This window comes from Ruegeria sp. BHSA118 (genome assembly GCF_059613405.1).
In genome coordinates, this window is sequence record NZ_JBXWSM010000008.1 from 1 (window position 1) to 98,836 (window position 98,836).

Annotated in this window: 84 protein-coding genes, 1 tRNA gene, 1 pseudogene and 1 riboswitch; of the genes and pseudogenes, 44 read left to right on the plus strand and 42 right to left on the minus strand. The window is 59.3% G+C overall.

The genetic code is table 11. The annotated features are described in order from the left end of the window. The 4 genes from AC2FNN_RS04195 to AC2FNN_RS04210 form a co-directional block, all read right to left on the minus strand. A partial coding sequence (locus AC2FNN_RS04195) for a Na+/H+ antiporter subunit E (protein WP_496756825.1) occupies positions 1–305 on the minus strand: 305 nt, incomplete at its 3' end. Beyond that, the gene (locus AC2FNN_RS04200) at positions 305–1,849 is read right to left on the minus strand and encodes a monovalent cation/H+ antiporter subunit D (RefSeq protein ID WP_496756827.1); all 1,545 of its coding nucleotides are present in this window, start codon (positions 1,847–1,849) and stop codon (positions 305–307) included. The genes AC2FNN_RS04200 and AC2FNN_RS04195, both read right to left, overlap by 1 nt. Beyond that, the gene (locus AC2FNN_RS04205) at positions 1,846–2,205 is read right to left on the minus strand and encodes a Na+/H+ antiporter subunit C (protein WP_171633661.1); all 360 of its coding nucleotides are present in this window, start codon (positions 2,203–2,205) and stop codon (positions 1,846–1,848) included. The genes AC2FNN_RS04200 and AC2FNN_RS04205 overlap by 4 nt, the downstream gene beginning before the upstream one ends. Then, positions 2,205–5,075, minus strand: a complete 2,871-nt coding sequence (locus AC2FNN_RS04210; RefSeq protein WP_496756829.1) for a monovalent cation/H+ antiporter subunit A — start codon at positions 5,073–5,075, stop codon at positions 2,205–2,207. The genes AC2FNN_RS04205 and AC2FNN_RS04210 overlap by 1 nt, the downstream gene beginning before the upstream one ends. Before the next feature lie 223 nt (positions 5,076–5,298). Here AC2FNN_RS04210 and AC2FNN_RS04215 point away from each other — a divergent pair, with 223 nt between their 5' ends. Both AC2FNN_RS04215 and AC2FNN_RS04220 read left to right on the plus strand, forming a co-directional pair. Next, a complete protein-coding gene (locus AC2FNN_RS04215; RefSeq protein WP_496756831.1) occupies positions 5,299–5,772 on the plus strand; it encodes a rhodanese-like domain-containing protein in 474 nt (157 codons plus the stop codon). Then, complete coding sequence (locus tag AC2FNN_RS04220) at positions 5,769–6,593, plus strand: CE1 family esterase (RefSeq protein WP_496756832.1); 825 nt, start codon at positions 5,769–5,771, stop codon at positions 6,591–6,593. The genes AC2FNN_RS04215 and AC2FNN_RS04220 overlap by 4 nt, the downstream gene beginning before the upstream one ends. Here AC2FNN_RS04220 and mdoH read toward each other — a convergent pair whose 3' ends face one another. The 13 genes from mdoH to cbiE all read right to left on the minus strand — a co-directional run bounded on the left by mdoH (position 6,594) and on the right by cbiE (position 21,306). Then, positions 6,594–8,465: a glucans biosynthesis glucosyltransferase MdoH gene (gene mdoH / locus AC2FNN_RS04225; protein WP_496756922.1), complete on the minus strand. Its 1,872-nt coding sequence runs from the start codon at positions 8,463–8,465 to the stop codon at positions 6,594–6,596. Next, positions 8,462–9,961 (minus strand): OpgD/OpgG family glucan biosynthesis protein, encoded by a 1,500-nt coding sequence (locus tag AC2FNN_RS04230; RefSeq protein WP_496756833.1) that lies wholly within the window; start codon positions 9,959–9,961, stop codon positions 8,462–8,464. Before AC2FNN_RS04230 ends, mdoH begins: the two co-directional genes overlap by 4 nt. Next, positions 9,958–11,175, minus strand: coding sequence for an OpgC family protein (locus AC2FNN_RS04235; protein WP_496756835.1), 1,218 nt, complete (start codon positions 11,173–11,175; stop codon positions 9,958–9,960). The genes AC2FNN_RS04230 and AC2FNN_RS04235 overlap by 4 nt, the downstream gene beginning before the upstream one ends. A 28-nt stretch (positions 11,176–11,203) precedes the next feature. After that, positions 11,204–12,574: a tetratricopeptide repeat protein gene (locus AC2FNN_RS04240; RefSeq protein WP_496756836.1), complete on the minus strand. Its 1,371-nt coding sequence runs from the start codon at positions 12,572–12,574 to the stop codon at positions 11,204–11,206. A 179-nt stretch (positions 12,575–12,753) separates the two neighbouring features. Next, a complete protein-coding gene (locus tag AC2FNN_RS04245; RefSeq protein ID WP_496756837.1) occupies positions 12,754–13,938 on the minus strand; it encodes a CaiB/BaiF CoA transferase family protein in 1,185 nt (394 codons plus the stop codon). Further along, entirely contained in the window at positions 13,925–15,544 is a 1,620-nt protein-coding gene (locus AC2FNN_RS04250) for a thiamine pyrophosphate-binding protein (RefSeq protein ID WP_496756838.1), read from the minus strand. Before AC2FNN_RS04250 ends, AC2FNN_RS04245 begins: the two co-directional genes overlap by 14 nt. A gap of 78 nt (positions 15,545–15,622) precedes the next feature. After that, a complete protein-coding gene (locus tag AC2FNN_RS04255) occupies positions 15,623–16,081 on the minus strand; it encodes a DUF302 domain-containing protein (RefSeq protein ID WP_496756839.1) in 459 nt (152 codons plus the stop codon). A gap of 87 nt (positions 16,082–16,168) precedes the next feature. Further along, a complete protein-coding gene (cobF, locus tag AC2FNN_RS04260) occupies positions 16,169–16,912 on the minus strand; it encodes a precorrin-6A synthase (deacetylating) (RefSeq protein ID WP_496756840.1) in 744 nt (247 codons plus the stop codon). Next, the gene (cobA, locus tag AC2FNN_RS04265) at positions 16,905–17,633 is read right to left on the minus strand and encodes a uroporphyrinogen-III C-methyltransferase (protein WP_496756841.1); all 729 of its coding nucleotides are present in this window, start codon (positions 17,631–17,633) and stop codon (positions 16,905–16,907) included. The genes cobF and cobA overlap by 8 nt, the downstream gene beginning before the upstream one ends. Further along, complete coding sequence (locus tag AC2FNN_RS04270; RefSeq protein ID WP_496756842.1) at positions 17,630–18,952, minus strand: cobyrinic acid a,c-diamide synthase CobB; 1,323 nt, start codon at positions 18,950–18,952, stop codon at positions 17,630–17,632. Before AC2FNN_RS04270 ends, cobA begins: the two co-directional genes overlap by 4 nt. After that, the gene (cobM, locus tag AC2FNN_RS04275; RefSeq protein WP_496756843.1) at positions 18,939–19,733 is read right to left on the minus strand and encodes a precorrin-4 C(11)-methyltransferase; all 795 of its coding nucleotides are present in this window, start codon (positions 19,731–19,733) and stop codon (positions 18,939–18,941) included. Before cobM ends, AC2FNN_RS04270 begins: the two co-directional genes overlap by 14 nt. Then, positions 19,730–20,110 (minus strand): cobalamin biosynthesis protein, encoded by a 381-nt coding sequence (locus tag AC2FNN_RS04280; RefSeq protein ID WP_496756844.1) that lies wholly within the window; start codon positions 20,108–20,110, stop codon positions 19,730–19,732. The genes cobM and AC2FNN_RS04280 overlap by 4 nt, the downstream gene beginning before the upstream one ends. After that, the gene (gene cbiE, locus AC2FNN_RS04285; RefSeq protein ID WP_496756845.1) at positions 20,107–21,306 is read right to left on the minus strand and encodes a precorrin-6y C5,15-methyltransferase (decarboxylating) subunit CbiE; all 1,200 of its coding nucleotides are present in this window, start codon (positions 21,304–21,306) and stop codon (positions 20,107–20,109) included. Before cbiE ends, AC2FNN_RS04280 begins: the two co-directional genes overlap by 4 nt. Here cbiE and AC2FNN_RS04290 point away from each other — a divergent pair. After that, positions 21,305–22,036 carry a cobalt-precorrin-6A reductase gene (locus AC2FNN_RS04290; RefSeq protein WP_496756847.1) on the plus strand — a complete coding sequence of 244 codons (732 nt, stop codon included), beginning with the start codon at positions 21,305–21,307 and terminating at the stop codon, positions 22,034–22,036. The two genes, cbiE and AC2FNN_RS04290, sit on opposite strands and share 2 nt — an antisense overlap. Here AC2FNN_RS04290 and cobJ read toward each other — a convergent pair. From cobJ to AC2FNN_RS04335, 9 genes are all read right to left on the minus strand, one after another. Beyond that, on the minus strand, positions 22,027–22,791 hold the full coding sequence (gene cobJ / locus AC2FNN_RS04295) for a precorrin-3B C(17)-methyltransferase (RefSeq protein ID WP_496756848.1): 765 nt from the start codon (positions 22,789–22,791) through the stop codon (positions 22,027–22,029). The genes AC2FNN_RS04290 and cobJ overlap by 10 nt on opposite strands. Then, the gene (locus AC2FNN_RS04300) at positions 22,788–23,516 is read right to left on the minus strand and encodes a precorrin-2 C(20)-methyltransferase (protein WP_496756850.1); all 729 of its coding nucleotides are present in this window, start codon (positions 23,514–23,516) and stop codon (positions 22,788–22,790) included. Before AC2FNN_RS04300 ends, cobJ begins: the two co-directional genes overlap by 4 nt. Then, on the minus strand, positions 23,513–24,142 hold the full coding sequence (locus AC2FNN_RS04305) for a precorrin-8X methylmutase (protein WP_496756851.1): 630 nt from the start codon (positions 24,140–24,142) through the stop codon (positions 23,513–23,515). The genes AC2FNN_RS04300 and AC2FNN_RS04305 overlap by 4 nt, the downstream gene beginning before the upstream one ends. After that, positions 24,142–25,263, minus strand: a complete 1,122-nt coding sequence (locus tag AC2FNN_RS04310) for a ferredoxin-like domain-containing protein (RefSeq protein WP_496756852.1) — start codon at positions 25,261–25,263, stop codon at positions 24,142–24,144. The genes AC2FNN_RS04305 and AC2FNN_RS04310 overlap by 1 nt, the downstream gene beginning before the upstream one ends. Further along, positions 25,260–28,553 (minus strand): cobaltochelatase subunit CobN, encoded by a 3,294-nt coding sequence (gene cobN / locus AC2FNN_RS04315; RefSeq protein ID WP_496756853.1) that lies wholly within the window; start codon positions 28,551–28,553, stop codon positions 25,260–25,262. Before cobN ends, AC2FNN_RS04310 begins: the two co-directional genes overlap by 4 nt. 3 nt (positions 28,554–28,556) lie before the next feature. Next, complete coding sequence (gene cobW / locus AC2FNN_RS04320; RefSeq protein ID WP_496756854.1) at positions 28,557–29,612, minus strand: cobalamin biosynthesis protein CobW; 1,056 nt, start codon at positions 29,610–29,612, stop codon at positions 28,557–28,559. A 1-nt stretch (position 29,613) separates the two neighbouring features. After that, positions 29,614–29,985 (minus strand): DUF1636 family protein, encoded by a 372-nt coding sequence (locus tag AC2FNN_RS04325; protein ID WP_152457464.1) that lies wholly within the window; start codon positions 29,983–29,985, stop codon positions 29,614–29,616. A gap of 92 nt (positions 29,986–30,077) precedes the next feature. Next, a riboswitch (cobalamin riboswitch) is annotated at positions 30,078–30,284 on the minus strand. 227 nt (positions 30,285–30,511) lie between these two features. Then, positions 30,512–32,368: an SLC13 family permease gene (locus AC2FNN_RS04330; protein WP_496756923.1), complete on the minus strand. Its 1,857-nt coding sequence runs from the start codon at positions 32,366–32,368 to the stop codon at positions 30,512–30,514. A gap of 627 nt (positions 32,369–32,995) precedes the next feature. Then, positions 32,996–33,069: transfer RNA gene (locus AC2FNN_RS04335), tRNA-Cys, on the minus strand. Between the two features lie 225 nt (positions 33,070–33,294). Between AC2FNN_RS04335 and AC2FNN_RS04340 the strand changes: the two genes are divergently transcribed. The 3 genes from AC2FNN_RS04340 (at position 33,295) to AC2FNN_RS04350 (ending at position 36,308) form a co-directional block, all read left to right on the plus strand. Further along, positions 33,295–33,948, plus strand: a complete 654-nt coding sequence (locus AC2FNN_RS04340; RefSeq protein ID WP_496756855.1) for a protein-L-isoaspartate O-methyltransferase family protein — start codon at positions 33,295–33,297, stop codon at positions 33,946–33,948. 94 nt (positions 33,949–34,042) lie between these two features. Continuing rightward, complete coding sequence (locus AC2FNN_RS04345) at positions 34,043–35,461, plus strand: TolC family outer membrane protein (protein WP_496756856.1); 1,419 nt, start codon at positions 34,043–34,045, stop codon at positions 35,459–35,461. Positions 35,462–35,534: 73 nt separating this feature from the next. After that, a complete protein-coding gene (locus AC2FNN_RS04350; RefSeq protein ID WP_496756857.1) occupies positions 35,535–36,308 on the plus strand; it encodes a hypothetical protein in 774 nt (257 codons plus the stop codon). 3 nt (positions 36,309–36,311) lie between these two features. On the opposite strand, the gene AC2FNN_RS04355 is transcribed toward AC2FNN_RS04350, so the two are convergent. Then, a complete protein-coding gene (locus AC2FNN_RS04355; protein WP_496756858.1) occupies positions 36,312–37,769 on the minus strand; it encodes a cobyric acid synthase in 1,458 nt (485 codons plus the stop codon). Between the two features lie 62 nt (positions 37,770–37,831). On the opposite strand from AC2FNN_RS04355, the gene AC2FNN_RS04360 reads away from it, so the two are divergent. Beyond that, the gene (locus AC2FNN_RS04360) at positions 37,832–38,401 is read left to right on the plus strand and encodes a cobalamin biosynthesis protein CobQ (RefSeq protein ID WP_496756859.1); all 570 of its coding nucleotides are present in this window, start codon (positions 37,832–37,834) and stop codon (positions 38,399–38,401) included. A gap of 87 nt (positions 38,402–38,488) precedes the next feature. On the opposite strand, the gene AC2FNN_RS04365 is transcribed toward AC2FNN_RS04360, so the two are convergent. Continuing rightward, a complete protein-coding gene (locus tag AC2FNN_RS04365) occupies positions 38,489–38,809 on the minus strand; it encodes a DUF6280 family protein (protein WP_037310273.1) in 321 nt (106 codons plus the stop codon). 218 nt (positions 38,810–39,027) lie between these two features. Here AC2FNN_RS04365 and efp point away from each other — a divergent pair, with 218 nt between their 5' ends. Then, positions 39,028–39,591 (plus strand): elongation factor P, encoded by a 564-nt coding sequence (efp, locus tag AC2FNN_RS04370; RefSeq protein WP_152457470.1) that lies wholly within the window; start codon positions 39,028–39,030, stop codon positions 39,589–39,591. A 53-nt stretch (positions 39,592–39,644) separates the two neighbouring features. Here efp and AC2FNN_RS04375 read toward each other — a convergent pair whose 3' ends face one another. Continuing rightward, positions 39,645–40,586 (minus strand): ABC transporter transmembrane domain-containing protein, encoded by a 942-nt coding sequence (locus AC2FNN_RS04375; protein WP_224855058.1) that lies wholly within the window; start codon positions 40,584–40,586, stop codon positions 39,645–39,647. 113 nt (positions 40,587–40,699) lie between these two features. After that, positions 40,700–41,437: a CAF17-like 4Fe-4S cluster assembly/insertion protein YgfZ gene (ygfZ, locus tag AC2FNN_RS04380; protein WP_496756860.1), complete on the minus strand. Its 738-nt coding sequence runs from the start codon at positions 41,435–41,437 to the stop codon at positions 40,700–40,702. Positions 41,438–41,510: 73 nt separating this feature from the next. On the opposite strand from ygfZ, the gene AC2FNN_RS04385 reads away from it, so the two are divergent. Then, positions 41,511–42,185 (plus strand): TIGR04283 family arsenosugar biosynthesis glycosyltransferase, encoded by a 675-nt coding sequence (locus AC2FNN_RS04385; protein ID WP_496756861.1) that lies wholly within the window; start codon positions 41,511–41,513, stop codon positions 42,183–42,185. 7 nt (positions 42,186–42,192) lie between these two features. Here the strand turns inward: AC2FNN_RS04385 and AC2FNN_RS04390 are convergent. Next, positions 42,193–42,948, minus strand: a pseudogene (locus tag AC2FNN_RS04390) (hypothetical protein); the annotation flags it as partial. Positions 42,949–43,051: 103 nt separating this feature from the next. On the opposite strand from AC2FNN_RS04390, the gene AC2FNN_RS04395 reads away from it, so the two are divergent. From AC2FNN_RS04395 to AC2FNN_RS04405, 3 genes are all read left to right on the plus strand, one after another. Beyond that, a complete protein-coding gene (locus AC2FNN_RS04395) occupies positions 43,052–43,822 on the plus strand; it encodes an alpha/beta hydrolase (RefSeq protein ID WP_496756862.1) in 771 nt (256 codons plus the stop codon). A 98-nt stretch (positions 43,823–43,920) separates the two neighbouring features. Then, positions 43,921–44,760 carry an EamA family transporter gene (locus AC2FNN_RS04400; protein WP_496756864.1) on the plus strand — a complete coding sequence of 280 codons (840 nt, stop codon included), beginning with the start codon at positions 43,921–43,923 and terminating at the stop codon, positions 44,758–44,760. A gap of 624 nt (positions 44,761–45,384) precedes the next feature. Then, a complete protein-coding gene (locus AC2FNN_RS04405; RefSeq protein WP_496756865.1) occupies positions 45,385–45,900 on the plus strand; it encodes a hypothetical protein in 516 nt (171 codons plus the stop codon). Between the two features lie 83 nt (positions 45,901–45,983). Here AC2FNN_RS04405 and AC2FNN_RS04410 read toward each other — a convergent pair whose 3' ends face one another. The 3 genes from AC2FNN_RS04410 to parE all read right to left on the minus strand — a co-directional run bounded on the left by AC2FNN_RS04410 (position 45,984) and on the right by parE (position 49,834). Further along, entirely contained in the window at positions 45,984–46,952 is a 969-nt protein-coding gene (locus AC2FNN_RS04410; RefSeq protein ID WP_496756867.1) for a UDP-glucuronic acid decarboxylase family protein, read from the minus strand. A gap of 247 nt (positions 46,953–47,199) precedes the next feature. Next, a complete protein-coding gene (locus AC2FNN_RS04415) occupies positions 47,200–47,883 on the minus strand; it encodes a DUF2971 domain-containing protein (RefSeq protein WP_496756868.1) in 684 nt (227 codons plus the stop codon). Then, on the minus strand, positions 47,876–49,834 hold the full coding sequence (parE, locus tag AC2FNN_RS04420) for a DNA topoisomerase IV subunit B (protein WP_496756869.1): 1,959 nt from the start codon (positions 49,832–49,834) through the stop codon (positions 47,876–47,878). Before parE ends, AC2FNN_RS04415 begins: the two co-directional genes overlap by 8 nt. Before the next feature lie 434 nt (positions 49,835–50,268). On the opposite strand from parE, the gene AC2FNN_RS04425 reads away from it, so the two are divergent. From AC2FNN_RS04425 to AC2FNN_RS04450, 6 genes are read left to right on the plus strand one after another with little or no spacing between them, the layout of a single operon-like run. Continuing rightward, positions 50,269–50,931 (plus strand): hypothetical protein, encoded by a 663-nt coding sequence (locus AC2FNN_RS04425; protein ID WP_496756871.1) that lies wholly within the window; start codon positions 50,269–50,271, stop codon positions 50,929–50,931. A 48-nt stretch (positions 50,932–50,979) separates the two neighbouring features. Next, positions 50,980–55,209 (plus strand): PKD domain-containing protein, encoded by a 4,230-nt coding sequence (locus AC2FNN_RS04430; RefSeq protein ID WP_496756872.1) that lies wholly within the window; start codon positions 50,980–50,982, stop codon positions 55,207–55,209. A 16-nt stretch (positions 55,210–55,225) separates the two neighbouring features. Continuing rightward, the gene (locus tag AC2FNN_RS04435) at positions 55,226–56,623 is read left to right on the plus strand and encodes a S8 family peptidase (RefSeq protein ID WP_496756874.1); all 1,398 of its coding nucleotides are present in this window, start codon (positions 55,226–55,228) and stop codon (positions 56,621–56,623) included. 30 nt (positions 56,624–56,653) lie between these two features. Beyond that, positions 56,654–57,109, plus strand: a complete 456-nt coding sequence (locus AC2FNN_RS04440) for a hypothetical protein (RefSeq protein WP_171633556.1) — start codon at positions 56,654–56,656, stop codon at positions 57,107–57,109. Beyond that, positions 57,102–58,076: a polyprenyl synthetase family protein gene (locus AC2FNN_RS04445; RefSeq protein ID WP_496756875.1), complete on the plus strand. Its 975-nt coding sequence runs from the start codon at positions 57,102–57,104 to the stop codon at positions 58,074–58,076. The genes AC2FNN_RS04440 and AC2FNN_RS04445 overlap by 8 nt, the downstream gene beginning before the upstream one ends. A 1-nt stretch (position 58,077) precedes the next feature. Continuing rightward, the gene (locus AC2FNN_RS04450) at positions 58,078–60,300 is read left to right on the plus strand and encodes a geranylgeranyl reductase family protein (protein ID WP_496756877.1); all 2,223 of its coding nucleotides are present in this window, start codon (positions 58,078–58,080) and stop codon (positions 60,298–60,300) included. A gap of 168 nt (positions 60,301–60,468) precedes the next feature. Here AC2FNN_RS04450 and AC2FNN_RS04455 read toward each other — a convergent pair whose 3' ends face one another. The 3 genes from AC2FNN_RS04455 to AC2FNN_RS04465 form a co-directional block, all read right to left on the minus strand. Next, on the minus strand, positions 60,469–64,758 hold the full coding sequence (locus AC2FNN_RS04455) for a thiopeptide-type bacteriocin biosynthesis protein (RefSeq protein WP_496756879.1): 4,290 nt from the start codon (positions 64,756–64,758) through the stop codon (positions 60,469–60,471). Positions 64,759–64,797: 39 nt separating this feature from the next. After that, positions 64,798–65,190, minus strand: a complete 393-nt coding sequence (locus AC2FNN_RS04460; RefSeq protein ID WP_496756880.1) for a hypothetical protein — start codon at positions 65,188–65,190, stop codon at positions 64,798–64,800. A 254-nt stretch (positions 65,191–65,444) separates the two neighbouring features. After that, positions 65,445–66,116, minus strand: coding sequence for a GntR family transcriptional regulator (locus tag AC2FNN_RS04465; protein WP_496756882.1), 672 nt, complete (start codon positions 66,114–66,116; stop codon positions 65,445–65,447). Positions 66,117–66,244: 128 nt separating this feature from the next. On the opposite strand from AC2FNN_RS04465, the gene AC2FNN_RS04470 reads away from it, so the two are divergent. The 5 genes from AC2FNN_RS04470 to AC2FNN_RS04490 all read left to right on the plus strand — a co-directional run bounded on the left by AC2FNN_RS04470 (position 66,245) and on the right by AC2FNN_RS04490 (position 70,438). Continuing rightward, a complete protein-coding gene (locus AC2FNN_RS04470) occupies positions 66,245–67,189 on the plus strand; it encodes a class II glutamine amidotransferase domain-containing protein (RefSeq protein WP_496756883.1) in 945 nt (314 codons plus the stop codon). Beyond that, the gene (locus AC2FNN_RS04475) at positions 67,186–67,899 is read left to right on the plus strand and encodes a GltB/FmdC/FwdC-like GXGXG domain-containing protein (protein ID WP_496756885.1); all 714 of its coding nucleotides are present in this window, start codon (positions 67,186–67,188) and stop codon (positions 67,897–67,899) included. The genes AC2FNN_RS04470 and AC2FNN_RS04475 overlap by 4 nt, the downstream gene beginning before the upstream one ends. Further along, a complete protein-coding gene (locus AC2FNN_RS04480) occupies positions 67,884–69,308 on the plus strand; it encodes an FMN-binding glutamate synthase family protein (protein ID WP_496756887.1) in 1,425 nt (474 codons plus the stop codon). The genes AC2FNN_RS04475 and AC2FNN_RS04480 overlap by 16 nt, the downstream gene beginning before the upstream one ends. Beyond that, the gene (locus AC2FNN_RS04485) at positions 69,305–70,000 is read left to right on the plus strand and encodes a type 1 glutamine amidotransferase (protein WP_496756888.1); all 696 of its coding nucleotides are present in this window, start codon (positions 69,305–69,307) and stop codon (positions 69,998–70,000) included. The genes AC2FNN_RS04480 and AC2FNN_RS04485 overlap by 4 nt, the downstream gene beginning before the upstream one ends. Before the next feature lie 87 nt (positions 70,001–70,087). Further along, positions 70,088–70,438 carry a YjiS-like domain-containing protein gene (locus AC2FNN_RS04490; RefSeq protein ID WP_496756889.1) on the plus strand — a complete coding sequence of 117 codons (351 nt, stop codon included), beginning with the start codon at positions 70,088–70,090 and terminating at the stop codon, positions 70,436–70,438. On the opposite strand, the gene AC2FNN_RS04495 is transcribed toward AC2FNN_RS04490, so the two are convergent. After that, positions 70,435–71,574 (minus strand): FAD-dependent oxidoreductase, encoded by a 1,140-nt coding sequence (locus tag AC2FNN_RS04495; RefSeq protein ID WP_496756891.1) that lies wholly within the window; start codon positions 71,572–71,574, stop codon positions 70,435–70,437. The two genes, AC2FNN_RS04490 and AC2FNN_RS04495, sit on opposite strands and share 4 nt — an antisense overlap. A gap of 91 nt (positions 71,575–71,665) precedes the next feature. Here AC2FNN_RS04495 and AC2FNN_RS04500 point away from each other — a divergent pair, with 91 nt between their 5' ends. The 13 genes from AC2FNN_RS04500 (at position 71,666) to AC2FNN_RS04560 (ending at position 83,044) form a co-directional block, all read left to right on the plus strand. After that, positions 71,666–72,958 (plus strand): glutamine synthetase family protein, encoded by a 1,293-nt coding sequence (locus tag AC2FNN_RS04500; RefSeq protein ID WP_496756892.1) that lies wholly within the window; start codon positions 71,666–71,668, stop codon positions 72,956–72,958. Continuing rightward, entirely contained in the window at positions 72,958–73,224 is a 267-nt protein-coding gene (locus AC2FNN_RS04505) for a EutN/CcmL family microcompartment protein (RefSeq protein WP_496756893.1), read from the plus strand. Before AC2FNN_RS04500 ends, AC2FNN_RS04505 begins: the two co-directional genes overlap by 1 nt. 40 nt (positions 73,225–73,264) lie before the next feature. Further along, entirely contained in the window at positions 73,265–73,573 is a 309-nt protein-coding gene (locus tag AC2FNN_RS04510; RefSeq protein ID WP_117869464.1) for a BMC domain-containing protein, read from the plus strand. Positions 73,574–73,595: 22 nt separating this feature from the next. Then, positions 73,596–74,780: a hypothetical protein gene (locus AC2FNN_RS04515; RefSeq protein WP_496756894.1), complete on the plus strand. Its 1,185-nt coding sequence runs from the start codon at positions 73,596–73,598 to the stop codon at positions 74,778–74,780. Continuing rightward, positions 74,780–76,159, plus strand: a complete 1,380-nt coding sequence (locus tag AC2FNN_RS04520; RefSeq protein ID WP_171613565.1) for an aldehyde dehydrogenase family protein — start codon at positions 74,780–74,782, stop codon at positions 76,157–76,159. The genes AC2FNN_RS04515 and AC2FNN_RS04520 overlap by 1 nt, the downstream gene beginning before the upstream one ends. Continuing rightward, positions 76,156–76,779 carry a BMC domain-containing protein gene (locus tag AC2FNN_RS04525; RefSeq protein ID WP_152457501.1) on the plus strand — a complete coding sequence of 208 codons (624 nt, stop codon included), beginning with the start codon at positions 76,156–76,158 and terminating at the stop codon, positions 76,777–76,779. The genes AC2FNN_RS04520 and AC2FNN_RS04525 overlap by 4 nt, the downstream gene beginning before the upstream one ends. Next, positions 76,779–77,960 carry a malate dehydrogenase gene (locus AC2FNN_RS04530; RefSeq protein WP_496756896.1) on the plus strand — a complete coding sequence of 394 codons (1,182 nt, stop codon included), beginning with the start codon at positions 76,779–76,781 and terminating at the stop codon, positions 77,958–77,960. Before AC2FNN_RS04525 ends, AC2FNN_RS04530 begins: the two co-directional genes overlap by 1 nt. Beyond that, positions 77,957–78,367 (plus strand): Rid family hydrolase, encoded by a 411-nt coding sequence (locus AC2FNN_RS04535; RefSeq protein ID WP_496756898.1) that lies wholly within the window; start codon positions 77,957–77,959, stop codon positions 78,365–78,367. Before AC2FNN_RS04530 ends, AC2FNN_RS04535 begins: the two co-directional genes overlap by 4 nt. A gap of 95 nt (positions 78,368–78,462) precedes the next feature. Beyond that, the gene (locus AC2FNN_RS04540; RefSeq protein WP_496756899.1) at positions 78,463–79,743 is read left to right on the plus strand and encodes an ABC transporter substrate-binding protein; all 1,281 of its coding nucleotides are present in this window, start codon (positions 78,463–78,465) and stop codon (positions 79,741–79,743) included. Between the two features lie 65 nt (positions 79,744–79,808). Then, positions 79,809–80,660: a branched-chain amino acid ABC transporter permease gene (locus AC2FNN_RS04545; RefSeq protein ID WP_171613569.1), complete on the plus strand. Its 852-nt coding sequence runs from the start codon at positions 79,809–79,811 to the stop codon at positions 80,658–80,660. Position 80,661: 1 nt separating this feature from the next. Next, positions 80,662–81,609: a branched-chain amino acid ABC transporter permease gene (locus tag AC2FNN_RS04550; RefSeq protein WP_496756901.1), complete on the plus strand. Its 948-nt coding sequence runs from the start codon at positions 80,662–80,664 to the stop codon at positions 81,607–81,609. Continuing rightward, entirely contained in the window at positions 81,606–82,337 is a 732-nt protein-coding gene (locus tag AC2FNN_RS04555) for an ABC transporter ATP-binding protein (RefSeq protein ID WP_171726622.1), read from the plus strand. The genes AC2FNN_RS04550 and AC2FNN_RS04555 overlap by 4 nt, the downstream gene beginning before the upstream one ends. Further along, entirely contained in the window at positions 82,337–83,044 is a 708-nt protein-coding gene (locus AC2FNN_RS04560) for an ABC transporter ATP-binding protein (protein ID WP_496756903.1), read from the plus strand. Before AC2FNN_RS04555 ends, AC2FNN_RS04560 begins: the two co-directional genes overlap by 1 nt. A 62-nt stretch (positions 83,045–83,106) precedes the next feature. Here the strand turns inward: AC2FNN_RS04560 and AC2FNN_RS04565 are convergent, their stop codons facing one another. Beyond that, positions 83,107–84,111 carry an Ldh family oxidoreductase gene (locus AC2FNN_RS04565; protein ID WP_496756905.1) on the minus strand — a complete coding sequence of 335 codons (1,005 nt, stop codon included), beginning with the start codon at positions 84,109–84,111 and terminating at the stop codon, positions 83,107–83,109. A gap of 31 nt (positions 84,112–84,142) precedes the next feature. Beyond that, positions 84,143–86,572: a GcvT family protein gene (locus AC2FNN_RS04570; protein ID WP_496756906.1), complete on the minus strand. Its 2,430-nt coding sequence runs from the start codon at positions 86,570–86,572 to the stop codon at positions 84,143–84,145. A 322-nt stretch (positions 86,573–86,894) separates the two neighbouring features. On the opposite strand from AC2FNN_RS04570, the gene xylB reads away from it, so the two are divergent. From xylB to AC2FNN_RS04585, 3 genes are read left to right on the plus strand one after another with little or no spacing between them, the layout of a single operon-like run. After that, complete coding sequence (gene xylB / locus AC2FNN_RS04575; protein ID WP_496756908.1) at positions 86,895–88,352, plus strand: xylulokinase; 1,458 nt, start codon at positions 86,895–86,897, stop codon at positions 88,350–88,352. Further along, positions 88,352–89,299, plus strand: a complete 948-nt coding sequence (locus tag AC2FNN_RS04580; RefSeq protein ID WP_496756909.1) for an aldose epimerase family protein — start codon at positions 88,352–88,354, stop codon at positions 89,297–89,299. The genes xylB and AC2FNN_RS04580 overlap by 1 nt, the downstream gene beginning before the upstream one ends. After that, a complete protein-coding gene (locus AC2FNN_RS04585) occupies positions 89,296–90,594 on the plus strand; it encodes a cytochrome-c peroxidase (RefSeq protein ID WP_496756911.1) in 1,299 nt (432 codons plus the stop codon). Before AC2FNN_RS04580 ends, AC2FNN_RS04585 begins: the two co-directional genes overlap by 4 nt. Here the strand turns inward: AC2FNN_RS04585 and AC2FNN_RS04590 are convergent, their stop codons facing one another. Further along, the gene (locus AC2FNN_RS04590; RefSeq protein WP_496756913.1) at positions 90,595–92,094 is read right to left on the minus strand and encodes a CRTAC1 family protein; all 1,500 of its coding nucleotides are present in this window, start codon (positions 92,092–92,094) and stop codon (positions 90,595–90,597) included. A gap of 1 nt (position 92,095) precedes the next feature. Further along, positions 92,096–93,313, minus strand: coding sequence for an ROK family transcriptional regulator (locus tag AC2FNN_RS04595; protein WP_496756915.1), 1,218 nt, complete (start codon positions 93,311–93,313; stop codon positions 92,096–92,098). A 153-nt stretch (positions 93,314–93,466) separates the two neighbouring features. Here AC2FNN_RS04595 and xylF point away from each other — a divergent pair, with 153 nt between their 5' ends. The 5 genes from xylF to AC2FNN_RS04620 all read left to right on the plus strand — a co-directional run. Further along, on the plus strand, positions 93,467–94,486 hold the full coding sequence (gene xylF / locus AC2FNN_RS04600; protein WP_496756916.1) for a D-xylose ABC transporter substrate-binding protein: 1,020 nt from the start codon (positions 93,467–93,469) through the stop codon (positions 94,484–94,486). Between the two features lie 76 nt (positions 94,487–94,562). Continuing rightward, the gene (locus tag AC2FNN_RS04605) at positions 94,563–95,861 is read left to right on the plus strand and encodes a sugar ABC transporter permease (protein ID WP_496756917.1); all 1,299 of its coding nucleotides are present in this window, start codon (positions 94,563–94,565) and stop codon (positions 95,859–95,861) included. Continuing rightward, complete coding sequence (locus AC2FNN_RS04610) at positions 95,861–96,658, plus strand: ATP-binding cassette domain-containing protein (protein WP_496756918.1); 798 nt, start codon at positions 95,861–95,863, stop codon at positions 96,656–96,658. Before AC2FNN_RS04605 ends, AC2FNN_RS04610 begins: the two co-directional genes overlap by 1 nt. Positions 96,659–96,668: 10 nt before the next feature. Continuing rightward, positions 96,669–97,976, plus strand: coding sequence for a xylose isomerase (gene xylA / locus AC2FNN_RS04615; RefSeq protein ID WP_496756919.1), 1,308 nt, complete (start codon positions 96,669–96,671; stop codon positions 97,974–97,976). Between the two features lie 150 nt (positions 97,977–98,126). Further along, on the plus strand, positions 98,127–98,836 hold a 710-nt coding region (locus AC2FNN_RS04620; RefSeq protein ID WP_496756920.1), incomplete at its 3' end, for an MATE family efflux transporter.

Below are 98,836 nucleotides of genomic sequence, written 5' to 3' on the forward strand. Positions count from 1 at the left end.
AGCGGGACACAGACCCAGTTGGGCTGGCGGTCATCATTGCGTTTGAACAGGATGATCCGGGCCACTGTCACGTTTGCAACCACGATATCCCAAAGCACCACCAGCATGTATTCCACAACCATTGGCCAGTTGCGAAGTTTGGGACGATCCGGCCAGTAGGGTTGCGTGACGAACGGAATGATGATCCCGAGGATCAGGCCAAAGATCAATGAGTTCAGCGAAGGCTTGTTCGCCAGCAGAATCCAGACCAGCGTCAGCAAAATCGTCAGGTGGGGGTGCGGGAAAACCCGGCGCAGCAGTTTCATCACTCTTCCCTTCCCAAAACGGCAGAGATGTAGTCTTCAGGCGTAAACAACTGCTCTGCGGTTTTGCTCGTGTACTCCAGAGCCGGGCCTGCGAACAGGGTCAGCAGGACCAGACCTGCCACGGCCCCGAACACAGCCGTAAAAGCAAGGCCGGGTTGCGGTTCGGGGGCGGCGGGGGCAGGCGCGTTTTCGCCTTCGGCGGTTTCATCGGTTGTGACAACCTCAGCGTCGTAGCTTTTCCAGAAAATCAACGTCCCGGCACGGGCCAGCCCGACGATGGTGACGAATGATCCAATCAGGATAACGGCCCAGACCGCGGTGGCATCGGATGCATCACGCGAAGCGTCCAGAACCAAAAGCTTGCCAACAAAGCCGGACAGCGGCGGCATTCCAGCCATCGCAATGGCGCCGACAAAGAACAAGGCAGCAATCAACCCGCTTTGCGGCATCGGCGGCTTGGGGGCTATGGCCCCTCCCTGCCGTTCCATGATCAGGTCAGCAATGAGGAACAGCAACGCGGTCGCAAGTGTCGAATGGAACACGTAGTAAAGGGCGGCTGCCGTCGCGCCGGGCGTGAACTGCGAAATCGCGATCAGCAAAGTACCCATGGACGCAATGGCGCAGAAGGCAACCATGCGGGCAATATGCTGCGATCCCAGAATGCCGACGGCGCCAACAGCAAGCGTCAGCAGCGCCGCGGGTTGCAGCCAATCGCCAACCAGACCCTGCGTGACTTCGACGTCGGGGCCGAAGGCCAGAGTGTACATTCGCAGGATCGAATAGGCCCCCACCTTGGTCATGATTGCGAACAGGGCTGCAACAGGCAGCGGGGCGTTGGCATAGCTGGCGGGCAGCCAGAAATGCAGCGGCAGAACGGCGGCCTTGATGCAGAAGACCAGCAGCAACAACACTGCACCAACCCGCAGCAATGCGGTATCTTCGGCCGGAATATCTGCAACGCGCAGGGCGATGTCCGCCATGTTCAGCGTACCGGTCACACCATAGATCGTACCGAGGGCAAACAAAAACAGGGTCGACCCCAACAGGTTATACGCCACATACTGCACACCCGCTTTCAACCGCACCGCGCCACCGCCATGTGTCATAAGGCCGTAAGACGCGATCAGCAGAACCTCGAAGAAAACGAAAAGGTTGAAGGCGTCGCCGGTCAGGAAGGCGCCACAGACACCCATGAGCTGGAAATGAAGCAGCGCGTGGAAATGCTTGCCCCGGTCATCCCAGCCCGACGCAATGGCATAAAGTACGATCGGCAGGGCCAGCAGGGCGGTCAGCAGAACCATCATTGCGGACATGCGATCCAGCACCATGACGATACCAAAGGGGGCGGGCCAGTCGCCAAGCTCGTACACCTGAATGTCCCCGCCCGAGGCCTGAGCCGTGATTGTCAGCGCAATCCCAAGCAAAGCCACGACACCCGCGACCGAGAAGATACGTTGCAGGTCCAGATGGTATCGCAGGACCATGATGATGAAAGGGGCCAGAATCGCGGGCAGGACGATCGGCGCAACGATCCAGTGGTTCATGCGTCATCTCCCGGCGCGTCAACACTGTCCTGGGCGGTCATGTCGATATGGTCATTCTTGGCGGACAGGTATGCGCTGAGCGAGATCATCACGATCACGGCGGTCATCCCGAACGAGATCACGATAGCCGTCAGGACCAGCGCCTGTGGCAGTGGGTCGGTATAGGGCACGTCCTTGTACTTGTTCAGAACCGCAGGCGCGTTCAAAGCCAGTCGTCCGGTCGCGAACAGGAAGACGTTCACCGCATAAGTGATCAGAGACAGGCCCAGAATGACCGGAAACGTCCGGCGGCGCAGGATCAGGAAGATCCCGGCAGCGGTCATGATACCGACGGCAGAGGCTACGAGCGCTTCCATCAGGCCTGCTCCTTCTCTTGTTCTTCTTCCGGCGGGTTGTCTCGCAGGGGGTTGATATCCATCGGGAATTCCTGTGCCATCCCCGGTTGCCACGCAAAGCGCGACAGGCTGTCCAGTGCCAGCATGACCGCACCCAGAACCGCCAGGAATACGCCTGTATCAAACAGCATGGCGGTGGCCCATTCGAACTCCTCCAGCGGAGGCCAGTTGATGTAGCCGAAATCGCTGGTCAGGAAGGGGCGTTCGTTGAACCACGCGCCCAACCCGGTTGCCGCGGCGATCAGAACGCCCCAGCCGATGGTGCCGTGGTAATAGAACCTCTGCCGCTCGATGGCCCAGGTATAGCCGCTGGCCATGTATTGCATCAGATAGGCAATGGCGACGATCAGGCCGGCGATAAAGCCCCCGCCGGGCTGGTTGTGCCCGCGGAAGAAGATGTACGCCCCGACCATCAGTGCGATCGGCATCATCACGCGCGTGACCACAACCATCATCAGCGGATGCGAATCCCCGGATTGCGGCCAATGCGGTTTGCGGTTCAGCAGGTAACTGCGAACATTTGTACCGAGAACGGATTCCGTCAGCGCAAAGATGATCAGCGCGGCAATGCCCAGAACGATGATCTCACCAAATGTATCAAAACCCCGGAAGTCGACAAGGATCACATTGACCACATTGGTGCCGCCGCCGCCTTTGTAGGAATTGGCCAGATGGAACTCTGAAATCGTCGGGAATGCGAAATCGCGCATCATCATCGCGTAGATCAGCGCACCGGTGCCAAGGCCCGCGACCACGGAAATCGCCGCGTCCCGCCAACGCCGCGCCGCCGAACTGTCCCAGGGCGTTTCGGTCGGCAGGAAGTTCAGCGACAGCAACAAAAGGATCATTGTCACCACCTCGACCGAGATTTGCGTCAAGGCAAGGTCCGGGGCCGAGAGATAGTTGAAGGCAATCGAAACGATCAGGCCGACGACACCGATCAATACCAATGACAAAAGACGATTCCGGTGGAACCACATGATGCCCAGCGTCGCACCCACAAGGCAGATCCAGCCAATGATCGGAATGATCTGGGCCGGCAGCGGAACGCGGGTTTCAATACCGATTGTTCCGGTCGAATACGCGTAATAACCTAGGCCAACGGTAAAGGCGACAAAGATGATCGCATAGCGGCTGAGGACCCCGTTGTGCATCTCATCGGTGATCCAGCGGCTCAGCCTGGTCAGCGCTTCTATGATTGTTTCAAAGATCTGCTTGGCTTCGGGGCGGGGCAGGGCGTTCCAGATCCGCTCACCTCGTTTGTGCAACGCCAGCAGGAACAGACCGCCCAGCGTGGCCACGACCGACATGTAAAGGGCCGGTGTGAAGCCATGCCAGAGTTTCAGCGAGTAATACGGAAGCTTCTCGCCGCCGATCACCGCGCTGGACACCACTGCAACCAATGGTCCGACAATGGCCGCAGAATAGAGGCCGATCAGAATGACAAGCACGGCCAGGAACGCGGGGGCGATCCACAATCCAACGGGCGGATCATGCGGGTGTGCCGGATAATCTTCCCGCTGTGGTCCAAGAAAGACGTGGCTGACGAAGCGGAAGGAATACGCGGCCGAGAACAACGCAGCCAACAGCGCCAGCCCCGGCACCAGGTAGTGAGAGTGCAGCCATGTGGTGTGCACGGTTTCCTCAAGCATCATCTCTTTGGACAGGAAACCGTTCAAAGGCGGCAGGCCGGCCATCGAGAGGGCGGCAATCGTGCCAATGGTGAAGGTGATCGGCATCAGGTGGCGCAAGCCGCCCAGCCTTTTGATATCGCGCGTGCCGGTTTCGTGATCCACGATCCCGGCGGTCATGAACAAGGCGGCTTTGAATGTTGCATGGTTGATAATGTGAAACACGGCAGCGACGGCGGCAATTTTTGTGCCAAAGCCCAGCAGCATGGTGATGAGGCCCAGATGCGAAACGGTCGAAAATGCCAGCAATGCCTTGAGGTCGTCCTTGAACAACGCGATTGACGCGCCGATCAGCATGGTGATCAGCCCCGTCGTGGCGACGATATAGAACCACGCATCCGTGCCGGCCAGAACCGGCCACATCCGTGCCATCAGGAACAGGCCCGCTTTCACCATGGTGGCAGAGTGCAGATAGGCCGAAACCGGTGTCGGCGCGGCCATGGCGTGCGGCAGCCAGAAATGAAACGGGAACTGCGCCGACTTGGTAAAACAGCCCAGCAGGATCAGGATCAGCGCAGGCATGTAGTAGGGTGAAGCCTGGATCAGTTCTTTGTTCTGCAAAATGACGCTGAGGTCGTAAGACCCCACGATATTGCCTAGGATCAGCATCCCGGCAATCATCGCCAAACCGCCAGAGCCGGTGACAGCCAGTGCCATGCGCGCGCCCTGCCGGCCTTCGGGAAGGTGCTTCCAATAGCCGATCAGAAGGAATGAGCTGAGCGATGTAAGCTCCCAGAAAACAATCAAAAGCAGGATATTGTCGGACAGGACAATACCAACCATCGCCCCCTGAAACAGCAGCAGGTAGGTATAGAACTGCCCCATCGGATCTTCGCGCGACAGGTAGAACCGTGCGTAGAGAATGATGAGCAATCCAATGACAAGGATCAGCAACGCGAACAAAAATCCCAGGCCGTCCAGCATGAAGTTCGCGTTCAGCCCCAGCCCCGGTATCCACTCGAACCGGGCGGTCACGACGTCTCCGCGCATCACCGCAGGGATATGGATCAACAGGCCCATCAGGGCCAGGAATGTGGTCAACCCGGCGGCAGAGGCGGCGGCGTTCCGGCCTGCCCGGATCAGCAGGGCAGGAAAAACAGCGCCGAGGAAGGGAAGGGCCGCGATAAGGAATAGGGACAAGTGCGATACTCCGGTCTGGGCGGTCAGTGTGAAGCCAATTTTGTAAGGATATTTTCCCGACTGTCCAGATATTGTAACTTTTTTACAGAGTCCTACTGGCCCCATCGGAAACTCTGCAGGGATTCGAAAAAATGACGTGATCTTGATGTGGGCCGGGTTTTTCAACGCCCCCGTTTCTGACCATCTGTGATAGAACACATGTCAGCGAACAGGAGGCTGAAGCTTGGCCGAGAAGGTGAACCGAACCCGAAGATGGTTGTTGATCGGCGTATGCGCGGCGATTGCAGGCGGGGTTGCGATCAGAGAATACCGTTTGATCCCCGAAGACCACGGCGGCGACCGGATAGCGGTTGCCGAAGCCTATGAGAGGGCCTCGAAGGGAAACGTTCTGTTGATCGATATCCGTACGCCGCGTGAATGGCGCGCATCGGGCATAGGCGAAGGCGCCGTGCCTCTGGACATGCGGCGCGAGGATTTTGTCAATGCGCTGACGGAATTGGCTGGCGGCGATCCGGCGACCCCGGTGGCCTTGATCTGCGCGCGCGGCGTGCGCTCGGCGCGCCTGAGCAACCGCCTGATCGAAGCTGGATTCACCAATGTGATCGACGTGCCCGAGGGCATGTTGGGCTCGGCCGCAGGGCCGGGATGGGTTCGGGCCGGATTGCCGGTGCGAAAATATGATGAGGATGCAGGATGATCCGGGAATTCAGCCTTGTTTTGGCCTTGGCAGTGACCGGGCAGACCGCTTTCGCGGGGTGTGCCGATCAAGAGGATACCTGTGAGACTCCCATGGGTGCCTATCACATCGAACTGCCCGACGCGGACAATGCGCCCATGGTGGTATTCCTGCACGGGTATGGCGGCAGTGGGGCGGGTACGATGCGCAATCGCGGGATGGTCGAACCGCTGTTAGAGCGCGGCTATGCGGTGATGGCCCCTGAGGGGTTGGAACGGCCCGACCGGGGCGGCACCAAAAGCTGGAACTTCTATCCCGGTTTTGGTGAGCGGGACGAAACCGCCTTTCTGACCGAAGCGGTGCAAGACGCGGCACGGCGGTTTGGCATTGACACTGACCGTGTTCTGCTGGGCGGGTTTTCCGCCGGAGCCTTCATGGTCAACTATCTGGCTTGCGAGAGCCCCGATACGTTTTCGGCCTATGTCCCGGTGTCCGGTGGTTTCTGGCGCCCGCACCCTGAAACCTGCGAAGGTCCGATCCGCATGTTCCACACGCATGGCTGGTCCGACAATGTGGTGCCGCTGGAAGGGCGCTTGCTGGGCGGAGGACGCTTTCAGCAGGGAGATATCCATGCGGGTCTCGAAATCTGGCGGGATGCGAACGGTTGTGTCGATCACAAACCGGCCGGGTTCAGCACGACGGGTGATTTCATGCGCCGCCGCTGGACCACCTGTGCCGAAGGCAGCGCGCTGGAATTTGCACTGTTTCCCGGAGGGCACACCGTTCCCGCGGGCTGGGCCGACATGATAGTCGATTGGTACGAAGGGCTTCCAGGCAGTTGATCACTCTGCCGGGGTCATGTTGCCTTTGCCTTCGACCAGTCGCTTCAGTTCATTGCGATAGCGGCGCGCCGACCGGGTAATGGCGGGTTCGCTGAAGTCCTCCCGCATTCCGACCATCTTGCGCGCGGCACCTGCCGAGACACCGCTGAGCGCAGACAACGGGATAGCCAGCGCCAGACTGATGGCGATCGGGGCCAGCCAGATCGACACCAGACCGGACAGGATACCGACGCTCAGCGCCACTCCACTGATGGTTTCCAGCGCATGGCACAGGATCAGCGTTCGCAGACCATAGGTGCCACCGTCGCGGGCCTGAGGCGACCAGCCGCGCTGAATGCCGAAAGCCGTACGGAAAACAGCGATCATCTGTTGCACCATCAGGATCGGAGCGTAAAGGATCGACAACAGAACCTCGGCCAGGAAAGAGGCGAGGAATTTGCGCCCTCCACCGAAATCCGCGTAGCGTACGCCGCTCAGCGGCAGGGCCAGAACGCCCAGAACCTTGGGGGCCAACAGCATCGCGTACATGACCAGAATAATCAGCACGTGGCGGGTTTCCGACATCTCGGGCCATTGCGGGAACAAAGGATTGTCGGGGCTGAAATAATGCAGGACAGAGGCGTCCTGACCCTGACCGATCAGCGCCCACATCAACAATAGTGCAAACCACAAAGGGGACATCAGATAGCCGACCGCGCCGTGGAACATGTGAAACCGCGACACCGCACGGAATCCGGAAGAACCCAGCAGTTTCAGGTGTTGCAGGTTGCCCTGGCACCAGCGGCGGTCCCGCATGGCGTGATCGATGAGGGTCGGCGGTGTTTCTTCATATGATCCGCGAATACGCGGCAGAAATCGCACGGCCCATCCGGCGCGGCGCAGCAGGCCGGCCTCGACAAAATCGTGGCTCATGATCAGCTTGTCCTGACCACTGAACGAACGCAGCTTGGGCAGGCCGGCGCTGGTGGCAAAAGCCTTGGTGCGGATAATCGCGTTATGGCCCCAATAGTTGCCCTCTTGCCCGCACCAACGGGCCAGACCTTCGGCAAAGGCGATGCCGTAGACCCCATTGGCGAATTGTTGCATCCGGGCAAAAACCGATTGCGCGCCGATCAGTTGCGGATAGCTCTGGATCAGCCCGGCACCGGGATCACGCGCCAGCGCATCGGTCAGCCGATGTATGGCGCGACCTGTCATCAGGCTGTCCGCATCCAGAACCAGCATCGCGTCCCAGTCTGCGCCCCAGCGACTGACCCAGTCGGCGATGTTACCCACCTTGCGGTCGGTGTTCTGCTCGCGGCGGCGGTAATACAACTCCAGCCCCGGGGCGAGCGTGGTACGCAGGGCTTCGACGCTGGCCTGTTCCTGTGCCGCGATTTCAGGATCGCGTGTGTCGGACAGGATGAACATGGCATAGTGATGCTGACCACCGCGTGCCTGCAAATCCTCAAGCATGGTGCGGGCATTGCCCAGCACGTTCCATGGCACTTCGTTGTAGACCGGTGTCAAAAGGGCCACGCGCAGGGGTTGTGCTGTGCGCTTGCGCTGCGGACGATCCTGTCGCGACAGCGACACCATACCCAGCAGAACGGTGCAGACCGTGAATGAAATCCAAAAGAAGTTGAACGAGATAAGCGCCAACAGGATGCCTTCGATCAGATTGATCCCCTGGGCGCTGAACCAGTCGCTCATGATCCATAGCAGGCCCAATGTCGCCACCATCGCCGGTGAAAACGCAAGCGCGCGCCAAAATCCGGTCGCACTCGTGTCTGTGCCCGACGGGGCATCGGCATCGTGGAACCCTACGCTGAAATTCTGCGCGGGCATCGCCAGAGGGGCCTCGGGCGGCATGATATGCAGATCGCGGTTCATATGGTCCATCGGTAAAGCCACACCTCAGAGGCGGGCTGTTTGTCTTTCAGCAGCTGCGCGCGCAATTCAACATGATCGCGCTCTTCAGGTTGGAACGAAAACGCCAGACGCAACCCACCCGTATCCGGGTTGCGTTGCAGAACACCGTCCGAGGTTTCGGCATGAGGGGAATCCACGAAGACACTGATCGTCTCGATATCATCGAACAAGTCGCTGTCTTCAAAATCGATGACGGCCAGCCGGCCTTCGCCAAAGGTGTTCTCGCCCATCGCGGTGTTGATCACGCGCGGCATCGGTGTGCGCTGGGGTTCTTCCCCCCAGATCAGGCGATAGGACAGATCAACCTGACTGCCTGCCGCATAAGGTTCAGCGGGCCTCCAATAGGCGACGATGTTGTCATAGATTTCCTGATCTGCCGGGATCTCGACCAGCGTGACCGAGCCTTTGCCCCAGTCTTCCTGGGGCTCGACCCACAGGCCCGGGCGCTTGTGGTAATTGGCCTCAAGATCGGCGTAGTCCGAAAACTCTCGTTTGCGCTGCATCAGACCGAACCCGCGCGGGTTTGTATCGACGAAGGATGAAACCTGCAATCGGGTCGGATTGGCCAACGGACGCCACAGAACCTCGCCCGCACCATTGCGCACCAGCAGCCCGTCGCTGTCGTGCACAGCTGGGCGGAAATCGTCGAACCGGCTGTGGTTGGTCTGATCGAACAAGAACATCGAAGTTCCCGGAGCGATACCTACATGGGGCAGGTCTTCGCGCGGGAACAGCGTTGCCTCGACATCCATGATGCAATCCGCGCCCGCCGTGACGTTGAAACGATAGGCGCCGGTCACGCTGGGGCTGTCCAACAATGCGTGCACGACCATACTGCGTTGGCCCGGTTCGGGGCGTTCCAGCCAGAAACGGATGAATTCGGGAAATTCTTCGCCGTCCGGGTCGCCGGTTTTCAACGCCAGACCCCGCGCGGACAGCCCGTAAACCTCGTGCAGGCCAATGGCGCGGAAATAGCTGGCCCCCTGCCAGACGCAGAATTCATCAGTCTTGCCGGGGCGGTGCATTTCAGTGCGCAGACGCAGGCCCGAGAAGCCCAGCGTGTCATCGACCGGCAGTTGCGGCACGTCTTCGGATTTGTCGAACATTTCCAGATCGAAGGCGACCGGCTTGGTCATTCCGTTCTCGACCGTTTCCACCTTGACGGTGCGCGGGAAATACAGGCCCGGGGTGAAGAAATCCACGTTGAACGGTGTCTCGGTTTCATACCACAGCGCCCGGTCAAGCCGGAATCGGATGGAACGGTACTGCTGATAGGTCAGGTCCTGCCATTCCTGTGGTACCATCTCGCGTTCCACATAGGGGCGGCTGGCCAGATCGCGGGCCATCTCGATCACATGGTCGCGGTCAAAAGGCGTCGCACCGCTCGTCGCATAGGCGGATGGAGCGAAGGCCAAAGCAGTCGTCGAGACGAGGAATGCGCGACGGGTAAATTTCATTTCTTCGACTTCCAGGGTTGTGACTTGAACCAAGCTGCCAGATAGGCAACGCCGATGATCATCGCAAACCCAATCATGTTGGCGATAAAGACAGTGGCGACATCCCGCCCAGCCTGATCCAGCGCGACGCCGATCAGCCGAGCCGCAGCCATGGAAAACACAAATACGGCAAGGGATTGCTGGCCGACCTTGGTGATAACGGCAAGCAGGAATTGCCAGATGCGTGCGCCCACACCATGACCTGTCGCGATCAGGCGGTGGCCGTGCTCGCCCGCTGCAACCCATCCCAGATAGGCCAGCGACAGAAAGTGGACATATCGAAGAAGGCCGAACTCGGTTTTGCCACGCAGCTCTTCGGTCAGGGGCCAGCCCTTGCGAATCACTGCGCCAAGCTCGGGTGCAGCAGTGTTGATCCAGGTAAAGACCTTCCATGAGCCGAACGGGGCTGACAATACGACAAAGGCAATCGCCACCCAGATCAAAGATTTCGACACGGGCGGGGCCGGAATCCAACCGCGCATGAAGGCGAAGCCGGTGAAAAACAGCAATTGCCATCCGAAGGGGTTGAAGAACCATTGGCGCTCGGACCAGGGTTCAGCGGGCAGGGCAAGCGCGCCGGTTTGTGCGACGAACCAGATGATCACGCAAACTGCCGCCATCAGCCAGAAACTGACGCGATAGAGTGCCATGTAAAGCGGCATCAGCGCCAGTACGACCAGATACATCGGCAGGATATCGAAGTAGTTCGGCACATAGGTCAGGGTGAAAATCCCGACCATTTGCGGGGCCGGGTCATTGAAGAAATGCTGAAGGTTCAGCGACGAGACATAGGTCTTCTCGAACGCACCGGTCTGATCCAGCGCGGCCATTGTCATTGCAACAAAGAAGAACAGGGCAATATGGGCCCAATAGACCTGCCAGATGCGATAGGCCACTCGGGCGGTGCCCATCCACCATCCCTTGCGCAGAAATGCCCCACCAAAAGCAATGGCCGAGGCCATGCCCGAGCAGAACACAAAGATCTCGGTTGCGTCCGAGTACCCAAAGCGCGCCGGGATCCAATTGGCCCAAGGATCATTGGGAATGTGGGCGATCAGGATGATGAACATCGCGATGCCGCGATAGAAATCCAGACGCGGATCACGCGCACTGGCAGGGGCTGCGGCCGGGGCCGCAGCGGATACAAAATCAGAAGCGGGCGATATGGTCGCCATACGTTTTCTGTCCTTCTTGGTCTTCTTGTTATTCGGCGGGGACGCTTTGGACGTCACCGCTGTCGCGGGCCGCGTCGATCAGGGCGCGACGCGCGATGGCATAATTGTCTTCGCCCCCGGCGCGCTTGGCGCGACGGTCATCCAGAATGCGTTCCACCGCGTCCAAGCGACCCGCGCGCAGGCCGGAATCAATGGTAATGCGTTCAAATACATCACGTTGCGCGTGGCTGCCACCGGCCAGTTGCATGGAATCGCGCGCCGCGAGCAGATGATCAAACGCGGTTCCATAGTGGCCGTCACCAAAGGCCTCAAGGCCCATGGCCGCAGCGATACCGGGGTCTGCCATGCGGCGGGTGGCGTCGTTGTCGGCACGGGCCGCATCCTTGTTCATGCGGTTCAGCATCTTGACCGTGGCATCGGCGCGATTGTCACCGGTAAGCGCCAGCAGGTAATGCAGATCCGCAAAGATCAGGCAGCCGTCTTCCGTTCGTGCGGCACTCAGATCAGCCAGCTCTTCCCAGCGATTTCCGACATTCACACCCTCAAGTTCAAGCCGCATCAGCAGCGAAGTACCGTTCGAGATGTCACGGTAATCGTCGGTTTTGTCCTTGCGGACGTGGTTGTCATACAGATCCATCACCTGATCGACCTGACCCAGATCCAGATGCATCAGCGCCTTGTGCCACCACACGTGGTAACGGAAGTTGTTGCAGTGGGCCCAGGCCGCCTCGCGCCCGGCCAGCCAGTCAAGGCCCAGCTGCGCATTGCCGGTCATTTCGTGGACATGGGCCACCGCGTGCAGGCCCCAGGCATCGTCGGACACCATCCACAGCGCCTGACGGCCCGCGATTTCGGCCTTTTCATAAGCGCCTGTTTCTTCCAGTGCGAAGGAATGACAGCCCAGCAGATAGCCGCGCCCGGGGTGGTCCGGCTCATAAGCGGGCATCACCCGTTCGATCGAGCGGCGCATCCCGTTTGCATCACCCAGAACGAAGCGGGTCGCATGGCTTAGTTTCATCGCCAGCGTGTCCTGCGGGTGATCGCGCAGAATCGCTTCGAATTTCTGCACCGCCTGCGTCTGTTGCCCCGCCAGATAGAGGGCAAGCGAATCCACATAAAGACGCTCACGCGTGGTTATGGGCTGGCGTTCCATCGCCGCGTTGGCAGCCGCCAGCGCTTCGACAGCAACGGCCATCATCTCGCGCCGCCCAAGCAGCGCCATGAACAGACCTTTGACCGCATGACCCAGCGCGAAGTCGGGCTCGAGTTCCAGCACTTTGCCCAAGTGTTGGGGCGTGACAGCGGCATGAGCCATGAACCCAAGCAGAACACCATTCCACGCTTCGACTGCTGCCGGCTGGGTCAGGGTGTTCATCTGTCCGAAAACGTCTTGTTTCATACTTGGGTCCAATCTGATTGCGATATTTGACACTGTTCGATGTACCAGAGTGTGCGAGAGGGGCGTAACAGTATCGACGCTGCTCTCGAATTGGTGAAATGACGTGTGCGAAAAAGGTGAAAAAAACCGCCGATTCAAGGGCATGTTTCAGCGACTTGTCGCCTAGATGTGCAAGTATTTCAATCCTCGAACGGGTTTTCGGCGCTCAGAACAGCCTCAGTATCGGCCCCACAGACCGGTGGGGCGTTACGATATGTTACAGGTGTCCGAGACAGGTTCAGGGGATTCCCGATCAGGTTGACCTGACCCGGCTGGGCCTGCATGGCAATCTGCATCTGTCTTGCGGCCACTTGTTCCGTGTTGAACACCTGATCCAGCGTCTGCACCGGGCCGACGGGCACTTTGACAGCCTCCAGACCGGAAATGACGGTCTGGGTGTCCAGCGCCTTCACTGTGGGGCGAAGAATCGAATTCAGCGCATCACGATGTTCCAGACGGGCCGGGTTGGTCGCGAATCTCGGATCGTCTGCCAGTTCAGGAGCATTGATGAAGTTGCAGAGTTTTCTGAATTGGCCGTCATTTCCAACCGCGAGAATCACGTGCCCATCGGCAGTTTCGTAGACGTCATAAGGGACGATGTTCGGGTGCCCGTTTCCGCGTCGTTGCGGAACATTGCCTGACGTCAGATAGTTGACGCCTTCATTGATCAGCCAGGCGATCTGAGAATCCACCAGCGCCAGATCGACCTGCTGGCCCTCGCCGGTCAGGTCGCGGTGGCGCAGCGCGGCCAGAATACCCACGGTTGCATACATCCCGCACATCACGTCGGCAATGCCAACACCCACCTTCATGGGCGCGCCCTTGGGGTCGCCGGTCAGTGACATGATCCCGCCATAGCCCTGCGCCATCAGGTCATAGCCGGGCTTGCTGGCATTCGGCCCGGTTTGGCCGTAACCCGAGATTGAACAGTATACGAGGCTTGGAAACTCTTGCGACAGGGTGGCATAGTCCAGCCCGTATTTGGCCAGCCCGCCCGGTTTGAAGTTCTCGATCAGGATGTCCGCATGTGACGCCAAGCGTCTGATTTCCGCCTGACCCTCGGCCGAGGAGATATCCAGCGCGACGGATTTCTTGTTGCGGTTGGCAGACATGAAATAGGCGCTCAGATCGGATCGGTTGCCCTCGGCATCGCTCACGTAGGGCGGGCCCCATTGCCGCGTGTCGTCGCCCCCGGTTGCCGGGTTTTCGATCTTGATGACGCTTGCGCCCAGATCGCCCAGAAGCTGTGTGCATGTTGGGCCTGCCAGGATACGGCTAAGGTCCAGAACCTTCACACCCTTCAATGGGCCTTCAGATGCGGCCATCATAGCCTCCACGCTCAACTTCAGCAGCAATCACCGTAAATGTCTCAGCCTTTACAGCAGCTTCCAGTGCGGCGCGCAACTCTGTCCTGTTGCGAACCGTATGGCCATTGCCGCCAAAGGCCCGGCCCATGGCGGCAAAATCATGATGGCCGAAATCCACGCCCGTGTTGCCCATCTGTCGCTGGCGCTGTTTTAGCTCGATCAGGGCAAGGCTGGCATCCACGAAGACCAGAAAAATCGGGTTGCCGCCCATTTCAGCCGCTGTCGACAACTCGCCCGCAACCATCAGGAACCCCGCGTCCCCCGAGAAGCTGATCACCGGGCGGTCGGGTTCGGCCAGTTTCAGGCCAATGGCCATGGGTAGGGCACATCCCATCGTGCACAAAGCCGAGGACTGGATCAGCCCGCGTTCTTCGCTGCATGCCCACATCTGGCTCAGCAGAATGCGGTGTGCGCCGCTGTCGGCCGTGGCCAGTGTTTCAGGCGGCAGGACGGCGCGGGTTTCGGCAATAACGGCAGCGGGCCCCCAGTTTTCATCGGTGGGAAAGGCCTTTGCCAGCGCGGCCTTGACCTGCGTGGGTTCGTTGCCCGGCCATGTCTCACGGGCCGGGTTACCTTTGGCTATTGCCTCCAATGTCTCGCCCGTGTCGGCGACAAGGTTCAATCCAGCCTGATGCATGTAGTGGTCGTTGACCACGGCAGATATATCGATCACGCGCTTTTCTTCCGGATCCCAGATCTCACGCCAGCCGGGGCGCATTTCGATCGGGTCATATCCCAGACACAATACCAGATCCGATTGTTCGATCAGAGGCAGAAGGTGCTTGTCAGCCAGCGGCGACAGCCCTGCGCCGCCCAGACACAGCGCGTGATCCTCGGGCACGACGCCTTTGGCCTTGTAGGTCGTCACGAAAGGAATACCAAAATGCTCCAGGAACGCCTGCACCACACTACGCGAGTCGTCATAGAGGACATCCAGACCGATGATAGCGACGGGGCGTTCGGCCTCGGCCACCCAGCGGCGGGCCTTCTCAAGGCATTCCCCACCGGGGCTGACTGGCGCGACCTTGGCCAGCCGGCGGCGTTTCACGCCGGTAACAGGCGTGTCGGCAACCGAGATAGGCACATCGATATGAACCGGGCCGGGTCGTGGCTGCATGGCCAGCGACACCGCCTTGTCGGCAATGATATCCGCGCCTTTGGCTGTCAGCGTATAAGTGCCTTTGGTGATCGAGCGATAAACCCGGCTGTGATCCATGACCTGATGGGTATAGGTCAATGCTTCGTCCGCATCGACGCATCCGGTCAGAACGACCATCGGCACACGATCCTGCAAAGCGTTCGCCACCACATTGATCCCGTTCATTGCGCCCGGACCCAGAGTGGCCACCAGAATCGCAGGTGCACCGTCGCGATGATGAACCGCCTCGGCCATGAACCCGGCAGAGTTTTCGTGCTTGGTCAGGTGAAAGGTGATCCCAGCCTTTTCCAGCGCATCGACCAGCGTCAGGACCTCGCCCCCCGGCATCCCGAATGCGTGTCGGCACCCCGCTTCATACAGGCGTTGGGCCAGAATATCCGCAGCGCGGGGCGAGGGGTCTTGCATCAGTCATGCTCCGATAAAACCGTTTCAAGCAGATTGCGGAGGACGTTCCCGGACGCAAGGCGGTTCACGTCAGTGTGACTATTTGACTGCGTCTTCAGCGACGGATTGAAAAGTTTTATCCAGTTCCACGGCAATGTCCTGCAAAGCTTGCCCGCCTTCCGCCATGTAAGGGTCAAACACGAAACTGGGGGTCTTGTAAGACAGGGTTGCGGTTCCGTCCTCGTTCTCGGTGACATAGAAACGGATCGGTGCTTCGATCATCGCATTGGTAGAGGTTTCCAGCACCCGCACCGCGTAATCGTTGTTGAACGCGCCAATCACCATGTTACCCGGAATGGTGATCCCTCGTGCCGCAGCTGCCTTGGTGGGTCCAGCCTGCGTCACCACAATCAGCCCGTTGTCCTTGATCGCAACCTTGGTCGCATTGACCAGTTCCGAGTAGGTCTTGTCCGCGGGAAGCACGGCCCAACCGGTTGGGGCGTCTTGTGCCCAAACGGGTAAAGCGATCAGGCAGAGCAAGGGAATGAGGGCTTTCATTGTCACGTCTCCTGTATTGAGGTGCAACCTGTGTGCCAGACCTGAGCGATCCGCGTCATCACAAACCCGTGTTTATTTGCCCGTGCGTTATTTCCGTCGAGCCTTCAATAGGTAGATATCCATGATCCAGCCATGTTCGGCGCGGGCCCTCGCCCGGGTCTTAAGGATGTTCTGCGCAACCTCATCCAGCGGGCCACTGATCAGAACCTCCTCTTTCATACCCACATAGGCGCCCCACCAGATGTCAAAACCTGCCGTATCAAGGGTTTGGAACGAGCATTCGCCGTCGAGCATCACCGCGACGTTCGTGGCCGCATCAGGCCAGCCTTCGTCCCGGATACGACGACCGGTTGTAACAACGTAAGGTGCGCCCAGATCATTGATCGGAATCGCATGGGCAGCGGTCAGCGCCTGCAACGCGGTGATGCCTGGGATAACCTTGGTATTTGGTTGCGGGTCCAACCGTGCAGCAATGCGCAGCGAACTGTCATACAGGGACGGATCGCCCCAAATCAGCAGCGCAATGTGCTGCGCCCCGGGGTGGGCCTCGATCGCCTCTTGCCAGCGCAGCGCAATGGCGTCGTGCCATTCGTCCACGCCGTGCAGATAGCCATCGTCCGCCCGGCGCCTGGGGATGTCAAAATAGGCTATCCTTGGCGGTGTCTCAGTTACCCGGTCGATGATGTCCTCACGCAGCCCCGCCAGATCGGCCTTGTTCTCACCCTTGCGGGGGATCAGGATCAGATCGGCCGACCGGATCGCCTGCGCGCCCTGAAAGGTCACGTGATCCGGGTTGCCGGTGCCGATGCCAATCAGGCTCAGGTCAATCATCTTCGAACTCCGCCAGCGGCCCGTAAAGGATCAGGGCCGGAGCTGTGCCAATCTCGGATTTCAGCTGTTCGGCCAAAGCACCGATGGTGGTGCGCGTCAGCTTCTGATCCGGGGTCGAAACAGATTCGGCCATCAAAGCAGGCGTATCCAAAGGCAGGCCGTGTGAATGCAGAGCTTCTGCCAGAAGCGGGAAAGTACGTTTGCCCATGAATACGACGGTGGTGGCCTGAGGATCGGCCAGTGCGGTCAGGTTCAGATCGTCCGGCAGCGCGCCGCTGACGTCATGTCCCGTCACGAACTGCACCCGCCGTGCGGTCAGACGACGCGTCAGCGGGATCCCTGCGGCCGCTGCGGCGGCCACGGCAGACGGGATGCCGGGAATGATCTCGAATTCAATGCCCGCATCACGAAGGGCAACAAGCTCTTCTTCAAGCCGCCCGAACATGCCGCCATCGCCGGACTTCAGCCGCACGACATGTTGGCCGGTCCGGGCGTAGTCCACAAGCAGCCGGCTGACATGATCCTGTTTGGGCGAGGGGCGACCGGCCCGTTTGCCTACGCCCACAAGATCGGCGTCTTCACGCGCGTGGCTCAGAATTGGCCCGCTGCTGAGGTCATCAAACAAAATCGCGTCGGCCTTTTGCATCCTGTCGACGGCCTTCAACGTCAGCAGTTCCGGATCGCCGGGGCCCGAGCCGATGAAAGACACAAATCCGCTCATGCCGTTGCCTCCGCGATCAGGTGAAAGAACGTACCGGTGACATTGCCGCGAACGGAGCCGGTCTGAGGTCCCTCTGCGCCTTCGGCATCAAACACACGGGCCAGCGGCGGGTCAGGCTGATCCACGATCGAGGAATAGTGAAACTCATGCCCGCGCAGCGCCGCATTCCGCGCATATCCCGGCATCGGGGCCAAAAGTTCGGCCTTGCGATAGCCCAGGTTGAATTTGCGTTTTTGGTACGACGTCACCAGCCCCAGCAGGCCAGCCATTTCATGGCGCACGCCATCATTGTCGATCAGCGCATGACCCAGCGCCATGTACCCACCGCACTCGCCATGCACTGGCCGTGTCTCGGCGTGCTTACGCAGACCCGCAAGGAACGTTTGGGCAGCAGCCAAGGTCCCTGCATGCAGTTCAGGATATCCGCCGGGAAGCCAGACCAGATCGGCATCCGCCGCCGGGGCTTCATCGGCCAGTGGCGAGAAGGGAAGGATCTCGGCCCCAGCGGCGCGCCAGCCTTCCAGCAAATGTGGGTAAGTAAAAGAAAATGCCGCATCCCGTGCCAGCGCAATCCGTTGGGCCGGAGGGCGCGGCAGCGCGTCGGACGATGGCCCAATGGGGCCTGAGGAAGCCGCCCGTTTGATCGCTTCGAGATCCACATGTTCGCGCAGAAATGCGGCATAGCCCACAATGGCGCTTTCCAGATCCGGGTGTTCGACGGCCTGGATCAGGCCCAGATGCCGCTCGGGTAGGGTCAGATCGCCTCGGCGCGGCAGCACACCCAGAACCGGCAGGCCTGCGCGTTCCATCCCCAGCCGGGTCAGGCGCTCGTGCCGGGGGCTGGCACAGCGGTTCAGAATGACGCCGGCAAAGGGCAGATCGGGGTTGTACATCCTGAACCCCAGCGCCGTGGCCGCCGCAGACTGCGCCTGACCGCCGACATCCAGCACCAACACAACCGGCCAACCCATCCGTGCAGCGGTCTCGGCGCTGGACCCATGACCCAACTCACCCGGTTTGGCCACGCCATCGAACAGGCCCATCGAACCTTCTGCCACCACGATGTCGGCGCCTTCGGCCTGCGCGGAGATCGCGTTCAACAAAGGATCGCCCATCGCCCAGCTGTCAAGATTGAACGAAGCCCGCCCGGACGCGGCTCGGTGGAAGGCGGGGTCGATATAGTCCGGTCCGCTCTTGAACGGTTGAACGGTCAGGCCATCCTCGGTCAACGCGCGCAACAGGCCCAGCATGACCGTTGTCTTGCCCGTGCCCGAAGACGGGGCGGAAATCAGAAGGCCCGGAGGGTTAATCATCACCATGGCTCCAGCTTGACCAGGGGCTCTCGGCGCTTTGCGGGCGATAGCGGCGGTCGTAATCTTTCGAGTACAGGCAGCTTTCGTCGAAACCTTCGCCCGCCAGTGCCGGACCGACCATGATCAATGCAGTCCGCGAGATGCTGTCATCCAGTGCCTCTTTGAGCGTTCCCAGCGTCGCGCGGATGATCCGTTCATCCGGCCAGCTTGCACGATAGACCACGGCGACCGGACAGTCGGCCCCATAGGCCGGGGTCAGATCGGCAATGACATTGTCCAGATTGCCAATCGACAGATGAATGGCCAGTGTCGCCCCTGTGCGTGCGAAATTCTGCAACGTCTCGCCTTCGGGCATGGAAGATGCACGGCCCGGTGTCCGGGTCAGAACCACGGATTGCGCCAATCCGGGCAGAGTAAGCTCGGTTCCCAGAGCCGCAGCAGCCGCAGCAAAGGACGGAACGCCTGGGGTCACGCTGACCGGGATGCCCATTTCCTTGAGGCGGCGGATCTGTTCCCCCATCGCCGACCAGACCGACAGGTCGCCCGAATGCAGACGGGCCACGTCCTGGCCGGCCTGATGTGCGGCCTCAATCTCGGCCATTATCTGATCCAGATCCATTGGCGCGGTGTTCACGATCTTTGCGCCTTCGGGGCAGTGGCCAAGAATTTCTTCCGGAACCAGGGAGCCCGCATAAAGGCAAACGGGGCAGGATGCGATGATGTCGCGCCCGCGCAGTGTCAACAGGTCGGCGGCGCCCGGTCCGGCGCCAATGAAATGAACGGTCATGTCTGTCCTCCGATGGCTATGGCGCAGGTCGCCAGCCGGTCGTCTGAAATCTGTCTGGGTGAAAGCAGCCGCGCGCCCGGGCCAAAAAGCTTTCCGGCGGCGGCCAATGCAGATGCTTCGGCCACGCTCCCGGTGCCATAGGTGGCGCGGCTGCGGGTCGAGCAGGTGAGTGTGCGTTGACCGGCCAGATCGGCGGCGGCAACGAAATGAAGGGGAAGCGACAGTTCTTCGGCAAAGGTTGTCAGGGCCGAATGACCTTCCTTGTCTGCAACGGTTGCCAGGGCGGCGACATCGTGGTTTGCGGCCGCCGTGTCAAATACGGCGCGCAAGCTGTCAACCGTGGCGGCGGAGGAGAATCCCAAACCGGCAACGATCATAGCGTCACGCTCCACTGCACGACCGGATAGGCGGATTTCCAGCCACGGCGCGGTCCAAGCGGCGCCGACTGCGCGAGTTCGATCCGCAGAAGCTCTCCGCCCAGCTTCTCATGCCACCGGGCCAACATGGCCTCGCTTTCCAAAGTCACGGCGTTGGCAACCAGGCGGGTGCCGGAAGGCAGGCGCTGGTGCAGCCAGTGCAGCAGGTCTGGATCAAGCCCCCCTCCGATGAACACCACGTCGGGCAGTTCCAGCCCCTCCAGTGCAGCGGGCGCGGTGCCATGGATGACGTTCAGCCGATCCTGACCCAGTGCATCAGCATTCCGACGAATGCGCTCAGCCCTGTCAGCGCGGGGTTCTATGCTGGTTGCGGTCAGGGTCGGATCGCACATCAGCCATTCAATGCTGACCGAGCCTGTGCCCCCTCCGATATCCCACAGGTGCTCGCCCCGTTGCGGGGCAAGCGCCGAGAGTGTCAGCGCGCGGATCGGGCGTTTGGTGATCTGGCCGTCCGTCTCGAAGATGTGGTCCGGTTTGCCAGACGCCTTGGAAAGGGCAGGTCCTGCACCGGAAACTTCAAGACCAACGCAGACCGGATGGTCGAACGTACCCAACAGCGCCTCTGTCAGCGTGACTGTTTGGGTGTTTTCGCGCGGGCCACCTAAGGCCTGCATCACATGCAGGGCCGAGTCGGCAAAGCCTGTCTCGGTCAGATACCGTGCCAGTTTCGCCACGGCCTTTCCGTCACGCAGCAGCAGGATCGCGTGCGCTCCCGGCGCCAAATGAGGACGCAAACGGGTCAGCGGCGCGGCGTGCAGGCCAAAGGTCAGCGTGCTTTCCAAAGGCCAGCCGAGCCGGGCAGCGGCCAGCGAAAACGTGGATTGGCCGGGCAGGGCCGTCCACTCACCGGCATCGAAATTGCGCGCAATGACAGAGCCTGCGCCAAACCAGAACGGATCGCCCGAGGCCAGAACAACGGTCTGCCGGCCACGCAATCCCTTCAGGATCGGCAGCCCATCCGAGAACGGCACAGGCCATTCGACACGCTCTGCCCCTGTTTCGGGCAGCAATGACAGGTGGCGCGGCGGCCCCATGATCACTTCGGCCCGGTCCAGCACTTGACGGCTGGTTGGCGACAGGCCATCAAACCCATCTTCGCCCAGTCCCAGAACGGTCAGCCACGGAGATTCAGACATGACAACCCTCCTGATCCTTGGCGGCACGACCGAGGCCAACGCGCTGGCCAAAGCTGTTTCGCAACAAGGGATTGCGGCTGTGTATTCCTACGCTGGACGGGTGGAAAACCCGCGTCCGCAGCCGTTGCCGGTGCGGGTCGGCGGTTTCGGCGGTCCGGAAGGTCTGGCCGCCTATATCCATGAGAACGCCATCACCCATGTCGTGGACGCGACCCATCCATTTGCGGCCCGGATGAGCCGGAACGCGATCGAGGCATGCACCGCGACGCGGACACCTTTGGCCGTGTTTACCCGCGCGGCCTGGGTGTCGCAGCCCGGCGATATCTGGCACCGCGTGCCCGACATCGCTGCCGCCGTCGATGCGCTTGCAGGTGATCCGCAGCGTGTGTTCCTGGCTGTCGGTCGTATGCATCTTGAAGACTTCGCTGCCCAGCCCCAGCATTACTACCTGCTGCGCCTTGTGGATGAGCCCGACACTTTGCCCTTGCCAAACGCAGAGGTGGTCGTCGCGCGAGGGCCGTTTACCGAAACTGACGACCGGGCGCTGATGCAACGCCATGGGACGCAGCTGGTCGTGTCCAAGAACGCTGGCGGCACGGGAGCGCGCGCCAAGCTGGACGCGGCGCGGGCGCTGGGCCTTCCCGTGCTGATGATCGACCGCCCGGTTCTGCCGAAGCGGACCGAGTTTTCGCAGGTCGCACAGGTTCTGGACTGGCTGGTTCATACCTGATCCTCACCAGGGGTGAAGCGAGGGGTGTAAACGATGGATGCGCCATCGCGCTCGATGACACGCGTGCGGGATGACCCCACGATCACCACGGTCTGCATATCCGCCATCTCGGGCGTGGCCTCGGCCAGTGTGGAAATCCGGATCGCCTCATCCGCTCGTGACACGGCGCGTGCAAACAGGATCACCCGCTCGGGTTCACATTCTTCGCGCAAGATTTTCAGCGTTTTTACAAAGCCTTCCGGGCGGGATTTCGAGCGGGGGTTGTAGAAGGCCATCGAGAAATCCGCCTGTGCAGCAAGGCGCAGGCGTTTTTCGATCAATGGCCATGGTTTGAGGTTGTCGCTGAGGTTGATGGCGCAGAAATCATGCCCCATCGGGGCACCCGCGCGCGCGGATGCAGCCAACATCGCGGTGATCCCCGGCAGCACATCGATCTGAAGGTCTCGCCATTCCGCAGGGCCATTCTCCAACGCTTCGAACACAGCCGCCGCCATGGCAAACACGCCGGGATCGCCCGAGGATACAACGACCACCCGTTTGCCATCGGCAGCCATTTGCAGCGCGTGTTGCGAGCGGTCGATTTCAACCCGGTTGTCACTGGCGTGCAGGGTCAGGCCGGGGCGGTCGGCCACGCGCGCCACATATGGGATATAGCCCACAACATCGGTGGCTTCGGCCAACGCGGCTGTTACTTCTGGTGTAACAAGCGCCTCGTCACCCGGCCCCAGACCGGCAATCTTTACCCAGCCGCTCATGGTCGCCGCCCCTGACCGTGCACGACGATGATCGAGAAATACGGGGTGATCTTCTCGCAGGCTTCGGACAGCTTGGTCACCGTCTGGTTCGGCATCTGCGCATATTCCACGATCCACGCCCGGTCATACAGGCCAGCGGTCTTCAGAGCGCGCTTCACCTTGTCGATATTGCGTCCGATTTTCATCACGACCAACGCATCGGTCAGAGCCATGCGTTCCGCCAGCGTGTCTTCGGGCAGGGTGCCAACCAGCACGGTCAGCACGTCATCACCCCAGGTGATCGGGTCGCCCGTGGCCGTCCACGCACCGGACATGCCGGTGATGGCTGGCACAACCTCGACCGGAGCTTCGTCACGCAACCGATTGTAAAGATGCATGAACGAGCCGTAGAAAAACGGATCGCCCTCACACAAGACCACCACATCCTCGCCCTGTTCCGACAGCGTCTTCAGGTGTGCTGTACACTCTTCATAGAATGCGGCCAGCAATTCGTTGTAGCGCGGGTCTGTCACCGGGATCTCGGTGGTCACAGGGTATTCCATCGGGAATTCAATCGCGCCTTCGGGGATCATCCCGTTGACAATTTTGCGGGCCTGCCCGCTGCGACCCGGTTTGCGAAAGAATGCCACATGCTTGGCGTTGCGCAGAAGGCGATCAGCCCGGACGCTCATCAAATCCGGATCGCCGGGGCCAAGGCCCACGCCGTATATGGTACCCATTTTCATTCCGCCCGGCTTGCGATGGCGTTGATGGCTGCGACAGTGATGGCGCTGCCACCCAGACGGCCTTTGACAATGCAGGAGGGGACGGGTTGCGCCTGCCACAACGCGTCTTTGGATTCCACCGCGCCGACAAAGCCAACCGGGCAGCCGATGATCGCGGCAGGGCGCGGGCAATCCGGGTCTTCCAGCATGTTCAGCAAATGGAAAAGTGCGGTGGGCGCATTGCCGATGGCGACCAGAGCACCTTCCAGATGCGGCCGCCACAGCTCCAGCGCCGCGGCGGAACGGGTGTTGCTCATCTCAGCGGCCAGCGGGCGCACGCGTTCGTCATGCAGGGTGCAGATCACCTCGTTATCGGCAGGCAGGCGAAAGCGGGTGACACCTTCGCTGACCATGCGCGCATCGCACAGGATCGGTGCGCCATTTTCCAATGCGGTACGGGCCTTTTGTACGAAGCCGGGCGAGAAATGCACGAACTCTTCCAGCCCGACCATACCCGCGGCGTGGATCATGCGAACGGCAACCTGTTCTTCATCGGCATCAAACCGGGCCAGATCAGCCTCTGACCGGATGGTGGCAAAGCTTTCCTTGTAGATCGCCGCGCCATCGGTTTCGTATGTATAGGGCATCAGGTGAAGTCCATAGTCATGAGTGTTTCCGGGTCGAGCCCGCGTTGGCAGGGCTCATCCCCCGCGCGGCCCTGTTTTACAAGATCAAATCGTCCGTTTGCGCCCACCAATGTGATGTCGGCAGGACCCATGCGAGCGCATCCCTTGCCACAGCCCGAAACATGGAGGCGTCCGGAAACCCGCACAGCCAACGCCCGGGCGATGTCGCGCGTCTCGGCCTGCGCCTGCGGGCAGAACGGTGCGCCGGGGCAGGCGTCGGTGGTCATCAACGGATCGGTGCCATCTTCGACAAAGGCTGGGGCGGGTATCGCCGCCCCGCCTTCCAGCAGGATCAGCCGCCACGGGGTGACGCGCAGGGCGCAAGCTCCGCCGTCCTCGATCAGGTCATACAGCTTGCGCGCAGGCAGCGACCCAAAAGCCGCGCCGTAAAGGGCACCCAGTTCGCAGGGACCCGGTTGAAGCTTTGTGCCAACAGAACCGGGCGCACATCCTTGCCATTCCTGCGGCAGGGCGTCGATGACACGCGCCATGCGGCGTGTCTCGGGCGTGTAGGTTTTGGCAAACCACATTGCCAGCGCGATCACGTGGTCAATGGCATCGGTCTCGGTCACGCTCCGCCCGGTTTCGCACCCGTCAGCGCGCAGGATCAGGCCGTCTGCACCGGTTTCCAGACGAATATCAGCCGAATCCGAAGCCAGCAGACGTTCGGGGCCGGTGTCGATTGCAAAGCCGAACTTTGCCGGCAGGGCCGGCAGCTCCGCAAGCCGGTCAATCAGTTCATGGGTCAGCCGAGCGGTCAAATCGCCCGCCTGATAGAGCGGTGTAACCAGAATATTGCGGCGTATTTCGATACCGGGTTCCGCATCCAGCAGGTTCAGCGCGGCAAGCTCTTTGAGCAGAGGCTGATGGTCTTCCTCTTCCACGCCCCGCAATTGCAGATTGGCGCGATTGGTCAAATCGATCGAGCCGTTGCCAAAGCGGTCCGCCAGATCGCACAGTCCCAGTGCCTGATCGGCGTTCAGGCGCGCCAGCCGGGGCCTGACCCTGACGACCAGACCGTCACCGGACATCATCGGACGATGGGCGCCCGGGCACCAGCCCTGAACTATCGGTGCACTCATCTCAATTCCTCCAGATCAGCCCGGATAGAATTCCGGCGCGTGTTCCAAAGCCCGGCCTCCAGCAGCGCGCGGAACCGGTCCTGCATGGCCTGACGCGCCTTGGGATTGGCCTCTTGCAGGAACGCGTCCACCTCTTCGTTGCCCAGCGTGGCATCGTGGTAGAGGTCAAAAAGATGCGGTGCGACCGTGCCCGACAGATGCGCGAAAGAGGCCATGTGATCCAGCGTCGCCGCGATTTCAGCCGCCCCCCGGAAACCATGGCGTTGCATACCGGCGATCCAGCCGGGATTTGCGGCACGGGCGTGGACGACGCGGCTGATTTCTTCGCGCAAAGTGCGGGCACGCGGGTTTTCGGGGTTGGTGTTGTCCAGATGGTACAGCTGCGCGGTTCCGCCGGCGATTTTCTTGGCGGCGGCAAATCCCGCCTCGTGTGTGGCATAATCGTTGGCCAGAAGAAGATCGGTTTCGGTCAGGTCCTGCAAGTGGACAAAGCTGTCCGCATTTGCAACGCGTTGGGTGATGCCGTCCTTGTCCTGCGAGATGTGTTCGCCTTCCAACGCAAAAGAGCTGGCCTCAAGCCACGCTGCACCGGCCTGCGCACGGGCCTCGTCGGTATACACCTCGGAAAGTTCGGTCATATTGACGCCATAGCTTCCGGGCGCAGGTCCATAGACCCGCGCTGCCGGCTCCTGCCCGGCATAGGGGTTCCAGTCCGTCGCTTCATCGCGCGCGGCCAATGCGCGAACCGCTTGGCCAAACAAAGCGGACAGCGTCGGGAAAACATCCCGGAACAGGCCCGAGACCCGCAAGGTCACGTCCAGGCGCGGGCGGCTCAGGTCAGTGATCGGCAGAACCTCGATGCCGGAAACCCTCTCGGACCCTTTGTCCCACACGGGTTTGACGCCCAGCAGGTGCAGCGCCATGGCGAATTCCTCGCCCGCCGTGCGCATGGTGGCTGACCCCCACAGATCGACGATCAGCCCCTTCGGGTAATCGCCTTCTTCCTGAAGATGGCGCCGCACGAGTTCCTCGGCCAGTTTCACACCCTGAGCATAGGCCGCACGGGTCGGAACCGACCGCGGATCGGTGGTGTAAAGGTTCCGCCCGGTGGGAAGAACATCTGACCGACCACGATATGGCGAACCGGACGGGCCAGCCTCGATCCGCTTGCCGGCCAGCGCATTGCTCAGGGCCTTGCGTTCGGCATGGGCGGATGGGGCTGGGTCGAAACTGCCGGTCACATCCGGGACACGTCCATAGATGTGCAGCCCGTCGCCAAACTGGCTTTCCTTGATGTCGCAGACAAAGCGGTCGATGCGGGTGATGGCCTCGGCGGTGCAAGTAGCCTGATCGAGGCCAAGATCGCTTTCCAAACCGATGGCCTGCGCCTCATCACGGATATCTTCCTGCAAGCGGTCGCGGCGTTTGGGGTCAAGCCCGTCGGCGTTGGAAAACTCATCCAGCAGCGATTCAAGCCGAACCATCCGATCCGGCGTGCCGCTGTCCTTCAACGGCGGTGGGATGTGGCCCAGCGTGACGGCTCCGATCCGGCGCTTGGCTTGCGCAGCCTCGCCCGGGTCGTTCACGATAAACGGGTAGATCACCGGCAGATCGCCGATCAGCGCCTCGGGCCAGCAATCGGCTGACAAGGCGACCGATTTTCCGGGCAACCATTCCAGCGTTCCATGCGCGCCGATATGGATCAGCGCATCCGCACCCAACCCTTTGCGCAACCACAAATAGAAGGCGACATAACCGTGGCGCGGGGTGCGCGAGAGGTCATGATAGACGTCCTCCCGCAGCTCGGGCGTGCCGCGTTCGGGTTGCAACGCGACCAGCGCCTTGCCGCGTCGCAGGGCGGTGAAATGGAAGGCCCCATCGGCACAGGCCGGATCGTCTTCGGCCGCGCCCCATACGGTGTGCAGATCAGCGCTCAGGGTCTCGGGCAATTCCGCAAGCGCATTCAGATAATCCCCGAGCGACCACGATATCCGTGCGTCCAGAAGAGTGTTGGCAATCGGCTCGCCAGCCGCGATGTCATAGCCTTCTTCGCCAAGATCGGACAGTATCGCCTCGGCCGAGCCCAGCGCGTCGAGGCCAACCGCATGGGCCATCTGCCAGTCTTTGCCGGGATAGGTGGACAGGACCAACACAGGAATCTGATCTGCCTTGGGTTTGTCGGTCAGTGCCAGCCATCCCGATACACGATCGATGATCGCTTCGATCCGGTCCGGTTCGGGCCGATGTGCAAAGCGCGCGTATTCCAGATGCGGATCGCGTTTGCCGGGTTCCTTGAAAGACGCGATACCTGCCGAGATCCGTCCATCCACCTCGGGCAGTACCACATGCATGGCAAGATCGGCCGGGGACAAACCGCGTTCCGCCTCGGCCCAGGCATTGCGGCGCGAGGTGGCGAGAGCGACCTGAAACACCGGGACGTTTGCGGCGTCCAGAGGCGACGTTCCTGACGCGCCTTTTCCCGAAAACGAGGTGGCGTTGACAATGGCCGACGGGTTCAGTGCAACAACCTGTTCCCGCAACCAGTCGGCGGCCACAGGTGCCTTGAGAGACGGGGCAAACAGACCCACCGCCTGGAATCCACGGGCGCGCAGGCTGCGGATCAGGGCGGCGATCGGGGCGGTGTCTGCCGAGGTCAGGTAAGCGCGGTAGAAGGTGACGAGGATTCGTTTGGCCTTGCCTTCGAACGCGGTTTCCACCGGGATTACGCCGCGATCCGGACACCACGCGCCACATTCGGGCAAGGTCTTGGCGCCCATCACCGGACCGGCATAAAGCCCCGCCGCCAAAGCCATCTGCGCCAGCGCCGCCTGTGCCGCGACCTCGCCGCCGGTATCGCACAGATGCGCTAACCGCCGCAGGGTCGAGACCGGCAGGGTGGAATAGTCATCCAGCCGCGTATCCTCGCGCCCGTCGGCGGGCAGAACCGCCAGCGCGATGCCCCTGGCTTGTGCCAGCGCCAGAACCTGCTGCAACCCATAAGGCCAGTAGGGCACCCCGCCGATCAGCCGGATCAGAATGCCCTTGGCGCCTTGAAGCGTCTGTTCGACATAGGTATCGACCGACAGCGGGTGTTTCAGCGCCGTCAAATTCGCCAGCCGCAGGGTTGGCGTTCGCCCATCCGGTCCGCCACCACGATGCCAGCCCGCCGCGAAAGCGCCAAGGTCGCTGTCCGAGAAGGACAGCACCACCAGATCCGCCGGGCTCTGGCCCAGATCGGTCGGGGTCTCAGTTTCCTCGAGCCCGTGGCTTTCGCGAAAGACGACGTGCATGGCTTACTCGGCAGCCTCACGCACACCCACGAGGATTTCGCGGATTTCCGCCTCTTTGATATCGTCATGCTCGGCGATCACCACCAGGCGCGAGCGGCGATCCTCGCCGGGTTCCCACGGGCGGTCATACTGGTGACGCACGCGCGCGCCCACCGCCTGAACCAGCAGGCGCATGGGCTTGCCCTGAACGGCGGCATAGCCTTTGACGCGCAGGATGTTCAGTTCATTGGCCAGACGTTCGATATTTGCGACCAGTTGGGCCGGATCGGTCTGCTCGGGCAGCTCGACGATGATGCTTTCGAAATCGTCATGCTCGTGATCGTGATGGCCGTCGTGATGCGAGGGCCGGGCGTCCATGTCATCCTCGGCGGCGGCCTCCAAACCCAATACGACGCGCACGTCCACGGCACCTTCGGCCACTTCGACGACGGGCAGGGGGCGTGGCGCCTCGGCGGCGATGATCGCGCGCGCCTTGGCCACGCCTTCGGGGCCTGCCAGGTCGGGCTTGGTCAGCAGGATGATGTCGGCGCAGGATATCTGATCCTCGAACACTTCGGACAGGGGCGTTTCGTGATCGATCGAGTCATCGGCCATGCGCTGGGCATCCACCGCTTCGACATTGGGCGCGAAGCGACCGGCGGCCACCGCCTCGGCATCGGCCAAGGCGATCACGCCGTCCACGGTGATCTTCGAGCGGATGTCGGGCCAGTCGAACGCCTTGAGCAGCGGTTTCGGCAGGGCCAGACCGCTGGTTTCGATCAGGATATGATCCGGGCGCGGCTCCAGCGCCATCAGGGCCTCGATGGTGGGAATGAAATCATCTGCCACGGTGCAGCAGATGCAGCCATTGGCCAGTTCCATGATGTTTTCCGCCGGGCAATCAGGAATGGCACAGGATTTCAGGATGTCGCCATCGACGCCCACATCGCCGAACTCGTTGACCACGACAGCAAGGCGCTTGCCCTGTGGGTTCTGCATCAGGTGACGCACCAAAGTGGTCTTGCCCGAGCCCAGAAAGCCGGTGATCACTGTGACGGGGAGTTTTTCGAGGTTCGACATGTCAGGCTCCAATCGGGGGAATGCGCGAGGCACAGTTCTTGCGAAAATGTTCAGGGCGTTCGCGCCATTTCACCAAGCCATCTTCAGTGGCCAGATACTTGGTCGCGCCGTCGACGATGACGTCGACATGATCTGTTTCGTTCAGGTTTTCATAGACGAAGGTCCAGCGGCCCGGTCCGCGCAACACGATTGAACAGCCTTGATCACAGTTTGACAGGCATTCAACGGCTTTCAGGGTGACACCGTCGGGCAGGTCCGCCTGTTCCAGAGCCTTGTGCAACAAAGCGCCCGGGCGTTGCGCGTCATCTTCGACAGGCAGGCCGCGACGGCAGGTGGTACAGACCAGCAACTCGACTGGTGCGGTCTCGGTCATGTCTCTCATCCCCCCAAATCCTCTTCGCGGGGGACGGGGTTTCATGCGGGCCACGGATGGTCATGGACCCGACACCGGAACACCCCGCCCGGTTTCAACTTCGGTTGTTGGCAGGTCTCCCGGCTTGCGGATGCCAGAGGCGGGCCTCTGTCGGATGTCCCGCCTTCCCGGCTTTCGGGCCAGTGGCATTGGGCATCCTCTCCGTTCACGGTCGCGGGGGCGGCTGCGTTTGGCGGCAAGACCGTTGACGCATTCCCTTTTCATCGGCTGTCACCGACACCAACGAAAGGGACATGCGGCACCGCTGGCCTGCTTGTCAAGCGAGTCGCGCGCAACAATGATGCAGAGGCATGGAAAGCGACCTGTGGGCGTCGATGGGCGGCATGTTGTGCCGGGGTCCAGCCTGAGATGAGCCCAGCGACCAGCGATGACTCAGCAAGGGTCGTTCATTGTGATGAACGGGTGCCTCGACTGAACCTGTCCCGATGATGGGAAAAGACCGCCGAACACCTCGGATCCTCGTGCGCTAATAGATGACGTTGATCATGAGCAGCGAGACGACCAGAAACAGCGCCGTCATTATTCCGCCGGAGCGGACGAAATCCATCACCTTGTATCCGGCCGGACCCATGATCAACGCGTTTACCTGATGGGTTGGGATGATGAAGCTGTTCGAGGTCGATATCGCGACCGTCAGGGCAAAGACGGCCGGGTTTCCACCCGCCGCCACCGCAATCGATACCGCCAGCGGCACCAGCAGAACCGTCGCCCCCACATTGGACATGACCAAAGAAAAGGCCGTCGCCAGAATGGCGATGCCGGTTTGCAGCGACCAGAGCGGCCAACCGTCCAGAATTATCATGATCTGCTGCGCGATCCACGCGGCCGTGCCTGTGTTCTGCACGGCTTGTCCCAAAGGTATGAGGCAAGCGAGCAGGAATACGGTGTTCCACCCGACCGCGCGGTACGCCTCGTCCACGCTGAGCACACGGGTCAGCATCATGCCCACCGCGCCGGTAAGAAGACAGAGTGAAAGCCGGACATCCGTGAACAGGATCAAAGACAGCGAAATGGCGAAGAATGCCAGGGCCCAGCCGACTTTTTGCGGCCTCAGCTCGTCCTGGGGAAAGTCCGTTGTCACAACGACGAAATCCGGATCTCGTTTGATCCGCATCAGGTTGTCCCACCTGGTATGTGCCACAAGCATGTCGCCCGCCTGAAACTTTTCGAGCCCGATCTGAGTGGATTCGTGATCCTCGGTCTCGACATGGCTCAGCGTCTCTTCGCCGCGGTGAATGGCAAGCAGCGACATCCCGTAGGTCTTGCGAAACAAAAGCTCGCGGGGGCATTTGCCGATCAGCTTGCTGTCGGGCGTGACGACCACCTCGGCCACGCCTGCATTGGTTGGGGCGAACTCTTCGACGAAAATGTCCAATTCCGGAAGAACGGTCAGCCCGTATTTCTCGGCGAATTTCTCGACCTCCCAGCGGCGGCCTACGATGGCCAGCCGGCACGGAGCCGCAATTTCCGCTGTCAAAACCTGAACCATCGAGGTTTTACCGCGATAGAAGGTGGAAATGATGTACAGGTGGTTTTCGTGGTTGATGTCGGCCAGAATCTCGCCGACCAATGGGCTGTCCTCGGGCACCACGACTTCGAACACGTCGGCTTTGAGGCCGTAGACCCTTTGCAGGTATTCCTGTGTCCCTTGTCCGGTACCCGTATTGTCGGGCCCTTCAGCCTCGGGCAAAACCCAGCGTCCTAACAGCAGAAAGTAACCAATTCCGGTCAGAATCAGAACCGCACCGATCGGCGTGACCGAGAACAGGCCGAAGGGCTCCATTTTCTGAGAGGCCGGCAGACTGTCATTTGCCGTCAGGATCAGATCGTTCAGCAGGATAAGAGGAGACGACCCCACCATCGTCATTGTGCCGCCCAAAATGGCGCAAAATCCCATCGGCATCAGCAAGCGCGACAGCGGTATACCTGACCGCGAAGAAATTCGGCTGACAACCGGCAGGAACAGAGCAGCGGCGCCGACATTTTGCATGAACGAGGATATGACGCCAACGGTGCCGGAAATGATTGGTACAACCCTGCCTTCGGATTTGCCGCCGTATTTGAGGATGACGGCAGCTACCTTGTTCATGATCCCCGTCTTGTCCAGACCCGCCCCGACGATCATGACTGCAATGATCGAGATAACGGCATTGGATGCGAAGCCGTCGAACAGAAGAGTAACATCCGCCAGATTTCCCAGCCCGGGCGCGTAGCTGAGCAAACCTATGAGAACCAGAACCAATATGGCGGAAAGGTCGATCCTTATGATCTCGGAAACGAACAAGAAAACGGTGAAAGCCAGAAGGGTGCAAACGACCCCCATCTCGAAGGTAAAGGCAACGTGTTCCACAATACGTCCAGAACTTTTTCTTTGTTAGATTCCTAGTTCATCCTTTCCGACTTGTCATGAAGTTTCGTTTTTTGGAGGTGTTGAGACATAATGTTGCTCAATGGTTGCGGTGTGAGCAATGCTTTCGAGAACCCCGTTTGACGAACACGTCAGAAAGAAGGATTGGCCAAATTGCATGAGGAAGCCAGCACGTTTCGTGCGGGCGCGATGCCGTTCCAACCAAGTCGAAGCAGCACAGGTAAAGGCAGGTCAATTCCAGCCACGAACAACAGACAATCCGACAGCTTTGTTTGCAGCACCATTCTGCCGCTGCCTGAACCGCGCAAAGGACCGGCTTGGCCGTCCCTGATCGCAAACTGCCCACTAGAATGGTCTTCACCTAACCGGGCCGGACCAATAGTTCAGGTCAACAATTCTGATCGTTCCGAGGTGAAGATGCCAAGGAAGCGCGTCGGGGTGTTGCCTGAACGCAAGCTGGCGGCATATGCACAGAATGCTCGCAGTCGGATTGAACAGAACAAGATCGCAACACGAAAAATCCAATAGTTGGTTGGATATTGGACCTCGAGGAGAAAAAATACCGTAAGTCATTGGAGGTATTGGAGGCGAGTACCGGAATCGAACCGGTGTACACGGATTTGCAATCCGCTGCGTCACCACTCCGCCAACTCGCCTTTTCAAGTAAAATCAAATACTTGTCGTGGTGTGCGTGGGGTTTTAGCAGCTTTCCCAAGGGGCGTCCAGAGGATTGCGCGCATTTTTGACGACGAGATTGAAATTTGATGAAGCCCGTAAACACAAACGCACAGGCGCAGGGGGGTTGCGTCAACAGGGCCGTTGCTGGGCGGTTCAGGATGTGGCAAAAGCCGGTAAACTTTGGGAATGACTCGAGAGATCCTATGACAGATTTCGCAGCCCGGCGCCGCACTATGGTTGATACGCAAATCCGACCTTCGGATGTTACAAAGTTCCCGATCATTGAGGCGATGCTGAACGTCCCGCGCGAAAACTTCGTACCTGACGCACAGCGTGAGGCCGCCTATGCCGACAGTGTGATCGATCTGGGCAACGGGCGCTGTATGCTCGAGCCGAGAACCCTCGCTAAAATGCTGGATGCGCTCAACATTTCGAATGACGAGATGATCCTCGATATCGCTCCGGCGACGGGGTATTCCACTGCGGTTGCCGCGCGTATGGCCCAGTTGGTTGTTGGTGTGGAAAGCGACGACTCGCTGGCGTCCGAGGCGCAAAGCCTGTTGGCTGAGGCCGATGTGGACAATGCCATTATCCACGTCGGTCCTTTGGACCAGGGTGCGGCTGAGCACGGTCCTTACGATGCGATCATGGTGCAGGGCGGTGTTGAACGGGTTCCCGACGCTCTGTTGGATCAGCTCAAGGAACATGGCCGGATCGCCTGCCTGTTTGTGGAAGGCAATCTTGGAACCGTGCGGATCGGTCGAAAGACCGGAGGCCGGGTCAGCTGGCGGGATGCCTTCAACGCCAGTGCACCGATACTAGAGAGCTTTTCGACGAAGTGTGCATTTTCGCTATAGTCCGCCGATAGATTTTGCTGGCGCCTTGATTAGTTGAAAAGAAGACCGCAAACTGCCTTCAGGGCAGTGTAATTTCGTTTGAGAGGATTTCGGTATGCGTGGTTCAGCGACAGGCAAGCTGGTCAGGGCATTCGCGGTGACCGCAGGACTTGCCATCAGCGTTATGCCAGGGCGTCCGGCGTGGGCTGACAACATAACAGACGCCTTCATCGGCGCGTATAATACAAGCGGCTTGCTGGAGCAGAACCGGGCGCTTCTGCGCGCGGCTGATGAAGATGTGGCGATCGCGCTTGCCGCATTGCGGCCGATCATCAACTGGACCGTACAGGTCAGCCAGGATTATACCCGGTCTCGGACCAACAATGTGGTCACGACGACCGAGCCGTCCCGGTTTTTCACCGGCCTGGGGCTAACTCAGCTTCTGTATGATGGCGGCGCTTCGGTTCTGGGCAAGCAATCGGCGCAGGAGACGGTTCTGTCGACCAGGCAAACCCTGATCGACATTGAGCAACAGGTGCTTATCCGCGCTGCGAATGCTTACCTGGGCGTGCTGCTACAGGAAGAAACAGTCGCAATTCGCCAGAACAACGTGGATGTTTCGGCGGAAGAGCTTCGCGCATCGAACGATCGTTTTGAGGTTGGCGAAGTGACGCGCACGGACGTGGCGCTTTCCGAAGCGCAGCTGGCAAGCTCTCAAGCTGATCTGGCGGTCGCGCGTGGTGAATTGAGCATCGCGCAGGCTGAATATGTCAATGCGGTGGGCAAGGCGCCGGGGCGGACGGCTGGTCAACCCAGCCTGCCCAATCTGCCACGGAGTGAGGCAGAAGCGATCAGCCTCGCGCAACGCAACCACCCGGCGATTCTGTCGGCGCAGCATCAGGTCCGCGCTTTTGATCTGATTGTACAGCAACAGCGGGCCAACCTTGGGCCGAATGTCAGCCTGAACGCGGATGCGGGCGTGCGGGAAAGCTATGACAACAACGATTATGTGAATGACGCGACCGTGTCGCTGGACTTTACACAGCCGATTTACGCCGGTGGCCGGTTGGCCGCGAATGTGCGGCGCGCCATGGCTAACCGGGATGCGTCTCGTGCGAACCTTCTGAACGTGCAAAAGAACATCACTCAGGGCGTCACGGACCGGTATGCAGCGTTTCAGGCAGCCAGTGCCAGCCTCAGGGCATCGACGGAACGAGTTCGCGCATCGCAGGTTGCATTTGATGGCATCAGGGAAGAAGCGACCTTGGGTGCCCGGACCACCTTGGATGTTCTGAATGCTCAGCAGGATTTGCTGGACGCGCAACTGGCCGAAGTGGCGTCGCGAACGGAACGATCCCGCGCAGCGTTTCAGCTGTTGCAGGCGCAGGGCCTTTTGACGGCGGAACGTCTGGGCCTGGCGGTTCAGATCTATGACCCGACTTTGTATTACAACCTGGTCAAGAAAGCCCCCGCGCGTGTCAGCAAACAAAGCAAGGATCTGGATCGAGTCCTCAAAGCGTTGCGTCGGGATTAACCGGCAATACTATTTGTTGTAGGGCTCGGATTGTTTGGCTACACTCGATCCAACGATAGAGCGGTAGAGAACAATGTCTGATAATGTTGTGAAAGCAGGGATCGAAGACGTTCTGTCTTCGGTCAAACGTCTGGTCAGTGAAGACAGTCGTGGTAAGTCCTCCTCGGATCAACAGGGTGCAACGCGCAAGCCGGGGCGTTTGGTGCTGACGGACGCGCTGCGCATCAGCAAACCTGCTCAGGCCAAGGTCATCCCCGCCAAGCCGTCTGCTGATGTTGCCGGGTCGGCCAAGCCGATGCTGCTGCGTGCCTGCGATATTGTCAGGGCAGGTGATCCGGCCAACACCGCGGATGACGCGACCACGGCAAATGCCGCGGAATCCGGCTCTACGGATGATCCCGCGATCAGCCTGAGCGCCAAGATCGAAGCGCTGGAAGCGGCGATCGCGCAAACCGAGGATCAATGGGAGCCGGATGGCGACAGCGCAGATGCCTATTCCGGCACACCGACGCAATCTCTGCCGTGGAATGTTGAAGAGGAGTTTGCGGCCGCAAGGACCGTCGTTCTGACGGACCGGGAAGATCTGGAGGATCCGCAGCCTGAAACCGATACGGCACAAAACGCAGAGTTCATCCGGGCAGCACAACCGGCTGAAACCGGTCGTGACACTGAAGTGGTTGAAGACGTCGCGACAACCGACTTGGATGAAGAGACATTGCGCGACATGATCGCGGAAGTTGTCCGCCAGGAGTTGCAAGGCGCGATGGGCGAGCGGATCACGCGAAACGTGCGCAAAATGGTGCGGCGGGAAATCGCACGCGCGCTCGCCGCGAAAGATCTGGGATAAGATTCAGCCACGCTGTGGTGGCTGCGCCAGGCTCAGCATCAGGTCAAGATTCATGTGGCGCTCCAGATGATCGGCCAGATCATCCAGCGCCTGCTCGACACCGTCTTCGTAGGCAATGTCCGACGTCACGCCCAGCGTTGACAAATAGCGGGCACGAAATGCGTCTGACGAAAAAATTCCATGAAGATAGCTGCCCTTGACCCGGCCGTCGCTGCTGGCGGCGCCTTCCGGTCTGCCTTCGACCTCAAGCCATGCGCGGGCGCAATCCGGGCCGTCGGTATGCCCCATGTGGATTTCGTATCCGCTGACCGGCTCTCGGTCTGGCAGGGCATGCGCGGAACGCAGGATGACCTGTTTCTGCCCGCCCATTACGGTATCGACGTTCAACAACCCCAAACCATCAACTTTGCCCGGCCGGCCGTCCACGCCATCAGGATCGGAAATGGTTTTGCCCAGCATCTGATAGCCGCCGCACAACCCCAAGACATGTCCACCCCGGCGAACATGGGCATACAGGTCGATATCCCAGCCCTGTGCTCGGAAATAGCTCAGGTCTCCGATCGTGGATTTGCTTCCGGGAAGCAGAACCAGATCCGCATCGCCGGGCAGGGGGCGTCCGCCCGGGATGACCTCGACGCTCACGCCGGGTTCGGCAGACAACGGATCGAGATCGTCGAAATTGGCCATACGTTCCAGCTGAGGCACTACGACCTTGCACGCGCCGCCGGTGTGGGAACGGATATCCATCATGTCTTCGGCCGGCAGTTTCCAGGCGTCGTGAAACCAGGGCACGACCCCAAGGCAGGGCCAGCCTGTTCGGGCCGAGATATCATCGCGGCCTTCGTCAAACAGGGACACGTCGCCTTTGAAACGGTTGATGGCAAAACCCCTGATCTGCGCCACGTCGCCTTCGTCCAGAACGGCCCGAGTACCGACGATCTGCGCAATCACCCCGCCACGATGAATGTCCCCGACCAGTACAACAGGTATGTCCGCTGTACGGGCAAATCCCATATTGGCGATGTCACCTTTGCGCAGGTTGGTCTCAGCCGGGCTGCCAGCGCCCTCGATCAGAACCAGATCAGCGTCGGCGCAGAGCCTGTCAAAGCTTTCCAGCGCGGCCCTCAGGAGCTTGGACTTGTCCTTGCGGTAATCTCCGGCCTTCATCGTGCCAGCGCGCTGCCCCTGAACGATAATCTGCGCGCCGGTATCCGTCTCGGGTTTGAGCAGAATAGGGTTCATGTCCGTGTGCGTTGCCCGCTTTGCCGCACGGGCCTGAAGGGCTTGCGCGCGGCCAATTTCGCCGCCGTTTTCGGTGACGGCTGCATTGTTCGACATGTTTTGGGGTTTGAACGGCGCGACCCGAAGCCCCCGGCGCGTGTAGGCGCGCGCCAGCCCGGCCACCAGAACCGATTTTCCGACATTGCTGCCAGTGCCTTGAATCATGATGGCGCGAACCATGGTTTGTCTCCTATATGTCGGGGCGCAGATGACCTGATTTGAGCCGGAAGGGAAAGACCCGGATGAACACGCCTGCGCATCTTTTGATCGGGGCTGCCGTGTTTGCCCGGCCGCCGCAAGGGCCTGTCCTCTGGGCTGCGCTGCTGGGAGCGTTATTGCCGGATCTGTCCCTGTATGTCATGGCGGGCGTGTCCCTGTTTGTTCTGGGCATCCCCGAGCAGGTGGTCTTCGGGCAGCTTTACTTTTCCCCGGCGTGGCAGACCGTGTTCGCCATAGACAATTCCTTTATCCTCTGGGGGCTGGCATTCCTGCTGACAGTCTGGAGAGGTTGGCAAGTTCTGGCTGTCGGTGCAGCGGCGGGTCTGTTGCATCTTGCGACAGATTTCCTGCTTCATGCGGGCGACGGACGGCCACAGTTCTGGCCCATCGGCGACTGGGTGTTCAACAGTCCTGTCAGCTATTGGGACAGCGACCATCATGCCTTGTGGGTGGCCCCGGTGTCAGCTTTTGTCTGTCTGGCCGCATATGTTCTGCTGTGGCAGCGTGGATTGCCGGTCTGGGGCAAAGCCCTGTTCGCGACCATGCTGGCGGCTGAATTCTGGGTGGTGCGGCAATGGCTGTTGTTCTTTTGATCCAACAGCTTCATGCTTGACGATCAGGCATAGAAAAACGCGCTCTGATAGGCAGAGCGCGTTTGTTCAATCCAAATCTGCCTTGGTTCAGGCAGCTTCAGCCTGCTGTGCAGCGTTGCGGCGCTCGCTTTCCTCGCGTGACAATGCGACTGAGGTGCGCACGCCACGGCCAACGAATTCCATCAATCCGCTGACAACCCGTTCGTTCGGGTCAATTCCTGCGCAGGACAGCACTTCGCGCCCATCGCGCGAACGCGCCCAGCGGGCGATTTGTTCGGGGCCATTGCCGTACTTCTTGTCGTCGGCGATAGCATCATCAAGTGCAGCCAGGACAACGGCCGCGAAAAGTTTGCGCGCACGATTGCCTTGCTCGTTGTTAAAGGCAGTGCCGTCAACGAAATCTCTCATCTCGTCTTCCTTGTTGTTCTTGCTCTTGCATTTTCGGCGTGAGGGTCCTTATGACCTATTAGGTGCGATTCGGATACAGCTAAAATGCATAGTTGCGTTGCGTCACTTGCATGGCTTGCTGCAAGTGCAGCACTAGGTGTCGTTGTCTTGTCAGGTGTGTTCCCGCCAGATATAGGGACCGCAACTGATGCATCAACCGTTTGTGAAGGATTTATGTAATGCCCAAGATAAATGGGAACGAAATTCGCCCCGGCAATGTGCTTGAGCATAACGGTGGCCTGTGGGCAGCGGTCAAGGTTGACCATGTAAAGCCGGGCAAAGGCGGGGCTTTTGCACAGGTGGAACTGCGCAACCTGCGCAATGGCTCGAAGCTGAACGAACGCTTCCGCTCGGCGGACAAGGTCGAACGCGTGCGTCTGGAGCAAAAAGATCAGCAATTCCTGTACGAATCCGACGGAATGCTGGTCTTCATGGATTCAGAAACCTACGAACAGATTGAATTACCAGCAGAATTGCTGGGTGACCGTCGTCCGTTTCTGCAAGATGGCATGACCATTGTTGTCGAATTCTACGAAAGCGAAGCGCTGAACGCGACGCTGCCGCAGAAAGTGACCTGCAAGATCGTCGAGACCGAACCGGTCGTAAAGGGCCAGACGGCGGCGAACTCGTTCAAGCCCGCGGTGCTGGACAATGGCGTGAAGGTTATGGTTCCCCCCTTCATCGGCCAGGACGAAATGATCGTCGTGAACACCGAAACGATGGAATATTCCGAACGCGCGTGACGTTTCGTCACTTTTTATAAGGGACCGCGCAGGCATTCGCCGCGCGGTCTTTTTTATGCGTTAGGGCGATAACGATACCGTGTTGGGTCGGGGCCAAACAGTTCCAGCATCAGTTCATACTTGATGCGATTGGCACTGACCTGACGATAGAATGCGATCAAAAAGGCAGTGGGTCCCTGAATGCGGCTGAGCCCACTGGTGGCGGCCACCACGGTGCCCACATCCGTTTTGCCCTGCAAGACCAGATATCCCCCAAGCATCAGGATACCGACGGTGCCGGCCCCGTTGATCACGCTCAGCAGGAACTTTGCCGACAGTTTCCACAGGAACATCCGCCGCCGCGTGTCGTAAATGTCATCGAACATGGTGTTGATATCCCGCTCGACGGCTTCGATATCCTCGGTTGTCAGCCGGTCGGTGGCACCGCGCAGAATGCGAACCCGTTCCGCCACGAAAGTGTTCACTTTGCGCTGCGAGACCAGAACGATGATGATTTGCGGCACGATCATTGACAACGCGATCAGCCCCAGACCTGGTTGTGTGGACGAGATATAGCCGATGACGCTGATCAGTGTTCCGATCTGAACGACCGGATCCGAAAAGGCTCCACCGGCAAACTTGCCCAACTCTTCGGCTTCGGCCGAAATGGCGGTGGTCATGGTGCCTTTGCGCAGGCCTTCGTCTGAATCCTTCAGGTCGGTCGAACGCCAAAGCAGGCGTTGGCGGATCAGCCGGATCATGTCTTCGCCCAAGGTTCCGGCGCGATAGCCCAGTACCCATTTCAGGGCGAGGCTCAGCAGGATGACGGCCATCATGCCGATGCCCAGTTGGATCAGTTTTTCAGTCCCGACATCGTCGGATGTCAGGTGGTTGACGATGTCGCGCTGAAACTCAAGCGGCACGGCGGCAAGGCCCGCAATTGCAACGGACAGCATGATGAGGATGATCTGCCGCCCTGCACTGGCGCGCCAGATCGCAGAATAAAGTCGAAACATGCGGGTATCCGGTTCGTCCTGTTTGCCAGCACTGTGGCAGTGCAGGACAACGGGTTCAAACTTTTCGATACATGCTGATGCGCGGGTCGTGCCGATTTGGCAACAAGGTGGGCTCAGTCCTCCAGGCGCACCGTGGCGTCTTCGGCCTGCATATCAGGGCCTGCGCGATCAAATCGCAGATACGCGATCCCGTTTCCGCCCGCCTGTGTGTATAACGTGCCGACTGGTTTGCCACTTGCGCTGATCTCGGTCCCCACCGGGGCCGAGCCCTGAACAACGACGCGTCGCAGACCTTTGCGCAACTCGGTCTTGTGCTTCATGCGCGCGGTCACTTCCTGCCCGACATAACACCCTTTTTTGAAATCCACGCCATTCAGCGCTTCGAACCCGGATTCCAGGATGTAACTGTCCGGGGTCAGTTCAATGCCTGACTCGGGGATGCAGTGCCGGACGCGCAGTGCATCCCAGTCGGTTCCGTCATCGCCCTCGGGTTCGGGGGCGTAGTTGCGCCAGCCCATGTCCGGGTGGCGGGGATCGGGCAGGGCGGTTTCCGGCGCAGCCTTGGTGCCGCGTTGCAGGTTCAGATCGGTTCCCTCGATCGTCACATCTGCACGCAGCTTGTACATCGTCAGACGTTTGACCAGATCATCCGCAAGGTGTTCGGCCACATCCAGAAGAACTCTGCCGTCATCTCGTTTCAGGAAGAAATCCGCCAGGTACTTTCCCTGCGGAGTAAGCAGAGCGGCGTAGACCAGCCCGTTGTCCAACCCCTTAATGTCGTTGGTGATCAGATCCTGCAAAAAGCTTTCGGTATCCGAGCCGGACAGGCGCAGTATGCGGCGGGTGGGCATGGCTTGGTCCTCGTCATTTCCTCAGGCCTCGTGATATAGGAAGTTCCGATGCCAAGACCAGAGGTTATCAGACGTGCCCGCGCCTATTACCGTCGTAATCCCGACCCTCAACGCCGCCGACGCTTTGCCCGAATGCCTTGGGGCTTTGATGGAAGGGGTGCATGCCGGGTTGATCCGGGAATTGATCATCAGCGATGCAGGCTCAACCGATCACACGCCGGATATTGCGGAACAGGCCGGTGCGACGGTCGTGACCGGCCCGCCATCCCGAGGCGGCCAGCTGCGCCGGGGGTGCGCGCAGACCAAAGGGGATTGGCTGCTGATCCTTCATGCTGATACTGTGCTGCAACAGGGATGGAGCGAGGCCGTGAGCGCCCACCTGCCTTCAGCCAAACCTGCGGCGTTTCGGCTGGCGTTCCGCGCGCGCGGGATCGCGCCGGTCTGGGTGGCTGGCTGGGCCAATCTGCGCAGCAGGATGCTGGGATTGCCTTACGGAGATCAGGGATTGCTGGTTCCGCGTCACACCTATCAAACAGCAGGCGGGTTTCCCGACCAGCCGTTGATGGAAGATGTGGCTTTGGTGCGCGCGCTGCCAAAGGTAACTGTTCTGAACGCACGCGCCTTTACGAGTGCGGAGCGGTATGAGCGGACGGGGTGGTTTCGGCGCGGTGCTCGGAACCTGTGGACTCTTCTGCGTTACTTTCTTGGGGCTGACCCGCAAGTTTTGGCGCAGATGTATCGACGCTGAGCGTGGTGCGCAGCTCGACCACGGATTTCCCGAGCCGAAATGGTGCCGCAAAACTGACAAGGCATAGGGCCACGATTTGCAGGACAAGAATATGAGCATTGTCCTGCAGGTATTCCCATTCTTCTTTCAGCTTCCCGACCTGCGCGATCAGGTCATCGTAGCTCTGCGCAAGTATCAGATAATCGCCCGCAATCGCGGGAACCTTGCGACGCATGTTGTCAATGGCGGTCTGTGTGCTTTCGTCCAGTGAAGTGAAGACAAGGAACTGGTCGATGTCAAAGGCATCGGCCTTGGCGGCCATGTCACGTATTTCGTCCATTTCGTCCCTGGACTGACCCCCAACCAGGAAGTGAAGCCCCTGTAGGGGGGCCACCTCGTTCGTAACCGCGATGAACAGGGGCAGTTCCGAGTTGCTGGCGGTCGAAGCTGAAAGGAATTCAACTTTTTCGCATAAAACGGCGGTATCCGGATCAAAGGCCGGATCACAGAACCGCAGGCGGAACCGGGCCGCATCCCTGTCAAATGCCAGCGTCGCGGCATAGGCCACGTCGATCTGCCGGTCCAGTCGCGAGCTGTCCGAGGTGTAAAGCCCGGCCAAAACAGCGACCAATGCCCCGATGCCACCCAGCACAACCCATACCAGATCAGCCAGTTTCCACGCCCGGTGCCCTGCCGGTTTGCGAAACAGAAAGGCAGTGCCGATTGAGCCCACGACAAAGAACAGGATCAGCAGCGGTAATTGATTGTCGGTCACAAAACTCATGGGTCCAATCTTAGGACCTGTGCTTCGACCTGCAACAGGGATCACGGGCAGTTGTAACGTCTTACCATATACCCATACTGGAAACAGCGCAGGGGGGACTTCGATGACCAAAGAAATCGTTCTTATCCACGGAGCATTTGCCGGACCTTGGTGCATGCAGGATTACGCGGCCTTTTTTCGGGACCGAGGTTGGACGGTTCACGTTCCTGCCTTGCGATACCACGAGGGTGATCCGAAAGCGGACCCCGACCCGGGTCTGACCGATGCCAGTGTTATGGACTACACCAATGACATCGCCGATTTTGTAAAAGGGCTGGATCGCAAACCTGTCATTTTGGGGCATGCCATTGCTGGGGTGGTGGCACAGCAAGTGGCGTCTCGTGGTTTGGCCAGTGCCATCGTTCTGATCAATCCCAATGCGCCTTGGGGCACCTTGCCCGAAACCGATGATGAACGCGCTGTACCGCGCGCCTTGATGGAAGGCGGCCCATTCTGGAAGCAGCCGATGCGGGTCGGGTTCGATTTGATGGCCCCGTTTGCTCTGAACAAGATGGATGAGGCGCAGCAACACGCTGTATTCGACCGATTGGGCGCAGAAAGCGGGCGCGTGATGTTTGAAATGTTCTTTTGGATGTTCGATGACCATCACGCAATCAAGGTTGATTTCGACAAAGTTGACTGCCCGGTTCTGGTGGTCTCGGGTGCCGAAGACAGGGCTGTCAACCCCGATACCTGCCGCGCACTGGCAGCGCGCTATGGGGATCGCGGAACCTTTTTGCTGGTCGAAGATCATGCGCATTTCCTGTTCATGGAGCCGGGTTGGGATGGGCCAGCTTCGATGATCGAGACTTGGCTGACAACCCAGGTGACCTGAAACGGGCTTGACAACAATCCACCCTTTGCAGACATGGCGCCAAGTGAATAGGGCAGTTGACCCTTTTGGCGCGAAATCTCTGCGGGAAAGGTCCGGGCATGACCCTGTTCGTTGTCCTTATTATTCTTTCGGCTGCTTTGCTGCACGCGGTGTGGAATGCAATCGTGAAGACAGCGGCAGATCGAACCACGATGCTGGGTTTGGTCGCTCTGGGTCAAGTGCTGCCTGCGGCGGTCATGGTGATGCTGCTGCCGCTGCCAAACCCAGAGAGCTTTGTTTACATCCTGCTCTCGACCGTTGTGCATTTCGGTTACTATTTCATGCTGGGTAAAGCCTATCAGCATGGTGATCTGAGTGTGGTCTACCCCATCGCCCGTGGGATTGTCCCGGCGCTGGTTTCGCTTTGGGCAATGTTCCTGGTCGAAGAAGTGCTGCCTTTTCAGGCCTGGACCGGTATCGCCCTGATTGCTGTGGGTATCCAACTGAGCAGTTGGAAAGCTTTGCGCTCGGGCGTTGGGCGCAGTGCACTGATGTTTGCGCTGGGCACCGGGTTCTGCATTTCGATCTATTCGGTCGTTGACGGAATCGGTGTTCGGCTGTCGGGCAACACGCTCAGTTATTGGGCGTGGGGGGCGTTTCTTCACCTGTTCATTGCCGGGTTTATCGGGGTTCGGAAACGTGCGACCCTGAAAGACCTGCCGGCCAAAGTATGGATGATCGGCATTCTTGGCGGGCTGGTATCGATGACAGCTTATGGTCTGGTGCTGTACGCCAAGAATTTCGCACCGCTGGGCGCGGTTTCGGCGCTGCGGGAAACTTCGGTCATCTTTGCCGCACTGATCGGCTTTGTATTCCTCAAGGAAGGCAACTGGGCGCGACGGTTGGGTGCTGCGGTGCTCATGGCAGTGGGTGTCGCCCTGATCGGAATGACGGTCTGATCCGGCTAAAAAGCCCAGGGCAACAGTGATATTTCTGGCTTAGCGGCCGACCTGAAACGTGCTTTGTGGCTTCCAGTGCATGGTGCCCTTGTCGCTGCTTACGCATCGCAGCAGGCGTTCCTCGCGCGTGTTGATCGTTTCTGTGACGGTGTTGTCGCCAAAGATCACGATGAAGGAATCCGGGGAATAAGCCAGTCCCTTGTAATAGCAAAACCGTGTTTCCGCCCCGTCCGGGATCGGAGATGCCAGGCTGAGCGTCTGTTGCGCCGGGCCTGGGTTGCCAGCATGGCAAAGGCCAGCCCATAGGTCAGTGTTTTCAGGTCGTCCTCTCGTCCTGCAAATCTGTTGTCGATCAAAAAGGGTTTGGACGCCCGGTCCTCAATCATGGTTTTTGTTTCAGCAAGTTTGAACGAGATCAACGGGTTAGGCAACGAAAATCCTGCACCCACAGTGACAACCCAAGAGGGCGATTTTTTCGATCGGTCGTTTCTGTGGTAACATGGCCGCATTGTTTTAGGAGAATTGAGAGATGTTCAGACCCTCTGTGGAAGCGATTATGGACGTCATGTCCCAAAAGAATTACGTGGTTTTCAAACCCCATCTGTCGATTGGAATCTGAACATAGTGGGCATTCGCGCCCACCCGGTTTCACCCAAGAAATTCGATGATGTCATGACGGTGTTCCATCGGTTTCTTGGCGTTTGGGATATTGCCTATTACCCGATGACGGCCGATCCCAGCGATCACTACCTGAAGAACCCGATAAACCCGGATGGGACGGCCATTCTGGCGCCGGGGCAATATCGGTCCTGCTACAAGATCGATATTCATAAACGAGGCCGGCCCGGAGGCCACAAAGCGCTGTGTCAAAGGCTGGGAAACGTTACCGTCTTTCGGGACAACAACAGGGATGGAAACCTGAACCTTGTTAATCCTCAAAGTGGAATGTTCGGCATAAATCTGCACAAGTGGCCAAACAACGGTGACGATGACACGGCGAAAACGATTTATTCCGCCGGGTGTCAGGTATTCGCGGATCAGCGTCACTTTGCCGAGTTTTTGCTGAAATGCGAAGCCGGGCGCGACGCGTTTGGCAACAAGTTCACCTATACGCTGCTGGATCAGGCAGATTTCGAATAAGGCGATGCCTTGCGAAGGTTCTGCCAAAGCCGGGGCAGGTCAGGGGCTTTGGCCGTGCCCGGATTCCAAACCGGGCCTTGGCCCTAGGTCTCGACTTCGGCCTGAAGGTCGCGGAAATACCGGATGGTTGCGTGCAGCCCTTCTTTCAGTTGCACTTTGGGTTCCCAGCCCAGCAGGGTCCGCGCCAGAGTGATATCGGGCTGGCGCTGTTTCGGGTCATCTTCTGGCAATTCCTTGAAACTGACAGGAGTTTCTGTCCCCACAAGGGCCTGCACTTCGCGGGCCAGCTCGTTCATCGAGAATTCGTTGGGATTGCCCAGATTGACCGGGCCGGTGACCTCCTTGCCGGTCTCCATCAGGCGGATGAACCCTTCGATCAGATCATCCACGTAACAGAATGACCGGGTCTGCGTGCCATCGCCAAAGATGGTGATTGCCTCGCCGGTCAGGGCCTGCATGATAAAGTTCGACACAACGCGCCCGTCGGCGGGGTGCATTCTGGGCCCGTAGGTGTTGAAGATGCGGGCGACCTTGATCTCAAGCCCCATCTGACGGTGGTAATCAAAGAACAAGGTCTCGGCGCAGCGCTTGCCTTCGTCATAGCAGGATCGCGGGCCAACCGGGTTGACGTTGCCCCAATAATCTTCGGTCTGTGGATGGATGGTCGGGTCGCCATAAACCTCAGACGTCGAGGCCTGAAAGATCTTGCATTTCAGCCGCTTCGCCAGCCCCAGCATGTTGATCGCGCCGTGAACGCTGGTCTTGGTCGTCTGCACCGGATCGTGCTGATAATGCACGGGCGAGGCGGGGCAGGCGAGGTTATAGATCTCGTCCACTTCCACAAACAGCGGGAAGGTCACATCGTGGCGCATGAACTCGAACCGCGGGTTGCTGTGCAGATGGTCGATATTGCGCTTGGTGCCGGTGAACAGGTTGTCGACGCACAAAACCTCATGCCCCTGATCCAGAAGCCGGTCGCACAGATGCGAGCCCAGAAACCCGGCCCCACCGGTTACGAGAACACGTTTTCGACTGTCATAAAGGCGGGCCATTGCAAATCCTTAATCGTTAAATCCAAGCCAGCTTGCCACGGGGAAGCCGGGTCTTGGTTTGATTAGTAAACCGAAGATGTTTGAATTGCAGTAGATTTTGGTTTTTTGAGGGCGCGTGTGGTGGTGGTGGGTCTTCCGCCCCGTCAATGCTTGATGCAGAGCATCAAGCACGCGCCCACCTTCGGGCCGGGCGCGAGGTTCTCAATATGTACGAAAATATTTGTCTCACCCAGAGACAAATTGGATGTTACTTTTGCAATCTTGCTGACTGCTGTTCCACGATTTTGAAGCCACGAAACGATGGTCTAGCGGTCCTCACTTCGACTTGATCGTAACCAATGAGGGCCTTTTGAAACTGCTGAGAAGTTAACGGCGAATCTGCGCCTATGATAACCTCTCGGAGCACCAGTTGTTGATTGAAAGAACGAAAGAACAAGATAGTTCCATCGCGCTTTTGCTCTTTCTCTTCAGTAGTCAACCCAGTGTATAGTCTCCATTCCTTTTCATACTTCCAGTGAATACTCTTTGTTTTTTGAGCGTAGGACACCTTGTCCAACAACTGCCCGCTTGATTTAAAGAACTCATAGTTGAATTTCTCGAACTTCTTTTTGTATTTTATTTTCGTAACTATGTCGCGAGCGACCTCAAATCCAAGACAAGCGCCTTTGTGGTGTTGAGCATAGTGCCCCCACACAGATGGACCGTTCCATTCGCTACTAAAAGAGATAAACCCGGAAATCTGTGAAACCTCTGAGATTGCTTTCTTCCAGGCTTTTCTTGATGCTTTGTCTTTGCCAAAGTCAAAAGGCATCATCTCGAAGATATCGTTGACCTTATCTGGGAACGACAGTTTTAAGCGACGCATTTCAACGTTTTCTAAAGCGTGCTCTGGACCGGTGAAATAGTAGAGACGCTTTGTTCCACTACACATCCAACTCCTCCACAAACCGCGCGTTCTCCTGAATATACTGGAACCGCAGTTCGGGTTTTTTGCCCATCAGACGCTCGACCAGATCGCCGGTCTCGCCGGGTTCGTCCTCATCAATCGTGACCCGGATCAATTTCCGGGATTTGGGGTCCATCGTGGTCTCTTTCAGGTCCTTGGCGTCCATCTCACCCAGACCTTTGAAGCGCGAGACGTCGATCTTGCCTTTGCCGCCCAGACCTTTCTCAAGCCACTCATCCCGCTCGGCCTCGTCCAGACAATAGACGCGTTTGGCGCCTTGGGTCAGGCGGTACAGGGGCGGGCAGGCGAGGTACAGGTGGCCCGCGTCGATCATCGGCCGCATCTGGGTGAAGAAGAACGTCATCAGCAGTGCCGCGATATGCGCCCCGTCCACATCTGCGTCGGTCATGATGATGACCTTGTCATAGCGCAGGTCATCGACGTTGAACTTGGTGCCAAGGCCCACACCCAACGCCTGTGTCAGATCGTTGATCTCGGCGTTGGTGCCCAGTTTCGAACTGGCCGCGCCCAGCACGTTCAGGATCTTGCCGCGCAGGGGCAGCAGGGCCTGCGTTTTGCGGTCGCGACCCATTTTGGCAGAACCGCCCGCAGAATCGCCCTCGACGATGAATAATTCCGTGCCGTCCCGTGTTGAACTGCTACAGTCCACCAGCTTGCCGGGAAGACGAAGTTTCTTAGTGGCGGACTTGCGTTGTGTTTCCTTCTCGGCCCGACGGCGCAGGCGTTCTTCGGCCCTCAGGATGAGGAAGTCGAGGATCGCGCCGGCGGATTTCGTGTCGGCGGCCAGCCAGTTGTCGAAATGGTCGCGGACCGAGTTTTCCACCAGCCGCTGCGCCTCGACCGTGGCGAGGCGGTCTTTGGTCTGGCCCACGAATTCCGGTTCACTGATGAAACAGGACACCAAGGCGCAGCCTCCGGTCATCAGGTCATCGCGGGTGATCTGCGCGGCCTTTTTGTTGTTGATCAGCTCGCCATAGGCTTTGATCCCTTTGAGAACCGCAGCCCAGAAGCCCGCGACATGCGTGCCGCCTTCGGGGGTGGGGACGGTGTTACAATAGGATTGGATGAACCCGTCACGCGAGGGCGTCCAGTTGATCGCCCATTCGACCTTGCCGGGGGTTCTGAATTTTTCGTTGAAATCGACGGTGCCCGCAAAGGGCTGCTCGGCATAGGTGGACGAGCCGTTCATCGTCTCTTTCAGGTAGTCCGATAGACCACCGGGGAAATGGAACGTGGCCTCGGTCGGGGTTTCACCGTCGTCGATGGCTGATTTCCAGCGGATTTCGACGCCCGAGAACAGGTAGGCCTTGGACCGGATCGATTTGAACAGGCGGGCGGGTTTGAATTTATGATGGCCGAAGATGTCGGCATCCGCGTGAAAGGTTACGGTCGTGCCGCGCCGGTTGGGGGCCGCGCCGACCTTTTCCACGGGGCCCAGAGGAACACCGCGTGAGAAACGTTGTTCGAACAGCGTCTTGTCGCGGGCCACCTGCACGACCATCGAATCCGACAGCGCGTTCACCACCGAGGCGCCCACGCCGTGCAGACCACCCGAGGTCTGGTATGCCTTGCCCGAGAACTTGCCGCCCGCGTGTAATGTGCACAGGATCACCTCGAGCGCGGATTTGTCCGGGAACTTGGGGTGCGGATCGATTGGGATGCCGCGCCCGTTGTCGCGCACGGTCAGGGCGTAATCGGCGTGCAGTTCCACCTCGATCCGGTTGGCATGGCCTGCCACAGCCTCGTCCATCGAGTTGTCGAGGATCTCGGCCACCATATGGTGCAAAGCGCGCTCATCCGTGCCGCCGATATACATGCCGGGTCGCTTGCGGACCGGTTCCAGCCCTTCGAGCACCTCGATCGAGGAGGCGTCATAAGTTGTGGTCGCTTCTGGCGTCAACAGATCGTCGGGCATGGGTGCTGCTCTTGTTTTTGAGTTTCCCCCATTATGGCAGGTGATGTGGTCCGGGGGAAGAGGGGCGCGAGGTGTTGTGGACGGATAGAAGGCGCGGGGCCGCGGATTGCTTGCACAATATGGCGCGCGTCACGATTGGCGGTTTTGCTTGAAACCACCGCCCCTGGCCATGGCGCGGGAAGGTTCCGCATTGCAGTTATCGATAGTTGGTCAGAGCCTGTATGCCGGGCCGCATATTTCACGTCAAACCCGTCCGATAAAACCAGCGACGCGACAAACACCGTTACGCGATCGGGTTGAAGTCAGCCTTGCGGCATCTCAGGCTCATTGACGGAATCGCCTGAAAAATATATCGTGAAGGCAGACTCCCAAAGTATCTATCTATTGGTTCCAAGCGTTCAAGAGTTACGTTTTTTCGTAATTGGAAGGCTGCTATGGCTACGTTTCAGGACGTTCAAGCAGCAGTGCATGATATTGCTGCCCGTTTGAATGTCACCCCAGAGCTTGCTCGTGCTGCGCTGATTAACCCCGTGTTGGCGCTTGAGGAACTTGGGTTCGAATTGGACCTGTCTGGCCGACTTGAGCTGGAGGACAGAGCGCGGTTTTCCAAGAAACAGATCGTTGAACGCAAAAGTTTGCGTAAAAAGATTTTCGCCGCGTCCGGGCATGAATTTGATCCCGGGCAGGAACACGATCTGGCTGTGGTACTTTTCGACGAGTTGAAACTGGTCGATGAGGCTTCAAAACGGCCTGACCTGTCTCCCTTGTCCATGCCGATGCGAAAAGTGCCCTATTCCACCTCCAAAGTGAAGGTGGCCAGGGTCAAGGCATCGGAAATCGCGCGCCGGTTTCCCGGGAAAGCCAAGGGTAATTCCGTCGCCGGGATCGATCCAAGTCTGATCGAGCCCGTGAAGATTCCCGACCCGTTGGAAGCACTGAGCAAGGCGCATAAAATCATCTCTCCGCTGCTTGCCTACCGGCAACTTGATGCATCGACACCGCGCTTTGCGACCGAGGCGCTGTATCGTGCCGTGCGAACCGGCAAACGTAGGCTTGTCAATATCACGCCCCGCGCCGTTGTCACCGGCACTGCTTGAAGACACCCGGGCGCGTTTCCCTCGCGCCGTCAGACCGAGGACGTCAGGATGGCAAATACAAGAGGATATGAAGTTGTCGTCGAAGCCTCGGAAGAGGTCCTGCGAAAGGTCATTCGGGGGGCGTGGAAGTCTGCGGAATGCGACGATGATCCCGGCGATGAAGGCCGTATTCCGGAATTCATGGATGTTCCCGCAGGTGAAACCTTTGGCGGGTTTGTCGTAGCTGACGGGTCGGTTCAGATTCCCGAAGACCAGTTGGACGCCAGCTTGCGCCCGGACATCACCGGTGCCGAAATTCAACTTGGTGTCCTGATTCAGATCGAAATCGAAAACCCCCCGGTTCCCTCCGCGCAAATGCTGACGATGACGGCCGATCTTGCTGCGGCTGCGCCGATCGGCCTAATTCCCGGGCGTCAGGATGTGGGATGGCTGTTGGATGGCCTGCCTCGCAATCAGGTGTCCGCCACGCTGACCAGCGGCGATCCGATTGCGTCCAATATCGAATTGTTCGCAAGTGAATTCGTGGACAAAGCCTATGAGAACGGTGGCCCCGGCGGACCGATCGATCCGGCCTTTCCCTCCATCCCCCATGTCATCGATGAGACCGAGTTGCAATTTGCCTTGGGAGCGTTGACGACAGATGTCCATGCAGAAATCTTCAACGACGCTTCGGACGCGGTGCACGATATTGAAACCACCGTGTCTGGCGGTGACATAACAATTTCGCTGCCGGTCTATCTGCGCATGTTCAACATTGTCGTTGGGCCGACCGTACAGCTTTTTTTCAATCCGCAGGATCCCATGGGGATCGAAACGCGGATCAACATCACGGCACCTTTCAGTCGGGTCGGTTCGGAATTCCGCACGGATTTGAACGCGGCCATCGTTACGGTGGACGCGATCACCCCCGCCGGTCCGGAATATGGGCCAGAGGGTGACAATTACATCGACAACCGTGATCAACTGGCGGCGATCCCGTTGGTCGCGATTGACCTCGACGCCCAGATTTCCAGCGAACTGGTGTCGCGGGGGCAGGAATTGGCCAGTGGGCTGGGCGAGATTTCAATTGCGGCCCCGACAGTGGCCGAGATCGAAGAATTCATCGGCGACTTTTTTCATCAGGATCTCGAGGCCCGCGATTTTGTTTACATCTGGGGACCAGAGGCAACGGACGAAGAGTTTGAAGTCGACAGCATCACCGTCGGCGTGACGAACGAGTTTCTGGCGATCGCCTTGAACGATGACGGCGGCGGTGACGTAGGCGGGCTTGCCAATTTCATTCCTGCTGACAGGGATTTTGCAATTGCCATCAGCGCGGCCCAGGTCGAAGCATCGATTGAAACGGCGCGCATCGAAGCCGAGTTGTCGGATGACGACCTACCAAAGACCTTTACACCTGACGGGCGCGAAGTCCGGCTGACCGATCTGGACGTGAGCCTCAGGGCGGGGGCGATCAGAATATCAGGCAAAGTGACGGTCGTAGACGCGATCCTGGGCAGCATTGATGTGGATGCCGACTTTTTCAACGATGTCGGATTGCGCTGGCAGCCTAACGGTTCGCTGGGTCCAACCGGTGGACAGCAAATGGATCACTTTGAAATCGACAGCGATGTCGATCCTGAAGAATCCGTGCTGCTTTGGGTGCTGACGGCAATCGCCGCGATATTGTCGTTCGGTGCTTTCGGAATTCTGGGCGCATTGGTCGTTGTGATCGTGGCCCTTGTCGTCCGCGGAATTGCCGAAAGCATGGGCAGTGAAATCCTGTCAGATGAAGTTACGAATACGGTCACGGGTATCACCGGCTGGCCGGAGAACCTTGCCAGGATCGGGCGGGTCGAAGCGGTATTCTCGGACCCGATCGTGATTGATACCGACGGTCTTGAAATCGCCGGAGATTTCACTGTCATAAGCAGTTGCGAAGCCACGGATGTCGTCCCGGCGGATTCGGGCGGGGCACGGTCGGGTGCGGCCGCATCGGCCATGTCGCTTGCGGCTGCAAATGAACATCCTGACGCGGGTTACGAGTGGTTGCCGGGTGACGGAACACCGGTCGCGATCTTGTCCTCGATTCAGCATGTCTATGCTGCAAGCGGTGTCTACACCGCAAAACATGCGCTGACGATCAACCAGCCGGGCGGCGCGCGCAGTCGCAGCTTCTCGCTTGTTACCGTCGAAAACGTGCCGCCGACAGTGGATGCCGGCCCTGATCTGACGGTGCAGGAGGGCGAAGAGGTCACTCTGGTCGCACGGTTCCGAGATGTCGAATACCCCGACACCCACGAATCCATGTGGTATTTCGGTGATCACCACGCGCCCAAACCCGGCGTGATTTCTGAAACCAATACCCCTCCTGAGGCGACAGGCACGTCGACCGTGACCCATGCCTGGTGCGACAATGGCGAATACACCGTCACGGTGCGTATTCGCGATGTCAACGGCGGCGAGGCCATCGACACCTTGCATGTCACCGTTACCAATGTTCCGCCCGAGGTCGAAGCTGGCCCGGATCTTTATGCGTATGTCTGCACACCGATCACGCTTGTCGCCGATTTCAGGGATCCGGGCTGGTGCGACACGCATACAGCCAAGTGGGATTTCGGCGATTGCAGCGAACCCCGCACCGCCCTGATCGAGGAAACGAACGAACCGCCAGCAGCCGAAGGCACGGCGACCGCCTCACATATCTATGAAAAATGTGGTGACTTCCGGGCCTTCTGTACCGTCATGGATGACGATGGCGCCTTTGGTCAGGATGACCTGACCGTCCGGGTCGTGCATTTGCTGAACCCCGGTTTCGAAGATGGTTTCCGTTCGCTTCCAGCGGGCAATGTCGGTCGGTTCTGGACACCCTATGCGTGGCTGACCGACTTGGCAGCCTTTCACGCCGGAAAGGGAAATCCCGTTCCGCAATTGGCCCCGATCCCTGCCGATGCCTTTGACTGCGAAGGTTGCATCGTCCGAACCGGTGACAGGTCCCAAAGGGTCATCGCGCAACGCGGCCTTCGTGTCGGGCTTTGGCAATCGCTCGGTTCGAACCCGGGGTGGGACTATGAGTTCTCATGTTGGTTCACAACAGAAGCCCGCGGTGCAGGCGGCTATGCTCTGGGTTTGGATCCGCGCGGTGGTGATGATCCGCGGGCGCCCTGGGTGGAATGGTGGACCGGCGATCTGAACGGTGCCTGGCGGCAATTGCGGGGCCGCGTGACGGCGGAAGCCGAAGCCGTGACGGTATTTCTGGAGTTCAGCGGAGATGATCCGCGCAACGATGCGCTTGGGTACATTGATGATTGTGCTTTCATCGCGATTCAGCCGCATTGCCCGGACCAGCCGAAGCCCGATCCGGAAATACCCCCGCGTGAACGTTGCGTTGATTTTCGCGGCCAGAAACTGCCTTCCCGCCATCCGCTACTGAACGTCGGTGGTGTGCGGTTCCTGCCGACCAAGGGCAGCCTTCTTCAGATCATTGGCGGGTTCCAGCCACAAGGCACACCCAAACTGTTGCTTTCCATCGCCGGTGTCTTTGCCCATTTGCCGGTTGTCGCTGACTGGGCCCGCCTCAAGCTGAGCTATGCTGGCGGTAAGCCCATAACGGTCATCGCACTTGATGCGGCGGGCAATGTCCTGACGACCCGGACAGGAACGCAGCAGCAGGGTGTACAGGTTATCGAGATTCAGGCAAGCGGCATGGTGACCCTTGCCATGCGTGCGCAGGAAGCCGCGTTGATCGAACTGTGTTTCCGGCCGGAACACCCGCGCAGCACGCCCTCGGCAGAGCCTGAACCGGGGCCCGGCGTTGTCGTGAATCCGCGCTTCGACCGTGCCGTCGCACCAGCCATGTTCAGTGCAGGGACGACCACGGAGGACAGAACTTTGACCGAAACCAACAGCCCCCATCCGTTCGGCCTGTCCGAGGCGGCTTGGGGCAAGCTGGACACTCAACTGCAATCGGATTTGGCGAAGGCTGTAAAAGACGGCGATGATGGGAACTCGGTGCAGGTCATATTGCGCTTGACGCCAGACACCGAAGGCAATGCGCCCTCTTTCCGGCGCGCCGAAACGAAGGCACGCGAAGATTATTTCCGCCGACGCACACGGCCCCTGGTCGGTACTCTGGAAAACCTGGGCGGTGTCGGGATTTCCGAACTTTGGCTAATCGACAGTGTTGCGGTTGAACTTTCGCACGGGGCCATCGCGACAATGGCCAACGATCCTTCCGTGGTGATGATCACCCATTCCACCAAACGTCAGGCCATTCCTGAAAACCCCATAAGACCATGATCTAAAGGAGCACGAAATGTCCGAGTTAAGCCGGGAACACGTTGATCGCTTCGAAAGAGCGGAACGTCGTGAAATCGAGAAGCTTCGTGCCGAGTTCGGCAGCGAGTCCATCTCGAAGATGGACAGCATTATCTTGCGCGACCTCTTGGCCAACCGAAAAGAGGCGCGCCTAAACGCCCTGCTTGGCCAAACGGAAACCGCCCAGCTTCCCCGGCATCGCGTGCTGGTCTCGCTGCGCAGCGGCAGGGCATCGCCCGATCGCCCGCCCCGTGCGTTCGACCGGCGCCAGCGCCGCCGTTCGATCATGCAACACCGACGCCATGGTGAAGATGTGGTGGGCAAAATCGCCAAAAGCTTTGAAGAGCGGGGGATTGAGGTCGAACGGTCGTTTTGGCTGACCCACAGTCTGGTTGTTCTGGCCGATGACCAGCGCCTTACGGATATCGCAGGGCGCGCCGATGTCCTGAAGATGGTTCACTGCAAAAACCAGATCCTGATCGACCTGGATAACAGCCGTCCGCTGATCAATGCCGATGTCGTGGAAGCCAGCGGGATCAACGGAGGCGAGGTGGATGTTGCCGTTCTGGATACGGGCGTGGACCAGACACATCCTGAACTTGCCGGGAATTTCGGCACGCAACAGGATTTTACCGGCGAGGGGTTGGGCGACCTGAACGGTCACGGTACGCATTGCGCGGGCGTTGTTGCCAGTAACGGCGCGACGTTCCGTGGTGTCGCCACGGGGGCGGTCATCCACGACTATAAGCTGCTGGATCAGTTTGGCAGCGGGAACGCTCCAAACTGCGTTTCGGCAATCCAACAGGCCGTGGCGGACGGGATGGATGTTCTTTCCAATTCCTGGGGCTTTTCCCACAGAAACGGCAATTGGGTCGATCCGGACGGAACATGCGTTTTATGTGTCGCCGCTGACGCGGCTTCGACCGCCGGGGTGACCTTTGTGGTGGCCGCGGGCAACGAGGGCAATGACAGTTGCGGCACCTATGACACGCGCATTCGCTGTCCGGGTATTGCGCAGAGTGTGATCACCGTCGGCGCAAGCGATGACAGCGACAACATGGCCGGTTTCTCCAGCCCCGGACCAACGCCGGATGGACGCGACAAACCGGATGTCACCGCCCCCGGCGTGGATATCGTGGCATCGCGATCGGCGACCGGCAATGACATGAATGGCGGCGCGACCGTGATAGATCCGCTTCATCTCGAGGCCAGCGGCACCTCGATGGCCTGCCCTCATGTCGCAGGGGTCGCGGCACTGATGTTGCAGCGAAACCCGACGCTGCTGCCGGCTGACATCAAGGCAGTTCTCATGGCCACGGCCGTCGATATTGGCGCACCGACCACGCAGCAGGGCGCCGGGCGTGTGGATGCTCGGGCAGCGGTAGGCTCGGTCTGATTTGGAAATTCTGGAACGGAGGATACGAACGTGGCAGACTATGAACAGCGGATGCAGCCGGAAGAGGGTGCAAAGGCAGTCGAAAAACTGGCCGAAGATGCTTTGGCGGGTTTCAAGGCGGACGCCAAGAAGGAATATGCTGAACTGGTCAAGCAGTACGAGGGCGCCAGTGCAACGGTTGGTGTTTTCGGTATGGGGTCGGTCGAAGTTTCGGTGATGAGCGGTGAAGTTCACATCAACCCGAGCCAAAAGCGCAAAGGGAAGGGCCGGGGCGTCGGCGCGATTTCACCGGAAGCACTTGTGGCCATTTCCGAAGGCAGGATGACCGTAATGGACGCTTTCCACCGTGGCGAGATTGTTGTTCGCGCCGAGTCCGCAGCATTGCACGAGGGCTACGACAGTTTCATCAGGAACTCCGAAGCGGCGCTCAGGTCGAAGCGTTTGCAGAAGACGCTGGCGCAGTTCCGCAAGATTGCGGATGTCTGACTGGTTGCAAGACGAACAGGTCCGGGCCACGATACCCCAAGTTGAAGCATCCATATTGGATGCTGTCGCCTCGGACCAGCCGGGTTTCGAAGAGATAGCCCACTGGCTTATCGGCGCTGGCGGGAAACGGTTGCGGCCAATTCTTCTGCTGCTTACCGCGCGAAACCTCACCGACACAGAAGGCCGCAAGCGCGCAATTCAGGCGGCGGCGGCTGTCGAAATGATCCATGTGGCGTCGCTCTATCATGACGACGTCATGGACCGGGCCGAACTTCGACGTGGAGCGGAAAGCGTGAACCGTCGCTGGTCTTCGCCCATCGCAAGCTTCGCCGGAACATTCATTCTGGCCCGTGCAATAAACCTGTTGGTTTCCATCAGCCCCAAAGCCTCTGAGCTGGCTGGCAAACACTGTTCCGCGCTGTGTCTTGGGCAGCTGCGCGAAGCAGAAAACGCCTACAACGCCGATTGGACCATTGAAGAGCATCTTGAAATGCTCGAGGGCAAGACGGCCGAGCTGTTTGTTCTCGCCGCATCGCTGGGGGCGCTGTTGGCTGACGTAAGTGATCAGGATCGAGACGCACTGATCACCTATTCAAAGTGCCTCGGCCTGGCGTTTCAACTGCGCGACGATGTTCTGGATTACATTGCAAGCAGCGCCGAGCTTGGAAAAGGGTCCGCCTCTGATCTGCGCGAAGGGGCCTATACGATGCCGGTGCTCCTGTGCCTGGGTCAGAACAGTCAGGCCGCCGATGAATTGCGGGCCAGGTTGAGGCTGGCTGAAATGCAGGATTCGGATATTTCGCGTGCTGTAGAGATCATTCGAAATTCGGGCGCGGTTGAAGCTACTAAAAAGCTGGCGCGGGACAAATCCGAGGCAGCCGTACAGGTCATCTTGGGGCTGGACGATCATGTGCTGCGCGACTCGCTGGCAAACCTCGCCCGGCTCTCTGTGGAAAGGAGGGCCTGACATGGACGGTTTCGGCCCTCTTGCCGAGGATCTGCCGCTTGCGACACCTGCGGAGGCCGCTGCCGAAACATGGGACGCCATCATTGTCGGTGCGGGCCCCGGCGGCAGCGCTGCCGCCATTGAACTGGCGCGGAGAGGTCGAAAGGTCATTCTGATCGACCGTGAGGATTTCCCTCGGGACAAAAGCTGTGGAGACGGAATCACCCGGTCCGGTATCTCTCAGCTGAAACGCCTCGGCATTCTGTCCGCGCTTGCCGATCAACAGGAGGTCGAAGGTGTGCGCGTCCATATGCGCAACAGGGGCCACCGGGATTTTCGATACGAGGGCGAAGATGACTATGGGCTGGTTGTACCCCGTTTGATACTGGATGACTGTCTTTTGCGTCAGGCCCGCGCGGAAGGTGCGGCTTTCTTGCCGAAATGCCGCGCCGACGATCTGGTTACGGATGAAAGCGGGGCTGTCACAGGTGTCACCGCTCGGATGCAGGATGGCACGACAGTGGTTCTGACCGGGTACATGGTCATCGCCGCAGACGGGGCCGCGTCTCGATTGGCGAAAGCGGCGGGATTGCGGGAAGCACCGGAACAAGGCTATGGCACCGCGCTTCGCGGCTATGCCGACGGCTGCGGAGATACTCCGCCACTGCTCGAAATAATGCTGCCATTGACTGATGTTACGGACCGGTACTTGTTGCCGTCTTATGGCTGGGCGTTCCCAACGGGGAAGGGAACTGCAAATGTCGGTGTCGGGCTGTTTTGCAGGGCGTTCGATACCAATGTCAGGACATTGTTCGATCAATTTCTGGACGTGCTCCGCAAGGATTATCCGGAATATTCGGGCATTCAGTTGTCCGGCACGACCTTGGGCGCACCGCTGAGGTTCGATTTCGCACCGGAACGCGCCGCCCATTCAGGTCTGTTGCTGGTAGGGGACGCCGCCGGTCTTATCAGCCCGTTTACGGGGGAAGGAATCAGCTTTGCGCTGGAATCCGGTGCGCTTGCGGCGCAAACCACTGATCGATGTCTCCGCACCGGGGCAGGCCCCTGGGTGGCGGCGGAAGATTATGCGCTTTTGCTGGGGGATCGCTTTGCCGGGTACTTCACGCTCGGGAACCGCGCAAGCCGCCGATACGAGTTCATCTGGCGCGTGTTGGACGATACGTTTGAAAGCGAAAAACCGGTCCACAACATGCTGCGCCGCGCCGTTTTGGTGCCTGAAGGCACTGGCGGTGATGTGGAAAGCGCCATGCTGGACGACGTGTCGCCCCTTGTGCGCGTGCCCGAGATGCCGCTTGGGGACGACCTGCGCGATGTGGGCGCGCGCCTCAATAATATCGTGCGCACCGATTGGCCGTTTCTGACGCGCATGTCCTTCGCGGGCAAGCGGGCTGACATGGTTGCGTTTCGACCTTCGCTGTTGCTTTTGCTGACGTCCTATCTGGGTGATGTTGAGGCCAAAAGACGTCGTGCCGCGGCCACGGCGCTGGAGCTTGCGTATCTGGGGTTTCTTGCCCAAAGCGGCATTCGAGGGATCGAGGCCGCGGCCGCAACATCCGACGCCAAGGCCAACTGGGGCGACAAGCTTGGGATACTCACAGGTGATTACCTTTTGGCGAAGGCGCATGAAGTCGGCGCACGGGACTGCCCGGATCTGGTGCCATCAATCCTGAGTGTCATGGCCTCGGCCTGTGAAGGCCGAGTGTCCGAGCTTCGGACCGCATGGCAACCGGATCTGGCGGTCGAAAAGCGTATCGCGCAGATGCGGCAATGCATGGCTGCATTTTTCCGATTGCCTTGCGAACTCGGTGCGATGCTTGCCGAACAAAACGATCTGTCAGATGCCCTTCGCGACTATGGCGAGAATCTTGGCCTGGCTTACCTGCTGACCGAGGATGAACTGGCCCTGGACCGCCCCCCGGGCAGCACCCCATTTGCGTCAGATCTTTCCAGCGGCCTGTTCAGCGTACCTGTTCTCGAGGCGGCGCGGGGGCAAACAGGGGGCGCGGCAGCCCGTGCTTTCCTCAGTCACCGCGACCCCGAGCGGTTTTTGGCAGAGCTTTCCCCGGCCACGCGCCATATCAAGAGGCAGCAATTGCCTGAAGAATACCGCGATCAGGCAATAGCGGCGCTAAGCCCAGTGCCACGGGGCGGCGTGGCAAAATCGCTTTCGGCGCTTGCAGGCTACGCGGTAAGTCGACAGGTCCCAAAACGCCAGGTGCTTTGAAGGTGTGATCCAGGTTCCGAGGTGTCCCGCTGCCAGCCAAAAGCGCAACGATCCGTGTTATCTTGACCCGTGCGCCGGGTGAATCATTCAGGGGCAGGGGGTATGTGTGGACAGCCCATGTTTCGGAAGGACGGTTCGGGTTCCAATCCGCTGCCATGAGCGGGCCACCTAGTACGACTTCCACCCGTGGTTCAATTTGGTTCGATAATGCCGACACAGCGCCTCGTGGATGACCGCCTCTTCCGCGGTGGTTCCCCAGTGGAGGATCCGGTTGATGGACATATGAGCGAGGCTTCCCAGAACGTCGGCCAAACTGCTTCCCAACCGGCCATCCTGTTCCTCTCGCTGTAGGCGTCCGAGATCCGGATGAAGTTTGGCCGCACGCGCGTTCCAGCGCGATGGCCGCGAATGAATGCCCTTGCCCACACCGAGTTCACTCAGAACAACGCATGCACTTTTCCATTCCTTTCCAATGGCACGACGCGCAATCCGGCGCGACGCCGTGCCGCCGCCGTAGTATTGCGAACAGCGCTCGGCGATCGCCAGCCGAACACCTGTGGGCAGTTCCAAATCTTCGAACAGGGTGTCGATACTGGCGGCTGACGCCATCCATCGTCTGGATCGGCCGATCTTCGGATCGTTAAGCACATCAAGCGCAGTGATCGAGTCGGCGCCGAATATCCTTTCGCAGGCGCCAAGCCCCAGTTCTCCGCCGTAGCGCGCCGTTTCAGGCAGGTACTCATCAACAAGAAACCTGTCTACCAATCCACCGGCCGTTTTCTGCAAGTGGACAAGCACCCGGTTCCTCAGAACTCTGTCAGGGTCGTTCGAAAACTTGATGCGGAGGCGCAGTTCAAGTTCCGGGTCTGCATATCTTACGAAGAACCAATTCTCGATCAGAGTGCGTTTCTGCCACAGCGTTAACCTGTTCGATTGCAGTATCAGGAACTGTTCCAGCTTCATGGCATCCCCGAAAAGCCGCAGAAACAACCATGATCCGGCCTCATCAGTGCCGTGCCCCAGCGGTTGCCAAGCGGCCGGGTTGGCATCGAATTCGACATAGGGCGTTTCGGCTGGCTTTGCAGGGGCATAAACCAGTTCAGAGGCCAATCGACCATGCGGCGAGTCGATCCACCAATCCTTGGGCGTTGGAAGGTACTCGCAGATCGAAAGCGGCCCTTTTTTCAACGTCTTTATCAGGTTGGCAGTGGAAAAGGGGTTGTCCAGATCCCATGGCGTGGCCATGTCACTGGCCTCATCCGTGGGGGCCACATATCGCGGCAATTCCAGTTTTTCTCGGTTGGCTTCCAGCCAGAATTCCGCTTTGCCTGATCTGACCACCTCTGTCGGGATACAAAGCCGCCACCTTTGCGGTGCAAGGACCACATTTCCAGCACAGACCCTGGGCAGCCGGTTCCGATTGCTTTGCGATTGCCACGACCAGATCACCGTCGGTTGCCGCATGTGCGTGGCGATGTCGATGAGCAGAAGATAGACAGCCGGAGCCCCGGGGGGGCTTTGGTGGGCAGCATGCAACTGTGGAATGACCTCGACGCCTTGGCTGCCCCAGAACAGCCGGAACCGACTGCCATCGTGACGAAGCCACAGATCGTGAAGCGGAATCCGCCGTTCGGACGGCAACCCGCTGTCGCCGAGGATCTCGATGACATACCGGGAAAGGCTGGCGCGTCTGAGGATGTTTGATGACCGGGGGTCCGTGGCGCACAGGATGTCTGCTTCGACAATTGTCGAATCCTCTTCACGCGTGGGGCTGTGTTGCATCAACGCGTCTGCGATAAACTGATTTCGCCTTGAGAAACGGCCGAAAATCGCCTTGGGCCCGCCCGGAAAAATTCCTTCGGGATAGGCCGTCCAGACGGGTTTGTGCCCGGCACTGCGTCCTGCCTTGCTCAGAAGAACGCCATCCCGGATGGCGAAAGGCGCCTGATCCGTGTTGCGGGCATGCAGGATCTCGATATCCTGCGCGGATAGCTGCCACTCGCGCGCCCCCCAATCGGGTTCCAGCGGAAATTCCCGAAGGTTTTGCCTGGGGGCATCACTTGACGACCCCGTGCCTGTAACGAAATCCATACGCAGCGGCATGCCGAGATATGCAAGCCCGCTTTCGGCATCCACGGCCTGACCCAGCAACACGGCGCGGTCACCGTAACGGTCAAGGAAACGCCGTTCAAATTCCAGAAAACGGTTTGGCTTTGGCACGCGAAAGCCGATCTTTTCCAAAATGTTCCATGCGTCGGTCAGTGCTTGCACCGCGCGCATAGGTGTTTCCAACGTGCCGACGCAATGGGCATCGACATGCAGAAAATCACCTCTCCAACCCGGGGCGAAAGAGTCCGCTGTTCGCCCAAGTTGCTTTAATGCGTTCATCGAAGGGTTTTCACGCGCGGCATCAAGATCATGCCCGAGTGCCGCCAAGCCTCTCTTTTGTGGGGCGGTCATATCTCTTTCCAGCCGCTTCAGCGTTCTGGCGGTTGCGTCATGCCCCAGAAGTATTGGGTCTTTCTGTCGTATCAGAACCTCGGACCGACAGAGATCCGAGATCGTCACGGCAGATTTGAGAGGGCGGTCTTTGAGGGCCGTTTCCAGATCGGAAATCGGGGCGGAATCGACATCAAAGATGAACTCTGCCAGATCGGAATCCGCCGCTGCAATGATCTGTTCGTGGTTCCAGGGCCCGTCGAGATCACCATTGGTTATCCAGTGCAAAACGTCCTGTTCCCACCATACCGATGGGTTGCATCGCACCCTCGTGCTTTGCGTCTCGGCAAGGCCGGCGGCAATATGAGACAAAAACCCACAATCCAGATCCATATCCAGATGGTGATCTGCCACGGTGACGATGTCCTTGCCTGCAACAGGTATTGCCGTACCCACCGCTGCGAACGCACCGAACGGCGTTGGGCGGAAACACGTTCTGTAAACAAACCGAAACAATGTGCCGAGGACTGCGGGGGAGAGGTCTTCGCCTTTCTCGATTTCCTGCATGACCTTCGAAAAGAAACCGGGTCGTGCAATGAACAACGACAAGGCAAAGGACGGATCGCGAATTAAATCTGATGCACGCTTTTCCAGATCCTTCTTTCGGGTGCTTTTCGTGTCTCCGCCAAGATCGTGCTGCGGTGAACGCGTACAAACACGAATTCCGAGGAAAGGATGAGAGCTGCGCGGTTCTGGTTGGGACGGACAATGCACATTCTGTTCAACATCCAGCCCCATGAACTTCAGATATCCGAGGTAATCCGCGTCCTTTAGCGCAAGCAGTGCCAACAAAACGCCGCTCGACCCGGTCAGAAGATCCGTCGATTGAAACGTCTTCCAGCCTGCGCCGATCGCGGGAAGCCCGTTCGGGCTCAATTCCCGTTCAACGAGGGACAAAAGCCGTTCGGCGTGCTTTTTGATCAGGGGGTCGACGTCTGCTTTGGGATAAAGCGATCGAATGGCAAGGGCCATCACCACAATTCCGGCATCGCCATGGCATAGCCCGCCATCATTGATACCTGTCTTACGAATAGGTCTGTTGACGCAGGATACCAGAACCCGCGATGCGACATCGCGTATTTCGTCTTCCATCCCCACCAGCCCCGCCGCCGCGAGCGCGGTGTATATGATGCCAAGGTCGCCATAACACCACGCAAGACGCGACGGCACCTCCCAGGCATGACTGAGCGCTGACATGCAGGGAAAGCAGGATGACAGGCCACTGTCTGAAAACGCGCCCCGGTGCGAAAGGAGAAACAGGACCGCGTCTTTGAGGTCTTCGATGTGTCGCGGCGTAAACGCGTGCCGCCGACCCAGGCGAGCCAGAGCCAGAACGGCGCCGGGAGAACCGTGTGCCAGCCCCATGTTGACAAGGTACCGTGTTGTTTTCTCGGGGCCGGTCTCGTCTTCCGGTGAGGAAAAAGGTTCCGTCCACGCAAGCCCCCGTTCTGTGCGTGCCGAGTGCCTCCAAAGCTCCTCGGCCAAACGCAGGCACAGCGACTTTCCCCCAAGACGGGCCGTTCGGGATTTCGGTTCGCACAGGAATACGGACATACCCGCAAGACCGGACACGTGATCGAAATGCCCCATCCAGGGGGCTTCGAGAAGGCGTTGCGCGACCGAACGCAGGGCACGGTCAAGCGCCAGTTGCGCTTCGGGATCGTTTGGATTGGCGTCCAAAGCATGACAGGCCAGCAACCCAAGACCGGCGCGGCCATCGAACAGTGAAACAGGGGCTCCTCTCTGGTCTCGGTCCCGAGCCCAGATGGTCGCAAGGCGACGTGACGCGGCGGATCGCACGCGATCATCTTTCAGAAACTTGTCTGCCGCCAGCAATGCCAGCGCCTCTCCGGCGACGGCGCTTCCCAGTCCGATCGCATCAGTTCTGATCGGGGCCGCAGCAATCGACCCTGCAATGGACTGTATTGCCGCATCAATCCGCGTTGTCGAAATAGACATGGAACAAAACAATTTTCCCCGCCAAACGGGATTTGTCATTCAGCAGGCGTTTGGATGGCACCCTTTGCTGCTGGCACGGATGCTGCACCAATTCTTGCAGCAATTCTTGGCCCAGCTGAACGTGCGGCGTGTCGGAGCGCCAACGCTGCCGGCGTCAACGAAGCCGAAGGCAGGACCGGTGGACGTAGGATTGAAGCCAGAAGAGTGATCCCCCGGCTCGCCCAGGGATTCGATGGATGTCAAAAGCGCGTCCACGCGATGTTCGACGGTTTCCAGCCTGTCTTCCGGGCCTGGTTCCATGACGCGCATCAACTGGTCGAGGCGCTGCTCGATCGCGGTCAGCCTGTCATCGACAGACCGGCATTCCGGATCTGTCTTTTCGCTTTCGGTGTAATCGTGTTCTTTGCGATTGTCGTTTTCGTCAGCACTCATTTCTCTCTCCGGAATCTGAGGTGGTCGAATAGTCGACTTGGGACCGCCTGTGGAAAAATGTGTCGTTCAAATATCAACTCCGATGGAATCGGAGCGTCTTTGTGATGAGAGATTTCAATAATAGACGAAAAGAACCATTTTGTCATGAAGCCGTCAGAATAGCGCGCAGATATCTTGATGATATCGCCCGAGATACATGAGCCGGTTTCAGACAGGCGAACCGGCGCGGTCCGCCTTGCCGACAGTTCTGTACGTCAGCCGTTGTCCGCTTCTTTCAGCCCCTCGATCTGCAAATCGAACCCGGCCTGAATATGGGCGGTGAAAGTTTCCAGCGCCTCTGTCACGTCCCCGGTTTCAATCGCGTCGACAAGCGCCTGATGATCACCCAGAGACTTTGAGATATCGACATTTTCGATGGCGGAAAACAGGTGAAAGGCCATGGCCTTGCCCCAGATCATGTCGAACATGTCCAGCAGGAACTTGTTTCCCGCCTCAACCATGAAGGCGCGGTGTATGCGTCGGTTCGCGATGAAATAATCTCGGGTCGTAGGGTTGCTCAGGTTTTCTTCACGACGAATCAGCTCGCGCAAACCCTCCAGAACCGTGGGGTCTGCGTGGGCTGCAAGAATCCGGGCGGCCTGACCTTCGATTGCGGCGCGGGCCTGATACAGCTGCCGGACTTCGGCTTGATCCATGCGGGCCAGCCGGAAACCACCGCTTGCGGCGACTTCCAGAACCCCTTCGGTTTCCAGCCGCATCAGGGCTTCGCGAACCGGGGTGCGGCTGATATTCAGTTCCGCTGCCAGCTTTTCCTGGACCAATCGATCTTCGGCAGAGATTTCGCGGCTCATTATGGCTTCGACCAACTGATCATAAACCTCGTCCGCCAGCCGTCTGCGCTGTGTTTTAATCTGTTTCAGAGCCACTCGGAGCCTCTCTTTCCGTGTTTTGTGAATTCTGTATTCAAAAAAGCATCTGGTGCCAAGGCGAATGGGCTTGCTATTGCTCGTGTACTGTATACAGTATACAGACGCAATTGAACAGGGAGCTCTTCATGTGTGGAATCGCTGGAAGGATTCTTACCGCACCCGGGCAGGTCGGGGCGGACCTGGTAGACCTGATGGATGCGCAGGAACACCGTGGCGCAGACAGCACCGGGTTTGCAGTTTATGGGCCGCCACGAGACACCGGATATGTTTTGCGGGGGATGGGATTTGACAAATCCCGGCAGGATGCTGACCTGAATGCGTTTGAGGCGGTGTTGAAGGATCACGGCTCTGGCTTTCTGTCCGATCCGAAGATCGTAACCGATGAGAACCGGCACTATTGCTTTCGTGCGGAAATCTCGGACCCGACTGATTTGCAGGCCTGGGTGCGGGATGCAGATGAGCTGACGGACCGGTTCGAAGTGCAGTCCTGCGGCCGTAGTCTTGAGATTATCAAGGATATCGGCGGCGCCGAAGCGGTTGCCGAAAAACATGGCGTGCGCGACATGATCGGAACTCACGGTCTTGGTCATGCGCGGCTTGCGACAGAAAGCTCGGTTCTGCCCAACGCTTCACACCCGTTCTGGGCGCGGCCATTTTCGGATGTGGCGATCGTGCATAACGGGCAGATCACCGACTATTTCACTTGGCGCGACAAGTTGAGCCGAAAGGGCTATCGCTTTCTGACCGAGAATGACAGCGAGTTGATTGCGGTCTGGGTCAGTGACCAGATGAAAGCGGGCCTGACGATGGAACAGGCGCTGAAGAAATCGATTACCTCCATCGACGGGGTATTCACCTACATGATCGCAACGCCGGACGGGATCGGATTTGCCAAGGATCGGTTCGCGATGAAGCCGCTGGTTGTGGTCAATCGCAATGGGGATCTGGCCGCCGCGACCGAAGAACAGGCGGTGCGTCGCGTGATGACCGAGGAATGCGACGTGATCAACTATGATGGTCCGTCGCTGATCGGCATCTGGGGTGTCGGCAACCGGAGCCTGGCAGCATGAGCGAGGTAGCAAGACAGATGGATGAAATCGTCATCGAGGTCGGTAAGCGGCATATTCGTGAGGTGAACCAGGATATCATGGCAGCCTGCGCATCAGGACGGTCGATCCGGGTTGTCGATACGCTGTCGCGACACAATCTGGGCGTGGGCCTGCCGGATAATGTGGACATCACTTTCGAAGGTTCGGTGGGATACTATTGCGGTGGTCTGAACACCGGCGCCAACATCTCCATCGAACGCAATTGCGGGTGGGCAGTGGGCGAAGGGATGGCCAAGGGTCACATCACTGTCGGCGGCTATGCGGGCATGTCCTGCGGGGCGGCGATGATTGGTGGCACCATCCATGTCAAAGGTGATGCCGGGCCGCGTGTCGGTGTTGCCATGAAGGGCGGCAACATCGTGGTCGAGGGCAAGATCGGATACCAATCCGGTTTCATGGCGCATGCGGGACGGATCATTGCACTGGGGGGTGCGGGTGAATCCTGTGCGGACGCGTTGTGGGAAGGCGAGGTTTGGGTCGCGGGCGAAGTTGACAGCCTGGGTGTGGACGTCTCGGTGATCGAACCCACTGCCGAAGAGGTGGCCGAGGTCGATGCGATCCTTGACCCTCTGGGGCTTGTCGACAGCTCTCGTAACTGGCGCAAAATGGTCTCTGGCCAGCGCCTTTGGTATTTTGAAAGCAGGGACGCAAGCGCATGGCTCATGATCTGAGTAAACCTTATGACTACCCGTTCGAAGTCGCGTCAGAGGAAGAAATACGGTTCCGCGACGCAGGCGCGGTCGATGGACGACCAGCCGGTGTGCCTTCGTCTTATGATGAAGGGGGATCCACCCGCTGGACGCCCGAAGCGATATCGGAAGTTCACGCATTGGCGCAGCTTGGGCGGTATCAGGTGCGTGGCTACAACACGTTCAACAAGCAGTTGCCGACATTCGACGATCTGACATTTGTCCCGGCGACGATGACTCGCCTGCCGCTGGAAGGATACCGCGAGAGCTGCGATACGACGACAGTTCTGGGCGGTGGGCGCGGCTTGGTGGAACGTCCGCTGGAACTGAAAATCCCGATCTATATCGCATCGATGTCTTTCGGCGCGCTCTCGGCCTCGGCCAAGGCGTCACTTGGTTATGGTGCCTCGAAGGTGGGCACCATGACCTGCACCGGCGAAGGCGGCATGCTGGAAGAGGAGCGCGAAGCCTCCCAACGCCTGCTCTACCAGATGTCGCCCGCCCGCTATGGGGTCGATCTGGATCACTTGCGCCGCGCCGACGCGCTCGAGCTTGTGGTCGGGCAGGGGGCCAAACCGGGCACCGGCGGTCTGCTGCTGGGAATGAAGGTCAGCCCGCGGGTCAGCAAAATGCGCACTTTGCCCGAAGGGGTCGATCAGCGATCCACCATCCGGCATCCCGATTTCCTTGGGGCCGACGATCTGGCCGTCAAAATCGAGGAATTGCGGATCGCCACGAACTATCAGGTGCCGATCTTCATCAAGATGGGGGCCACGCGGCCGCGGTTCGACGTGGCCGTGGCTGCAAAGGCGGGCGCGGATGTGGTTGTGGTGGACGGGGCCGAAGGCGGCACCGGTGCGTCACCCGAGTTGCTGCTGAATCACACGGGTATACCGACCATGAGTGCCATACGCGCGGCACGCGAAGCGCTGGATGAGTGCGGGATGAGCGGGAAGGTCTCGCTTGTCGCCGCAGGGGGTATTCGATCAGGTGTGGACGCGGCCAAATGTCTGGCGCTTGGGGCGGATGCGGTCATGATCGGGAATGCCGCGATGGTCGCGCTGGGATGCAACACTCCCAGATATCTGGACGATTACCAGGCGCTGGGAACATCGCCGGGGGCGTGCCATCACTGCCATACAGGCCGTTGCCCGGTTGGGATCGCAACGCAGGATCCTGACCTTGAGGCGCGTATGAATCCACATGCAGGTGCAGAGCGCATCGCGCGGTATCTGACCGCGATGACAATGGAGATCACGGCGCTTGCCAAGGCCTGCGGTAAATCTTCGGTGCACAATCTGGAAACCGAAGATCTGCGCGCGCTCAGCTTTCAAGCCTCGGCCTTTACCGGCGTCAAGATGGCCGGCATCGACCGGGCCTTCGACTGGTGAGGATCGCGCTTCTTGAGCTGACCCTGCATCCATTACCGCTGCTTGAGGGGCTGCCGCGTACGGCCCAACAAATCCGCGCATGGCTTGAACCACATCTGCCTGAAGCCCGATATTCCACGGTGGATGTGGTCGACGGCATGCCATTGCCTCAGCTCGGGGATTTTGATGGGGTTGTTGTCGGAGGGTCCGAATTCGGCGTTTATGATGACACGGACTGGATGCGGCCCCTTCGCGATTTCCTGGAGTTGTGCCGGGACCATGCCAAGCCGGTCTTCGGCATCTGCTTTGGCCATCAGATCATGGCGGATGTCTATGGGGGCAAGGCCGAGAAAGCCGAGATCGGCAATGTCGTCGGCGCACGAGTCTTTGACTATGGCGAGGCCAGTGTTGATGCCTTTGTCTGGCATCAGGATCAGGTCACGCAGGTTCCGCCTTCGGCGCAGGTGACAGGGTCGGCGGATCACTGCCCGGTAGGGGCCCTGGATTATGATTTCCCGGCCCGTTCCGTGCAATTCCATCCCGAATACCGGGCAAGCCATCTGCGTGAATTGTTCGTACGCGGGCGCGACGTGTTCCTTGCACCGCAAGAGGCGGATGAGGGGCTGGCCTCGATCGAAATGGCGCATGTGCCGAAGGATCTGGCCGCCGCGCAAGCGGTTGACTTGTTTCGCAATGCCTGTGGTCGGCCGTAAGGCCCCAGAACCCGCTTGATCCTGATCAATTCCGGCTTGGAAATACGGTGTATACTGTATCCATAACGTGGTGGAGGAGGCCGCGAGATGTCGGGATACACAGATTTCTTTCAGAAAATAGCGCGGATCGTCAGTTCACCTCGGGATGAAAACCTGAGCGACAGGGAGCTTTCAGACCTTGGCTTGTCCCGCGCGGATCTGGCCATGTTGCGATCGGGCGCACCACAGGCACGAGAGCGTATACTTGCCATGGCCGGACAATTCGGACTGACCGAGGCAGACCTGAACGCGCACCCGGAGCTGGGGTTGGAACTGGCGGAAAAATGCGGGCACTGCCTTCAGGCTGAAACCTGCCGCGACGCAATCCGGGCGGGCGCGCGTCTTCCCCAGGGCAAATGCCCGAATGCTGGAATTTATCGCGCCCTCATGGATGGTTAGCGTCCGCTGGGGCTTTCCTTCGGGCTCAGCTTTCTGCGGCCGCTGATCTTGAACCGGTCTGCGGTCCCGAAATCCTTCAGCCCAACGCCTGCTGCAAATTCTGCAAACACCGGGGCGTGCTTGAACAAATGGCCAGAGCATCCGCCGGCGAACAGCACGTTTTCATGCTCGGGGTGCCAGTCGACAATGAAATGTGTATCTGGGGTCAGAATGATCTGGTTGAACTTGGAATCCACGACCCGTTGCCCCTCCAAACCCGGAAGCCGGTGGCGGATATAGCTGCGTGTGCGGCCCAGCGTTTCCTGGCGGATCAGCCGTTCATCATTGTCCAAATCGATCTTGTCCGGGATGACAACCGCCGCCTTCACGCCGGATCCTTCGGACGACGGCAGACCAAATGACCCTTGCCCGTGATCGATCCAGCAGGGCATCCGGCTCATGTCGAAATCTTCCGCCCCGTCGGGTGTCGAGGTGTAGAGGACATTGACGCCAACCACGGTCGAGATCGGCTTGATCGTTCTGGGAAACATGTCGGCCATCCATGGGCCGGTTGCCATGATGATCAGATCGGCCTCGAGCGGTTCGCCGTCAAGCATCGGACGTTCCGATCCATCCGTGGTGACGCGACCGCGCCGTATTCTGCCTCCTGCCTTTCGGAACAGATCCAAACCGGTCAGAACGCATCGATGCGCCATCAGCATTCCGGCCTCGGGTTCGAACAGCGCATATTTGATGTCGGTGACCTTAAACTGAGGGAACCGCGATTCGATATCCGACCGACCGAATTTGTAATAGGGTACCCCGACCCGGTCGAAAGTCTGTGCAGTTGCGTCTTCCCAGTCGCAATGCCCCGCCGTCGCCAGAATCAAGGCGCCGCATTCGTACATCAGGTTCTGGCCGCTTTCGGCTTGCAGCTCCAGCCAGCGCAGGCGGCTTTCGCGCGCCCAGCGCGTATAGAACTCGTCCCGCCCGGATATGGCGCGAATCACCCGGTTGTAATCTGTTGAAGATGCACGGGAATGTCCCGGCTCCCACCTGTCGATCAATGTCACGGCCTCGCCGCGCCGTTGCAGTGTAAGCGCTGTCATGACGCCGACTATGCCGCCTCCGACAACGATGACCGAGCTTTTGGACATGGCGCAGATTTTCCTTGTTTCCTGACTGGCTTTGTGAATACTGTATACAGAATACAGCAATTATAAAGCTAAAAACAGGGAGCACGCGCAAATGAGTTCGGGGTTTGATCTGCCCGAGGGCACACATACCGTCATTCTTGGTGTCGGGGATCTCAACGGCATCATGCGCGGCAAGCGCATTCCGGCCAGCCATTGGGATCATGTCTGCAAAAGCGGCAATGCTCTGTCGATTGCGCTGCTGGCGATCGATATGACCTGCGACGTCTGGGATACGCCTTACGTCAATTTCGACAACGGTTACCCCGACATGCATGTCTTCCCGATGACAAAGCCTGTCGCAGTCCCGTGGGAGCCGGGAGTGGCCGTCTGTTTTGGCCGCGCTGAGGGCATGGATCACAAACCGGTGCCGATCGATCCGCGTCAGGCTTTGGTGCGGCAGGTGGACCGGGCCCGCGACATGGGGTTCGAGGTGAATGTCGGCACGGAACTGGAATTCTATCTGCTGGACCCGGAAACCGGCCAGCCCCGCGACACGGGCATCCAGGTCTACGGCCTGGGCCGCGCCGCCCGGATGGAACACATCGTTGGCCCGATCCGTCAGCAGATCAACGAATGTGGCATTCCCATCGAACAGTCGAACCCGGAATATGCGGCCGGCCAGATCGAGGTCAACATTCGTTATGGTGAAGCTCTGGCAGCTGCGGATCGTGTCGTTCTGTTCAAATCTCTGATCCGCCAATTGGGGATCGCGCACGACTATCTGGCGACTTTCATGCCCAAGCCGTTTTTTGATCAATCGGGCAACGGGTTTCATACGCATTACTCGCTGTGGAAAAACGGTAAAAACGCCTTTGCCGACAACGGCAAGATCAACGACACCGGAAAATCCTTCATCGCAGGCCTGCAAAAGCGCATGTGCGAGACGGCGATTTGCGGCAGCGGTACGGTCAACGGATATCGCCGTCGCCAGCCCTATACGTTCTGCCCGATCAACACGAGCTGGGGCTATGACAACCGGACGGTTGGTATCCGGGTCATCGAAGGCTCGGACAGTGCCGTGCGGGTGGAAAAGCGCGATGCCGGTGCAGACGCCAACCCGTATCTGTTGCTTGCGGCCGAGATTGCCGCCGGGCTTGACGGGATCGAACAGGGGCTGTCCCCTTCGGAGCCGACGACCGGCAACGGGTACGAGGAAGGGATCGGAGATCCAATTCCCACCGATTTGCCAACCGCCATCAACCTGGCGCGCGGATCGGAATGGTTGCGCGATGTCATGGGTGAAATGCAGTGGGAACTGGTCCTGCAACAGGCCGAGCGAGAGCTAGAATTCTTCAATCAACAGGTCACACAGGTCGAACTGGACCGCTACCTGAGGGCGTTCTGATGCACTTGGGCAAGGTCGCTGGAACTGTCACGGCAACTGCCAAGGATGCCAGGCTGGTCGGAGCAAAGCTGCTGGTGACGGATCTGGTCGACAGCAAGGGCAGCTTGATCGATCCCGCGCGGGTTGCGGTCGATACCTGCGGCGCCGGGGTCGGGGACACGGTGCTGGTTGTCAGCGGGTCTGCGGCCCGTATGGCGGCCGGGTTGTCCACGGTCCCTGTGGACATGGCCATCATCGCGGTGATCGACCGCGTCTCGACGACCTGAAACACAATACGCGAAACATCTATTTTTGGAGGAACAGAAAATGGCGAAACCAGTGGCGGGGCAGATGGCCCTGGGCATGATCGAAACACGCGGCCTGGTCGGCGCGATTGAAGCCGCGGATGCGATGGTCAAGGCAGCCAGCGTTGCCATTGTGGGTCAGACAAAAGCTGGCGGCGGGCTGGTGACGACGCTTGTGCGCGGCGAGGTCGGCGCGGTCAAGGCCGCCACCGATGCAGGCGCCACAGCGGCCAACAAGGTGGGCGAGGTGGTCTCGGTTCACGTGATCGCACGGCCGCATGATGAGCTTGAGGCAATCATCGACGGGCTGGGTGCCGGGTCGTCGGCCTGATCAACCCCTTTGAGGAGGTACCATGTCAGCCGGTTTCGAGGATTTCACGCGCGCGGTGACACGTGGCGCGACACGGGATGCGCCCGTTGCCCAAAGGTTTGAGCGCATTGCAGTATTGGGTGGCGGCCCGGATGCCCGTCTTCTGGCAGCGCTGTGTCTGGCCGAAGGGGCTGAGGTTACGCTGTTTTCGGCCTATGGGGCGGAACTGTCACTGCTTACCCAATCCTCGGGCATTGGCATTCGCGGCGAGGGGCCTGTGGGCACGTATCAGGTGGATCGCGACGGGCCTTCAATCCGCACCACGGCAGAGTTGGATGCAGCAGTGCGGGACGCACAGGTGATCTTTCTGACCGGACCGATCCACAAACAGCGCACCTATGCGATGGTGCTGGCCGATCATCTGCACGATGGGCAGGTGCTTGTTCTGGCGCCCGGTCGCTCTCTGGGTGCGGTCGAAGCGGTCTGGATGCTGCGAATAGGCGGCTGCACCGCGGACGTCACTCTGGTCGAGGCGCAGGGCCTGCCATACTGGTACCAGGCCGAAGGTGCGGGCCTGACCCTGACGCAGGCGGCACCGATGGCTGCTGCGACATTGCCCCGAGGCCGCACCGACGTACTTGAAGCGCTGCAACCCTATCTTTCGAACATCCACCCGCTGGATTCGGTTCTGGCCTCAGGCTTTGCCGATCTTTCCGCAGCGGTCGAGATACCCGCATTGATCCTTGGTGGCGCGGGGCTGGGGTCCGGTGGACCGGATGTGCCGATGGGCGGGGTGCCGCTGGAAGGCAACCGGACATTCTCTGTGCTCATAGGGCCGGATCAGCATGAGGTGATCCACGGGTTGGCTGGCGAAAGGCGGCAGGTCGCAAAGGCCTTTGGCGTTCGAAACCTGCCCGAGACCGATGACTGGATCGCGACCTATGCCGGCGCCGAGCGGGGGGCGGGCGCGCGTCCGGTCCCGGACCGGCATGCCGCGCGCCAGTTGATGCGCGATGGTGTCTTGGGATCATTGGTGCCCCTAGTTTCAGCCGCAAAGCTCGCAGGTTTGACTGCGCCTCTGACGGAAAGCCTGATCTGCATGACAGACCGTATCCTGGGTGCTGACGTGGCCGCATCCGGGCGCAGGCTGGAAACCATCGGAATTTCCGCAGGCGATGTCGAACAGGCCCGCCGTATCTTTGACACCATTGCCACCGGAGCTTCGTGATGGACGCTGATCTGAAATCCATCGCCGCCGCGCGGCGCGCTGCTGAAACGGCTTTCGAAGCCTATCGCGCCTTTCTCGGCACCGACCCGGCCCAGGTGGATGCCATCGTCGATGCCATGGCTCGGGCGATCGAACCCGAAGCCGAACGGTTGGGGCAATTGGCGGTCGAGGAAACCGGGTACGGCAACGTAGCAGACAAGCGAGTCAAGAATCTGTTCAACGCCTTGTCGGTCGCCGATTACCTGCGGGACGTCACGACGCTGGGCCTGTTGTGGCGGGACGACGCGACAAAGATCGCGGCCTTCGGAGAGCCGATGGGTGTGGTTGCGGCGCTTATTCCGGTGACAAATCCAACATCCACGATCATCTACAAGGTTCTGTCTGCGGTGAAGGCGGGAAATGCCGTTGTCTGTGCCCCGCATCCGCGCGGCGTGGAATGCGGGAAGGAAACCGTCCGCATCATGGCACGCGTTGCCGAACAGATGGGCGCGCCCAAGGGGTTGATACAATGCCTGGACGCCGTGACCATTCAGGGCACCGCCGAGTTGATGAAGCATCGCCGCACGTCGGTTGTCATGGCGACAGGTGGCCCTGCCATGGTCAAGGCCGCCTATTCCAGCGGCAAACCGACGCTTGCAGTCGGGGCGGGGAACGTGCCGTGTTACGTGCACAAGTCCAAGGCGCGCGATCTGTCCGAAGTTGCCGAGATGATCGTGACGTCAAAAAGCTTCGACTATGGCACGGCCTGTGTCAGTGAACAGGCAGTGGTTGCCGATCCTGAAATTGCACGCGATCTGCGCCATGAACTGAAACTCAAAGGCGCCTATTTCTGCACCCCGGCCGAGGCTGATCGGCTGGCTCGGGTCATCTTCAAGGGTGTTCGGGCAATGGATCCCGAACGCGTCGGCCAAAGCCCTCAGGCGCTGGCCGATGCTGCGGGGTTCTCGATCCCGCCGCGCACGCGCTGTCTGGTGTCGGAAGAAACCGAAGTGGGGTGGCAACGCCCGCTTTCGGCCGAAAAGCTGAACCCGGTGCTGGCCTTTTACGAGGCGAAGTCCACCGATCACGGCATCGAACTGGCGCAATCCATTGCCAAATTCGAAGGTTGGGGGCATTCCTCGGTCATCCATTCCGATGATCCTGAGGTGGTCGCTCGGTTTTCCACCGTACCTACCGGGCGGGTCCTGGTGAATACGCCGGGGATCATGGGCGGCATGGGGTATTCCACCGACCTTGAACCTTCTTTCATGCTGGGTACCGGTACGTGGTCGGGGTCGATCACCTCGGACAACGTCACCGCCCTGCATCTCATCAACATCAAGCGGGTCGCGTATGAAAGCAGACCCTGGCGCGACATTTACGAGGAGTATGGCGCATGAGCGAGATCACGATCCGGGCGCTGATGCAGATCGACAACCTGCAACCGAAATTCGCTGCCTACAACGGCGCGACGGTGCAAGGGTCAGTGCCTTTGTCCGGTGACACCGTGCTGATCGGAGAGTTCGCGCCGGGCAATGGCGTGTTTTCACTGATCGACCGGGCGCTTAAGGCGTCCTCGGTCGAAGCGACGACGCAGATGGTCGAGCGCGAATTCGGCTTCTTCATCCTCCGCTCGCCTTCAAACGCCGAAGTGTCCGCTGCACGGGACGCGATGCTGGCCGAACTTGGGGCTTCCATGACAGACCGGTTGAAGCCTGCCATCAGTTCCACGCAGATCATCACAAGTGTCGAACCCTATCAGGCGCAGCTTTTGAACAAATGGCGCAAGGGCGCGTTGATCGTGCCGGGGCAGACGTTGGGGATCGTGGAATGTGCGCCAGCCGCCTATATCTCGATTGCCGCGAACGAGGCCGAGAAAGCCGCCGAGATTGACATCGTCGAGGTGCGAGCGGTGGGGCGGTTTGGTCGCTTGTTCATCTCGGGATCTGAAAATTCGGTCAAAACCGCCGTCGAGGCCGCGACGCGAGCAATCGAGGCGGTGGACGGGCAGGACGGCTGATGGCAACCCCACGCGTCATAGGCTCGGATGCGGTCGAGGATGCGCGCCGCCGCGGCAGGATCGTATTCGAGGTTTTGCCGGGTGATATCGTGACGGCCCTTGCGCGTGAAACCGCAGAGCGTGTTGGTATCGCCTTAGTGGATGGCCCGCTGGAGCGACCGAAACCGCCGCGTACGGATGGTGCTGTTTCCATGCGCCGGGTGCTGTACCGCCGCTCACCCAAATGGGTTGCCCCGACGCGTGCTCCGCGCAAAGCCCGCAGGCTGGGCAGGCTTGCCTTGATCGGGGCGGGGGGTGTTGGCGGCAATATCGCGCATCTGGCGGCAATGGCGGACATGGCGGATGAAATTGCGCTGATCGACATCACTCCGGGATTGGCGGCTTCGACTGCGCTGGACCTCAATCATACGTCCGGGATCACCGGTGCGCGGGCCCGATGTGTCGGTGGCGAAGCGATGGATCTGGTGGCCGGGGCGGATGTGGTTGTCGTCACGGCCGGACGAGCCCGCCGACCGGGCATGACACGTGCCGATCTGATCGATGTGAATGCCCGCGTGATCCGACAGTCAGCCGAAGCGATCCGGTCAGCCGCGCCTGATGCCATCGTGATCGTGGTGACCAACCCGCTGGACGAAATGACAGTCGAGATGCTGCGTGCAACAGGTTTCCCCCGCGAAAAGGTTTTGGGTATGGCAGGAACGCTGGACAGCAGCCGGTTTCGTAACGCGCTGGCGATGGCCGCAGGTGTCACAGCCGCGGACGTCGAAGCCTTCACGCTTGGCAGTCATGGGGACGAAATGGCCCCGATCCCCAGCCGCGCCAGGATCAAAGGCCGTCCGCTGGATGTTTTTCTGACCCGAGAACAGATCGAAGCCTGTGTTCAGGATGCGATCACAGGGGGCGGTCAGGTGGTCGCGCTTCGGAAGTCAGGTTCTGCAACGATAGCCCCGGCTCATGCCTCGATCGAATTGATAGATCACATTCGCGGCGCGCGGACAGGCCCGGTTCCGGTCTCGGTCATGCTGCACGGGGAATACGGCATCGACGGTGTCGTTCTGGGCGTGCCAGCCCATCTGGGTGCAGGCGGATTGGTTGAGGTCGAGGAACTGCGGCTGACCGCCGAAGAAAACGCGGCATTGCAAAACGCGGCAGATGCGATCCGGGTGAGGCTGGGCCTGTGACCCTGCGCTTTTGGAAATCCGGCGGACGGTTTGAAGAGGTGGCCTCGTACTCTCGGGCCAAACGCATCGGCCCCTTTGTCTGGGTTGCCGGAACAACGGCCATCGAGCCGACGGGCCGCATCCACGCGCCCGGGGACGTTGGTGCGCAGACCCTCTATATCTTGTCACGCATCGAGGAAGCACTGAAAGAGGTTGGCGCCGAACTGCGACATGTGGGGCGGGTGCGCGCCTATCTGACCGATCTGTCCCAAGCGGGCGCGTTCGCCCAAGCGCATGGCGAAGTTTTCAAGGGGATCGATCCGGTTCTGACGGCTGTTCAGGCTGGGCTGACTCAGCCGGGGCTGATGGTGGAAATCGACGTGGATGCCGTGATCCACGATGAAAACGGCAAAATCAGCGGATTCTGAACATGAGTCTTCAAGAAAGGAATTGATCGAGTCATGTTCTTGTGTACTGTATACAGAATACAAGAAGGCATAATGAGACACAGGGAGCTAATGTGATGATCAAGACAGCGCTGCTCAGCGGAACATGCATCGCGCTCATGGCCTCGGCGGCCGGAGCGGAAATCAAGGTAGGATTCATTGGGTCGCTTTCCTCGGACACCGGATTGTCGACGCTGCGCGGGGCCGAGATTGCGATTGAAGAGCTCAACGCAAATGGCGGCGTGATGGGCGAACAGATCACTCTGGTCTCGGCGGATACCGGACAGGATCCGACCGAGGGCATCCGGGCCTATGAATATCTTGCGGAAACGGAAGAGGTTGATTTCATCATCTCGGGCTCGATTGACGATGTGTCGCTGGGATGGCTGCCCCGCATGCAGGAATACCGGATTCCGACGCTGGACACCTGGACATCCTATATCGGCATCATCGACATGGTGGTCGAAGACCCTGAAAGCATGGCGCCCTATTTCATGAACATCGCCTCGGATGAGGCGCTGGCCACGTTGTACATCAACTTTGGCGCGGATGTTCTGAAGGAAAAGATGGGGTGGGATTCCGTTGTCATTCTGGCGGAAGATACGGCCTTTGGCGAGGCGATCACCGGCCTTGTCACCGAAGCGCTTGCACCAGTTGCGGGTATCGAGGTAAAGGACATCATCACTTATGATGTCGCCACCGTCGATTTCGCTCCGATCTTCAGCCGCGCGCAGGATAGCGGGGCGGACTTCATCTATCAGGTCTCGTCGGTGAATTCGCAGGTTGTGTCATCGCAATATGTGAAGCTTCAGGTGCCGATGGCGATGACGGGCGTGAACGTCGCTGCGCTGGGTATGGAATATTGGGAAGATACGGGCGGTGCCGGTGGCGGTATCTCGACCCTGTCTCCGATCCCTTCGGTTGGATTCCGGCTTGATCCGGCCAGCCAGAAATTTGTCGATACCTATCAGGCGAAGTATGACAGCCGCCCGTTGTTGCCGCATTTCAACGGGTTCAATGCCTATCATGGGCTGAAACAGGCGATGGCCGCAGCCGAAGAGGCCGGTGGTTTCGACAATGTCGAAGGCTGGGCCGATGCGATGAAGAAACAGGATCTGGTTCTGGAACTGGATGGCCAGTTGTGGCTGCGTTACGCCTTTTGGGGCGATGACGAGGTAGAGCCTGTGACAGGCCGGACTTACCCGCACAACATCCGTTTTGACCTGTCCGAGCCGTTCGACGATGCCGCGCCGTCAATGGTCGTGGTCCAGTGGTACGAGGACGGCACCGCCGCCGTTGTCTATCCCGAGAAATACGCGACGGGTGAATTCACTTTGCCAAGCTGGGTCAAACAGTAACCTGTCCGTTCGCTTAGCTTGAAATGGGTGCGCGAGCGCGCGCACCCGCAGCCAGGGATCCTTACATGTTGCAAATACTGATCCAGGGGCTTTTGCTCAGCGGTCTCTATGCGCTTATCGCAATGGGTTTCACGCTGATCTTCAGCATCGGTCGGGTCCTGAACCTGGCCTACGGTGCCTATCTGATGGTCGGCGGGTACATGTATTTCTGGGTGTCCCAGACCCTGGGAATGCCAAAACTGATGGGCGTTGCGGTGGCCGTGGTTCTGGGCGTTCTGATGGGGGTTCTGAAATACCGCCTGATCGTCAAGACCCTGAAAGGGGATCACGTAGCGGTCGAGATATCGACGCTGATCCTGGCGGTCGTGATCCAGGCCGGGATCGTTCTTGTCTTTGGCGACAGCAGCAAGATCCTGTTGCCGATCGTGCCGGGCGTGATCAACGTGGCCGGAGCCTCCGTCACCTATAATATCCTGATCGCAACGCTGATCAGTTGGGCCGTTTTGCTGGGCCTGTATGCCTTTGTCCGCCTGACACATACAGGGCGAGCGATGCAGGCGGTGTCGATGGACGCCAAGGGCGCCGCGATTTCAGGGATCGACCCGGATCGGATCAACCTGATCACATGGGGTATCTCAGGGGCACTGGGCGCGCTGGGCGGCGTGTTTTTCGCCAGCTATACGCAGCTTTCGCCGTCAATGTGGGTTGCACCTCTGATCATCTCGGTGGCCGTCGTCATTGTGGGCGGTATCGGGTCGATCATCGGCACGCTGGTCGTTGCTCATATCGTCGGCTTTCTCGAAGTCATCGTTGTCGCCACTCTGGCGCCGGAACTGCGCGGCGTCTTCACCATGCTGCTGATCATCGGCGTGCTGGTGACGCGACCGCAGGGCCTGTTCGGCCGCGAGGAGTTGTAGCATGGGTCTGCGCTGGTTTCATTTTGTCCTTTGGGGCGGCCTGATTGCGGGGATGCTGCTGCTGCCCCAGATCGTCTCGAACGGGACGCTGCGCACGATGATCTTTGCCAACTATCTGGCCATCTTCGCCATCAGCTGGGATGTGCTGTCGGGCAGGACCGGGTATGTGAGTTTCGGGCATCCCTTTCTGATCGGTATCGGGGCCTACACGACGGCCATCCTGACCAAACGGTTTGACGTGCCGGTCGAAATTTCAATCCCTGTGGCGGTGTTGGTCACAATGATCGCGGGTCTTGTTGTGTTGTTGCCCGCTCTGCGCATTCGCGGCAGCTACTTCGCGCTGGTCACACTGGCCTTCATGGAACTGCTCTATCAGCTGGTTCAGGTGATCCGCCCGGATCTGACCGGCGGCACGCGCGGGATGTCGGGAATTCAAACTCTGACTCGCGGCGCGGCAAACGGCTATTATCTGTCCACGGCCTTGATGCTCAGCGTTGCGGTCAGCATGTGGCTGCTGATGAAAACACGGCTGGGAACAGCACTGGCCGCCATCGGGATGAATGAAGAAAGCGTGCGTGGTTCGGGTCTCAGCACCACGCGGTTGAAGGCTTTTGCGTTTCTGACCAGCGCGTTCATCGCCGGTCTGGGCGGGGCGTTTTATGTCCATTACCTGGGCTCACTTGCGCCCCGCGCACTGTTTGACATCAACTTTCTTTTCACCATCATCGTGGCGGCATTGTTGGGCGGAACATCGACCATCATCGGCCCCATGATCGGTGCGTTCTTCATGACGTTCCTTCTGGAATACCTGCGCCCTGTGCTTCCCGGGGCTGAGCGGTATTTCGTCTACGGTGCCATCGCACTGCTTCTCTACATGTATCAGCCAAAGGGATTGGTTGAACTTGTGCAACGCGGCTTTCAAAGACTGCGGAAAGGGGGGCTGGCATGACCGTTGCGCTGAAAGTTTCCGGTCTTGTCAAACGGTTCGGCGGGCTGGTGGCCACGAATGATCTGTCCTTTTCCCTGCAAGAAGGGGAGTCGCTGGGCCTGATCGGTCCGAATGGCGCGGGAAAGACAACGGTTTTCAGCCAGATCATGGGCGAATTGCGGCAGAACAGCGGTACGATCGAGCTGTTCGGCAATGAGATATCGGCACTGTCGACGCCTCAGCGTATCCGGGCCGGGGTCAGTAGAACCTATCAGATACCTCGGCCGTTCGGCGACATGAGTGTTGCAGAAAACATCAGGGTGGGTCTGATGCCGGACGACATATGGCGCATGATCGTTTCGCGGCCGGATACGGACAGGGAAAAAGAACTTGCTTTGAGTGTCGGGTTCACGGAAACGGATCTGAGCCGCTCACCCGCCGAACTGGCCATGGGTGATCTTCGCAAGCTCGAAATGGCCCGAACCATGGCCACGGCACCGCGTGTCATGTTGCTGGACGAGGTGTTTGCGGGTCTGACAGTTGGTGAAATCGCGCAGATATCCGATCTCATACAATCCATGCGCAAAGACGGGATGACCTTTTTGATCGTCAGCCATGATTTGCCTGCGCTGGAACCGCTGATCGACCGCGCCATCGCCATCGAGCGGGGCACCATGATTGCCGAAGGCGCGTTCAGCGACGTGATGAACGACACGGCCGTTCAGGCCTCGTATCTGGGGAGCGTCTGATGTCCTATCTGGAAATCGAGAACCTGTCCGCGTTTTACGGCAAGGCCCAGGCGTTGACCGATATTTCGATCACGGTACAGCCCGGTGAGATTGTCGCCGTGGTCGGCCCGAACGGTGCAGGTAAATCCACCCTGTTGGACAGCATCATGGGCCTTGTGAAAAACGAAGGCGACATCCGGTTGCGCGGGCACAGCCTTGCCGGTCGAAGCCCTTCGGAAATCGTGCGTCACGGGGTGGGCTATGCGCCCGAGCGATTCAACCTGTTTCCTTATATGTCGGTGCGCGACAACCTGATGGTGGGGGCCTTCACCGCACGAGACGACATCGAAAACAACCTTGAGATGGTGCACAGGCTTTTCCCGCGCCTGCAAGAACGGGAAGGGCAGGAGACGTCGACCCAATCCGGCGGGGAAAGGCAGATGGTGTCCTTTGGCAGGGCCTTGATGACCAGCCCGGAACTGCTGCTTGTCGATGAGCCAACGATCGGTCTTGCCCCGAAAATCTGTCACGAGATTGCCGAAGTCGTCCGTCAGCTGAACAAGGAATACGGGCTGACCGTCGTCATCACGGAACAGAATGCCAATTTTGCCCTGTCGCTTGCCAGCCGCATCTATGTGCTGGAGTCCGGGCGGATGCAGACGTCGGGTACAGCTGACGAATTGAGAAATGACAAACGCCTGCTCGAGGCCTATTTCGGCGGCCATTGAGTAGCGTGGTTGGCAAGCCGGGCAGGTGCCGTCCGGCCATTTGATGGCGGGTGATTTCAGTTTCAGCCAAGTGCGGCCAGAACCTCGGTACTCACGTCGATGCCATGGGCTTCGGCGGCTGCCCGTTTTTCAAGGCGACCGTCGCCCGGAACCCGGGCGGACCCGTTGCCGGAAATCTCGGCGCAGATGCGGGCGACATATTCGTTGAAGGCCGCGTTGCCGAACCGGGTGGGATCGATGGCAATCAGGGTCGCACCACCTTTGATGTTCAGGGCGCCGAAGGATTCGCGTTCTTCGTTGTCCACGGACAGGGTTCCACCGGCCAGCGCGGCCCCTAACACTTCTACCATGAAGGCGATCGCGGCCCCCTTATGCTCTCCGAACGGCAAAAGGCTGCGGGTTTCAAGGATGGCATTCGGGTCTGTTGAGGGCTCGCCTTGGGGATCAAGACCGGCAGGGTGGGGCAGGTCGTGCCCCTCGGCGGCGGCCATGCGGATATCCATGAGGGCCACCATGGACGAGGCCTGATCCCAGACCACGGGCGCGTCGCCGTCACGCGGGCAGGCAAAAGACATGGGGTTGGTGCCGAAAACCGGGCGAACCCCACCTTGCGGAACCACCATGGATAACGAGTTGATCACGGCAAAGGCCACCAAGCCGGATTCGGCCAAAGGTTCGGTGTCAAACCGTAACGCACCCAGATGGTGGCAGTTCGCACAGGTGAACGCGGCAATCCCGTTTTCCCGGGCCATCGCGATCAGGTCCTCGCGGGCTGCTGCCGCTGCAACCTGATAATACCCGTTGTCGGCATCACAGCGCAAAACGCCCGGGGCAACCTTTTCGGTCTTGGGCTTCGCGTGCCCGTTGGCATAGCCGGACGTGAAGCTTTGGACATAGACCGGCAACATGCGCAACCCGTGGCTGCGCGGGCCATCCCGTTCAGACCGGGTGACGATATCGGCAAGTACATCACTGCTGCGCGTGTCCGCTCCGGCCGAAACAAGAACCGATTTGGCCAAGTCCCGAACTTCGGCAAGTGAAAGCGTTTTTGTCGGTTGTTCGGTCATTGGTTCGAGTCCAGTCTTTCTGTTTTCGCACTCAAGCGCGCGGGCGTGTGTTTGCGGGATCGACAGCGCATGTGTCGATAACCACGGCGTCGCGCATTTCATTGTGGACCAGCACCTGCATTTTCGTTCCGGGCGCCGTCATGTTCTGTGGCACTAGTGCCATCGCAATGTCGTGGTTGCAATAATAAGAGAACCCGCCCGAGGTGACACGGCCGATCAGCTTGCCCTGAGTATAGACACCCTCGTCAAACATCACCGATGTTTCGCCAAAGGGCAGTTTCAGCGTTACCAACCGCCGGTACGCGCCATCTTTTTTCTGTTTCAAAAGCGCGGCCTTGCCTATGAAGGCGCGACCATCAGTTACCACGAACCGGTCGAGGCCGGCCTCGTATGGCGTCATGTCCTTGCAAATCTCGCGATTGATGGCGCGATAGGATTTTTCAAGGCGCATGGATTCCAGTGCCTCAAGCCCGAAAGGTTTAACACCGGCCTTCAACAGCAGGTCGACAAGATGGCGGTTGTAACCGACAGGGTGATGCAGTTCCCACCCCAGCTCGCCGGTATAGGACACGCGAAGCAGATGAACGCCCTTGGCGTACCCCACTTCACCCATTTGCGCAGAAAGCCAGGGGAAGGTTTCGTTCGACAGATCATTGTCGGTCAACGGTTGCAGGATCTCTCGTGCCTTGGGGCCTGCCAGAGCAATCACGCCCAGTTGTTCTGAAACATCTTCAAGAAGGACAGAGCTGTCATCGGGCAGCAAACGTCGCAGTTGATCCCAGTTGTAGGCGCGCCAGTTCGGGGTGGAAACCAGGTAAAAATCGTTCTCGCCATAGCGGACGACCGTGTATTCCGCATCCATGCCACCCTTTGGGTTCAACAAAAGCGACAAGGTCATTCGCCCCACTTTGGGCAGCCTGTTCGCCATAAGGCCATCCAGCCATTTGGCGGCCCCGGGTCCGCGCAGGGTGAACTTGGTCATCGGCGACATCTCGATGAATCCGGCCACGTCACGGGTGGTGCGCACCTCTTCCTGAACGCGTTCCATGTGGTTGGTGCGACGGAAGGAATGTTCCGGAACAGCGTCTTCGCGCGATTTGGCGAACCAGCGCGGAAACTCATATCCGTTGAAGCTGGTCCAGACCGCGCCATGCGCGCTCAGCAGATCGTAGGACCCCATCGTTTTCATCGGGCGCGCGTCGGGAAAATCTTCTCCGGGAATGTGCGCGTTCATGTGGGTTCCCCACGTTTCGCGCACCTTGTCCATGGTCCACCGTTTGGACGCGTAATCCGAAAAACGGCGCGGGTCGAGTTCGGACATGTCCATGCCCGGATCACCATCGACAATCCAGCGGGCCAGGCGTTCACCAACGGTGCCACCCCACAATATGCCGCCGGGCATGCCTTCGGCCAGCCACAGGTTTTCATGCCCCGGTGCAGGCCCCGCAAGCGGCAACTCGTCCGGTGTCATCTGGAACGGACCTCGGGTGTTGGCCTTGATACCCACCTCACCAAGTATTGGAACCCTCGCGATGGCACGTTCCCACTGCGCTTGGACCGCGTCGAAATCTTCGGGCAAGAGGTCGGCGCCAAAGTCAGGCGGTACGCGGTCTTCGGCAAATAGCTTGAGGTCTTTGGTGAACTCATACGGGCCGAACTGAATGCCGCCCACGTCTTCGCGCAGATAGGCACCGTAATCTTCATCCCGCAGGATCGGGAACTCGGGCAACCCTTGCGCGCGGCGTTCTTTCAGCAGCGGAACGGTTTCCGTTGTCCAATATTGGTGAACGATTGGAATGCAAGGCAGATCCAGACCAACACGGCGCGCGTTTTCGCGGGCATAGTTTCCGGTCGCGAAGACAAGATGTTCGCAAGTGATCTCACCCTGATTGGTTGTCACCTTCCAATGACCGTTTTTCAGTTTTTCATAGGCCAGCGCTTCGGTGTTCTGAAACACTTTGACGCCTTTCTCGCGCGCCAGCCTGGCCATCGCCATGGTGATGTCGGCCGGGTTCACATAGCCGTCCTTGGTATGCAGGATGCCGCCGCGAATATGTTCCGATTGTTTGAGCAGAGGGTGCAGTTCGGCAATTTCCCCTGGCGTCAGCAGTTTGCAGGGCACACCGGCAGCTTCGGCAATCGAGACATAGGACAGGAACTCGTCCCAGCGTTCCTGCGTATTGGCGATGCGCAACTGGCCCACTAGACGCAGCCCGACCGAAGCGCCGATCTTCTTTTCGACTTCGGAATAGATACGGATGGTCTCCATCGTCATTTTCGAAACGTTGTGGGACCGCACGAAGGTGACCAGCAGACCCGCCGCATGCCAGGTAGAGCCGGAGGTCAGCGTCGTCCTCTCCAGCATGACTGCATCTGTGCATCCATGCTGCGTCAGGCCATAAAGAACCGAAGCCCCAACACATCCGCCTCCTACGACGACAACCTTGGCATGTGACTGCATTCGACGCATTCCTTCCTGAGGCTGTTTTCGTTTCCAGAGGGTCAGTCAAAACGAAATCAGCGGGCTGAGAGCTGATTGAACTGTTTACGTGAAATCCGCGTCAGGCAATTCGAAAAATTTTCCGGTCCAGCTGAGTTCAGTTAAACCATGATCGGGTTTGCCGATGATCTCGCGCGGTGTGTGAGGCGGTGCGCAAAAATACCGGCCATCTCTTGTTTGGAATTGTTGTGTTAGCGCAAACTGTGCTGGTAAGGTCTGACATCGGCTTGGGGTGCGCTTTTTAGCGCCCGCGATCCGTGCGGCATACGAAGGGGGAAATCGCGTGTATCTCGGTCTGGATTTGGGGACGTCAGGTCTTCGGGGAATTGTGGTCAGCGAAGAGGGCAAAGTCGTCGCCGAAGCCGAGGCAGGTGTCGAGACATCGATTTTGCATCCCGGCTGGTCGGAACAAGATCCGTCCGATTGGGTGGAAGCCTGCCAGAACGTCGTTGCCCAATTGCGCGCGTTGAACGGTGCTGCATTTTCTGCGGTGCGCGGCGTCGGTCTGAGCGGCCACATGCACGGTGCCACGTTGCTGGATCGGGATGGCAATGTGCTGCGGCCCTGTATCCTTTGGAACGACACGAGATCAGCGCAGGAAGCTGCGGAGCTGGATGGTCTGCCGTCGATGCGCGCGATCACCGGGAACATCGTTTTTCCGGGCTTCACCGCACCCAAGCTGGAATGGGTGCGCAGACACGAGCGTGACGTGTTTGAAAAGACATCCAAAGTGGTGCTTCCGAAGGATTATCTGCGTTTCTGGCTCACCGGTTCCTATGTCAGCGACATGTCCGACAGCGCCGGTACGGCGTGGCTGGACGTTGGAAAACGTGAATGGTCAGACACCGCGCTGGATCTAAGCCACATGCGCCGGGACCAAATGCCAGAGCTGGTTGAAGGCAGTTCGGCAGGCGGAGAGCTGCGGTCGGATATCCTTAGGCAATGGGGTCTGACCGGGCCGGTCGTGGTTGCCGGCGGGGCCGGTGACAACGCGGCGGCGGCCTGCGGTATCGGAAGTATTGGCGAGGGCAGCGGATTTCTTTCCTTGGGCACGTCGGGTGTGTTGCTTGTCGCAAAGGAAAGCTATGCGCCCGCGCCGGAAACAGCGGTTCATTGCTTTTGTCATGCGGTTCCGGATCGCTGGATTCAAATGGGTGTGATCCTGTCGGCCACCAACAGTCTCAACTGGCTGTCGCGCCATCTCGGTCAACCGGTCGGTGCGCTGGCGTCGACCCTGCCGGATTCGGTGAAGGGGCCGTCAAAGATCACATTCCTTCCGTACCTGTCCGGTGAACGGACGCCTCACAACGACAGCGATATACGCGGGGCATTCCTGGGGCTGGATATCGCATCGGAGCCCGCTGACCTGACGCAATCCGTGACAGAGGGGGTTTCCTTTGCCATGCGCGATTGTCTGGAGGCGCTCAAAAGCACGGGCACCAATCCCGAAAGTCTGCTGGTCGTCGGTGGCGGGGCGCGGTCGCGGTTTTGGCTGGAAACGCTGGCCACGGTTCTGAACACGCCGCTTGCTGTGCCCGATGGAAGTGGGTTCGGCGCAGCCATAGGCGCGGCGCGTCTTGCTGCATGTGCGGTGGACGGCACCGACCCAAAGGATGTCATGCTGGCCCCGAAAGTCGCTGAGCGTGTTGAACCGCGTGTCGAACTGACCGGCGCATATGAGGCGGAATATCAGCGGTATCGTGAATACTATGCTGCTCTGTCCCCTCTGGCCGCGCGCTGATGGAAAATCCCAAATCCATGCCTGTCGAGCAGGTCCTTCTGGAAGACGGCAACATGTCCGTTTCCCTGTTGAACTATGGTGCAATCACGCAAGGCTGGTGGTTTGGCGAAACAGCTTTGATATTGGGCTACGAAAACCCGCAGGATTACCTGTCGGACCCGTTCTACCTTGGCGCGATGGTCGGGCGAGTGGCCAACCGCATCGGCGGGGCACGGTTTGCATTGCTGGGGCGCGATCATCACCTGACGGCAAACGAAGGGCCGACCACGCTGCATGGTGGTCCGAGCGGGCTGTCGCGCAAATACTGGGATATCGTGAAAACCTCTCCAAATCAGGCGGTTCTGTCATTTACTTCACCTGACGGTGAAGGCGGTTTTCCCGGTGAAGTCAAGTTCGAGGTGCATGTCGAACTGACCTGTCCGCGTCTGATCTATACGATCAGGGCACGCCCGGATCGCCCAACGCCGATCAGCATCGCGCAGCACAATTATTACACTCTGGGCTGTCCTGAGGATATCCTGGACTGCCGGCTCAGGCTAAGATCGAACCGGGTGCTGGAGCTGGACGCGCGTTCCGTTCCTTCCGGAGATATCTCCGCTGCCGGCGAAAGTGGGCCAGATTTCGCGTTGTCACGTACCGTCGGGCCAGAGGGGCGCGAGCTGGACCATTATTTTGCGTTTGATGACGGTGGAATCCATGATCATGCGGTCGCAGAGGTCAGGGCACCTTCGGGATTGAGGATGAACCTGTATTCAGATCAACCCGGCGCACAGGTCTATGCCGGGGCACATCTGTCAGGCCGATTTAGCCCGTGTGCGGGGCTGTGCATTGAGCCGTCAGGATATCCGAACGCCGTGAATGTCCCTGCGTTCCCGTCCGTCATCCATACGCCGGACAACCCGTATCAACAGACACTGACACTTGAGATATCCGAGGAACGATCATGAGACTTCAGATTGCAGCACATGCCGTAGGCATCTGGATGTCGCTTTCAATTGCTCAGGCGCAAGACCTTGGTCCGAAACCTGAATTCATCGAACCTGACTTTGCAAACGCAGAGTTGGGGCAACTGCTGTTCTATGATCCGATCCTGTCGGGCAACAAGAACATCAGCTGCGCAACCTGTCATCATCCGAAACTGGGAACGTCCGACGGGCTTTCACTGGGTATCGGCGAAGGTGGAGTCGGGCTGGGTGGTCAGCGCAAGGTCACACAAGACAACAGACCCGAACAGCGCATTCCCCGGAACTCGCCCGCGATGTGGAACCTCGGGGCGCTGGAATTCACGACGTTTTTCCATGACGGTCGCCTCGAGGCGGATCCGTCACAGCCCAATGGCATCAGAACCCCGTTGGGGACGCATATGAGGCCGGGGTTCAAATCGGCTTTGGCGGCGCAGGCGATGTTTCCGGTGCTGTCACCTGACGAAATGGCGGGGCACTATTCCGAAAACGAGGTGAGCAAGGCTGTACGTCTCGGCTTGCTGACCCAAGAGGGTGGCGCCTGGGATCTGATCGCCGCGCGCGTGGCGGCGATACCAGAGTATCAAAGGCGATTTGATGACATTGCGCCCGGAGAAGACATCACCTTTACCGCAATCGCCAATGTCATTGCCGATTTCATCGCGTTTGAGTGGCGGGCTGACAACAGCCTGTTTGATCGTGCGATGCGAGGCGAAGACAGGCTGCCCGAACAAGCGCAGCTGGGGATGGCGCTGTTTTACGGAAAGGCTGGATGCAGTGCCTGCCATTCCGGCTGGTTCCAGACCGATCACGGGTCCCATTCCATCGCCATGCCTCAGATCGGCCCCGGAAAATCAGCCCGTTTCGAAAATCATGTGCGGGATGACGGGCGACTGCGCGTCACGGGCGACAAGGATGATGCGTTCGCATTCCGCACGCCTTCGCTGCGCAACGTGACCCTGACGGCGCCATATGGCCACAGCGGTGCCTACGCACGGCTTGAGGATGTCGTGCGTCATCATCTGGATCCGGTTTCCGCGTTGCGCAACTACGCCATCGAAATGGCTGATCTGCCAGAGTTTTTCGGGGCAGAGGATCAAAAGGCTTTGCTTGATCCCCGGCATGTCGAGGCGATAGCAGCTTCGAACGATCTGGCGCCCATCAACCTGAGTGATGACGAGGTCGATGCCATCCTGAGTTTTCTGGGCACGCTGGAAGATCCGGCAGTGCGGTTGGGTGTTCCCCAATCGGTTCCCAGCGGATTGCCCGTCGATCAGTGATCAACGGCCGAGGCGGATCACCTGATTGGCATCTACCTTCTGCCAATCTCCATGTTCACCGTCAGGCCAGATCACGCGTACTTCTGCGGTTTCGAGGTCTCCCAGACCAAAGTGGTGGAACCCGGCACTTCCGCTGGCGTGCCCCCCGCCAATGGTCACTTCACGGGTTTGAATGCCCCCGGTCGTCCTGACCTCGATAAAACTGCCGACTGCCTGTTTGTTGGGATGGCTCTGGCCGAGATCAATCATGAGCCAGTTGCCGGTCGTCGGTTCATTCTGGAAAACCTCAAGGTCCGAGCCGCGATTGACCACCACCAAATCCAACCATCCATCCCCGTTGAAATCCGCCAGGGCCCCGCCGCGGGACTTTGCCATGGACGCGACACCAGCTTGTGATGCTGTTTCGACAAACTGACCGTCGGCGGTCTGCATCAACAGGTTGTTGGGGTCGTTCTGCGCCGCGTCGGGCATCTGCTCGACATTGCCTTTGGCAACGAAAATGTCGTCCAGCCCGTCATTGTTGACATCCCCGAACTGTGCATGCCAGCCGGTCGAGGGGCGGCCGTCTCCTCCTGCATGTGGCCTGTGTGCCGTTGTTCCACGGTCGTAGGTCGCATCCCGCCATGTCGGTCCATCTGATGCAGGGTCAAAAACCTGGAATTTCTGGTCCCCCATGGACGTCAGATAAACATCGGAAAACCCGTCACCGGTCAGATCCCGCGATGCGATCCCCATGCCCCAGATCGAATAGGGCAGCCATCCATCGGCCTGGCTGTACAGGTGCGGGGTGTCTTCCATGGCCCACAATTGCTCTTGCCCGCCACGCACATAGTAGTGGCGGTCATTGCTGACACGCAGATCCGCGCGGCCCGTGCGCGCCCAGTCGGAAAACAGGATCGACAAGGAACAATGACCGGGTTGCAAATGGACAGGGTCGCCATATTCGCTCTCTTCCGGCCGGTACAGCAGAGTTGGCCCGCAAGCCTCAAAAGGTCCATCCGGGTTGCTTCGGTCGACATAGGTCCCAAAGGCCAGTGTTGGCAGGGTTTGCCCGCTTTCCCAAGTCGCGGAAAAGCCGGTGGTCCAATGGTCCTGAGATTGAAAACTTAGTGCCGTGAACGGCTCGAACGCGCAGTTCGGTTTGCCGCGCAGCAACAGGTCTTTGCCTACGCGTAAGACCGCAAGGTCCAGGATCCCATCGCCATCAATGTCCACTGGGTATGCGCCGGTCACACCGGTCAAGGATAGATGGTCGGGCGTATCCTGAAGAAAATGGACCTCTGTGTCGGATGTGTTGATGAACAATTGCGCTGGGTTTGATCCGCCTGCCACGAACATTTCAGGGCGGTCGTCATCATTGCAGTCAAAGACCGCGACACCCCCGCCGACAAAATGTTCCCAGCCGCCATCGTAAACATGGCCGGGGGTTTCCACCTTTTGAAAACGCGGTGGAACGGTGTCCGCAGCGGCAGCGGAACCTGCCGTAAGCAAGATTGCCATCTTAACTCGCATGAGACGCCAGTTCCCTGACCTTCAGGATAGAGACTTGTTCAATACCATAAGCCGCTGCCCCTTTTGCCCACATTGAATCACCCCAGTGGTTGACCTTGATTTCGGGCAACGGCGCGTCGACGCTGACGACGCCGTTTTGGACACGTGCCATCACCTCGTCTGAATGCAGGTAATCAAAGCGGCCTCTGGCGCCAGACAGGATAATACACTCGGGGTCGAACAGATTGATCAGGTTCGAAACTCCCATTCCGAACATTTGGCCCGCGCGGGCCAGAACGGAAATGGATCGGGCGTCGCCGGCTTTTGCTGCTGCGAGGATATCGACAAGAGTGCGGGGATCCGTTGCTTCACTGGCGATCGTGGCTTCGCGGATCAGGGCATATTCACCCACATAGGCCTCCAGGCATCCGCGTTGCCCGCACTGACACAAAGCACCGTCCAACTGTACTTTGAGGTGCCCGAATTCTGCGCCGCATCCGCGTTCACCACGATAAAGCTTGCCGTCAAGAACGATGCCCAGACCGATGCCGTGCTCGATCGTAACAACCAAAAAATTCTTCAGCCCCTTTCCCAATCCAAAAAGCTGTTCCGCCTTTGCGACCAGGTTGGCGTCGTTTTCGATGAAGGCAGGGCAGGGGAGCACCTTGGACAACAGCGGGCTCAAATCCACATTTCGTTCCGTCAGCGAAGATGACCAATGCACGAAGTTCTGATTTGCATCAATAAGGCCGGCGATGCCGATGCAGACACCGGACAAATCGGCAAGGGATCGGTTTGCCGAGGCGCAGGCCTGATCAAGCACGGAGCGGATCTTCTTGGCAAACGCATCCGGTGCCATTCGGGCTTGGTCCAGCGGATGCGTGTACGAAGTGATTTCGGTTCCTTCGAAATCCACGAGAATGACTGAAACCTGCTGGCGGGCGACTTTCACGCCCGCGATCAGATGTGATGCGCCATTCAGTTTCAGCTGTACCCGCGGTCTGCCGCGGCGCGCTGATTTCGAAGGTGTTTCGCTTTCTATTTCCTCAATCAGACCGGCAGACAGCAGATCGGCAGTGGCGGTCGTGATGGTCGCGGGGCTGGTTTCCAACGCGCTTGCGATGTCGATTCGCGAAATGGCTCCCTTGGCCCGGATATTTTCCAGAACGCGCAGGCGAGTGATGTTCCTTTGGTCCGTGGCATTTGAAGAAGCTTTGCTTTTCAGCATCTTGCCCTCGCGAATCTGATCCCTGTTTCAACCTAGGTGGTTTTTTCAGTTACCGATAGCATAAATATTTTACCGACTGAAATAAATATGCTACTCAGAATTATCGGGGCCACGAATCATGAAACGATGGCTCAATGAAACCGGGAGGAAATCATGAAACGAATTCTCAGCGCCTCTGTAGTGGCGGTCCTGATGGGGACAGTTGCGTTCGCAGAGCCCACGGTCGGTGTAAGCTGGTCAAATTTCCAGGAAGAGCGTTGGAAGACCGACGAAGCGGCGATCAAGGCTGCACTGGAAGCGGGCGGTGCGGAATACATCTCGTCGGATGCCCAATCTTCTTCTGCCAAGCAATTGTCGGATATTGAAAGTCTGATCGCCCAAGGCGTTGATGCGCTGATCATTCTGGCGCAGGATTCCCAGGCCATCGGCCCGGCAGTGCAGGCGGCGGCAGACGAAGGCATTCCGGTCATCGCGTATGACCGTCTGATCGAAGATGATCGTGCCTTCTATCTGACATTCGATAACGTTGAAGTTGGCCGGATGCAGGCCCGCGCGGTGTTTGAAGCGATGCCGAAAGGCAACTATGTGATGATCAAGGGCTCGCCCACCGACCCGAACGCGGATTTCCTGCGTGGTGGTCAGCAAGAGATCATTCAGGCCGCCGTTGACAGTGGCGACATTGTGATTGTGGGCGAGGCTTATACTGACGGCTGGCTGCCTGCGAACGCGCAGCGCAACATGGAACAGATCCTGACTGCGAACGAAAACAACGTTGATGCCGTCGTGGCCTCGAATGACGGTACTGCTGGTGGCGTTGTTGCTGCACTGACCGCACAAGGCATGGATGGCATTCCAGTCTCGGGCCAGGATGGTGACCACGCGGCGCTGAACCGTGTTGCCAAGGGCACGCAGACCGTCTCGGTCTGGAAAGACGCACGTGAGTTGGGCAAAGCTGCCGGTGAAATCGCGGTTGCGTTGAGCAACGGAACAAGCCCTGCGGATGTCGAAGGTGCGATCAGCTGGACTTCGCCCGGCGGCACCGAGATGAATTCGGTCTTCCTGGCGCCTGTGCCGATCACCAAAGACAACCTGTCCGTCGTGGTCGATGCTGGCTGGATTCCGTTGGAAGACCTGTGCCAGGGCGTCGAAAACGGCCCTGCACCCTGCAACTAAGTCAAGTCTCCAAACCATAACGTCTCTGGCCCGCAAGGCCGGGCCAGAGATCATAGCTGAACATGAAAGATCGGATATGACCGAAACTTCGTCTCAGCCGGTACCCCAAAAAGCAAAGGCCAACCTGTTCCAGCAACTGGAACTGGACATGCGGCTATTGGGCATGATCGGCGCCTTCATCATCCTGTGCATTGGCTTCAACATCGTGACGGATGGCCGCTTTCTGACGCCCAGAAACCTGTTCAACCTGTCGATCCAGACCGTCTCGGTTGCGATCATGGCCTGCGGCATGGTGTTCATCATCGTCATGCGCCACATCGACCTTTCGGTCGGCGCGCTTCTTGCGACAACCTCTGCCGTGATGGCAATGACACAGACCGAGCTGTTGCCGAATGTTCTGGGCATGGGATTGAATCACCCTGCGACGTGGGCGATCACGTTGGTGGTGGGCCTTGCCGTGGGCACATTGATCGGTGCCTTCCACGGTTGGATGGTGGGGTATCTGACCATCCCGGCCTTTATCGTGACGCTTGGCGGTTTTCTGGTCTGGCGCAACGTCGCCTGGTACATGACCGACGGCCAGACGATCGGCCCGCTGGACAGCACGTTTCTGATGTTCGGGGGGACAAACGGAACCTTGGGAACAACCGTCAGCCTCCTGTTCGGCCTTGCCGCCACCGCTGTTGCGATCTGGGCGTTGTGGAGCGGTCGCCGGTCCAAAGCGGCTCATGGATTCCCTGTTAAGCCGGTCTGGGCTGAAACAACGCTGGCCGGGATCATCGGCCTTGCCATCATGGGGTACGTGTTGATCGTCAACAGCTATGCCATCCCGACCCGCCGTCTTGAACGCATGTTCGAAGCGCGCGGCGAGACCATGCCCGAGGGGCTGATTGTTGGCTACGGCATTCCGATCTCGGTCCTGATCCTGATCATTGTGGCAGTAACCTTGACTGTTGTGGCCCGCAAAACCCGCTTTGGCCGTTACATCTTTGCCACCGGCGGCAACCCGGACGCGGCCGAATTGTCGGGTATCAACACCCGTTTGATGACCGTCAAGATCTTTGCCCTGATGGGGTTCCTGTGCGCGCTGTCGGCAGTCGTGGCCTCAGCTCGTCTGGCCAACCACTCGAATGATATCGGAACGCTGGATGAACTGCGCGTGATTGCCGCTGCCGTGATCGGCGGCACCGCCTTGTCCGGCGGTATTGGTACGATCTACGGCGCGATTCTAGGCGCGCTGATCATGCAGGCGCTGCAATCGGGCATGGCCATGGTTGGCGTGGACGCACCCTTTCAGAACATCGTCGTGGGCACCGTTCTGGTTTTGGCCGTCTATATCGACATCGTCTATCGCAAACGTCTGGGGGCGAAATGATGCAAGCTCAAGAAACACAGAACCAAACTTCGGGCCGTGGGTCCGGCCAGCCTCCGCTTGTCGAAATGCGCGATATCTCGATTTCTTTCGGGGGCATCAAGGCGGTGGACCGTGTCTCGGTCGACTTGTACCCGGGCGAGGTTGTGGGCCTTCTGGGCCACAACGGGGCCGGAAAATCCACCCTGATCAAGGTGCTATCCGGGGCCTATCAGATGGACCACGGCAAGATCCTGATTGATGGCAAGAAGGTTGAGATCAACAACCCCCGCGATGCGCGTGCCAACAATATCGAGACGATCTATCAAACGCTGGCGCTGGCGGACAATCTGGATGCAAGTTCAAACCTGTTTCTGGGCCGCGAAATGGTCACGCCCTTTGGTCTGGTCAACGATGCCGCGATGGAGGCCGAATGCCGCAAGATCATGGCGCAACTGAACCCGAACTTTCAGAAGTTCAATGACCCGGTCTCGGCGCTATCCGGCGGTCAGCGGCAGTCGGTGGCCATCGCGCGGGCGGTATACTTCAATGCGCGTATCCTGATCATGGACGAGCCCACAGCCGCACTTGGCCCGCACGAAACACAGATGGTGGCGGACCTGATTCAACAGCTCAAGGCGCAGGGGATAGGGATATTCCTGATCGACCATGATGTGCATGCAGTGATGGAGCTGTGCGACCGGGCTTCGGTCATGAAAAACGGGCAACTGGTTGGAACGGTCGATATCGCGGACGTCACCGATGACGATCTGTTGTCGATGATCATTCTGGGCAAAAAGCCCGGCGAAAAGACGGAATGAGGTAAATGAGATGACGAGCGGTTTCTTTCAGGGGATCGAGCAGGTCCAGTTCGAGGGCGAGAACGGTAAAAACCCGCTCGCATTCCATCACTACAACCCGGACGAGATCGTGATGGGTAAGCGCATGGAGGAACACCTGCGTTTTGCCGTGGCGTGGTGGCACTCGTTCGCGTGGGAGGGGGGAGATCCGTTTGGTGGCCCCACTTTCGAGCGCCCCTGGCACCCACAGGATGACATGGGCCGTGCCAAGATGAAGGCCGATATCGCGTTCGAGATGTTCCAGATTCTGGGACAGCCCTATTTCTGCTGGCATGATGCCGATATCCGCCCTGAGCAGGGGAACTTCGCCGACAATCTGCGCACGTTGAACGAGATCACCGATTATGTCGGTGAAAAGATGCAGGCATCCGGCGCCAAGCTGCTGTGGGGTACGGCCAATATGTTCAGCCATCGTCGCTGGATGGGCGGTGCCAGCACCAACCCCGACCCTGATGTCTTTGCATTTGCCGCCGCCACAGTGAAATCCTGTTTGGACGCGACCCACAAACTGGGGGGCGAAAACTATGTGCTGTGGGGTGGACGCGAGGGCTACGAGACGCTGCTGAATACCGACATGAAAACCGAGCTGGATCATATGGGTCGGTTCCTGAACATGGTGGTCGAGTACAAGCACAAGATCGGCTTCAAAGGTGCGATCCTTGTCGAACCCAAACCGCAGGAGCCGTCCAAGCATCAATATGATTTCGATGCGGCAACCTGTATCGGTTTCCTGCGCAAGTACGGCCTTGAGGATGAGGTCAAGCTGAACCTGGAACAGGGGCACGCAATCCTGGCGGGGCACAGCTTCGAACACGAAATTGCGGTGGCTGCGGCTGAGGGGATGCTGGGCTCCATCGACATGAACCGGAACGATTATCAATCGGGTTGGGATACGGATCAGTTCCCCAACAACACTCCCGAAGTCGCGCTGGCCTATTACCACATTCTGAAATCAGGCGGGTTTACCTCGGGTGGTACCAATTTCGACGCTAAGCTTCGCAGGCAATCCATCGACGCCGAAGACCTGATCGCTGCGCATGTGGGCGGGATGGATATTTGCGCCCGGGGCCTGAAAGCGGCCGCTGCGATGATCGAAGATGGCGGATTGGAACAAGCGCTGGCTGATCGGTACGCAGGCTGGAATACGCCCGAGGCGCAGGCAATGCTGACCTCTGGTCTTGACGAGATTGCAGCGCGGGTGCTGGCCGAGGGTCTCAATCCAGATCCGCGCTCGGGACGCCAGGAAATCCTCGAGAACTACGTGAACCGTTTTGTCTGATCCCTGTGGGTTCAGCCGGTCCGTAAAATAACTTGTGTACAATGCCCCGGAAACGCGTGAGTTTGCTTCAGCGTTGGCCGGGGCTTTCCCTTGTTGGGCGCAACGGCATCAAAGGCCCACCGGGGTCGAACAGATGGGGCGAACGGGGTTTTGGCGGATCAATCGGCAGGCAAAGCGGTGTTTCTGAGCGGCAGTCTGATGCTGCATGTGACACGCATGTCGCTGACCACCAGCATCGGATTGATGGCGATCTTTGCTGTCGATTTTGTCGATATGGTCTTTATCTCGATGCTGGGCAACGACGCGCTGGCGGCAGCGGTAGGTTATGCCGGGACGCTGCTGTTCTTTACCAACGCGATCAATATCGGATTGTCGATTTCCGCCGGGGCGCTGGTTGCGCGCGAACTCGGGGCCGGGCGGGCTGAACAGGCACGGCATTACGCGTCCAGCGTGGCCGTTATCGGGCTGATTGCAGGGCTGACGACCTCGGGACTGGTCTTGTTGAATCTCAGCTACCTGCTGTCCTTGCTTGGCGCGGAAGGAGAGGTTCTGAGGCTGGCGACGCGTTATGTGTCGATCATCCTTCCGACCATGTTCGTGATGTCCATTGCGATGACGGCGATGGCCGTGTTGCGCGCCCATGGCGATGCGCGGAGGTCAATGATGGCCACGATCTACGGCGGGGTGGTGAATGCGGTTCTGGACCCGATACTGATCTTTGCGGTCGGGCTGGGGCTGGATGGGGCCGCAATCGCCTCGGTCCTGGCGCGGCTGTGCATGTTGGGGGCAGCGTTGTGGCCTGCGCTACGGGTGCATCGGGGGTTTGCGCGCCCTTCACTGAAGCAGGTTGCAAAGGATTT

Coding starts and splice junctions, on each gene's coding strand:
- AC2FNN_RS04200 (WP_496756827.1), bottom strand. CDS start 1,849: ATGAACCACTGGATCGTTGCGCCGATCGTCCTGCCCGCGATTCTGGCC.
- AC2FNN_RS04205 (WP_171633661.1), bottom strand. CDS start 2,205: ATGGAAGCGCTCGTAGCCTCTGCCGTCGGTATCATGACCGCTGCCGGG.
- AC2FNN_RS04220 (WP_496756832.1), top strand. CDS start 5,769: ATGATCCGGGAATTCAGCCTTGTTTTGGCCTTGGCAGTGACCGGGCAG.
- mdoH (WP_496756922.1), bottom strand. CDS start 8,465: ATGAACCGCGATCTGCATATCATGCCGCCCGAGGCCCCTCTGGCGATG.
- AC2FNN_RS04230 (WP_496756833.1), bottom strand. CDS start 9,961: ATGAAATTTACCCGTCGCGCATTCCTCGTCTCGACGACTGCTTTGGCC.
- AC2FNN_RS04235 (WP_496756835.1), bottom strand. CDS start 11,175: ATGGCGACCATATCGCCCGCTTCTGATTTTGTATCCGCTGCGGCCCCG.
- AC2FNN_RS04240 (WP_496756836.1), bottom strand. CDS start 12,574: ATGAAACAAGACGTTTTCGGACAGATGAACACCCTGACCCAGCCGGCA.
- AC2FNN_RS04245 (WP_496756837.1), bottom strand. CDS start 13,938: ATGGCCGCATCTGAAGGCCCATTGAAGGGTGTGAAGGTTCTGGACCTT.
- AC2FNN_RS04250 (WP_496756838.1), bottom strand. CDS start 15,544: ATGCAAGACCCCTCGCCCCGCGCTGCGGATATTCTGGCCCAACGCCTG.
- AC2FNN_RS04255 (WP_496756839.1), bottom strand. CDS start 16,081: ATGAAAGCCCTCATTCCCTTGCTCTGCCTGATCGCTTTACCCGTTTGG.
- cobF (WP_496756840.1), bottom strand. CDS start 16,912: ATGATTGACCTGAGCCTGATTGGCATCGGCACCGGCAACCCGGATCAC.
- cobA (WP_496756841.1), bottom strand. CDS start 17,633: ATGAGCGGATTTGTGTCTTTCATCGGCTCGGGCCCCGGCGATCCGGAA.
- AC2FNN_RS04270 (WP_496756842.1), bottom strand. CDS start 18,952: ATGGTGATGATTAACCCTCCGGGCCTTCTGATTTCCGCCCCGTCTTCG.
- cobM (WP_496756843.1), bottom strand. CDS start 19,733: ATGACCGTTCATTTCATTGGCGCCGGACCGGGCGCCGCCGACCTGTTG.
- AC2FNN_RS04280 (WP_496756844.1), bottom strand. CDS start 20,110: ATGATCGTTGCCGGTTTGGGATTCTCCTCCGCCGCCACGGTTGACAGC.
- AC2FNN_RS04290 (WP_496756847.1), top strand. CDS start 21,305: ATGACAACCCTCCTGATCCTTGGCGGCACGACCGAGGCCAACGCGCTG.
- cbiE (WP_496756845.1), bottom strand. CDS start 21,306: ATGTCTGAATCTCCGTGGCTGACCGTTCTGGGACTGGGCGAAGATGGG.
- cobJ (WP_496756848.1), bottom strand. CDS start 22,791: ATGAGCGGCTGGGTAAAGATTGCCGGTCTGGGGCCGGGTGACGAGGCG.
- AC2FNN_RS04300 (WP_496756850.1), bottom strand. CDS start 23,516: ATGAAAATGGGTACCATATACGGCGTGGGCCTTGGCCCCGGCGATCCG.
- AC2FNN_RS04305 (WP_496756851.1), bottom strand. CDS start 24,142: ATGCCCTATACATACGAAACCGATGGCGCGGCGATCTACAAGGAAAGC.
- AC2FNN_RS04310 (WP_496756852.1), bottom strand. CDS start 25,263: ATGAGTGCACCGATAGTTCAGGGCTGGTGCCCGGGCGCCCATCGTCCG.
- cobN (WP_496756853.1), bottom strand. CDS start 28,553: ATGCACGTCGTCTTTCGCGAAAGCCACGGGCTCGAGGAAACTGAGACC.
- cobW (WP_496756854.1), bottom strand. CDS start 29,612: ATGTCGAACCTCGAAAAACTCCCCGTCACAGTGATCACCGGCTTTCTG.
- AC2FNN_RS04325 (WP_152457464.1), bottom strand. CDS start 29,985: ATGACCGAGACCGCACCAGTCGAGTTGCTGGTCTGTACCACCTGCCGT.
- AC2FNN_RS04330 (WP_496756923.1), bottom strand. CDS start 32,368: ATGGGGGTCGTTTGCACCCTTCTGGCTTTCACCGTTTTCTTGTTCGTT.
- AC2FNN_RS04340 (WP_496756855.1), top strand. CDS start 33,295: ATGACAGATTTCGCAGCCCGGCGCCGCACTATGGTTGATACGCAAATC.
- AC2FNN_RS04345 (WP_496756856.1), top strand. CDS start 34,043: ATGCGTGGTTCAGCGACAGGCAAGCTGGTCAGGGCATTCGCGGTGACC.
- AC2FNN_RS04350 (WP_496756857.1), top strand. CDS start 35,535: ATGTCTGATAATGTTGTGAAAGCAGGGATCGAAGACGTTCTGTCTTCG.
- AC2FNN_RS04355 (WP_496756858.1), bottom strand. CDS start 37,769: ATGGTTCGCGCCATCATGATTCAAGGCACTGGCAGCAATGTCGGAAAA.
- AC2FNN_RS04360 (WP_496756859.1), top strand. CDS start 37,832: ATGAACACGCCTGCGCATCTTTTGATCGGGGCTGCCGTGTTTGCCCGG.
- AC2FNN_RS04365 (WP_037310273.1), bottom strand. CDS start 38,809: ATGAGAGATTTCGTTGACGGCACTGCCTTTAACAACGAGCAAGGCAAT.
- efp (WP_152457470.1), top strand. CDS start 39,028: ATGCCCAAGATAAATGGGAACGAAATTCGCCCCGGCAATGTGCTTGAG.
- AC2FNN_RS04375 (WP_224855058.1), bottom strand. CDS start 40,586: ATGTTTCGACTTTATTCTGCGATCTGGCGCGCCAGTGCAGGGCGGCAG.
- ygfZ (WP_496756860.1), bottom strand. CDS start 41,437: ATGCCCACCCGCCGCATACTGCGCCTGTCCGGCTCGGATACCGAAAGC.
- AC2FNN_RS04395 (WP_496756862.1), top strand. CDS start 43,052: ATGACCAAAGAAATCGTTCTTATCCACGGAGCATTTGCCGGACCTTGG.
- AC2FNN_RS04400 (WP_496756864.1), top strand. CDS start 43,921: ATGACCCTGTTCGTTGTCCTTATTATTCTTTCGGCTGCTTTGCTGCAC.
- AC2FNN_RS04410 (WP_496756867.1), bottom strand. CDS start 46,952: ATGGCCCGCCTTTATGACAGTCGAAAACGTGTTCTCGTAACCGGTGGG.
- AC2FNN_RS04415 (WP_496756868.1), bottom strand. CDS start 47,883: ATGTGTAGTGGAACAAAGCGTCTCTACTATTTCACCGGTCCAGAGCAC.
- parE (WP_496756869.1), bottom strand. CDS start 49,834: ATGCCCGACGATCTGTTGACGCCAGAAGCGACCACAACTTATGACGCC.
- AC2FNN_RS04425 (WP_496756871.1), top strand. CDS start 50,269: ATGGCTACGTTTCAGGACGTTCAAGCAGCAGTGCATGATATTGCTGCC.
- AC2FNN_RS04430 (WP_496756872.1), top strand. CDS start 50,980: ATGGCAAATACAAGAGGATATGAAGTTGTCGTCGAAGCCTCGGAAGAG.
- AC2FNN_RS04435 (WP_496756874.1), top strand. CDS start 55,226: ATGTCCGAGTTAAGCCGGGAACACGTTGATCGCTTCGAAAGAGCGGAA.
- AC2FNN_RS04445 (WP_496756875.1), top strand. CDS start 57,102: ATGTCTGACTGGTTGCAAGACGAACAGGTCCGGGCCACGATACCCCAA.
- AC2FNN_RS04450 (WP_496756877.1), top strand. CDS start 58,078: ATGGACGGTTTCGGCCCTCTTGCCGAGGATCTGCCGCTTGCGACACCT.
- AC2FNN_RS04455 (WP_496756879.1), bottom strand. CDS start 64,758: ATGTCTATTTCGACAACGCGGATTGATGCGGCAATACAGTCCATTGCA.
- AC2FNN_RS04460 (WP_496756880.1), bottom strand. CDS start 65,190: ATGAGTGCTGACGAAAACGACAATCGCAAAGAACACGATTACACCGAA.
- AC2FNN_RS04470 (WP_496756883.1), top strand. CDS start 66,245: ATGTGTGGAATCGCTGGAAGGATTCTTACCGCACCCGGGCAGGTCGGG.
- AC2FNN_RS04475 (WP_496756885.1), top strand. CDS start 67,186: ATGAGCGAGGTAGCAAGACAGATGGATGAAATCGTCATCGAGGTCGGT.
- AC2FNN_RS04480 (WP_496756887.1), top strand. CDS start 67,884: ATGGCTCATGATCTGAGTAAACCTTATGACTACCCGTTCGAAGTCGCG.
- AC2FNN_RS04490 (WP_496756889.1), top strand. CDS start 70,088: ATGTCGGGATACACAGATTTCTTTCAGAAAATAGCGCGGATCGTCAGT.
- AC2FNN_RS04495 (WP_496756891.1), bottom strand. CDS start 71,574: ATGTCCAAAAGCTCGGTCATCGTTGTCGGAGGCGGCATAGTCGGCGTC.
- AC2FNN_RS04500 (WP_496756892.1), top strand. CDS start 71,666: ATGAGTTCGGGGTTTGATCTGCCCGAGGGCACACATACCGTCATTCTT.
- AC2FNN_RS04505 (WP_496756893.1), top strand. CDS start 72,958: ATGCACTTGGGCAAGGTCGCTGGAACTGTCACGGCAACTGCCAAGGAT.
- AC2FNN_RS04510 (WP_117869464.1), top strand. CDS start 73,265: ATGGCGAAACCAGTGGCGGGGCAGATGGCCCTGGGCATGATCGAAACA.
- AC2FNN_RS04515 (WP_496756894.1), top strand. CDS start 73,596: ATGTCAGCCGGTTTCGAGGATTTCACGCGCGCGGTGACACGTGGCGCG.
- AC2FNN_RS04520 (WP_171613565.1), top strand. CDS start 74,780: ATGGACGCTGATCTGAAATCCATCGCCGCCGCGCGGCGCGCTGCTGAA.
- AC2FNN_RS04525 (WP_152457501.1), top strand. CDS start 76,156: ATGAGCGAGATCACGATCCGGGCGCTGATGCAGATCGACAACCTGCAA.
- AC2FNN_RS04530 (WP_496756896.1), top strand. CDS start 76,779: ATGGCAACCCCACGCGTCATAGGCTCGGATGCGGTCGAGGATGCGCGC.
- AC2FNN_RS04540 (WP_496756899.1), top strand. CDS start 78,463: ATGATCAAGACAGCGCTGCTCAGCGGAACATGCATCGCGCTCATGGCC.
- AC2FNN_RS04545 (WP_171613569.1), top strand. CDS start 79,809: ATGTTGCAAATACTGATCCAGGGGCTTTTGCTCAGCGGTCTCTATGCG.
- AC2FNN_RS04550 (WP_496756901.1), top strand. CDS start 80,662: ATGGGTCTGCGCTGGTTTCATTTTGTCCTTTGGGGCGGCCTGATTGCG.
- AC2FNN_RS04555 (WP_171726622.1), top strand. CDS start 81,606: ATGACCGTTGCGCTGAAAGTTTCCGGTCTTGTCAAACGGTTCGGCGGG.
- AC2FNN_RS04560 (WP_496756903.1), top strand. CDS start 82,337: ATGTCCTATCTGGAAATCGAGAACCTGTCCGCGTTTTACGGCAAGGCC.
- AC2FNN_RS04565 (WP_496756905.1), bottom strand. CDS start 84,111: ATGACCGAACAACCGACAAAAACGCTTTCACTTGCCGAAGTTCGGGAC.
- AC2FNN_RS04570 (WP_496756906.1), bottom strand. CDS start 86,572: ATGCAGTCACATGCCAAGGTTGTCGTCGTAGGAGGCGGATGTGTTGGG.
- AC2FNN_RS04580 (WP_496756909.1), top strand. CDS start 88,352: ATGGAAAATCCCAAATCCATGCCTGTCGAGCAGGTCCTTCTGGAAGAC.
- AC2FNN_RS04585 (WP_496756911.1), top strand. CDS start 89,296: ATGAGACTTCAGATTGCAGCACATGCCGTAGGCATCTGGATGTCGCTT.
- AC2FNN_RS04590 (WP_496756913.1), bottom strand. CDS start 92,094: ATGGCAATCTTGCTTACGGCAGGTTCCGCTGCCGCTGCGGACACCGTT.
- AC2FNN_RS04595 (WP_496756915.1), bottom strand. CDS start 93,313: ATGCTGAAAAGCAAAGCTTCTTCAAATGCCACGGACCAAAGGAACATC.
- xylF (WP_496756916.1), top strand. CDS start 93,467: ATGAAACGAATTCTCAGCGCCTCTGTAGTGGCGGTCCTGATGGGGACA.
- AC2FNN_RS04605 (WP_496756917.1), top strand. CDS start 94,563: ATGACCGAAACTTCGTCTCAGCCGGTACCCCAAAAAGCAAAGGCCAAC.
- AC2FNN_RS04610 (WP_496756918.1), top strand. CDS start 95,861: ATGCAAGCTCAAGAAACACAGAACCAAACTTCGGGCCGTGGGTCCGGC.
- xylA (WP_496756919.1), top strand. CDS start 96,669: ATGACGAGCGGTTTCTTTCAGGGGATCGAGCAGGTCCAGTTCGAGGGC.